This is a genomic window from Paraburkholderia sp. J7 (assembly GCF_905220155.1).
Lineage (GTDB): Bacteria > Pseudomonadota > Gammaproteobacteria > Burkholderiales > Burkholderiaceae > Paraburkholderia.
This window is the reverse complement of sequence record NZ_CAJMYZ010000001.1, coordinates 113,479-226,211: the sequence shown is the minus strand read 5'-3', so window position 1 is coordinate 226,211 and position 112,733 is coordinate 113,479. Positions and strand designations below refer to the sequence as shown.

The 112,733-nt window shown below is 66.2% G+C and carries 106 protein-coding genes (2 of these 106 only partly in view); 61 read left to right on the top strand and 45 right to left on the bottom strand.

The window, feature by feature from the left end; translation table 11 throughout:
- On the bottom strand, positions 1-174 hold the 5' end (the start) of the coding sequence (locus U5A58_RS01025) for a Na+/H+ antiporter (protein WP_321959974.1). The gene continues 1,494 nt to the left of window position 1, outside the view; the window shows 174 of its 1,668 coding nt (coding positions 1-174); the start codon lies at positions 172-174; its stop codon lies beyond the left edge, outside the window.
- Positions 175-716: 542 nt separating this feature from the next.
- Between U5A58_RS01025 and U5A58_RS01020 the strand changes: the two genes are divergently transcribed.
- Both U5A58_RS01020 and U5A58_RS01015 read left to right on the top strand, forming a co-directional pair.
- Positions 717-1,982, top strand: a complete 1,266-nt coding sequence (locus U5A58_RS01020) for an EAL domain-containing protein (RefSeq protein ID WP_321907476.1) — start codon at positions 717-719, stop codon at positions 1,980-1,982.
- Between the two features lie 48 nt (positions 1,983-2,030).
- On the top strand, positions 2,031-2,744 hold the full coding sequence (locus U5A58_RS01015; RefSeq protein ID WP_321959973.1) for a copper homeostasis protein CutC: 714 nt from the start codon (positions 2,031-2,033) through the stop codon (positions 2,742-2,744).
- A gap of 60 nt (positions 2,745-2,804) precedes the next feature.
- On the opposite strand, the gene U5A58_RS01010 is transcribed toward U5A58_RS01015, so the two are convergent.
- The 7 genes from U5A58_RS01010 to U5A58_RS00980 form a co-directional block, all read right to left on the bottom strand.
- Complete coding sequence (locus tag U5A58_RS01010; RefSeq protein WP_321959972.1) at positions 2,805-6,410, bottom strand: indolepyruvate ferredoxin oxidoreductase family protein; 3,606 nt, start codon at positions 6,408-6,410, stop codon at positions 2,805-2,807.
- Positions 6,411-6,623: 213 nt separating this feature from the next.
- Complete coding sequence (locus U5A58_RS01005; RefSeq protein WP_321960229.1) at positions 6,624-7,562, bottom strand: ion channel; 939 nt, start codon at positions 7,560-7,562, stop codon at positions 6,624-6,626.
- Positions 7,563-7,856: 294 nt separating this feature from the next.
- The gene (locus U5A58_RS01000) at positions 7,857-8,102 is read right to left on the bottom strand and encodes a hypothetical protein (RefSeq protein ID WP_042265602.1); all 246 of its coding nucleotides are present in this window, start codon (positions 8,100-8,102) and stop codon (positions 7,857-7,859) included.
- 105 nt (positions 8,103-8,207) lie between these two features.
- Positions 8,208-8,429, bottom strand: a complete 222-nt coding sequence (locus U5A58_RS00995; RefSeq protein ID WP_028201740.1) for a hypothetical protein — start codon at positions 8,427-8,429, stop codon at positions 8,208-8,210.
- A gap of 261 nt (positions 8,430-8,690) precedes the next feature.
- Positions 8,691-9,674 (bottom strand): carbohydrate kinase, encoded by a 984-nt coding sequence (locus U5A58_RS00990; RefSeq protein WP_321934395.1) that lies wholly within the window; start codon positions 9,672-9,674, stop codon positions 8,691-8,693.
- 16 nt (positions 9,675-9,690) lie between these two features.
- Positions 9,691-11,016: an AGE family epimerase/isomerase gene (locus U5A58_RS00985; protein ID WP_321959971.1), complete on the bottom strand. Its 1,326-nt coding sequence runs from the start codon at positions 11,014-11,016 to the stop codon at positions 9,691-9,693.
- 63 nt (positions 11,017-11,079) lie between these two features.
- The gene (locus tag U5A58_RS00980; protein ID WP_321959970.1) at positions 11,080-12,144 is read right to left on the bottom strand and encodes a LacI family DNA-binding transcriptional regulator; all 1,065 of its coding nucleotides are present in this window, start codon (positions 12,142-12,144) and stop codon (positions 11,080-11,082) included.
- A gap of 230 nt (positions 12,145-12,374) precedes the next feature.
- On the opposite strand from U5A58_RS00980, the gene U5A58_RS00975 reads away from it, so the two are divergent.
- The gene (locus U5A58_RS00975; RefSeq protein ID WP_042296285.1) at positions 12,375-12,530 is read left to right on the top strand and encodes a DUF3309 family protein; all 156 of its coding nucleotides are present in this window, start codon (positions 12,375-12,377) and stop codon (positions 12,528-12,530) included.
- Between the two features lie 108 nt (positions 12,531-12,638).
- On the opposite strand, the gene U5A58_RS00970 is transcribed toward U5A58_RS00975, so the two are convergent.
- Entirely contained in the window at positions 12,639-14,495 is a 1,857-nt protein-coding gene (locus U5A58_RS00970) for a phosphodiesterase (RefSeq protein ID WP_321959969.1), read from the bottom strand.
- A gap of 231 nt (positions 14,496-14,726) precedes the next feature.
- Positions 14,727-15,779, bottom strand: coding sequence for a bile acid:sodium symporter family protein (locus tag U5A58_RS00965; protein WP_321959968.1), 1,053 nt, complete (start codon positions 15,777-15,779; stop codon positions 14,727-14,729).
- Between the two features lie 591 nt (positions 15,780-16,370).
- Between U5A58_RS00965 and U5A58_RS00960 the strand changes: the two genes are divergently transcribed.
- From U5A58_RS00960 to U5A58_RS00950, 3 genes are all read left to right on the top strand, one after another.
- On the top strand, positions 16,371-16,925 hold the full coding sequence (locus U5A58_RS00960; protein WP_321907488.1) for a hypothetical protein: 555 nt from the start codon (positions 16,371-16,373) through the stop codon (positions 16,923-16,925).
- A gap of 534 nt (positions 16,926-17,459) precedes the next feature.
- Complete coding sequence (locus U5A58_RS00955; protein WP_321907490.1) at positions 17,460-18,557, top strand: porin; 1,098 nt, start codon at positions 17,460-17,462, stop codon at positions 18,555-18,557.
- A 193-nt stretch (positions 18,558-18,750) separates the two neighbouring features.
- Positions 18,751-19,725 carry a LysR family transcriptional regulator gene (locus U5A58_RS00950; protein WP_321959966.1) on the top strand — a complete coding sequence of 325 codons (975 nt, stop codon included), beginning with the start codon at positions 18,751-18,753 and terminating at the stop codon, positions 19,723-19,725.
- Between the two features lie 12 nt (positions 19,726-19,737).
- Here U5A58_RS00950 and U5A58_RS00945 read toward each other — a convergent pair whose 3' ends face one another.
- Positions 19,738-20,709, bottom strand: coding sequence for a nitronate monooxygenase family protein (locus U5A58_RS00945; protein ID WP_321959965.1), 972 nt, complete (start codon positions 20,707-20,709; stop codon positions 19,738-19,740).
- 293 nt (positions 20,710-21,002) lie between these two features.
- On the opposite strand from U5A58_RS00945, the gene U5A58_RS00940 reads away from it, so the two are divergent.
- Entirely contained in the window at positions 21,003-21,896 is an 894-nt protein-coding gene (locus tag U5A58_RS00940; RefSeq protein WP_321934392.1) for an alpha/beta hydrolase, read from the top strand.
- A gap of 33 nt (positions 21,897-21,929) precedes the next feature.
- Here U5A58_RS00940 and U5A58_RS00935 read toward each other — a convergent pair whose 3' ends face one another.
- Positions 21,930-22,403 (bottom strand): Lrp/AsnC family transcriptional regulator, encoded by a 474-nt coding sequence (locus U5A58_RS00935; RefSeq protein WP_321907495.1) that lies wholly within the window; start codon positions 22,401-22,403, stop codon positions 21,930-21,932.
- A 159-nt stretch (positions 22,404-22,562) separates the two neighbouring features.
- Between U5A58_RS00935 and U5A58_RS00930 the strand changes: the two genes are divergently transcribed.
- Entirely contained in the window at positions 22,563-23,471 is a 909-nt protein-coding gene (locus tag U5A58_RS00930; RefSeq protein ID WP_321959964.1) for a DMT family transporter, read from the top strand.
- A gap of 101 nt (positions 23,472-23,572) precedes the next feature.
- Positions 23,573-24,874, top strand: a complete 1,302-nt coding sequence (locus U5A58_RS00925) for a DUF445 domain-containing protein (protein WP_321959963.1) — start codon at positions 23,573-23,575, stop codon at positions 24,872-24,874.
- Between the two features lie 198 nt (positions 24,875-25,072).
- Here U5A58_RS00925 and U5A58_RS00920 read toward each other — a convergent pair whose 3' ends face one another.
- The 6 genes from U5A58_RS00920 to U5A58_RS00895 are packed head-to-tail and all read right to left on the bottom strand — an operon-like array spanning position 25,073 to position 29,180.
- Positions 25,073-26,005, bottom strand: a complete 933-nt coding sequence (locus tag U5A58_RS00920) for an MBL fold metallo-hydrolase (RefSeq protein WP_321959962.1) — start codon at positions 26,003-26,005, stop codon at positions 25,073-25,075.
- A complete protein-coding gene (locus U5A58_RS00915; protein ID WP_321959961.1) occupies positions 26,002-26,451 on the bottom strand; it encodes a MaoC family dehydratase in 450 nt (149 codons plus the stop codon). The genes U5A58_RS00920 and U5A58_RS00915 overlap by 4 nt, the downstream gene beginning before the upstream one ends.
- Positions 26,448-26,696 (bottom strand): DUF1289 domain-containing protein, encoded by a 249-nt coding sequence (locus U5A58_RS00910; protein WP_321959960.1) that lies wholly within the window; start codon positions 26,694-26,696, stop codon positions 26,448-26,450. Before U5A58_RS00910 ends, U5A58_RS00915 begins: the two co-directional genes overlap by 4 nt.
- Before the next feature lie 2 nt (positions 26,697-26,698).
- Positions 26,699-27,205 (bottom strand): YbaK/EbsC family protein, encoded by a 507-nt coding sequence (locus tag U5A58_RS00905; RefSeq protein ID WP_321959959.1) that lies wholly within the window; start codon positions 27,203-27,205, stop codon positions 26,699-26,701.
- A 47-nt stretch (positions 27,206-27,252) separates the two neighbouring features.
- Positions 27,253-28,176, bottom strand: coding sequence for a hydroxymethylglutaryl-CoA lyase (locus U5A58_RS00900; RefSeq protein WP_321959958.1), 924 nt, complete (start codon positions 28,174-28,176; stop codon positions 27,253-27,255).
- 56 nt (positions 28,177-28,232) lie between these two features.
- The gene (locus U5A58_RS00895; protein WP_321959957.1) at positions 28,233-29,180 is read right to left on the bottom strand and encodes a glyoxylate/hydroxypyruvate reductase A; all 948 of its coding nucleotides are present in this window, start codon (positions 29,178-29,180) and stop codon (positions 28,233-28,235) included.
- Between the two features lie 235 nt (positions 29,181-29,415).
- Here U5A58_RS00895 and U5A58_RS00890 point away from each other — a divergent pair, with 235 nt between their 5' ends.
- Positions 29,416-30,027 (top strand): alpha/beta hydrolase, encoded by a 612-nt coding sequence (locus U5A58_RS00890; protein WP_321907507.1) that lies wholly within the window; start codon positions 29,416-29,418, stop codon positions 30,025-30,027.
- A gap of 39 nt (positions 30,028-30,066) precedes the next feature.
- Here U5A58_RS00890 and U5A58_RS00885 read toward each other — a convergent pair whose 3' ends face one another.
- Together U5A58_RS00885 and U5A58_RS00880 are read right to left on the bottom strand one after the other, a co-directional pair.
- Positions 30,067-31,323 (bottom strand): acetate/propionate family kinase, encoded by a 1,257-nt coding sequence (locus tag U5A58_RS00885; RefSeq protein WP_321907509.1) that lies wholly within the window; start codon positions 31,321-31,323, stop codon positions 30,067-30,069.
- Positions 31,320-32,261: a bifunctional enoyl-CoA hydratase/phosphate acetyltransferase gene (locus tag U5A58_RS00880; RefSeq protein ID WP_321959956.1), complete on the bottom strand. Its 942-nt coding sequence runs from the start codon at positions 32,259-32,261 to the stop codon at positions 31,320-31,322. The genes U5A58_RS00885 and U5A58_RS00880 overlap by 4 nt, the downstream gene beginning before the upstream one ends.
- A 516-nt stretch (positions 32,262-32,777) precedes the next feature.
- On the opposite strand from U5A58_RS00880, the gene U5A58_RS00875 reads away from it, so the two are divergent.
- From U5A58_RS00875 to U5A58_RS00865, 3 genes are all read left to right on the top strand, one after another.
- Positions 32,778-35,525 carry a DUF3141 domain-containing protein gene (locus U5A58_RS00875; RefSeq protein ID WP_321959955.1) on the top strand — a complete coding sequence of 916 codons (2,748 nt, stop codon included), beginning with the start codon at positions 32,778-32,780 and terminating at the stop codon, positions 35,523-35,525.
- A 150-nt stretch (positions 35,526-35,675) separates the two neighbouring features.
- Positions 35,676-36,455 (top strand): enoyl-ACP reductase FabI, encoded by a 780-nt coding sequence (gene fabI, locus U5A58_RS00870; RefSeq protein ID WP_321959954.1) that lies wholly within the window; start codon positions 35,676-35,678, stop codon positions 36,453-36,455.
- A gap of 154 nt (positions 36,456-36,609) precedes the next feature.
- Positions 36,610-37,620, top strand: coding sequence for a sulfate ABC transporter substrate-binding protein (locus U5A58_RS00865; protein ID WP_321959953.1), 1,011 nt, complete (start codon positions 36,610-36,612; stop codon positions 37,618-37,620).
- A gap of 88 nt (positions 37,621-37,708) precedes the next feature.
- On the opposite strand, the gene U5A58_RS00860 is transcribed toward U5A58_RS00865, so the two are convergent.
- The 6 genes from U5A58_RS00860 to argS all read right to left on the bottom strand — a co-directional run bounded on the left by U5A58_RS00860 (position 37,709) and on the right by argS (position 44,493).
- Positions 37,709-38,017: a hypothetical protein gene (locus tag U5A58_RS00860; RefSeq protein ID WP_321959952.1), complete on the bottom strand. Its 309-nt coding sequence runs from the start codon at positions 38,015-38,017 to the stop codon at positions 37,709-37,711.
- A gap of 255 nt (positions 38,018-38,272) precedes the next feature.
- A complete protein-coding gene (locus tag U5A58_RS00855; protein WP_321959951.1) occupies positions 38,273-39,919 on the bottom strand; it encodes an ABC transporter substrate-binding protein in 1,647 nt (548 codons plus the stop codon).
- A gap of 223 nt (positions 39,920-40,142) precedes the next feature.
- Positions 40,143-40,919, bottom strand: a complete 777-nt coding sequence (locus U5A58_RS00850; RefSeq protein ID WP_321959950.1) for an SDR family oxidoreductase — start codon at positions 40,917-40,919, stop codon at positions 40,143-40,145.
- Positions 40,920-40,930: 11 nt separating this feature from the next.
- Positions 40,931-41,584, bottom strand: a complete 654-nt coding sequence (locus tag U5A58_RS00845) for a thiol:disulfide interchange protein DsbA/DsbL (protein WP_321907522.1) — start codon at positions 41,582-41,584, stop codon at positions 40,931-40,933.
- A gap of 190 nt (positions 41,585-41,774) precedes the next feature.
- Positions 41,775-42,629, bottom strand: a complete 855-nt coding sequence (locus U5A58_RS00840) for an SPOR domain-containing protein (RefSeq protein WP_321959949.1) — start codon at positions 42,627-42,629, stop codon at positions 41,775-41,777.
- A 79-nt stretch (positions 42,630-42,708) separates the two neighbouring features.
- On the bottom strand, positions 42,709-44,493 hold the full coding sequence (argS, locus tag U5A58_RS00835; RefSeq protein ID WP_321959948.1) for an arginine--tRNA ligase: 1,785 nt from the start codon (positions 44,491-44,493) through the stop codon (positions 42,709-42,711).
- Between the two features lie 349 nt (positions 44,494-44,842).
- On the opposite strand from argS, the gene U5A58_RS00830 reads away from it, so the two are divergent.
- Positions 44,843-45,169, top strand: coding sequence for a DUF1840 domain-containing protein (locus tag U5A58_RS00830; protein ID WP_321907526.1), 327 nt, complete (start codon positions 44,843-44,845; stop codon positions 45,167-45,169).
- 170 nt (positions 45,170-45,339) lie between these two features.
- Here U5A58_RS00830 and U5A58_RS00825 read toward each other — a convergent pair whose 3' ends face one another.
- From U5A58_RS00825 to U5A58_RS00795, 7 genes are all read right to left on the bottom strand, one after another.
- On the bottom strand, positions 45,340-45,543 hold the full coding sequence (locus U5A58_RS00825) for an acid-shock protein (protein ID WP_321959947.1): 204 nt from the start codon (positions 45,541-45,543) through the stop codon (positions 45,340-45,342).
- 287 nt (positions 45,544-45,830) lie between these two features.
- Entirely contained in the window at positions 45,831-48,548 is a 2,718-nt protein-coding gene (gene metH, locus U5A58_RS00820; RefSeq protein ID WP_321959946.1) for a methionine synthase, read from the bottom strand.
- Between the two features lie 62 nt (positions 48,549-48,610).
- Positions 48,611-49,681 (bottom strand): homocysteine S-methyltransferase family protein, encoded by a 1,071-nt coding sequence (locus tag U5A58_RS00815; RefSeq protein WP_321959945.1) that lies wholly within the window; start codon positions 49,679-49,681, stop codon positions 48,611-48,613.
- Positions 49,682-49,895: 214 nt separating this feature from the next.
- The gene (locus U5A58_RS00810; RefSeq protein ID WP_158756783.1) at positions 49,896-50,153 is read right to left on the bottom strand and encodes a DUF3567 domain-containing protein; all 258 of its coding nucleotides are present in this window, start codon (positions 50,151-50,153) and stop codon (positions 49,896-49,898) included.
- A 189-nt stretch (positions 50,154-50,342) separates the two neighbouring features.
- Entirely contained in the window at positions 50,343-51,131 is a 789-nt protein-coding gene (gene pcaD / locus U5A58_RS00805; RefSeq protein ID WP_321959944.1) for a 3-oxoadipate enol-lactonase, read from the bottom strand.
- A gap of 417 nt (positions 51,132-51,548) precedes the next feature.
- A complete protein-coding gene (locus tag U5A58_RS00800) occupies positions 51,549-52,955 on the bottom strand; it encodes a DUF3108 domain-containing protein (RefSeq protein WP_321959943.1) in 1,407 nt (468 codons plus the stop codon).
- Between the two features lie 120 nt (positions 52,956-53,075).
- Positions 53,076-53,981 (bottom strand): IclR family transcriptional regulator, encoded by a 906-nt coding sequence (locus U5A58_RS00795; RefSeq protein ID WP_321959942.1) that lies wholly within the window; start codon positions 53,979-53,981, stop codon positions 53,076-53,078.
- Between the two features lie 117 nt (positions 53,982-54,098).
- Between U5A58_RS00795 and U5A58_RS00790 the strand changes: the two genes are divergently transcribed.
- The 7 genes from U5A58_RS00790 to rfaE2 all read left to right on the top strand — a co-directional run bounded on the left by U5A58_RS00790 (position 54,099) and on the right by rfaE2 (position 61,513).
- A complete protein-coding gene (locus U5A58_RS00790; RefSeq protein ID WP_321959941.1) occupies positions 54,099-55,091 on the top strand; it encodes a fumarylacetoacetate hydrolase family protein in 993 nt (330 codons plus the stop codon).
- Positions 55,092-55,282: 191 nt separating this feature from the next.
- On the top strand, positions 55,283-56,449 hold the full coding sequence (locus U5A58_RS00785) for an ABC transporter substrate-binding protein (protein WP_321959940.1): 1,167 nt from the start codon (positions 55,283-55,285) through the stop codon (positions 56,447-56,449).
- A 59-nt stretch (positions 56,450-56,508) separates the two neighbouring features.
- On the top strand, positions 56,509-57,333 hold the full coding sequence (locus U5A58_RS00780) for an enoyl-CoA hydratase/isomerase family protein (RefSeq protein WP_321907539.1): 825 nt from the start codon (positions 56,509-56,511) through the stop codon (positions 57,331-57,333).
- Between the two features lie 119 nt (positions 57,334-57,452).
- Positions 57,453-58,208 carry a PhaM family polyhydroxyalkanoate granule multifunctional regulatory protein gene (locus U5A58_RS00775; protein WP_321959939.1) on the top strand — a complete coding sequence of 252 codons (756 nt, stop codon included), beginning with the start codon at positions 57,453-57,455 and terminating at the stop codon, positions 58,206-58,208.
- Between the two features lie 97 nt (positions 58,209-58,305).
- Positions 58,306-59,511 (top strand): patatin-like phospholipase family protein, encoded by a 1,206-nt coding sequence (locus U5A58_RS00770; protein ID WP_321959938.1) that lies wholly within the window; start codon positions 58,306-58,308, stop codon positions 59,509-59,511.
- A 485-nt stretch (positions 59,512-59,996) separates the two neighbouring features.
- Positions 59,997-60,866 (top strand): acyl-ACP desaturase, encoded by an 870-nt coding sequence (locus U5A58_RS00765; RefSeq protein ID WP_028201777.1) that lies wholly within the window; start codon positions 59,997-59,999, stop codon positions 60,864-60,866.
- A 155-nt stretch (positions 60,867-61,021) separates the two neighbouring features.
- Positions 61,022-61,513, top strand: a complete 492-nt coding sequence (gene rfaE2 / locus U5A58_RS00760; protein ID WP_321959937.1) for a D-glycero-beta-D-manno-heptose 1-phosphate adenylyltransferase — start codon at positions 61,022-61,024, stop codon at positions 61,511-61,513.
- Positions 61,514-61,633: 120 nt separating this feature from the next.
- On the opposite strand, the gene U5A58_RS00755 is transcribed toward rfaE2, so the two are convergent.
- From U5A58_RS00755 to U5A58_RS00745, 3 genes are read right to left on the bottom strand one after another with little or no spacing between them, the layout of a single operon-like run.
- Positions 61,634-61,873: a hypothetical protein gene (locus U5A58_RS00755; RefSeq protein ID WP_321934373.1), complete on the bottom strand. Its 240-nt coding sequence runs from the start codon at positions 61,871-61,873 to the stop codon at positions 61,634-61,636.
- Positions 61,874-61,926: 53 nt separating this feature from the next.
- On the bottom strand, positions 61,927-62,718 hold the full coding sequence (locus U5A58_RS00750; protein ID WP_321959936.1) for a type III pantothenate kinase: 792 nt from the start codon (positions 62,716-62,718) through the stop codon (positions 61,927-61,929).
- Positions 62,715-63,626: a biotin--[acetyl-CoA-carboxylase] ligase gene (locus tag U5A58_RS00745; RefSeq protein ID WP_321959935.1), complete on the bottom strand. Its 912-nt coding sequence runs from the start codon at positions 63,624-63,626 to the stop codon at positions 62,715-62,717. Before U5A58_RS00745 ends, U5A58_RS00750 begins: the two co-directional genes overlap by 4 nt.
- 340 nt (positions 63,627-63,966) lie before the next feature.
- Between U5A58_RS00745 and U5A58_RS00740 the strand changes: the two genes are divergently transcribed.
- From U5A58_RS00740 to U5A58_RS00695, 10 genes are all read left to right on the top strand, one after another.
- Positions 63,967-65,100: an ABC transporter permease gene (locus U5A58_RS00740; RefSeq protein WP_321959934.1), complete on the top strand. Its 1,134-nt coding sequence runs from the start codon at positions 63,967-63,969 to the stop codon at positions 65,098-65,100.
- 50 nt (positions 65,101-65,150) lie between these two features.
- Complete coding sequence (locus U5A58_RS00735; RefSeq protein ID WP_321960228.1) at positions 65,151-66,032, top strand: ABC transporter ATP-binding protein; 882 nt, start codon at positions 65,151-65,153, stop codon at positions 66,030-66,032.
- A gap of 76 nt (positions 66,033-66,108) precedes the next feature.
- Positions 66,109-67,074, top strand: a complete 966-nt coding sequence (locus tag U5A58_RS00730; protein ID WP_321959933.1) for an MlaD family protein — start codon at positions 66,109-66,111, stop codon at positions 67,072-67,074.
- Between the two features lie 105 nt (positions 67,075-67,179).
- Positions 67,180-67,818, top strand: a complete 639-nt coding sequence (locus tag U5A58_RS00725) for an ABC-type transport auxiliary lipoprotein family protein (protein WP_321960227.1) — start codon at positions 67,180-67,182, stop codon at positions 67,816-67,818.
- Between the two features lie 93 nt (positions 67,819-67,911).
- Positions 67,912-69,279: a VanZ family protein gene (locus U5A58_RS00720; protein WP_321959932.1), complete on the top strand. Its 1,368-nt coding sequence runs from the start codon at positions 67,912-67,914 to the stop codon at positions 69,277-69,279.
- A gap of 172 nt (positions 69,280-69,451) precedes the next feature.
- A complete protein-coding gene (locus U5A58_RS00715) occupies positions 69,452-69,778 on the top strand; it encodes a (2Fe-2S) ferredoxin domain-containing protein (RefSeq protein WP_321907556.1) in 327 nt (108 codons plus the stop codon).
- A 47-nt stretch (positions 69,779-69,825) separates the two neighbouring features.
- Complete coding sequence (locus U5A58_RS00710; protein ID WP_321959931.1) at positions 69,826-70,458, top strand: alpha/beta hydrolase; 633 nt, start codon at positions 69,826-69,828, stop codon at positions 70,456-70,458.
- A gap of 290 nt (positions 70,459-70,748) precedes the next feature.
- Complete coding sequence (locus U5A58_RS00705) at positions 70,749-72,053, top strand: D-alanyl-D-alanine carboxypeptidase family protein (protein WP_321959930.1); 1,305 nt, start codon at positions 70,749-70,751, stop codon at positions 72,051-72,053.
- Complete coding sequence (locus U5A58_RS00700) at positions 72,053-73,024, top strand: D-amino acid aminotransferase (RefSeq protein ID WP_321959929.1); 972 nt, start codon at positions 72,053-72,055, stop codon at positions 73,022-73,024. The genes U5A58_RS00705 and U5A58_RS00700 overlap by 1 nt, the downstream gene beginning before the upstream one ends.
- Before the next feature lie 11 nt (positions 73,025-73,035).
- The gene (locus tag U5A58_RS00695; RefSeq protein ID WP_321960226.1) at positions 73,036-73,329 is read left to right on the top strand and encodes a DUF493 family protein; all 294 of its coding nucleotides are present in this window, start codon (positions 73,036-73,038) and stop codon (positions 73,327-73,329) included.
- Positions 73,330-73,407: 78 nt separating this feature from the next.
- On the opposite strand, the gene U5A58_RS00690 is transcribed toward U5A58_RS00695, so the two are convergent.
- The gene (locus U5A58_RS00690) at positions 73,408-74,385 is read right to left on the bottom strand and encodes a transcriptional regulator GcvA (protein ID WP_321907563.1); all 978 of its coding nucleotides are present in this window, start codon (positions 74,383-74,385) and stop codon (positions 73,408-73,410) included.
- A gap of 101 nt (positions 74,386-74,486) precedes the next feature.
- Here U5A58_RS00690 and U5A58_RS00685 point away from each other — a divergent pair, with 101 nt between their 5' ends.
- From U5A58_RS00685 to U5A58_RS00645, 9 genes are all read left to right on the top strand, one after another.
- Positions 74,487-74,813 carry a DUF2917 domain-containing protein gene (locus U5A58_RS00685; RefSeq protein ID WP_321907564.1) on the top strand — a complete coding sequence of 109 codons (327 nt, stop codon included), beginning with the start codon at positions 74,487-74,489 and terminating at the stop codon, positions 74,811-74,813.
- A gap of 108 nt (positions 74,814-74,921) precedes the next feature.
- Positions 74,922-75,782, top strand: coding sequence for a lipoyl(octanoyl) transferase LipB (lipB, locus tag U5A58_RS00680; RefSeq protein WP_321959928.1), 861 nt, complete (start codon positions 74,922-74,924; stop codon positions 75,780-75,782).
- A 13-nt stretch (positions 75,783-75,795) separates the two neighbouring features.
- A complete protein-coding gene (lipA, locus tag U5A58_RS00675) occupies positions 75,796-76,785 on the top strand; it encodes a lipoyl synthase (protein ID WP_321959927.1) in 990 nt (329 codons plus the stop codon).
- A gap of 243 nt (positions 76,786-77,028) precedes the next feature.
- Complete coding sequence (gene tauA / locus U5A58_RS00670) at positions 77,029-78,081, top strand: taurine ABC transporter substrate-binding protein (RefSeq protein WP_321959926.1); 1,053 nt, start codon at positions 77,029-77,031, stop codon at positions 78,079-78,081.
- A 16-nt stretch (positions 78,082-78,097) separates the two neighbouring features.
- Positions 78,098-78,907 (top strand): taurine ABC transporter ATP-binding protein, encoded by an 810-nt coding sequence (locus U5A58_RS00665; RefSeq protein WP_321959925.1) that lies wholly within the window; start codon positions 78,098-78,100, stop codon positions 78,905-78,907.
- On the top strand, positions 78,838-79,800 hold the full coding sequence (locus tag U5A58_RS00660; protein ID WP_415774151.1) for an ABC transporter permease subunit: 963 nt from the start codon (positions 78,838-78,840) through the stop codon (positions 79,798-79,800). Before U5A58_RS00665 ends, U5A58_RS00660 begins: the two co-directional genes overlap by 70 nt.
- Before the next feature lie 302 nt (positions 79,801-80,102).
- Entirely contained in the window at positions 80,103-81,386 is a 1,284-nt protein-coding gene (locus tag U5A58_RS00655) for a dicarboxylate/amino acid:cation symporter (protein ID WP_321907572.1), read from the top strand.
- A 151-nt stretch (positions 81,387-81,537) separates the two neighbouring features.
- Positions 81,538-83,535, top strand: coding sequence for a sensor histidine kinase (locus tag U5A58_RS00650; protein WP_321960225.1), 1,998 nt, complete (start codon positions 81,538-81,540; stop codon positions 83,533-83,535).
- A gap of 45 nt (positions 83,536-83,580) precedes the next feature.
- Complete coding sequence (locus tag U5A58_RS00645) at positions 83,581-84,930, top strand: sigma-54 dependent transcriptional regulator (RefSeq protein ID WP_321959923.1); 1,350 nt, start codon at positions 83,581-83,583, stop codon at positions 84,928-84,930.
- Between the two features lie 100 nt (positions 84,931-85,030).
- Here the strand turns inward: U5A58_RS00645 and U5A58_RS00640 are convergent, their stop codons facing one another.
- The gene (locus tag U5A58_RS00640; RefSeq protein ID WP_415765071.1) at positions 85,031-85,516 is read right to left on the bottom strand and encodes a TlpA family protein disulfide reductase; all 486 of its coding nucleotides are present in this window, start codon (positions 85,514-85,516) and stop codon (positions 85,031-85,033) included.
- Between the two features lie 197 nt (positions 85,517-85,713).
- Between U5A58_RS00640 and U5A58_RS00635 the strand changes: the two genes are divergently transcribed.
- Complete coding sequence (locus tag U5A58_RS00635; RefSeq protein ID WP_321959922.1) at positions 85,714-86,310, top strand: hypothetical protein; 597 nt, start codon at positions 85,714-85,716, stop codon at positions 86,308-86,310.
- A 421-nt stretch (positions 86,311-86,731) separates the two neighbouring features.
- Here the strand turns inward: U5A58_RS00635 and U5A58_RS00630 are convergent, their stop codons facing one another.
- Positions 86,732-88,381 (bottom strand): YifB family Mg chelatase-like AAA ATPase, encoded by a 1,650-nt coding sequence (locus U5A58_RS00630; RefSeq protein WP_321959921.1) that lies wholly within the window; start codon positions 88,379-88,381, stop codon positions 86,732-86,734.
- Between the two features lie 192 nt (positions 88,382-88,573).
- A complete protein-coding gene (locus U5A58_RS00625; protein ID WP_028201802.1) occupies positions 88,574-88,831 on the bottom strand; it encodes an accessory factor UbiK family protein in 258 nt (85 codons plus the stop codon).
- 529 nt (positions 88,832-89,360) lie between these two features.
- On the opposite strand from U5A58_RS00625, the gene U5A58_RS00620 reads away from it, so the two are divergent.
- The 7 genes from U5A58_RS00620 (at position 89,361) to ptsP (ending at position 97,319) form a co-directional block, all read left to right on the top strand.
- The gene (locus U5A58_RS00620; protein ID WP_028201804.1) at positions 89,361-89,699 is read left to right on the top strand and encodes a P-II family nitrogen regulator; all 339 of its coding nucleotides are present in this window, start codon (positions 89,361-89,363) and stop codon (positions 89,697-89,699) included.
- 52 nt (positions 89,700-89,751) lie between these two features.
- Positions 89,752-91,248 (top strand): ammonium transporter, encoded by a 1,497-nt coding sequence (locus U5A58_RS00615; RefSeq protein WP_321959920.1) that lies wholly within the window; start codon positions 89,752-89,754, stop codon positions 91,246-91,248.
- A gap of 403 nt (positions 91,249-91,651) precedes the next feature.
- Positions 91,652-92,941 (top strand): glutamate--cysteine ligase, encoded by a 1,290-nt coding sequence (gene gshA, locus U5A58_RS00610; protein ID WP_321959919.1) that lies wholly within the window; start codon positions 91,652-91,654, stop codon positions 92,939-92,941.
- A gap of 101 nt (positions 92,942-93,042) precedes the next feature.
- Positions 93,043-93,996, top strand: a complete 954-nt coding sequence (gene gshB / locus U5A58_RS00605; protein ID WP_321959918.1) for a glutathione synthase — start codon at positions 93,043-93,045, stop codon at positions 93,994-93,996.
- Positions 93,997-94,427: 431 nt separating this feature from the next.
- Positions 94,428-95,012, top strand: coding sequence for a PTS sugar transporter subunit IIA (locus U5A58_RS00600; protein ID WP_321959917.1), 585 nt, complete (start codon positions 94,428-94,430; stop codon positions 95,010-95,012).
- A gap of 85 nt (positions 95,013-95,097) precedes the next feature.
- Entirely contained in the window at positions 95,098-95,367 is a 270-nt protein-coding gene (locus tag U5A58_RS00595; RefSeq protein ID WP_028201809.1) for an HPr family phosphocarrier protein, read from the top strand.
- A 212-nt stretch (positions 95,368-95,579) separates the two neighbouring features.
- Positions 95,580-97,319 carry a phosphoenolpyruvate--protein phosphotransferase gene (gene ptsP / locus U5A58_RS00590; protein WP_321907594.1) on the top strand — a complete coding sequence of 580 codons (1,740 nt, stop codon included), beginning with the start codon at positions 95,580-95,582 and terminating at the stop codon, positions 97,317-97,319.
- An 81-nt stretch (positions 97,320-97,400) separates the two neighbouring features.
- On the opposite strand, the gene U5A58_RS00585 is transcribed toward ptsP, so the two are convergent.
- The 3 genes from U5A58_RS00585 to gpmA form a co-directional block, all read right to left on the bottom strand.
- Positions 97,401-98,162 (bottom strand): molybdopterin-synthase adenylyltransferase MoeB, encoded by a 762-nt coding sequence (locus U5A58_RS00585; RefSeq protein ID WP_321959916.1) that lies wholly within the window; start codon positions 98,160-98,162, stop codon positions 97,401-97,403.
- A gap of 177 nt (positions 98,163-98,339) precedes the next feature.
- A complete protein-coding gene (locus tag U5A58_RS00580; RefSeq protein ID WP_321907598.1) occupies positions 98,340-99,923 on the bottom strand; it encodes a S41 family peptidase in 1,584 nt (527 codons plus the stop codon).
- A gap of 355 nt (positions 99,924-100,278) precedes the next feature.
- Complete coding sequence (gene gpmA / locus U5A58_RS00575; RefSeq protein ID WP_321907599.1) at positions 100,279-101,028, bottom strand: 2,3-diphosphoglycerate-dependent phosphoglycerate mutase; 750 nt, start codon at positions 101,026-101,028, stop codon at positions 100,279-100,281.
- A gap of 211 nt (positions 101,029-101,239) precedes the next feature.
- On the opposite strand from gpmA, the gene U5A58_RS00570 reads away from it, so the two are divergent.
- The 5 genes from U5A58_RS00570 (at position 101,240) to U5A58_RS00550 (ending at position 104,282) form a co-directional block, all read left to right on the top strand.
- Positions 101,240-101,665 carry a rhodanese-like domain-containing protein gene (locus U5A58_RS00570; RefSeq protein ID WP_321959915.1) on the top strand — a complete coding sequence of 142 codons (426 nt, stop codon included), beginning with the start codon at positions 101,240-101,242 and terminating at the stop codon, positions 101,663-101,665.
- Positions 101,662-101,922 (top strand): glutaredoxin 3, encoded by a 261-nt coding sequence (gene grxC / locus U5A58_RS00565; protein ID WP_133185323.1) that lies wholly within the window; start codon positions 101,662-101,664, stop codon positions 101,920-101,922. The genes U5A58_RS00570 and grxC overlap by 4 nt, the downstream gene beginning before the upstream one ends.
- Positions 101,923-102,162: 240 nt before the next feature.
- Positions 102,163-102,627 (top strand): protein-export chaperone SecB, encoded by a 465-nt coding sequence (secB, locus tag U5A58_RS00560; protein ID WP_133185322.1) that lies wholly within the window; start codon positions 102,163-102,165, stop codon positions 102,625-102,627.
- A gap of 46 nt (positions 102,628-102,673) precedes the next feature.
- Positions 102,674-103,672, top strand: coding sequence for an NAD(P)H-dependent glycerol-3-phosphate dehydrogenase (locus U5A58_RS00555; RefSeq protein ID WP_321959914.1), 999 nt, complete (start codon positions 102,674-102,676; stop codon positions 103,670-103,672).
- Between the two features lie 76 nt (positions 103,673-103,748).
- On the top strand, positions 103,749-104,282 hold the full coding sequence (locus tag U5A58_RS00550; protein WP_321959913.1) for an O-acetyl-ADP-ribose deacetylase: 534 nt from the start codon (positions 103,749-103,751) through the stop codon (positions 104,280-104,282).
- A 13-nt stretch (positions 104,283-104,295) separates the two neighbouring features.
- Here U5A58_RS00550 and trmL read toward each other — a convergent pair whose 3' ends face one another.
- Together trmL and U5A58_RS00540 are read right to left on the bottom strand one after the other, a co-directional pair.
- Entirely contained in the window at positions 104,296-104,766 is a 471-nt protein-coding gene (gene trmL, locus U5A58_RS00545; RefSeq protein ID WP_321959912.1) for a tRNA (uridine(34)/cytosine(34)/5-carboxymethylaminomethyluridine(34)-2'-O)-methyltransferase TrmL, read from the bottom strand.
- 43 nt (positions 104,767-104,809) lie between these two features.
- Complete coding sequence (locus U5A58_RS00540) at positions 104,810-105,652, bottom strand: ComF family protein (RefSeq protein ID WP_415774150.1); 843 nt, start codon at positions 105,650-105,652, stop codon at positions 104,810-104,812.
- 87 nt (positions 105,653-105,739) lie between these two features.
- On the opposite strand from U5A58_RS00540, the gene U5A58_RS00535 reads away from it, so the two are divergent.
- The 8 genes from U5A58_RS00535 to U5A58_RS00500 form a co-directional block, all read left to right on the top strand.
- A complete protein-coding gene (locus tag U5A58_RS00535; RefSeq protein WP_321959911.1) occupies positions 105,740-106,735 on the top strand; it encodes a methyltransferase domain-containing protein in 996 nt (331 codons plus the stop codon).
- Positions 106,736-107,002: 267 nt separating this feature from the next.
- Complete coding sequence (locus U5A58_RS00530; protein ID WP_158756827.1) at positions 107,003-107,479, top strand: DUF2244 domain-containing protein; 477 nt, start codon at positions 107,003-107,005, stop codon at positions 107,477-107,479.
- Between the two features lie 89 nt (positions 107,480-107,568).
- The gene (coxB, locus tag U5A58_RS00525) at positions 107,569-109,221 is read left to right on the top strand and encodes a cytochrome c oxidase subunit II (RefSeq protein ID WP_321959910.1); all 1,653 of its coding nucleotides are present in this window, start codon (positions 107,569-107,571) and stop codon (positions 109,219-109,221) included.
- 177 nt (positions 109,222-109,398) lie between these two features.
- Positions 109,399-111,012, top strand: a complete 1,614-nt coding sequence (gene ctaD / locus U5A58_RS00520; protein WP_158756829.1) for a cytochrome c oxidase subunit I — start codon at positions 109,399-109,401, stop codon at positions 111,010-111,012.
- A 148-nt stretch (positions 111,013-111,160) separates the two neighbouring features.
- Entirely contained in the window at positions 111,161-111,301 is a 141-nt protein-coding gene (locus U5A58_RS00515) for a cytochrome oxidase small assembly protein (protein ID WP_208867222.1), read from the top strand.
- A gap of 39 nt (positions 111,302-111,340) precedes the next feature.
- The gene (locus tag U5A58_RS00510; RefSeq protein ID WP_321959909.1) at positions 111,341-111,919 is read left to right on the top strand and encodes a cytochrome c oxidase assembly protein; all 579 of its coding nucleotides are present in this window, start codon (positions 111,341-111,343) and stop codon (positions 111,917-111,919) included.
- Positions 111,920-112,019: 100 nt separating this feature from the next.
- A complete protein-coding gene (locus U5A58_RS00505; protein ID WP_373682561.1) occupies positions 112,020-112,181 on the top strand; it encodes a DUF2970 domain-containing protein in 162 nt (53 codons plus the stop codon).
- 102 nt (positions 112,182-112,283) lie between these two features.
- Positions 112,284-112,733, top strand: partial view of a cytochrome c oxidase subunit 3 gene (locus tag U5A58_RS00500; protein ID WP_321907617.1) — the 5' portion only. Its footprint extends 408 nt past the window's final position; 450 of the gene's 858 nt are visible here — the first part of the coding sequence; its start codon is at positions 112,284-112,286; its stop codon lies beyond the right edge, outside the window.

The following is a 112,733-nucleotide window of genomic DNA, read 5'->3' as shown; positions in this document are numbered from 1 at the left end:
CATGAAGATGTCGGGGTCGAACGTGACGTGCGGGTTCACGAGCGGAAACGTGAGCAGCGCGCCAATGCCGATCTGCACGAGCGGCAATGGCAGCTTGAGGGGCACGGTGCGCGCGATGACGCCGGACAGGGCGACAGCAAGCAGCAGAATGAGAACGGTGAAGAGGATGTCCATCGAAAAACTTAGCGGGGGCGAAACGGGACGAAAAACGGGACAAAAAACGGGACGATGCGGGGGAGCGCCGAAGACGGAAAGCCGTGGTTTTCGCGCGCGGTACGGCACTGCGTTCTGGCGCGCATTAGAGAGGGGCGGGCCGGTCGAGGGAGAGTGTAGCCTGACGCGTCTGTAAGCCGCCGCGAAGCGCGCAGAATGTGTGCGTGGCGAGGCACACATCCAGCACCATTTGCCTGCGGCAAGGCGCCGGGAATGCGGCAATCTGTCCGCTGGAGCGCGTCACTACCGAAGCAAAGGCGCGTGGAAAGGCGCACGATATCGGTGCACCCCGCGATGCCTCGTACGGTGCATGGCGTGCCCAATCGCTGCGCACGCGACCGGCTAAAACGTATTTCGCGATGCGTGCCAGATCGCAGTGCGAGCGAGCACGGACCTTGCTTGATCCCTCCTGTGACGCAATGAAAAGCAGGCTACGGAGGAACGCGCAGACCGTGCAAAGGTTGTGCGGACGGCAGCGTCCTTCCTACGCGCTAGAGGATGGCATGATCACAGAGCAACAGGACAAAACGGCCGTGGCCCCTCACGGTTTCGATCTCAGCGTCACTTCGGGGCTGCAGCGCTACAGCGCACACCACGGCGACCTCACGCTCACGAGCGTGTTCCAGCCGGTGTTCAGCCTTTCGCACATGCGTGCGGTGGGCTACGAAGGGCTGCTGCGCGCGCACGATCCACTCGACCGCCCGGTTTCGCCGCTCGACGTGTTCGGCGACGCCGCGCGCGTGGGCGACGCGCTGCTGGTGGACCGGCTCGCCCAGGGGCTGCATCTGGAGAACTTCGCGCTGCTGGGCGCGGAGCGCGAGTGGCTCTTTCTCAACGTGCATCCGGGCACGCTGATCGAGGCGTATCACTCGGCGGCGCTGCTAGCCAACCTGCGGCGGCTGAACATCGCGCCGCGACGCGTGGTGCTGGAGGTGCTCGAAGATGAAGGGACGGACCTCGAGGCCCTCGCGCAGGCCGTGGCGACGTTTCGCGAGCGCGGCTTTCTGGTGGCGCTCGACGACTTCGGCGCGGGCAACGTCGACATCGGCCGCGTGTGGCAGCTCAACCCCGACATCGTCAAGCTCGACCGCATCATGCTGATGCACGCGCAGCATCGCGCCGACATGGCCGCGACACTGCCCGCACTCGTGGCGCTGCTGCACGACGCGGGCAAGCTCGTACTGATCGAAGGAGTGGAGACGGAGCACGAGGCGCAGCTCGCGCTCGCGTGCAACGCGGACTTCGTGCAGGGCTTTTTCTTCGCGCGGCCGGCGCCGGGGCTCACCGACGCCGCGCAGGTGCAAGGCGTGATCGCCGAAGCGACGGAGCGCTTTCGTCAGCAGACCGAAACGCGCGAGCGCGGCGAGACCAGTCGCCTCGCGCCTTACCTGCGGGCATTCGAGCGTGCGGCAGAACGCCTTTCGGACGGCGAGCCGATGGAAGAGGTGTGCTGGAATTTCCTCGCGCTCGATCACGCGGCGCGCTGCTATCTGCTCGATTCGAACGGCCGGCAGGCGGGCCGCAATGTCGTGCTGCGCGTCGATCGCGCGGAGCGCGACGCGCGCTTCTTGCCGCTGGAAGACGCACAAGGGGCGAGCTGGCTGCGCAGGCCATACTTCCGCAGCGCGCTCATCACGCCAGGGCGCGTGCACGTGACCGGACCGTACCTGTCGATCAACGAGGCGCTGCCGTGCCTGACGCTGTCGATGGCGGTGCAGGTGGGCGATCGCCTGTGCGTGCTGTGCGGCGACATCGACTGGTTCGAGTAGGCGTGCATCTGCGATCATGTCGTGTTCTTCACGACATGGCGCGCAAACATGCCAATCACACAACAGCGTGAACGGGTGGTGCTGGAAGTCATCGCGACCACGGTCGCCGACGCACGAGCGGCCGCGCGCGGCGGCGCGGATCGTCTCGAACTCATTACCGCGATAGGCGAGGGCGGCCTCACGCCGAGCATCGGCATGATCGAAGCCGTGGTCGAGGCCGTGACGATTCCCGTGAACGTGATCGTGCGGCCGCACAGCCGCTCCTTCATTTACGATTCGAACGATTACGCGGTGATGCTGCGCGACGTGCGTGCCGCGAGGCGGGCGGGCGCGCATGCGGTCGTGATCGGCATGCTCACGCCATCGCGTGAAGTGGATCGCGACGGCTTGCAGCGCGCGATCGACGCCGCCGATGGCATGCCGCTCACGTTTCACCGCGCGTTCGACGAAGCGCGCGATCTGCAGGAAGCGTTCGACGTGCTGCTCGGTTTCGAAGCCGTGACGAACGTGCTGACCTCGGGCGGCAAGCCTTCGGTGCTCGACGCGCAGGCGCAGATCGAAACGCTCGTGCAGCGTGCGGCGCACACGCATTGCACGGTGCTCGCGGGCGCAGGACTGACGGTCGATCGCGTGGCGGAGTTCGCGAGCGCGACGCGGGTGCGCGCGGTTCACTTCGGCTCCGGCGTGCGCGTTGACGGTAAGGGGCTCGCTCCTGTCGACGAAAACAAGGTGCGGCGCGTGCGGACGCTGCTCGACGCCTGACCCATAAAAAAACGCGCGCCATTCGATTGAACGGCGCGCGCTTCCTGCCTTCACTTCACCTTACTTCGCCACCACCACCGGGATACCGCGCAACGCGCCCGCGCCCTTGAACGAAGCGAGCGCTTCCTGCACCGCAGCGCTGGTCTTCACCTCGATGGCAAGGCGCGCAGCCAGTTCGCGCTCGCTGCGCTTCACCGCCGCGAGGTTCGCGAGTTTCACGTGCCCATAGCCACGCACACGCTGGTGCAGGTTGGCAAGCTTGGCGATGTCGTCGGCATTTTCAGCGGTGAGGCTGGCGAACGCACCGCGTAGCGTCGCCTCGTAGTCGCCGGCGAGTGCGCGTTCCATGCGGCGCTCCAGCGTCTTGCCGAACGGATCGAGCCACGTGCCGCGCACGCTGCGGCCCTTCTTCAGCAGCCCGAGCGCGCTCCACAGCCACTGGCCGAACTGCATCTTGCGCGGCGGCTGGCCGTTCTTCTCGCGCGCGATGAGCGGCGGCGCGAGGTTGAACTTCACGGTGAAGTCGCTGCCCGCCGTGCCTTCGAACTGCGCTTCGAGTGCGGCGCGGAACGCCGGGTCGGTGTGCAGGCGCGCGACTTCGTATTCGTCCTTCACGGCGAGCAGCCGATAGAACGTGGTCGCGACGGCGCGCGCGAGCGTTTGCTCGGCGGTCTTGTCCGCGCTGCGAGCGGCATCGACCAGTGCGCGATAACGCTTCACATAGCTTGCCCCACCGTAGGCGAGCAGACGCGTTTCGCGATCGGCGATCAGCTCGTCGAGCGTTTGCGTGAGCTTGCGCGCCGTGGCTTTGGCAGCCGCCGCGCGTTGCGAGTCGAGCGCTTCGAGCGCGGCTGGCTCGGCGGCAGCCATGCGGCCGATGGAGAACGCAAACAGGTTCGCCTTCACGGCCACGTTGTTCAGCTCGATGGCGCGCGTGAGCGCCGCAAGCGATACCGGCACGAGGCCCAGTTGCCACGCAAAACCGAGCATCACAATGTTCGCACCGATCGTGTCGCCGAGATAGCGTTGTGCGAGCGCCTGCGCATCGCACGCGGCGAGCGGATCTTGCGCGGGCGTTGCGCCGTTGGTCGCCGCGTGGCGCATCTTCGCGAGCAGCGCATCGGCGTGCAGGTTCGCTTCGGGGTTCTGCACGAACGACGCGTTCGGAATCTCATGCGTGTTCACGACAATGCGCGTGCGATCGTGACGCACGGTTTGCAGCGCGTCGGCGCTCGCGCCCACCACCATGTCGCAGGCGAGCAGCAGGTCGGCCTGCTGCGTGTCGATGCGCACCTGGTTGAGCAGCGCGTCGGTCGCCGCGAAGCGCACGAACGAGAGCACCGAGCCGCCCTTCTGCGCGAAGCCCATGAAGTCGAGCACCGAAGCGCTCTTGCCTTCCAGATGCGCGGCCATGCTGATGAGCGCGCCAACGGTCACGACACCCGTGCCGCCCACGCCCGTTACGAGAATGTCGTAGGGCGCGTTGTCCAGGTGCGTAGCCGGCATCGGCAGCGCATTGACGCGCGCAGCCAGCGCCTGCGGATCGAACGCGGCCCCCGCGGCCTTCTTGAGCTTGCCGCCCTCGATGGTCACGAAGCTCGGGCAGAAGCCGTTCACGCACGAATAGTCCTTGTTGCACGACGACTGGTCGATGCGGCGCTTGCGGCCCAGTTCCGTTTCCACCGGTTCGACCGAAAGACAGTTCGACTGCACGCCGCAGTCGCCGCAGCCTTCACACACTTCCTCGTTGATGAAGAGGCGCTTGTCCGGGTCGGGGAATTCGCCTTTCTTGCGGCGGCGGCGCTTTTCAGCCGCGCACGTTTGATCGTAGATCAGCACCGTTACGCCCGGCGTTTCGCGCAGCTCGCGCTGCACGGCGTCCAGTTCGCTGCGGTGATGGAATGTCGTGCCCTTCGGGAACAGGCCGTGATGGCCGTCGTACTTCTCGGGCTCGTCGCTCACCACCACGAAGCGCGAGACGCCCTCGGCCTCCACCTGGCGCGCGATCTGCGGCACGGAGATGCTGCCGTCCACGGGCTGGCCGCCCGTCATGGCCACAGCGTCGTTGTAGAGGATCTTGTAGGTGATGTTGGTCTTCGCCGCCACGGCCTGACGGATAGCGAGGATGCCTGAATGAAAGTAGGTGCCGTCGCCGAGATTCTGGAACACGTGCGGCATCTTCGTGAACATGGAATGCGCGGCCCAGTCCACACCTTCGCCACCCATCTGGATCAGGCCCGTGGTGTCGCGCTCCATCCACGAAGCCATGAAGTGACAGCCAATGCCGGCCTGCGCGATCGAGCCTTCGGGCACCTTCGTCGACGTGTTGTGCGGGCAGCCCGAGCAGAAGTACGGCGTGCGGCGCACGGCGTCGGCGGCGTTCGAGAGAATTTGCGGCGCGACGAGATCCACCACGCGTTCGCGGCGGTCGAGCGCTGGCCGGTGCTTCGCGAGCCACGCGGCGAACACGGGCAGGATGCGCGAGGGGCGCAGCTCGCCAAGCTCGGAAAGCAGCAGCGTGCCGTCTTCGGCGTGCTTGCCGATGATCGTAGGGCGTGCGCCTTCCTTGCGGTTGTACAGGTAGTCCTTGATCTGCTGCTCGATCACCGGGCCCTTTTCTTCGATCACGAGCACGTCGGTGAGGCCCGCGACGAACGCGTCGATACGCGACATTTCCAGCGGGAACGACAGGCCCACCTTGTAGACGCGCACGCCGGCTTTATCGAGATCCTCGATGGTGAGATCGAGGCGGCGCAGCGTTTCCATCAGGTCGAGGTGCGCCTTGCCGCAGGTGACGATGCCCACGTTCGCGTGCGGGCTCGGCGCGATCCACTTGTCGATGCTGTTCATGCGCGCGAAGTGGCGCACGGCGTCGAGCTTGGCGGCCAGACGCTGCTCGATGGCGAGGCTCGGCAGATCGGGCCAGCGGTTGTGCAGGCCGCCGGGCGGCGGCGTAAAACCTTCAGGTGCTTGCCAGTCGGTCTTGATGGCATCGAGATCGACGGTCGAGCCCGACTCCACCGTTTCCGAAATCGCCTTGTAGCCCACCCACGCGCCCGAGTAGCGCGAGAGCGCCCAGCCGTACAGGCCGAATTCGAGCATGTCGGCGATGTTCGACGGATTCACGACCGGCATGTGCCACGCCATCATCGCGAAGTCGCTCTGGTGCGGCATGGACGACGACACGCAGCCGTGATCGTCGCCGGCCACGACCAGCACGCCGCCGTGCGGCGACGAGCCGTAGGCGTTGCCGTGCTTGAGCGCGTCGCCGGCGCGGTCCACGCCCGGGCCCTTGCCGTACCACATCGCGTACACGCCTTCGACGGTGCGTTCCGGGTCGGCTTCCACGCGCTGCGTGCCGAGCACGGCCGTGCCGCCCAGTTCCTCGTTGATGGCAGGCAGGAAGCGCACGTCGGCCGCTTCGAGCAGTTTCTTCGCCTTCCACGCCTGCTGGTCGACCATGCCGAGCGGCGAGCCGCGATAGCCGCTGATGAAGCCTGCCGTGTTCAGGCCATGCGCGCGGTCGAGCGCGCGCTGCATGAGCGGCAGGCGGATCAACGCCTGCGTGCCGGTCAGGAAGATGCGGCCGCGCGTGGCGGTGAGGTTGTCGGTGAGCTTGTAATCGGCGAGAGGCGGCGTGTCGCCAAACGCGGGGCGCGCGGTCATTGGGGGAGTCTCCGTTTCTAGTGCATTCGCATGGCCCCGATCACAGAGCGGCGAAAGAGACTCTATTTTTTCTCGCCAATGACGGAAATTTTTTGCTAACTCTCCGGTACTGCCGGTTATTCGCGCGAGAGCCTGCCCACGCCGGGCGAATTTGGAGAGAGATTTTCCCTGCCTCGGCGCGGTCCCGTTTGCGTCGGTCTTCGGGGCAGTCTGTCAGATCACGCGGGGCCCGAAGGCTCTCGCCCCGTCGAACGGCACGACATCGTGAAAGTGCGTGTAGTCCATCGTGCTCACGCCGTCCGCGTCGCTCATCAGGTCGACGTAGCGGTAGTGCCAGCGGATTTGCCGGTCCGACCAGCTAAAGCGTGCCTGCATGGTCTGCGCGGTGGACTCGTCGGAGCCCTCGATCACGACATGGAGCGTGGCGTGCTGTTCGGCCAGCATCTCGGGCGTCGCGCCGTAAAGCGGGCTCGACTCGTCGATCACGTGCATGAGATTCCAGCCCAGCGTGAAGAGCGGATGCTGGTCGCGCACGAGCTTGAGGTCGTGAATGCGCCGCGCGCGAAAGCCGTCCGACGAGGTTTCGATGCGGATGAGCCGCAGCTTCGCCCCCGCTTCGGCGATCACGTTCTGGCGCGCGTTGGCGGCGCGCACCATCAGCGTCATGCGGCCTTCGATGGGGTGCACCACCACCTGGCGCGCGAACATGATCTTCGCGCGCGGACGCGAGAAGCGCGCGAACACGAGACCCGTGGCCAATGCGATGCCCGACATGCCGACGAAGATTTCAAGCGTGGCGACGATGTGCGCGTAGATCGTTTGCGGATGCATGTCGCCGTAGCCGACGGTCGCAAGCGTCTCCACGCTGAAGAAGAACGCGCCGAGAAAGCCCTTCGGGTACTGGTTGGCGATGGGCGCGGTGCCGAGCTGGTAGAGGCACGCGAACACGCCGTTCATGAACAGGAAGAGGGCCGCGAGCGAGGCGAAGAAGGTGGGCCAGCGCATGGTGAGCGCCGAGTGATAGAAGTCGCCCCAGGCCTGCGGCATGCCGTAGACGAGCACCTCGCGCGAGCCGACCATCAGCTTGCGCGGCGTGCCGCGCCGCGCTTTCTGCTTCGGTCCCGCAGGTGTTTCGGACGTGCAGGCGGCCATGTCCACACCCGGCGAATCCTGCGGCGCCGCCTCGGCTTGCTGGGCCGCTTCCTGGTTTGCGACGCGCTCCGGCGTTTCGGGCGTCATGGTGTTCCTGCGGTTCTGAATCGGGATAGGGAGCGTAGCCATGCCAAAGCGACGCGGCAACAACGCAACAACGACGCGACAACGACGCGACACGTCAAGCGTACCGCAAGACGGTATGGGGGAAGCGATGCGGGGACGATGCGCTAGCGCCTCACGCCCGCAGCGCGGGCGGGAGTGAGCGGTAGTGGCGCGCGGCGCGCGTTGGGTTTACGGAAATCCGTGCGGCTTGGGAATGCCCGCGCCGTGTTCGATATCGGCGATAGCCTGCCGGCGTGCGGCGTCCACGGCTTGCGTGGGCGCGTCGAAGCCCGCGTTGCCGCCGACCGTGACCCACGGTTGCACGGCCTTGTCGCGATGCGTGATCTGATACTCGGCGTCCCAGCGAGCGCCCTGCAGTTCGAGCGGATGCACGTGGATGGCGTAGACGCCGTATAGAAAGAGCTGTTCGGACATGGCTAACCTCCTCATGACCGCACGTGTGCGGCCCCATGCAGAGCACCCCCGTCTCATCCAGCGCTGCCAGCCGTCCCTGAGCGGGCGCCGGCTTCAACGCGCGACCTACAGTTCGAGTTCGCCGAGAATGCGATGCGCCAGTGCCTTGGCTTCTTCGAGAGCCTCTTCCGGCGTGCCCGATGCGGCTTCGACTTCATACACCGCGTTTTCGAGTTCCTCGCCGTCGTCGCGCGCCAGGGAGACCAGGCCCTGGTACTGGCCGGCGTTCATGGGCCGTACTGAGGCGACGGCCGTGTAGATCCCCTTGGTGTAGCTGACGTCTTCCATAACGTGCTCCTCGTGGAAGGAAACCCCTCGGCGGGCCGCTCGGATCGGGCCGCGCAGGGTGAAGCGCGCAAGTGTCGCGCCTCGCCCGCAACAAGAGGGAAATTCCATGCTAGCACGTTGCCCGCGCGGCTGCGGGACATGCAAATGACGGCGGCGCGGCGCTTTCGTGTCAGCGCCGCGCCGTGTCCTCGGCGTGTGCCTCGCAGTTCGCCGCGCAGTTCACCTTGCAGTTCGCCTCGCAGTTCACCTTGCCGTGCGCCTTCAGTCGGCGAGCAGCGCGACGACTTCGTCGAGCGTCGGCGAATACGCGCCGGGCCGGCGGCACGCGGCCGCGCCCGCGGCGAGCGCGAAGCCGAGATGCTGGCGCCAGTTGCGCTGCGGCGTGCTCATGAGGCTGAACAGCAGGCCGCCGATGGAAGCGTCGCCCGCCCCCACCGTATCGGCCACTTCGACGCGCGGCGGCGCTGCCTCAATTACGTCGTTGCCCGCGTAGAGCGTGGCCGCCTGCGCGCCGCGCGTGACAAGCAGCGTGGCGGCCGGATTGAGCGCGCGCACGGCTTCGATGGCTTGCGCTTCGCTCTTGCCGGCGAACAGCATGCGCAGGTCTTCGTCGGAGACCTTGATGAGATCGGCGAGCGCGGCCATGCGGCGCAGGATCGGCTCGTAGCCGTGCGCCATAAGGTTGCGGTAGTTCGGATCGAAGCTGATCTTCACGCCGGCCGCGCGCAGCTCGGCGGCAAGCGTGGCGAGCGTTTCGCCGAGCGGCTGGCGCACGAGGCTGATGCAGCCGAAGTGCGCCCACTTCGCATGCGCGCGCCAGCCTTCGGGCAGCTTCGCGGGATCGAAGGCAAGGTCGGCGCTGTTGTCGCCGATGAAGTAGTACGCGGGCGGATGCGTCTGATGCACGATCGCGAGCAGCGGCGCGCGCTCCACGCGCTGCATGAAACGCATGTCGAGCCCGGCGGCCACGCTCGCATTCCAGAGCTCGTCAGAGAAGTTGTCCACGCCGAGCGCGCCCACGCTCGCCGTGGGCAGCCCGAGGCGAGCGACCGCGCGCGCAACGTTCCAGCCCGCGCCGCCAGGGTGCGCGCGCCAGTGCGAGTCCATGCCCGGCGCGCCCGGCGGCGAACTGTGCGGCGCGCCTTCGGGCGCAGGCGTGCGCACGAGATCGGTGAGGATGTCGCCGGCCGAGATGAAGGCCGGGAAGCCGGACGAGAAGTCCGGGCCGGTGCTGCAGGTGCTCATCGTCGTCTTCCTCTGTTTAGTTCTGGCCGCTTGTGCCGGTCATGCCGGCATCGGCGGCGGTCGCTTCCTCGCGGCCCACGACCGGCGCCATGCCGCGTCCGGGCAGCGCGTTCAGCGCTTCGTAGCACGCGCCCATGGTGTGATAGTCGGTCTTGCCCGCGGGGCTCTTCTCGTCACTGTACTTGCGGTTGTCGCAGGTGAGGATGCGATACCACGCACCGTAGCGATGATCGACGAAATTCGCCCAGCTGTAGCGCCAGATCTCGTCGTACCAGTCCCAGAAGCGCTCGTTGCCGGTGCGCTTGCCGAGCAGCGCCGCCGTGGCGAAGGTTTCCGCCTGCACCCAGAAGTACTTGTCGTGATCGCACACGGTGCCGTCCGGCCCGAAGCCGTAGTAAAGGCCGCCGTGATCGTTGTCCCAGGCGTGCGCCATGGCGGCGTCGAAGAGCTCGATCGCGCGCGGCAGCAGCCAGGGCAGCGGGCGGTGCCGCTCGAGCAGCAGCAGCAGCTTCGCCCATTCCGTTTGATGCCCAGGCTGGAAGCCCCACGGGCGGAAGATATTCGAACTGTCTTCTTCGTTGTAATGCCAGTCCACCGACCAGTCCGCGTGAAAGTGCTCCCACACGAGCCCTTGCGACAGCTTCGCCTGGCGCAGCGTGATGTTCGACGCGACGCGCTCGGCGCGGTCGAGATACACGAGATGGCCCGTCGCCTCGTAGGCCGCGAGCAGCGCCTCGGTCGTGTGCATGTTGGCGTTCTGGCCGCGATAGCCCGAGACGATCCAGTCGGCGCTCGCCTCGTCGGCATAGAGGCCCGCCGCGCCGTCCCAGAAGCGGTGTTCCATCAGGTCGAAGGTCGCGCCGATCATCGGCCGAGCTTCCTCGATGCCGGCCATTGCCGCATGCGCGTACGCGAGCAGCACGAACGCGAGGCCGTAGCAGTGGCGCGTGGCGTCGAGCATGCGCTTCTTGCCGTCGCGCCAGTCGATCTCCCAGTCGTAGCCTTGCAGTTGCGGGTCCCAGTGGCCTTCGCGCAGGAACTGCAAGCCGTGGCGCGCGTATTCCAGGTGCTGCGGATCGCCGAACTCGCGATACGCCATCGCATAGTTGAAGACGTAGCGGCAGCTGCTCACGAGGTGGCGCGAGTGCGCGTTGTAGATCGAGCCGTCGTCGCGGAAATAGTGGAAGAAGCCGCCCGACGGATCGAGCACGTTCGGCGCGTAGAAGCGCAGCGTGTCCTGCACGTGGCCGAGCAGGAAGCCGCGGTCGCGAAAGCTCGCGACGGCAGGCGCGGCAACGGGATGTGCGGTGGCGGAGGAGGCGGTGTCGGCGGTCGTCGTCATGGCGTTCTCTTCTGGCTTGGACGTGGCTTCAGCGTTGTTTCAACGTGTTTTCAGCGGAGCGCCTCAGGCGCTCTGCGGCGTGCTTGCAGTGTGACGGACAGCGTGCGCGGCGACGAGATTCGATGACGCCGCACCCAGGGTGCTCGCGCGCGCGACGAGCTGCACCGGCAAGCGGATCTCGCTCGTGGCAGGCGCTTCTTCGAGCAGCAGTTCGACGCCGCGCCGCCCGAGCGCTTCCTTGTCGACGGCGATCGTCGAGAGCGGCGGCGTGGCGTGCGTGGCGCCCGCGATATCGTCGAAACCGATGATCGCGATGTCCTCGGGCACGCGCAGGCCGTTGGCGAGGCACACGCGCATGGCGGCGAGCGCGGCGGCGTCGTTGTAGGCGAACAGGGCGTCGGGCGGCGGGCGCGGGGTTGGGTATCCCGAGCGCGCCGCATCGATCAAGCGCTGCATGGCGAGCGACGCGCCCGTGTCGGGGTCGAGGCCGCCGTCGATCGTCGTTTCGAGCGACGGGTCGAACAGCAGGCCCGCCTCGAAGAACGCGCGCCGGTAGCCGAGCGCGCGCTGCGCGATGCTGTAGTGCGCGAGCGACCCGCCGATGAACGCAATGCGCCGCCGCCCGAGTTCGAACAGATGCTGCATGGCGAGCGCGGCGCCCGCCGCGTTGTCGATGTTCACCGAGCGCAGGCCCGGCGCCCACAGGTCGATCAGCACGAGCGGCCGCTGCAGCGCGACGAGCGCGGCGAGCATTTCCGGCTCGACGAAACCCGCCACGGCGATGGCGTCGGGCGCGTGCAGGCGCAACTGCTGGACGGTGTCGTCGGCGGGGCCGGCCGTGAGCAGCGCGGGCACGATGCCGTGTTCGCGGCAGGCGTCTTCCACGCCGTGCAGCACGTGCGAGAAGAACGGGCTTGCCGCGAAGTTGTTGTGCTGGCGATGGAGCAGGAAGGTGAGCCGGCGAATGCGCGGGCGCAGTTGCGCGCAGTCATAGCCGAGCGTGCGCGCGACTTCGACGATGCGTTCGCGCGTGGCTTCGGAAAGGCCTGGCTGGTTTTTCAACGCGCGCGACACGGTGCCGATCGACACGTTGGCGGCCTGCGCGACGTCACGAATGGTTGTCCCCATGGTTCCTGGCTTGCGGTGAGCGCGGTGAGCGTTCCGGGAGTGGTCAGGTGTGCGGCGATTGTATAGTAAAAATCGGTCCAAAAAACCCGGATCTACGCCTCAAATTCCAGGTAAATACCAGTAAACAATGAAATAAACGCAAACTTGTGTGTTTAGTAAAAATAACTAAACGGTTGCGGGTATGGCGATTGCGGAAGCTCGGGCATTCACAATCGACGTACGGAGGCATCATGCTCGGCACCCTGCTTCTGGTCATTCTGATCCTGCTGCTCATTGGCGCGTTTCCAGCGTGGCCGCACAGCCGCTCGTGGGGCTACGCGCCTTCGGGCACGCTCGGCATCGTCGTTATCGTGGTGGTCGTGCTGGTGTTGATGGGGACGATCTAGCGACGGCGTAGCGGCGAGGAAACAAAAGCAGAACGGGCCGGCGCGCGGCATGAGCCGCGCGGCCGGCCCGCGCTTTTTTGGGGCTGCCGCCGGGGAAGATTCCCGCCGTTATGACGCGTTGGCGCCTTCGCCTGCTGTCGGGCCAAGCGTGGGGAGGAGGTCGGCGCTCGTGCTGCCGTCGATCACGACGAGTCCGCTGGCTTCCTGTTTCGCGCGGCGCTTGGCGAGGGCCGCGAGCGAAGCGATGGCGTCGCTGCTGTGCTGTGCGCCTTCGCCCGGCGCGACGCGCACGCAGCCTATCGCCATCGTCACGAAGGTAAAGAAGGTCGCGCTGCCATAGCGATCCTCGCCGTGAATGCCGCCCGCGAGCCGGTCGCCCGGCGCGTAGAAGCGCTGCGCGCCTTCGTTGAACGCTTCGATCGCCTGGCGCGCGCGCTCGCGCCACGTCTCGCTCTGGAACAGGATCAGGAAGTCGTCGCCGCCCACATGGCCGAGGAAGTCGCGTGTGGGGTCGCAGGCGTCGGCGAGCACCGTCGCGGCGAACTTGAGCACCTCGTCGCCTTGCCAGTAGCCGTACTGATCGTTGAAGGGCTTGAACAGGTTCAGGTCGACGTAGCACGCGTGAAAGCCCGCGTCGTGCGAGAGCAGGCGCTCGATATGAGAGCTGATCGGAATGTTGCCCGGCAGGAAGGTGAGCGGATTCGCGTAACGCGCGGCCTGGATGCGCACCTCCGTCACCGCGCGCACGAGGCTTTCGCCCGTGCCGAGTCCGGCATAGCGGCCGTTGTCGGTGATCACGAAGCCATCGGCGAGATAGCGCTGGTCGTCGCTCGCGAGGAGCGTGGCCATCTGCTCGACGCTCATCGACTGCTCGATCAGCACCGGCTGCGCGTTGGCGAATTGCAGGCAGGCCTTCTTGCCGAACAGCTCGCGGTGGTAGGGCAGCGCATAGCGGTCCATGAACGCGCGCCGGTTGATGAGCGCAACGGGCGCTTCGTCTTCCACCACGGCCACCGCGTGCAGATCGGGCTGGCCGTTGAACAGTTCGAGCACGTCGTTGTTGGTTGCGTGGCGCGGCAGCGCGGGCGCGCGCACGAGCATCTTGCTGGCGGGCGCGCCGCCGCCCGCCGGCTGCGTGGCGGCGCTGCGCGTGGCCTCGGGGAACACGGCGATATGGTCCGCCCGAATCGCTTCGCGCGCTTCGCGTGCGAGCACGCGCAGCGGCTCTCCGTTGGGGCGGCCAAAGAAAAAGCCCTGGCCGCAGTCGATACCCATGTCGCGCAGCACGATCAGGTCGGCGGCGTTCTCGATGCCTTCCGCCACGAGGCGCGCGCCGCTCGCCTGCGCGAAATGCTGCATGGCGCGCACGGCTTCGAACTTGAGCGCGTCGTGGGCGATGTCATGGATGAAGAAGCGATCGATCTTCACGACATCGGGCTGCAGCTGCACCCAGAGGTTGAGGCTGGCGTTGGCGGTGCCGTAGTCGTCGAGCGCGAACTGGGCGCCCGCCGCGCGCAACGTTTCGACCACGGGCGAGAAGTTGCGCAGGTCGTGGATGGCGCTCTGCTCGGTGAGTTCGATCACAAAGCGCGTCGGATCGATCGGGCCGTCGAAGAGTGCAAGCGCGGCGTCGCCGGCAGCGGTGAGCTGGCGCAGTGCGTCGGCGCTGAAATTGAGGAACAGCTTGCCGGGGCAGTCGAGCCCGGCGAACGTTTCGATGCAGGTGCGGGCGGCCGCGCGTTCGAGCGCGGCGGTGCAGTGTTCGTCGCCGGCGCGCGCGAAGAGGGCGGCGGGCGTTTCGAGCGGCGAGCCGGCCGGCCCGCGAATGAGGCCCTCATAGCCGAGGATCGCGCCACCGTCGAAATCGACAATGGGCTGGAAGACCGCGCGTAGCTGGCGCTGGGCGATCAGTGCCCCGACGCCGGGCGTGGCGTGATGGAGTGGCGCGCGAGCAGACGCAGACATGGACAGGCCAGAACGGGCGAAGACGTTGAACTTAACGGCATATCATCGGATGAATTAAATGAAATTTTGGTGACAGTGCCGCGAAGCCCACGTTTTGAACGTGCGGCGCATGCGGGCGGAACGCGGGGGAGGGGCTGGAGGCAGAGATGGGTGCGCCGCGAGCTGGCCGCGGCGTTTGCTGCAGCAGGGCGACGATTGCTCGCCGCCCTGAACGAAGAAGCTCGTTGGCGCTTACCGGCGCGCGGCCGTAGCAGTCGTCGTGCGCTCACCCGCGCCGGCGCGCGATTCGTCGCCTGCGCTGGCGGCGCGCTCGGCGCTCATGTCGCGGGCGCCCCAGCGTTGGGCGAGCGCCGCGCACACCATGAGCTGGATCTGGTGGAACAGCATGAGCGGCAGCACGACCGCGCCCACGGCGTTCGAGGCGAAGATGACCTTCGCCATCGGCACGCCGGCCGCGAGGCTCTTTTTCGAGCCGCAGAAAATGATGGTGATCTGGTCGGCGCGCGAGAACCCGAGCTTCTTGCTCGTGTAAATCGTGATGCCAAGCGCCAGCGCGAGCAGCACCGCGTTCACGACGAGCAGCCCGCCGAGCGCGGCGAGCGGAATGTGATGCCAAAGCCCTTCGTTCACGGCCTCGGAAAATGCGCCGAACACCACGAGCAGGATCGAGCCCTGATCGACGAACTTGAGCACACCCTTGTTGCGCTCGATCCAGCGGCCGATCACCGGGCGCAGCAACTGGCCCGCCACGAACGGCACGAGCAGTTGCAGCACGATGTTCCACACGGTGTGCCAGGCCGACCCGCCGCCCGCGTTCTGGTTCGTGACGATCAGGCTCACGAGCGCGGGCGTGACGAAGATCCCGATCAGGCTCGACGCCGAAGCGCTGCAAACGGCTGCAGGCACGTTGCCGCGCGCCATCGAGGTAAAGGCGATGGACGACTGCACCGTGGAGGGCAGCGTGCAGAGGAACAGCACGCCCGCGTAGAGCGCCGGGGTGACGAGCGGCGAAAGCACGGGCTTAAGCGCGAGCCCCAGCGCGGGAAAGAGCACGAAGGTGCTGAGCAGGACGACGATGTGCAGCCGCCAGTGCGTCGCGCCGGCGACGATCGCCTCGCGCGAAAGCTTGGCGCCGTGCAGGAAGAACAGCAGGCCGACCGCGACATTGGTCAGCCAGTTGAAACCGGTGGCGGCCTGGCCGTGCACCGGGAACAGGCTCGCAAGAATCACCGTGCCGACAAGGCAAAGGGTGAAGTTATCGGGCAGGAATTTCGGACGTGCCATCGGACAATCTCTAGTGCGCGCCTGGGCGCTGGCTGCGCGCAATCGGTGTGCGTGCAACGAGTGAATCGGAACGCCTATTGTCGGCGCAAGCCGATTGAAAAAGCAAATTCATTTGAAGCATCGATTGATGACGGATACGCATGGATCGTCAAGATCGATGACTCGTTTATGCCGGATTCCTCATCGACGTGCGAGGGGCATTCGCGCGCCGCAAAAGTCGTCAGGAGTCCGCGCATTCTTCAGATGTTGAGCCCTTGCTCAAGCATCAAGCGGAGCGCTCCCCTGGCTGCCCGAAGAGCCTTGCCGGACGGCCTTCCCGGGCCGCGTCCGGAGCCAGAAAACCCAGCAGTAACATGGTGTTACAACCCTTCGGGCGGCATAACATCTTTTGGCTCGACACCCATTCGGCACGCCCATAAATTACCGTCAAAGGGACGCCCGGAATCGTTGTGGCGGCAATCGTTACGCGCTGCGCGGCGTGCGTCCCGGGACTGGCCCGCCATGGCCCGAGTGGCGGGTTGCCAAGCGCAAACGTCGGGCAGGCGAAACGTCACAATGCACGCAGGGTTGTCAAAACTGGGACAGTGGATCTTGGGGGCCGGATTAGCGGCCCTCGTTGCGCTCGCCCATGCTCAGCCCGGTTTTTCGGGGCACGGCGGGGGCGGCGGCTTTGCGCGCGCGCCTTCCATGCCCGCCATGCATTCGATGCCTGCCATGCATTCGATGCCCGCGCCGCGGGCCGGCATGTCGTGGGGCGGCGGCTACCACGGCGCCCCCGAGCGCGCCCGCGGCCCCGCCGCAGCGCCCATGCGCGTGGCCGATCAGGGCGGCCGCTATGAACGCGGCGGCAACCGTGCGCCGAACCAGTGGCAAGGGCAAGTCCAGCAACAGGCTCCCCGCCGCGACTACAGCTATGGCACGCCGTTCGGCGGCTACGGCGGCTATCCCCGCGGCAACCCCATTACGCCCGTGAGCGCGGAAACGCGCCAGGTGCCGCATCCGCCGGCCGACTCGCCGGTGCGCGCGGGCTCGATCCGCGAAGACGTTGCCCGTTACAACGAAGAGCGCGGCGGTACCTACCGGCCGTTCCCGCGCAACGGCGGCGAGGTCCCGCGCCCGCCCATGCCCTCGCCTTACCGCAATTAAGCGCTGCCCTCGCGGCCGCTTTCGCTTTCTCCCCGCCTCACGCTTTCTGCGCTTTTCTCCCGTTTTCTACCGTTGATTCGCTTCAGGCACTGACCTGCTAGCGCCGCCGAAACACGTCCAAAACAAGCCCGGTTTGTCCACGTTACGAAAACTGACGCGTGGATACCACACTTTTTTGGAAATCTCTCGTCATACAGATCCCTTTCGTCTGAAATCTCGCTTTCGTTTCGGCGGCGCGTCACCGGCAGCCCCCGCGCGTGCGGGAGCGCCCCGCTGGGCGCGGCCCGGCAGGCTGCGCGTCGCGGTGATGCAGCGCAGCGCAAGGCAGAGTCGACAGCGATTAAACAGGTCTTTTGGACGGCAAACTAATCCGCCCGATATACCGGCAATAACACCGTTTATTTTTGACCACATAAATGGTCCGCAAAGATGGATCCGCCCAGAACGGCCACGCCTGCGAACGACGAAAAAACAAAGCTTTGCGCGAGCGCCTCAGCCGCCCGACACCTTTTTTTGACAAAGACTGGAGAACCCATGAATACAACGGTCAGCCGCGTGCTGCGCACCACCCTCAAGGCGAGCGCGCTCGCCGCTGTTCTTGCCGCCGCGTCCTCGTCGGCGTTTGCGCAGTCGAGCGTCCAGCTCTATGGCCAGGTTGACGAATGGGTCGGGGCGACGAAATTTCCGGGCGGCCAGACCGCCTGGAACGTGGGCGGCGGCGGCATGTCCACGTCGTACTGGGGCATGAAGGGCTCTGAGGACCTGGGTGGCGGCTACAAGGCGATCTTCACGCTGGAAAGCTTCTTCCGCGCACAGAACGGCCAGTTCGGCCGCTTCGAAGGCGACACGTTCTTCGCGCGCAACGCGTACGTTGGCCTCGAGTCGCCGTACGGCACGGTCACGGCAGGGCGCCTGACGACGCAACTGTTCGTCTCGACGATTCTCTTCAACCCGTTTGGCGATTCGTACACCTTCTCGCCGATGGTGTACCACGTGTACCTCGGCCTCTCGACGTTCCCGACCTACACGACCGACCAGGGCGTGGTGGGCGACTCGGGCTGGAACAACGCGGTCCAGTACTCCACGCCGAACTTCAACGGCCTCTCGGGCTCGGCGATGTACGCGTTCGGCAACCAGGCCGGCTCGAACGGCTCGAAGAAGTGGAGCGTGCAGGGCCTGTACTTCCATGGCCCGTTCGCGGCCACCGCCGTTTATCAGTACGTGAACTTCAACAACACGCCGGGCGACATCGGCAGCATCGTGAGCGGCGACACGACCATCGTCGGCCTGAAGAGCCAGGGCGTCGCACAGCTCGGTCTCTCGTACGATCTCAAGTTCGTGAAGTTCTTCGGCCAGTACATGTACACGGCGAACTGGCAGCAGGAAGGCAGCTGGCACGTGAACACGGCGCAGGGTGGCGTGACGGCGCCCGTCGGCCCGGGCACGGTCATGGCTTCGTACGCCTACTCGCGCAACGGCGGCGGCCTGAACCAGACGCGCCAGACGGCGGCCATCGGCTACGACTATCCGCTCTCGAAGCGCACCGACGTCTACGCGGCGTACATGTACGACCACTTCGACAACATGTCGAGCGGCCAGACCTACGGCGTGGGTCTGCGCGCGAAGTTCTGACCGGCGCTGCCGCTCAGGTCGACGTTCAAGGTTCGACAGCCAAACCCCGCGCTGCGTGCAGCGCGGGGTTTTTTGCTTTCTGGACGGCCAGATGCCAGGCGTACCTGCGCGTTTCAACACCCGCGTTTGATAAAACGAGGAAAATATCGACGATTGATTCCCGTTTATTTATGTTCGAGTTGAAGGCCGCACCATGGATACCCTCGTCAGCATGAAAGTGTTCCGCCAGGTGGTGGAGGCGGGCAGCTTCGTCGCGGCGGCCGAGCGCATGGACATGTCCGCCGCGATGGCGAGCAAGCATGTGATGCATCTGGAGCAGCAGCTTGGCGCGCGTTTGCTGAACCGCACCACGCGCCGCGTCGCGCCCACCGAGGCGGGGCGCGAGTATTACGAGCGCGTGGCGCTGGCGCTCACCGAGCTCGACGAAGCCGGCCAGGCGGTGGGCGCGGCGAGCGTCGTGCCGCAAGGGCGGCTGCGCGTGTCGTCGCTCACGGCGTTCGGGCTGCGTCATGTGATGGGCGCGGTTGCCGACTACGCAGCCGGATTCCCGCAGGTGACCGTCGACATCACGCTCTCCGACCGCGTGGTCGAGCTGATCGACGAGGGTTTCGACGTGGCGATCCGCGCCGCGCCTTCGGGGCTCAAGTCGTCGTCGCTGATCGCGCGGCCGCTCGCCACCGCGCACATCGTGCTGTGCGCGTCGCCGGAGTACCTGCGCCGCCACGGCGTGCCGAAGACCGTGGCCGATCTCGCCCGGCACAACTTCGTTCAGTACGCGGGGGCGTCGGCCCAGGAACTCGCGCCGTTCGCGGAGGGCGCGGGCGGCGTGAAGCCGAAGCCGGGCGGCAACCTCATCGTCAATCACCTGGAGGCGCTGCGCGTGGTGGTGTTGCAGGGCGGCGGGCTCTCGATGCTCGGCACCGAGGTGGTGGGCGACGATATCGCCGAAGGGCGCCTCGTGCCGCTGCTCGTCGACGCGCTGCCGCCGCGCGAGCTGCCGATCTATGCCGTGTACGCGAGCCGCCGCCATCTTTCGGCGAAGGTGCGCTCGTTCGTCGACTTCCTCGCCGCGCGCTTTTCGGAGCGCGAACTGTGGCCGGGCGTGGAGGCGATCCGCGCGGCGGCGGTCAATGCCGACGCTGCACGAAGCGCTGTCACGGCGCGCTGACGTTGGCCCTCGCTACGCCGAGCGGCTCACACCGAGCCGCGCTTTCGTCTCTTCGTACTCACGCCTCAGGCGCTCGATGAGATCGGCCACGGAGGGGACGTCGTCCATCAGGCCCACGCCCTGGCCTGCGCCCCACACGTCTTTCCAGGCTTTCGCCTTCGAGGTGCCCGCGCCGAAATCCATCTTCGTCTTGTCCGACTCGGGCAGCGCATCCGGATCGAGCCCGGCGTTCACGATGCTCTCGCGGATGTAGTTGCCGTGCACGCCGGTGAAGAGGTTCGTATAGACGATGTCGGCGGCCTTCGCTTCGAGAATGGCGTGCTTGTAGTCCTCCACCGCGTGCGCTTCTTTGGTCGCGATGAAGCGCGTGCCCATGTAGGCGAGATCCGCGCCCATGGCCTGGGCGGCCAGGATCGAGCCGCCGTTGGCGATCGCGCCCGACAGCACGATCGGGCCGTCGAAGATACGCCGCACTTCGCCCACCAGCGCGAACGGCGAGATTGTGCCGGCATGGCCGCCCGCGCCCGCGGCCACGAGGATCAGGCCGTCCACGCCCGCTTCGAGCGCCTTGGCGGCATGGCGCAGGTTGATGACGTCGTGCAGCACGATGCCGCCGTAGCCGTGCACGGCGTCGAGCAGTTCGCGCGGCGGCGCGCGCAGGCTCGTGATGAAGATCGGCACGTGGTGCTCGACGCACACGCGCACGTCGTGCTCGAGCCGCGCATTCGACTGATGCACGATCTGGTTCACGGCGACCGGCCCGATGACGGCTTCGGGGTTCGCGGCCTTGTACGCGGTGAGTTCCTCCCGGATCTGCGTGAGCCAGACACCCAGCTCCTCGGCAGGTCGCGCGTTGAGCGCCGGAAACGACCCGACGATGCCCGCCTTGCACTGCGCGAGCACCAGCTGCGGGTAGCTGACGATAAACATCGGCGAGCCCACGACGGGCAGCGAGAGGTTTTGCAGGACGGCGGGCAGTGCCATGGGGAGGTCTCCTTGCGGCGCTTCGGCAGGTGGCGCGGCGGGCGCACGCGAATGGGGTGCCGGTATCGACTGGGCGCGATTTAACTTGATCAGGCGCAATCGCACAGGAAATCGCGACGTGATTCGATCGCGAAAACGGCCGTTCGATTATAGGCTTGGGGTTGTTCGGGCATCTCTCGCGCGGCATTCGAGGGAGTGTTCGGTTTCTACCGTTGTGGGCCCAAAAGCACGTTTGCGAGTTGTGCTCGCCTCATACAATGACCGCAGACCAACAAACACAAGAGACGAGCCCCATGCCCTTCGACGGATTCCAGCCTTTCACCGTTCGCACTGCGGGCGGCGTAGACATCTGCGGCGTGAAGGGCGGCGACGGACCGCCGCTATTGCTGCTGCACGGCCATCCGCAAACTCACATGATCTGGCACCGGTGCGCCACGGCGCTCGCACAGCATTTCACCGTCATCGCGACGGATCTGCGCGGCTACGGCGCCTCCTCGAAACCGGCCAGCGACGACACCCACGCCGCCTATTCGAAACGCACGATGGCGGCCGACCAGGTCGAGGTGATGCGCCACTTCGGCCACGAGCGCTTTCTGGTCTGCGCACACGACCGCGGCGCGCGCGTCGCGCATCGCATGGCGCTTGACCACCCGAACGCGGTCGAACGGCTCATGCTGCTCGACATCGCGCCCACGCTCGCCATGTACGAGCAAACCGACCGCGAATTCGCCACGCTCTACTTCCACTGGTTCTTCCTGATCCAGCCCGAGCCGTTGCCGGAAACGCTCATCGAAGCGAACCCCGACGTCTATATCGAGCGCGTCATGGGCAGCCGCCACGCGGGACTCGCACCCTTCGCGCCGAAGGCGCTCGGCGCCTACCGCGCGGCGCTGCGCCAGCCGGGCGCGGTGCACGCGATGTGCGAGGACTACCGCGCCTCCGCGACCATCGACCTCGAGCACGACCGCGCCGACCTCGAGCGCGGCAACAAGGTGGCGTGTCCGCTGCGTGTGCTGTGGGGCGCGGAAGGCGTGATCGAGCGCTGCTTCGACCCGCTCGCCGAATGGCGCAAGGTGGCGCGCGACGTGAGTGGGCGCGCGCTGCCGTGCGGCCACTACATTCCCGAGGAGGCGAGCGAGGCGCTGGTCGAGGAGATGCTGGCGTTCTTCGAGACTACGGAGCAATGAGCGGCGGCGGCGCCTGGCCGCCGCACCACTGCATCAGCTCAGCGGCGGCAGTCGGCGCGGCACTGGTGTGGACTTGACGATGGCCGTGCTGGTTTCGGCGCGCTCGGTGACTTTCGCGAGAATCTCGTCGAGCTGTTCGATCGAGTGCAGATAAAGCCGGGCGATGAAGCAGTCGTCGCCCGTGACCTTGTCGCACTCCACGAATTCGGGAATGCGCCGCAGCACCTCTTCCACCAGATGCAATTGCCCGGGCAGCGGCTTCACGCGCACGATGGCCTGCAGCGTGTAGCCGAGCGCGCGCGGATCGATCTGCACCGTATAGCCGCCGATCACACCTTGCGCTTCGAGCCGGCGCAGCCGCTCGGACGTGCTCGGCGCCGAAAGCCCCACGTGCTTGGCCAGTTCGGCGACGCTCGCCCGGGCGTCCTCGGCGAGCGCCGCGAGCAGCATGCGGTCGATGTCGTCGAGCGGCGCGGCGGCGGGCGTTGGGTTGGGACGTCGGTTCATGATCGCGCGGGTGCTCCGCCAGGTTAGCCTTTCAATCGAAGGCAAGTGTTGCCTTTCGCCTAAGTTTAGCCATGTATTCCCCGCCTTGCAGCCGATAAACTGGCTGGCAGATGCGAAGGGCTGCGCGCCCTTTGTCCGCCATTTAGAGGATGCAAGCTGATGTCTTCCACCACTCCCGAAATTCGCCGCGGCGCGGCGGAGATGATCGTCGCGATGCTGATGTCCGGCACCATCGGCTGGCTCGTGGTCGCCTCGCGGCAGGCACCGATCAATATCGCCTTCTTGCGCTGCGTACTCGGCGGCGCGACGCTCACGCTCGTATGCGCCGCGCTCGGCCTGCTGCGCCGCAAGCATCTGCCGCTGCGCACGCTTGCGCTCGCCGTGCTGGGGGGCGCAGCCATCGTCGCGAACTGGGTGCTGCTGTTCGCCGCCTATTCGCGTGCTTCGATCTCCATGGCTACGGCCGTCTACAACACGCAGCCCTTCATGCTCGTCGGTCTCGGCGTGGTCATTTTGCGCGAGCGCGTGAGCGCCTCGACGCTCGCGTGGCTCGCGGTGGCCTTCCTTGGCCTCGTGTGCGTGGTCGAGGTGCAGCCCGCCGTGCTCGCGGTGCCCGGCGAGTATCTGCAAGGCGTGGCCTACGCGGCGGGCGCGGCGTTTCTCTACGCAATCTCGTCGATCATCACGCGGCATCTGAAGGGCACGCCACCGCATCTCCTCGCGCTCGTGCAACTCGCCTTCGGCGCGCTCGTGCTCGCGCCGTTCATCCACTACGGTACGCTGCCGGCCACGCCGCTGCACTGGGCGCAGCTCGTCACGCTCGGCGTCGTGCACACGGGCATCATGTACGTGCTGCTTTACGGCGCGATCCAGAAGCTGCCCACGGCGATGACAGGCGCGCTCTCGTTCATCTACCCGGTGGTCGCGATCCTCGTGGACTGGTTCGCGTTCGGTCAGCGCCTCGCGTGGATCCAGGTGGTGGGCGCCGCGCTGATCCTGGTCGCGGCGGCGGGCGTGAATCTCGGCTGGCGGATCGTGCCGCAACGGCGCGACGCGCGTTCGGCGTAACTGACGCCTGAGGTGCGCCTGACGCACCTGTGCTTCGCCATGTGAGGGTGGCCGCCCTGGCCGCATAATGGCGCGGTTCGAACCCGCGACCTTTTCCCCGCATGACGCAATTTCCCGCCAACCAGGACGAAGCCGAACTCGCGCGCGCCAAGCGCCGCGCGCTGCTGCTGCTGCTCGGTGCGGCGGCCGTGTTCGTCGGCACGGCGCTGTCGCCGCCCGGCATCGTGATCGATGGCGTGAAGGCCGTGAGCGAAGCCGCCATGGTTGGCGCGCTCGCCGACTGGTTCGCCGTAGTCGCGCTGTTTCGCCGCGTGCCGATTCCGTTCGTTTCGGCGCGCACGGGCGTGATTCCGCGCAACAAGGACCGCATTGCCGACGAGCTTGCCAACTTCGTGCGCGACAAATTTCTCGACGTGGGCTCGCTCGTCGGTCTGATCCGCCGTCACGACCCGGTCGAGCGGCTTGGCACGTGGCTGAGCGCGCCGCTCAACGCGCAGCGCCTGGGCAATTACGCGGTGCGCATGATGTCGGGCGTGCTCGGCCTCACCGACGACGCGCGCATCCAGAACTTCATTCGCGAGGGCCTGCATGCCGCACTCGAGCGCGTCGATCTCTCGAAGTCGGCGGGCGCGATTCTCGACACGCTCACCAAAGACGGCCGCCACCAGGAACTGCTTGACCAGGTGCTCGACCAGCTCGGCACGCTGCTGCGCGACGAGGGTACGCGCGCGTTCGTCGCAACGGCCATCGTCGATTGGCTCAAGAGCGACTATCCGACGACCGAGAAGTTTCTGCCAACGGAGTGGATTGGCGAGAGCGGCGCGCGCGTGGTGGAGAGCGCGGTGAACCGGCTGCTGCTGCAGGTGAGCGGGGATCGCGAGCATCATCTGCGCCGGAAGTTCGACGAAGTGGTGGGAAAGCTGATCGTGCAGCTCAAGAGCGATCCGGCCTTCCTGCGCAAAGGCGAGGAGCTGAAGGCGAGCCTGCGCGAGGGCAGCGCGCTCAACGAGTACACGCGCGCGCTGTGGGACAGTCTGCGCGCGTGGCTGCGCGATGATCTCGCGCGAGAGGACTCCGAACTGCACGCGAAGGTGGCCGCAACGGGCCGGTGGCTAGGCGAGACGCTTGCCGCCGACGCCGAGCTGCGCGCCTCGCTCAACGGTCACCTCGAGGACGCCGCGCGCGCCATGGCGCCCGACTTCGCGCGCTATCTCACGCATCACATCCGCGACACCGTGCAGAACTGGGACACGCGCGAAACGGCGCGGCTCATCGAGCTCAAAATCGGCAAGGATCTGCAAGAAATTCGCGTGAACGGCACGGTGATCGGCGGCGCGATCGGCTTGGGCCTCTATCTGTGCTCGCATCTGTTCGAGCTTGCGCGGCTGAAGATGGGTTACTGATTTGATTCGTATTCCAGATCAATCACCCGGGCAGAGGCGCGTGAAACCGCAGCCGTAGGTCATCTGTAGGGAAATCACCGATGCTTCGGGATTTTTGGCGCGAGTATCATGGTTTGACAGTTTGATCACGTCAGAGCTAATTCAAACGCTCGTTCGGAAACGGACGAGCGTTTTTTTTCGCCTTTTTATGCGGCCCGGCTAGACCGCTGCCGCCGGGGCTTCGAGTCGCTCGCCATTCGCGATCAGCGCGCCGCTCTTCGCCAGCTCCCCGGCCAGCTCGCGCAGCAGCGCCGGCCACGCGCCTCGCGGGGCGAGCTGCTGCGCCGCGGCGCGCAGGCAGGCGGCGCTTTCGAGCATCGTCATGAGCGAGTCGAAAGTCATCGCACGTACCTCCAGCAGCTTGAAGACGATCAGCACCTTGAGCGCGTTCTTCGCGTTGCGTGCCGGGTCGGCGCGCAGCCAGGCAAGGCGTGAAAACGCGCGCTCGAGTGCCGCTTCGACGTTAGCGAACGGCTTGCCGTGGCCGGGAATGACCGTGCGCACGTCGAGCTTCGCAATGGCTTCCAGCACCGCTTGCTGCTCGGCGAAACCGCTTGCGCCGTCGAGCTCGGGAAAAATCACGCCGAAGCCGTGTTCCCAAAGCGCATCCGCGCTGATGAGCAGGCGCGGCCCGGCAGCATAGAGCATCACCGAGTCGGGGTCGTGCCCCGGTGCGCCGATCACCTCCCATTCGAAGCCGCCCAGCGTGAGCTGTTCGCCCGCCGCGAGCGTGCCTGTGAACGCGAATCGCTCGCAGGTCTGCCCGGTGGCGAGAAAGCTCAAACGCGCTTCGTCCCAGTCGCGCACGATCGCCGCGCTTGCAGCCGGAATGAGCGTCGCGCAGGGCCAGTGCGCCTGCAGCTGCGCGTTGCCGCCGCAATGGTCCGAATGCAGGTGCGTGTTGACGATCAGGTCGAGCGCTCGCGGGCCCAGCGCGTGGCGCACGAGCGCGAGGGTTTGTTCGGCGTGCGTGGCGTAGCCGGTATCGACGAGTGCGGCGCGCGCCTCGTCGACGAGCAGCACGTTGTTCGACGAGAGCCAGCCGCGCTCGAAAACGCGGATCGATTCAGGGAGTGCGGGCGTTGCACTCATGCTTGCGCGTGCTCCGGTTTCGGCATGACGAGGATCGTCGCGCGGCCCACCACGAGCACTTCGCCTTTCTGGTTCACGGCCTCGCCCGCTAGCTTCACGAGGTCACCGTTCAGGCTAGGCTTCCACCACGCTTCTTCCACGCGCCATTCGAACGTGATCGTGTCGTGCGCGTGTGCGGCGCGCTTGAGCTTCATGTCGAATTCGAGCCCGAGCGGCTGCGCGTACTGCGAGTAGTGCGTGGCGAGCAGCGCCATGAAATGCGCGGTGGGCTGCGTGCCCGAAGCAATGAGGCCACCAAAGCGGCTTTGCGCGGCGTACGCTTCGTCGTGGTGCAACGGGTTCAGGTCGTTCACGAGCAGTCCGAACGATTTCACCGATTCGGGCGTGAGCTGAAGCGTCGAACGGAACGTTTCCCCGAGCGTGACGACGCGGGCGGGCGCGTTCATTGTTTTTCTCCTTGCGCTCGCCCTTGCGATTTGAAGCGCTGCGCAACCCATTCGGCGTGCCGCGCGTCGATCGCATCCCAGACGGCGCGCTTTGCCGCTTCGTCGAGCGTGGACCAGCTGGCAATTTCGTCGATCGTGCGCAGACACCCCTCGCACAAGCCGCTGCGCTCATCCATGCGGCAGATGTTGATGCAAGGCGAGGGCGGCGGCACGACGCTGTCTGCGCTGTCGTGAATCGCGGTCATGCTCACGCGTCGCGCAGCGCGACGTCCACCACGGGCGCGCCGGTCAGCGCTTCGAGCTCCTGTGGCGAGAGGTTGAACACCGCATGCGGATGGCCTGCAGCGGCCCACAGGCTTTCGAGTTCGAACAGATCGGCGTCGATCAGCGTGACGGGCGTCGTGGCGTGACCGATCGGGCACACGCCGCCAATGGCATAGCCGGTCTTCTCGCGCACGAACTTCGCGTCGGCGCGGCCGATTTCGCCCACGTGCGCAGCCACTTTCTTTTCGTCCACGCGGTTTGCGCCGCTCGCGATCACGAGCACGGGCGCATCGTCTTCGCGGCGGCGGAACAGGATCGACTTGGCGATCTGCGCGACTTCGCAGCCAAGGCCCGCAGCAGCTTCGGCGGACGTCTTGCCGGTTTCCGGCAGCATCACGACCGGCTTGGCGTGCCCGCGCTCGCGCAGCATCAGGGCCACACGGCGCGCGGAGTCGGGCAGGGCGTCGAGGTTGTCGAGGGTTTCCGTCATGAGTTGATTTCCTTCGTACTGCGATTCGATATTCGATGCATCGCGCGTCACGAGCAGGCGGCTTCGCTGCGCGCCTTCGCGAGCAGCGCCTTGCCCGCGCGCGAGACGTTCGCCCGGCCGATGGCGGTCGAGATGAAGTCGCCCGCCGCCACCACCTGGTTCAGGTCGATGCCGGTTTGAATGCCGAGGCCGTTCATGAGGTACAGCACGTCTTCGGTCGCGACGTTGCCCGTGGCGCCCTTCGCGTACGGGCAGCCGCCAAGACCCGCGACCGACGCGTGAAAAATGGCGATGCCTTCTTCGAGCGCCGCGTAGATGTTGGCGAGCGCCTGGCCGTAGGTGTCGTGGAAGTGGCCCGAGAGCCGCTCGCGCGGAAACACCTTCGTCACCGCTTCGAACACTTCGTGCACGCGCCTGGCCGTGCCCACGCCGATGGTGTCGGCAATGTCGATCTCATCGCAGCCGAGCGCGGCGAAGCGCTCCACCACGTCGACGACCGAAGCGACCGGCACTTCGCCCTGATACGGGCAACCGAGCGAGCACGACACGCTGCCGCGAATGCGCACGCCGTGCTCCTTCGCGGCTTGCGCCACGGGCGCAAAGCGCTCGATGCTTTCCGCGATCGAGCAGTTGATGTTCTTCTGCGAGAACGCCTCGCTCGCTGCGCCGAAGATCACGATTTCGTCCGCACGCGCGGCGAGCGCGCCTTCGAAGCCGCGCAAATTCGGCGTGAGGACCGAGTAGATCGCACCCGCGCGGCGCTCGATGCCGGCCATGACGTCGGCGCCGTCTGCCATCTGCGGGACCCACTTGGGCGAGACGAACGAGGCGGCTTCGATGTTCGGAAAGCCTGCGGCCGATAGCCGGTTGATGAGCTCGATCTTCGTTGCGGTGGCAACGAATTCTTTCTCGTTTTGCAGGCCGTCGCGCGGCCCGACTTCGACGATCTTCACTGCGGTGGGTAATGCCATTGCCGTGTCTCCAACGAATATTTGAAATGCCTTGCGATGCTTCGATGCTCCGGCGTTCAGTAACCGCGCCCGACGTGCACCACGCCGCTCACGGTTTCGCCGCGAGCGAGCGCGCCGATCTTGTCGGCGACCTGCGAGATCGCTTCGTCGCGCAACGTGAGCGCCGAACTGTGCGGCGTGATCGTGATGCGCGGCTCGCGCCAGAAGGGATGATCGGGCGGTAGCGGCTCTTCGCGGAACACGTCGAGCGTGGCCGCCGCGAGCGTGCCGTTGGCGAGCGCGTCGAGCAGGTCCTGTTCGTCCAGATGCGTGCCGCGCGCCACGTTCACGAGATACGCGCCGCGCGGGAGCTTGACGAAGGTGCGCGCGTTGAGCACGCTTTCGGTGTCGGGTGTGGCGGGCAGCAGGTTCACGAGCACCTTGACGCCGTCGAGGAAGGCGTCGAACTGCTCGCCATGCAGCTCGCCCGAAAACGTTTCGATGCCCTCGATCGTCTTCGCGCTGCGCGAAAAGCCGCGCACCGGCACGCCGAGCGAGGCGACCGCGTGCGCGACCTGCGCGCCCAGCACGCCAAGGCCGAGCACGCCCACCGTGAAGGTTTCGTGCGGATGCGGCGCCAGCACGTGCCATTCGCGGCGCGCCTGCGCGAGCGCGTATTCGTCGAAGCGGCGCAGGTAGCGCAGCACGGCGTGCTGCACGTACTCGCTCATTTGCCGGCCCATGCCCGAGTCTTCGAGCCGCACGAGCATGGCGGTGCCCGGCAGCGTGCCCGGCCGCTCGCGTTCGTGGGCGAGGATCGCGTCGACGCCCGCGCCCAGATTGAAGATGGCGCGCAGGCCCGGCACGCCGAAAAGCTCGCGCGGCGGGTGCCAGACGACTGCGTAATCGGCGGGATCGGTGTCGCCGGGCTGCCACTCGCGCAACTCGGCGTCGGGCAGGGCGCGCGCGAGGCCGTGCAGCCATGTGGAGGCGTCGGTCTGCGGGAACCAGAAAATGATCTTCATGATGGGTGAACCTGTCCCTGGTATGCGGGTGTGGCTGCCAGCGGCACGGTAGCGCCGCGTGCACTGGCACCATTCTACTTTTTCGGGCCTGCGGCCGCCGGGCAAATCGCGGCGCGGCGTGCCTCCCGCCGGGCCGCTGCTAGGGCGCGGAAAAGCTAAGCAAAAAAAATTGGTTCGGCGCGCGCGGCTTGCAAGCCACAATCCCTTCACGCCGTGTTCCAGCGAGGAAAAAATCATGCTTTCGTGCGCGCAAATGCGTTGGCCGCCCCGCCTCGTCACCGTGCCGGGCCTGCACGGCAGCGACGGCGCCCACTGGCAGAGCTGGCTCGAACGGCAGTTCGCGCGCTCGCTGCGCGCGGAGCAGGACGACTGGGACGCGCCGGATCTCGCGGTTTGGGGCGCGGCGCTCGCGCGGCGGCTCGCCGGGGAGCGCGGCCCGTTCCTGCTGGCCGCGCACAGCTTCGGCTGCCTTGTGACGGCGCATGCGCTACATACGGGCGTGCTGGGGGAAAACGGCGCCGACATTGCGGGCGTGCTGTTCGTTGCGCCCGCGAGTCCCGAGAAGTTCCGCTTCGCCGGCGCATTCGAGGCGCGGCAGCTTCCCGTGCCGTCCATTCTCATCGGCAGCGAAACCGATCCGTGGATGCCGCTCGAAGGCGCCCGCGCGCTTGCGCAGCAGTTGGGCAGCACGTTCGTGAACCTTGGCGATGCAGGACACATCAACACGGCGGCAGGCTTCGGCCCGTGGCCGCGCGCGAAGTATTTCGTCGATACGCTGATCCACGGCGCAGCACCAGGGCGGCTGCGCGACGAGGCGTTCGACCAGAGCGGTCCGGCGTACGCCTGAGCCGAGCCACAGCAAACTGCGGTTCAGCGTTCCTCGCGCTCAGTGCTTGAGCGCCGAGCGCAACAACCGCGCCGTGTGGAGTGCGATCATCCCTTCTTCGTCGGTGCGGATCGCGAATACCGGCACGCGGCTTTCGCGCGCGCTCACCCGTTCATTGCCCTGACTGCTGCCCACCTCGTTGGCTTGCGCGTCGAGCACGGTGCCGAAAATCGGCGCGAGGCGCTCGCATACCTGCGCGCGTATGGGCGCGGCGTGCTCGCCGATGCCCGCCGTGAACACGAGGCCATCGAGGCCGCCCAGCACCACCGCGAGCTTGCCCACCTCCTGCGCAATGCGATACGTATAGAAGTCGATCGCGAGTTTCGCCCGGTCGCTGCCGCTCGCGAGCAGCTCACGCATGTCGCTGCTTAGTCCCGACAAGCCCTTGAGGCCCGACTCCTGATACAGCACCTTCTCGATGGCGTGGTAATCCATGCCCTTCGCGATCATCCAGAGCACGGCGCCCGCGTCGAGCGCGCCGCAGCGCGTGCCCATGGGCAGGCCGTCGAGCGCGGTGAGACCCATGGTCGTCTCCACGCTCTTGCCGTCCTTCATCGCGCACAGGCTCGCGCCGTTGCCCAGGTGCGCGACGATCACGCGCCCGCGCGCAATGTCGGGCGCGACCTGATGCATGTGCTTGGCGATGTACTCGTACGAGAGGCCGTGAAAGCCATAGCGCCGCACGCCCTCGCCGTAGTAGCTGTAGGGCAGTGCGAAAAGCTGCGCCATGATGTCGTTGCCCGCATGGAACGCGGTGTCGAAGCACGCGACCTGCGGCAGTTCGGGCGCGGCCTGGCGCACCGCGCGAATCGCGGCGAGATTGTGCGGCTGATGCAGGGGGGCGAGCGGCGTGAGCGCGTCGAGTTCCTGGATCACTTCGTCGTTGATGAGCACGGCGTCGGCGTAGCGCGCACCGCCGTGCACCACGCGGTGACCGATCGCGGCGGGCGGCGTGTCGCGCAGGCCCACGGCGAGCACGAGGCGCAGAAGCCGAAACGCGGCGTCGTGATCGGCGACCTGGGCGACCGGAAACTTCTCGTCGACGATCAGGCGACCGTCGGCCATATGCGCGACCACGCGCGGCGCGACGCCGATGCCCTCGATCTGCCCGCCCGCGCCATGCAGCGCGCGCGCACCGCCTTCCACGTGGTCGTCTTCGATCACGCGATACACCGAACACTTGATGCTCGACGAACCCGCATTCACGACGAGCACGACGTGGCCTTGATCGGCCGGCTGGGCTTGGACGCTGCTCACAGGATCTCCGTTGCTTTGCGCGAGCGCCGCGCGTGTGCGAGCAGTACGGCGATCGCGCAGCTGCCGATGCGCGAGCGCACGCTGTCGGCGCGGCTCGTGAGGATGACTGGCACGCGCGCGCCGAGGACGATGCCGGCCGCTTCCGCACCGGCAAGGAAGGTGAGTTGCTTGGCGAGCATGTTGCCCGCTTCGAGGTCGGGCACGAGCAGGATGTCGGGGTCGCCGGCCACGGGCGACGTGATGCCCTTGATGCGCGCGGCCTCGGCGCTGATCGCGTTGTCGAAGGCAAGCGGCCCGTCGAGCAGGCCGCCCGTGATCTGGCCGCGGTCGGCCATCTTGCAGAGCGCGGCGGCGTCGATGGTGGAGGGCATCTTTTCGGACACGGTTTCGACCGCGCCGAGAATGGCGACCTTGGGCGTGCCGACGCCCAGCGCCTGCACGAGATCGATCGCGTTGCGCACGATGTCGGCCTTGTCGGCGAGCTTCGGGAAGATGTTGACGGCCGCGTCCGTAATGAAGATCGGCTTGTGGTACGACGGCACGTCCATCGCGAACACGTGCGAGAGGCGGCGCTCGGTGCGCAGGCCGTTCGCGCCGAGCGCGACTTCGTGCAGCAGCTCGTCGCTGTGCAGGCTGCCCTTCATGAGCAGTTCGGCGTCGCCTTCGCGCACGGCGCGCACCGCGAGTTCGGCGGCGGCGTGGCTGTGCGGCGCGTCGATGATGGTGATGCCGTCGAGGCGCAGGTCGGCTTCCTCGGCCACCGCGCGGATCTTCGCTTCGGGGCCCACCAGGATCGGCACGATCAAGCCGAGGTTGGCAGCGTCGAGCGCGCCGGTGAGCGAGGACACGTCGCAGGGATGCGCCACGGCGGTGGGCACGGGCGCGAGGCCGCCGCAACGGGCGAGCAGAACCGAATACTTGTCGGGCGATGACGTCATGGCGGTCTCCACGAGGACCTGCGTTTGAACCACTGCGTTCGAACCATGCTGCGGCGCGCAAAGCCGTAACAGTGTAGACCAGCGTGAGTGACGCAGTCGGCCAGATGCGCGCCAGCGTGCCGCGACATCGTGACACGCCACACGAAGCGTTGGCCGGCACGCCTGTCACGCTTCGTTCACAGCGCGAGGTGATCATGGAGCAGGCACTTGGGGCCGCGGTGTGCCTTGACTTTCGGCATGTCGCCGCCTAACTTTTTAGATGCCGCAGTGCAACATGATCTGGCTCTTTTCATGTCGCGGCCGCGAGGCGCAAGGAACGCGCGCGCGGCCGTGCATGTCCGCCGTGAATATCTTTGCCGGCCCCGTCGTCCGCAATGCCGCCCGCGCGAGGGCGGCGCGGGCAACGGTCAGGCCTCGCGCGCCATCCGTCGTGAAGGCGCGCGTCCACAACCCGCGCCGGCCTGGCGCTTGCTTGCCGCGAGGCGAGCAGGCGCTCCCTTAAAGGAGATTCGTCTCGTGGCAGTTTCCCCCTCCTCGCCGCAGCTTTCGTCGCCGTTTTCCTTTTTGCCCACGTTCGCATCGGGCGCGTCTTTCTGGCCCTTCGCGTCTTTCTGGCCCCTCGCGGGCGCGTCCGACGAGGCGTCATCGCCCCGCACGCCGCTGACCGAAGCGGCTTCGGCTGTCTCTTCAGTTGTCACCCAGGCCATCGAGTCGGCGCAGGCCACGCCTATGCCCGCGCAACCGCTCTACGACTACCTCTACGACGCCTGGCAGCGCAGCGTCCTGTTCCTCGACGTGCTGCGCGAGCGCGGCAACCAGACGTATGTGCACGAGCAGGCGGGCATGCCGCCCGTGCTCGCGTTCGACTACGAAGTGGTTGTCGACGGCCGCGAACTCGACGATCCCTGCAACTACGCTCTCCTGCGCATCAAGCCCGAAGAGGGCGTGCCGACCGACCCGCGCATGCGCCCGTTCGTCGTGATCGATCCGCGTGCGGGCCACGGCCCCGGCATTGCCGGGTTCAAGATGGACAGCGAAGTCGGCATCGCGCTGCGCAAGGGGCACCCGTGCTACTTCGTGACCTTCTTCCCGGTGCCCTGCGAAACGCAGACGATCCAGTCGGTCGCGCAGGCCGAGGGCGTGTTCGTGCAACGCGTGCGCGACCTGCATCCCGACGCGGACGGTCTGCCGTTCATCATTGGCAACTGCCAGGGCGGCTGGGCCGCGGCGCTGCTCGCGGCTTCCGCGCCCGCGCTGGTCGGCCCGCTCATGCTCGCCGGTTCGCCGCTGTCGTACTGGGCCGGCGTGCGCGGCAAGAACCCCATGCGCTATTCGGGCGGCATGCTGGGCGGCTCGTGGATGTCGTCGCTCGCGGCGGATCTCGGCGACGGCCGCTTCGACGGCGCGTATCTCGTGCAGAACTTCGAGTACCTGAATCCGGCCAACACGTACTGGGGCAAGCTCTACAACCTCTATTCGAGGGTCGATTCCGAGCGCGAGCGCTTCCTCGAATTCGAGCGCTGGTGGGGCGGCCATTTCCAGTTGAACCGTGCCGAGATCGACTGGATCGTGCAAAACCTGTTCGTGGGCAATCACCTCACGCGCAACGAAGTGTTCGCGAAGAACGCGCGTTCGCCGGTGGACCTGCGCAACATCCGCACGCCGATCATCGTGCTCGCCTCCTGGGGCGACAACATCACGCCGCCGCAGCAGGCGCTGAACTGGATTCCCGACCTGTATGCGAGCGTCGACGAGATCGTCGCCAACGAGCAGGTGATCGTGTACTGCCTGCACGACAAGGTGGGGCACCTCGGCATCTTCGTTTCGGCGAGCGTGGCCAATAAGGAGCACACCGAACTATTCTCGGCGCTCGACCTGATCGACGTGCTGCCACCGGGCCTTTACGAAGCGAAGATCACCGACTCGACGCCGGAAGCCGGGCGGCTCGAAGCGCTCGAAGGGCGCTACGAGATCCGCTTCGAGCGCCGCACGATCGAAGACATTCTCGCGCTCGACGACGGCCGCGACGACGAGCAGCCCTTCGAAGTGGTGCGCCGTTTTGCGGAGAACAACCAGCGTCTCTATGACCTGGTCGTTTCGCCGTTCGTGCGCGCGTCGAGCAATGCGTACAGCGCGCATGCGCTGCGCGAGTCGCACCCCTCGCGCGTGGAGCGCAGCGTGATCAGCGACGCGAACCCCGCGCTGGGCGTGCTGCCCGCCGTGGCGCAAGCGGTGCGGGAACATCGCAAGCCGGTCGCCCCCGACAATCCGTTCACGCTGCTCGAAAAGCAGGCTTCGGCCACCATCGAGGCGTCGTTGGATGCGTACCGCGACGCGCGCGACGCCTGGATCGAAAGCACCTTCTACAACGTCTACACCGCGCCGTGGGTGCAGGCCTGGGTGGGCGTGACGCCGAACCAGCCGCTCGAGCCGATTGCGCCGCCGCTCATGGCGCTGCGCAAGGAACTTGCGCAGTATCGTTTGCGCGCGGCGCGCGCGCATCTCACGAAGGGCACGCTCGTCGACGCGTTCATGCGCATTGCCGCGTACATCGTCGACGAAATGCATACCGTGCAGTACCGGCCGTTCCAGCGCATGCGTGAACTCGCGCGCGAGTATCTCGGGGATCGTCAGCCGAGCATTGCCGAGCTCAAGGAAGCGGCGCGCCGCCAGGGCGCGATCGTGCAGCTCGACCCGCAGGCGGCGATCGAGGCCTTGCCCGAGATCGTGCCCGACATGAAGTTGCGCCGCGCGCTGCTCGCGGCCGTGTACCGCATCGCGACCGTGTCCGGGCCGCTCGAAGGCGAGCGGCGCGAGCGCTATCGCGACGTGCAGCGTGCGCTGGGCGTCGAGCCGGGCAGCGAGAAGACGGGCTTGCCGCCGCTCGATGGCGGCGGGTCGTCGTCGGATGGCGGCGGCGTTTCTGGCGCTGGCGGCGGTGCGGCGGGCGACACTAGCCTGGAGCCGGGCGTCAAGGCATCCGCCGCCGCACAAGCTGAGGAACCTGAAGCCCCGGTGGCTCCCGCGAGGGCCTCCCGCACGAAGGCCGCCGCAGCGAGCGAAAGCGCCGCCCCGGCAAAACACATTCGTGCGGCGCGCGCCGGCGTGAAGGTGAAGGCGGCGGAACCGGTCGAAGCGAAGAAGGCGCCGGTTGCCGCCAAATCGGCGGCGCGCCGCTCGCGCGCGGCGTCCACGCCCACTGCTACGCGCGCCGCGGGCGCGACGGCCACGCGCCGCCGCGCGACGCGCAGCGCGGGCGAGTAAGGAAGAGCAAAGAGCAGTCCATTCCAGTGTCACCTCGACGCGCCGCATCCCTGCCGATGCGGCGCGTCGTTTTGATGCCGGCACATCGGCCGCCAGATCGGCAACTGCATCCGCGGCCGTCACTGGCCGTCATCCACTGCGAGGTCAGCCATGCATACCCCTCCCGAAAGGCCGCTTGCCGGCATGCGCGCGCTCGTCACCGGCATCGCGAACGCGGATTCAATCGCTTACGGATGCGCCCGCGCATTTGCCGATCTTGGCGCGCAACTCGCCGTCACCTATCTGAACGACAAGGCCAGGCCCTACGTCGAACCGCTCGCCAACGAACTGGGCGCGCAGTTGCTGCTGCCGCTGAACGTCGAGGAGGACGGGCAACTGGATGCCGTGTTCGATGCCGTGCGCGACACGTGGGGCGCGCTCGACATCGTCCTGCACTCCATCGCCTATGCGCCGAAGGAAGATCTGCAGGGCGGTTTGCTCGATTCGTCGGCGCAGGGCTTCGCCTATGCGATGGACGTGTCGTGCCACTCGTTCATCCGTATGGCCAGGCGCGCCGCACCGCTCATGCCGCACGGCGGCACACTGTTCGCCATGAGCTACGACGGCGCGAACCGCGTCGTGCCCAACTACAACCTCATGGGCCCGGTGAAGGCGGCGCTCGAAGCGTCGTGCCGCTATCTCGCGTTTGAACTCGGGCCGCTCGGCATTCGCGTGCACGCCATCTCGCCGGGGCCGCTCAAGACGCGCGCGGCCTCGGGCCTGCCCGACTTCGACCGCATGCTCGCGGAGGCCGTGGACCGCGCACCGCTTGGCGAACTCGTCGACATCATGGACGTGGGTTATGCCACCGCGTATCTGGCCACGCGCTACGCGCGCCGCATGAGCGGCAACACCGTGTACATCGACGGCGGCGCACACATCATGGCGTAAGAGCACGCTTAGCACGCTTAGCACGAAAGCCGAATAGCAAAGCTCGCATCGGTATAAGCGGTGCGCCCCGGCTCGCTAGAATCGAGCGTTCGGCCTGCTTACGAAAATCATGCAAGCAGGCCGAAACGCCTTTCAACGACAGACGGGGATCACCATGGCAGGTTTGGGACGCACGGCGCGCTGGGTCGGCGCGGGCATCATCGCATTGAGCGCAGCGGCGGCGCATGCCGAAACGTCGCTCTTGAACGTCTCGTACGACGTGACGCGCGAGCTGTACAAGGACATCAACGCGAGCTTCATCGCCGACTATCAGAAGAAGACCGGCGAGACCCTGTCGATCAAGCAGTCGCACGGCGCTTCGAGCGCGCAGGCGCTCTCGGTGCTGCAAGGCCTGCAAGCCGACGTCGTGACGATGAACCAGCCCAACGACATCGACCTGCTCGCGCAGCAGGGCCATCTCGTGCCCGCGAACTGGCGCACGCGTCTGCCCGACGCGAGCGCGCCCTATACGACGACGATGGTGTTCCTCGTGCGCAAGGGCAATCCCAAACACATCAAGGATTGGGACGATCTCGCAAAGCCCGGCGTGCAGGTCGTGATCGCCAACCCGAAGACCTCGGGCAATGGCCGCTACGCTTATCTGGCCGCATGGGGCTACCGCAAGCAACAAGGCGCAAGCGACGCGCAGGCGCTCGACTTCGAGCGCGCCCTGCTGAAGAACGTGCCGGTGCTCGACGCGGGCGGCCGGGGCGCGACGACGACGTTCACGCAGCGCGGCATCGGCGACGTGCTCGTGACCTTCGAAAACGAAGTGGCGCTCATCGATACGGGCGTGGGTGCGAAGGACTTCGAAGCGGTCTATCCCTCGGTGAGCTTGCTGGCGGAGCCGCCGGTGACGATCGTCGACAAGGTCGTGGACAAGCGCGGCACGCGCAAGACCGCGCAGGCGTATCTCGACTATCTGTATTCGCCCGCCGCGCAGGAGATCATCGCGCAGCACCATCTGCGTCCGCGCGATGCCGCCGTGCTAGCGAAGCACGCAAACGAGTTCAAGTCGATCAAGACATTCACGGTCGAGCAGGTGTTCGGCAGCTGGCAGAACGCGCAGGCCACGCATTTCGCCGATGGCGGCACGTTCGATCAAATCGTGGCGGACCGCAAGTAACACGCGTCCAGCCGCGCATGAAAAAACGCCTCGCAAATCATCTGCGAGGCGTTTTCGTTTGTGGCGCCGGTCGCGGCGCTAAACCGGCTTAGTACCAGCCGCGATGGCCATTCCATTCGCGGCGGCCGTACCAGCGATGGCCGTCCCAGTAGCGGTCGCCGTGCCAGCCGACCACGATAGCCGGCGGCGCGTAGCCCACGCGCACGGGCGGCGCGACGTAGACCGGACGCGGCGCGACATAAACCGGCGCGGGTGCAACATAAACCGGAGCGGGTGCAACATAAACCGGAGCGGGCACGCCGACATTCAGGCCGACTACCACACCGGCCATCGCGGTTTGCGAGGCGGCCAGGACAAGCGCTCCAGCACCCAGTGCGGCAAAGAGTTTGGTTTTCATTTTGAGCCCCTTCGGTTGAAGATTCGATGGGTTCAATGTAGCCAGGCGCTCGCCCGCTTGAGTTACCAAACTGCAACAAACTGCGCGCGAATTTTACGGGCGGTAATGGGAGGAAAGGTCGCTTGCCCGCTTGTGGCGGGGCTTGCGCGGGTTTGGCGCAGGCGGCGATGTTTCAATTCGTGATCGTCGGGGCAGGTCTGTAATTGGCGAGCCGGGCGCGAAACGCCCGGCTCGCACTCGCAGTGAATGCTGCCGTTACTGCACCGCGACGCTCGCGAAGTTCTGGCGGCCGAACGGGCTCACCTGATAGCCGCTCACGTTCGTACGCGTGATCGCGGCGGCGGTCGGGTAGCCAAGCGGAATCCACAGCGCCTGGTCGTGGATGATCTGCTGGGCGGTTTCGTAGAGCTTCACGCGCTTGGCCTGATCGGCGGTGGCCTTGCCGTCGGCGATCAGCTTGTCGAGCTGCGGATCGCAAAAGCGCGCGAAGTTGATGCCCGACTGCACCGCATTGCAGCTAAAGAGCGGCGAGAGATAGTTGTCGGGGTCGCCGTTGTCGCCGGCCCAGCCCATGAAGAGCGTGTCGTGCTGGCCCTGCTTCGCCTGCTTGATCAGCTCGCCCCACTCGATCACCTTGATCTCGGCCTTCACGCCGATCTTCGCGAAATCGGCCTGCAGCAGCTCGGCGCCCGCGCGCGGGTTCGGGTTCAGCACGCTGCCGTTCGGGCGCACCCAGAGCGTCGTCGAGAAGCCGCCCGCCAGGCCCGCGTCGGCGAGCAGCTGCTTCGCCTTCGCCGGGTCATACGGGTACGGCTGGATCGACTTGTCGTAACCCCAGGTGATGGGCGGCCACGGGTTCGTCGCGGGCGTGGCCGTGTTGTCGAACACCGTCTTCAGGTAGGTGGTGCGGTCGAACGCCATGTTCAGCGCCTGGCGCACCTTCTGGTTGTCGAGCGGCTTCTTCTGCGTGTTGAGCGCAACGAACGCAGTCATGAACGCGGGCGTTTCCACCACCTTCAGCGAGCTGTCCTGCTTCGCTGCGCTCACGTCCTGGGGCTTGGGCGAGAGCGCGATCTGGCATTCGCCGGCCTTCACCTTCTGCGCGCGCACGGCGGCGTCGGGCGTGATCGCGTAGATCAGGCGGTCCACCTTCGGCTTCGGCCCCCAGTAGGCCGGGTTCACGTCGTAGCGGATCAGCGCGTCTTTCGTGTAGCTCTTGAGCACGAACGGGCCCGTGCCCACCGGCTTCGCGTTGAGGTCGACCTGCTTGCCGGCCTTGAGCAACTGGTCGGCGTACTCGGACGAATAGATCGACGCGAAGCCCATCGTGAGGATCGAGAGGAACGTGGCGTTCGGCTCGTTGAGCTCGAACTTGACCGTGTTCGCATCGACCTTCGTGACCGACTTCACGAGCTTCACGAGGCCCATCGACTGCGCGTGCGGGAAGCCGCTCGCGCCAGCCACCTTGTGCCACGGATTGTTCGCGTCGAGCATGCGCTCGAACGTGAAGACCACGTCGTCGGCGTCGAGCGTGCGCGTGGGCTTGAACCATTCGGTCGTCTGGAACGCCACGTTGGGCCGCAGATGGAACGTGTAGGTCAGGCCGTCGGCGCTCACATCCCACTTGTCCGCGAGCGAGGGCACGACCTTCTTTTGCGCTTCGTCGTAGGCCACGAGCGAATTGAAGATGACGTCCGCGGAAGCGTTGGTCGTGACGAGCGAGTTGAACTGCACGACGTCGAAGCCATCAGGGCTCGACTCGGTGCAGACCGTCAGCGGCTTGGCGAGCGCGGGCGTGGCCGCGAACGCGCAGGCGGCGCCAAGCGCGGCTGCGAGCACGAGTCCAGATACTCCAGGTACGCCTGGTACAAGCGTGCGCGCGGTGGGCGAGGTGAAGCGCATGGGATCTCCGTGGTTCTTCGGTGGCGGGCGGCGCCCCGTTTTGTTTGCGGCTTGGTTTGATTCGGGAGAGGCGGGAAGGCCAGGAAGGGCGCCCGGACGAGGCAAGCTTATCGAAGGGAAAATGCCGAGACAACAATTTAATCCACATACCCATATGGCATGGGCTCGCCGGGCGAGTGTCCGGCGCGCGGGCCAAGGGGCGGCCCGCGCCATGAGACGAGCCTCAGTGGCTCGCGGTGCGCGGCTTGCGCGGCGCTTTTTCGAACACGCGGTCGTAGACCCAGCGCGGCAGCGCGCGCAGCATCGTGGCGGCCACGCGCATCGGCCAGGGGAACACCGCGAACGCGCTGCCGCGTGCGATGGCTTGCGCGGCCTTTGCCGCGAACTGGTCCGCATCCATCAGGAAGGGCATGCGGTAGGGGTTCTTCGCCGTCATGGGCGTGCGGATATAGCCGGGCGCGATTGTGACCACCGGCACGCCGAACGGACGCATTTCCACACGCAGCGCTTCGAGATAGGCGAGCGCCGCGGCCTTCGAGGCGCTGTACGCGCCCGAGCCCGGCAGCCCGCGCACGCCCGCCACGCTCGCAATGCCCACCAGCGTGCCGCGTTTCGCTTTCGCCATGGCGGAGGCGAACGGCTCGAAGGTGGCGACCATGCCGAAGTAGTTGGTGTCCATCACATCGCGGAACGTGGCGAGGTCGCCTTCGCCCGTCAGCACGCCGCGGCTCACGCCTGCGTTGGCGATGACGATGTCGGGCATGCCGTGCTGTGCGATGAAGTCGCGCGCGGCGGCGGCGAGCGCATCGGCGTCGCGCACGTCGGCGGGATAGATGGAGATGAGGCGATCGGGGTGGGACTGCCGGAAGCCGGCAAGGGCCTCGCCGCGGCGCGCGACGAGCCCGAGTACGGCGCCCTGCCGCGCGTATTCGGCGGCGAGCGCGGCGCCAATGCCGCTCGACGCGCCGGTGATGAAGACCTTCAGTGGCGCGTCTTGCATGGCGCTGTGCATTACATCTTCTTCGAACGGACCTGCGAGACGATGAAGTCCATCACCTGCAGCGTGCCCGGCAGCGCCTTGTCTTCCGGACCCTGGACCATGGCCGGACCGGTTTCGTACTTGCCCTGGATGGCGATGGTCGGCACACCGTCGATCTTGTACGAATCGAGCAGGGCCTTGTCACGCTGCAGCGCGCTCTGCGTCGAGAACGAGTTGTACGCTTCCATGTACTTCTTCGAATCGACGCCCTGCGTGGCGAGGAACTTCGCCTGCTCTTCCGGCGTGAGCAGGTAGTTCTTGTTCACGTGGATTTCGTGGAACACGACCGGCGTGAGCTTCTGGGCGAGGCCGAGCGCGTCGAGCGCGTAGTACATCTTCGAATGCGGGATGAAATCGTCACGGAATGCCACCGGCACGCGCTTGAACACGACGTCCGGTCCTTGCTTCTTGATCCACGATTCGAGGAACGGGTCGAACGCATTGCAGTGCGGGCAACCGTACCAGAAGAACTCGATCACCTCGATCTTGCCCGCGGGCACGTCGAGCGCCTGAGGCGTTTTCAGGACCGTGTAGTCCTTGCCGGCCACGGGGGCGTCAGCGGAGGCGTGTGCCACACCGGCGATCAGCGAAAGCGAGAGAAAAAGCGTACCGAGAAGTCGTTTCATGGCGTAGAAATCCACTGTTCTTGGACCGGCCGCGGCCGGTTGTTTGCCGCAGGACGCCGTTCGCGCGAACGAGGCGCGGGCGGGTGCTGCGCGAGTTTTGCCTGGGTGTTGCCAGGTTGTTGCCGGGGTGCTGCCGGGGTGCTGCTCGTAGAGGACGCCGCGCCGCGGGGTGCGCGGCGCGGAACGGCGATTACTGCTTCGTGAAGCGGATGACGGCGGTATCGATACCGGCATCGGACAGGCGCTGACGCGTCGAGTTCATGTCGTCGAACTTCGTGAACGGACCGATGCGCACGCGATAGTACGTCACACCGCCGGCGTCGCGCTGCGTCACCTTCGACTCGAACCCCTGGAACGCGAGGCGCGCGCGCTGCTGCTCGGCGTCGCCGGAAGTCTTGTACGCGCCCACTTGCAGGAAGTAGCCGGTGTTGGCGTCGCCCGGTGCGGGCGTGGCGCTGCCGGGCTTGGCGGCCGGGGGCGTCGGCACCGCGTTGGCGGGCTTCTGCGGCTGGTTGCCCGCGAGAATCTGCGCCGGGTTGGTCGCGTTGTTCGCGCTGTTCGAGTTGCTGGCCGACTGCGGCTTCTTCGCGATGGCCGTGCCGCCCGTGACGGTTTCACCCGTCGACGGCTGCGGCGCGACGGCCACGCCATTGGCGCTGTTGTTGTTCGCAGCCGAGGGCGGCACTTCGACGATTTGCGGCTCTTCGAGCATGCCCGAGGACTGCGACTGGTTCGTGGTCTGGCCCGGCGCCGTGTTGGGCGGCGTGCTTTGCGCCGCCTGCGGCACCGGCTGGCCAGGCGACTTGCCCTGCAGCGCGCGGTTCGGGTCGACCTGCTCGTTGTTCTGGCTGACGTCGGAGGCGGCCGGCGGCGCGACCTTCGAGACGAACGGCGTGGGCGCGCGCGTGATGTAGAGCGCCACCACCACCGCGATCGCAAGGCCGACGATCAGGCCCAGCACGATGCCGAGAAAGGTTCCCCCGGACTGCTTCGACTGCTGTTTTGTAGTGCGGCGCGGTTTTGCCATCGTCTGAATCACCTGCAAACAAGAGAATCCTGGAATGGCCGTCCGCGCGAGGCGGCGGCCCCAAACATGTTTCTGTGCGCGGGTCTCGCGCGTCTCGTTACATGCGCTCCGGCGCGGATACGCCGATCACGGCCAGGCCGTTCGCGAGCACCCGGCGCGTGGCCGCGAGGAGGGCGACGCGGGCGTCGCGCTCGGCGGCGTCGTCGACGAGAACGCGTTCGGCATTGTAGAACGAGTGAAACTCAGCGGCGAGTTCGCGCAGGTAGAACGCCACCGCGTGCGGCGCGAGTTCGCTGGCGGCATGCGTGAGCATGTCGGGGAATTCGCCGAGTTTCGCGATGAGCGCGAGCGCGCGCTCGCTCGACAGCGGCGCGAGATCGACCTTGGGCAGCGCGGCCAGATTGCCGCCGAACTTGCCCTGCCAGTCGCCGAGAATCGACGAGATGCGCGCATGCGCGTACTGCACGTAATACACCGGGTTTTCGTCGTTTTCCTTCAGCGCGAGGTCGATGTCGAACACGAATTCGGTGTCGGCCTTGCGCGAGATCAGGAAAAAGCGCACCGCGTCGCGGCCGCGGCGGATGGTGGCCTCGTCGAGCAGGTCCGGCGAAACTTCGCTGCCGGGGTTCGCGCCGCCCGACCATTCGATCAGGTCGCGCACCGTCACGTAGCTGCCCGCGCGCTTGGAGATCTTCACCTCCTGGCCGTCGCGCATCACCGTCACCATCTTGTGCAGCACGTAGTCGGGGTATCCCTTCGGAATGCCGATGCCGAGCGCCTGCAGGCCCGCGCGCACGCGTGCAATCGTGCCGTGGTGATCGGAGCCCTGGATATTGATGACCTTCGTGAAGCCGCGCTCCCACTTCGTGACGTGGTAGGCCACATCCGGCAGGAAGTAGGTGTAGGTGCCGTCGGACTTGCGCATCACGCGGTCCTTGTCGTCGCCGTAGTCCGTGGTCTTGAGCCACAGCGCGCCTTCCTGCTCGTAGGTTTCGCCCGACGCGACCAGCGCCTCGACGGTCTTCTCGACGCGGCCTTCCGTGTACAGCGACGACTCGAGGTAGTAGCGATCGAACTTCACGCCGAACGCCTGCAAATCGAGATCCTGCTCGTGGCGCAGATAAGCCACGGCGAAGCGGCGGATCGCTTCGAGGTTCTCCGGATCCTTCTCGCCCGTGACGGGCTCGCCGTCCTTGGCCGCGACGGTTTCGCCCGCGAGATAGTCGCGCGCGATGTCGGCGATGTATTCGCCGTTGTAGGCGGCTTCGGGCCACTCGGCGTCGCCGGGCTTGAAGCCGCGTGCGCGCGCCTGGGTGGAGACGGCGAGGTTGCCGATCTGCACGCCCGCGTCGTTGTAGTAGAACTCGCGATGCACGTCATAGCCCTGCGAGGCGAGCACGTTCGAGATGGCGTCGCCGAGCGCGGCCTGACGGCCGTGGCCTACGTGCAGCGGGCCCGTGGGATTGGCCGAGACGAACTCGACGAGCACGTGCCGGCCGGCTTCGCGCTGCGAACGGCCGAATGCCTCGTCCTGCTCGAACACGGCGCCGATCACGGCGCGCTTCGCGTTCGCGGTGAGACGCAGGTTGATGAAGCCGGGGCCGGCCACTTCGGCCGCCTCGACGAGGCCTGCGGCCTCGGGCTGGGCGAGCACGGCGTCGACGATCTGCTGGGCGAGCTGGCGCGGGTTCGCGCGCATGGGCTTGGCGAGCTGCATCGCGACGTTGCAGGCGACGTCGCCGTGCGCGGCGACTTTCGGGCGCTCGAGCGTGATCGCGGGCACGACGAATGCGGCTTCGCTCGCGCCTTCGGTGGCCTTCGCCACCTGGGCTACGGCTTGCGCGAGCAGGGTCTCCAGGGTGTGTTTCTGTGCGGGCAGCATGCTGGTTGCAAGTCCTGTGCGGGTAATGGGATGCGGGGCCGGCGCTTCAGGCATGTGGCCTCTGGCTGCCGGCGTGGACCGCCGAATACGGGTGAGGGCGCGTCAGCCTTGCGGCAGGCCGCCTACCGTGCGCCAATGCGCGGGCGGCCTCGTTGCGGCAGGCGGCGTGGCGGCGTCTTCGACGCCAGAACGTCCGGGTGCCGCGCCCTGCGGGTAATTCCGTCCTGACGGATTTTAGCAGGTGCTAATATGTGAAATGAGGTAGCGCGACACGGGCCGCCTTGGCCCATCAGGCTTCGCAGGGCTGAACGTCACGCGCAGATCCGAAAAAATCATAAAGGGAACAGACATGCTGGTTACTTTCAAATGTCACGCGGCGCCTGACGTCACGATGCTGGAGAACCTCGCACAGTACCTTCTCGGCATCATTGGCAAGCGGCTCGGTCCGCGCGGGGTGATTACCCACGACGAACTCGACACCGCCATCAGCAAGCTCGAAGCGGCTATCGCCACGGACAAGAAAGAGCGCCACGAGCAGGAAGGCCACTTTCACGAAGGCGAGGATGACCACGCCCATCACGAACTGCCGGTCGGCCTCGCGCAACGCGCCTTTCCTTTCCTCGATATGCTGCGCGCCGCGAAGAAGGAAGACAACGACGTTCTGTGGGGCATTTGAGCTTACTGTTCGCGGTCTGAGCGTCGAAGCGAGTGGTCGTGGTGCGTTCAATGCACGCACCGGCCAGATCGTGACGGGCGCCTGAACGCGACCGCCTGATCCGGTGTTTCAAAAGCAAAAGAGCCCGCAATGTGCGGGCTCTTTTGCTTTTCGTTCGCCTTCGCCGCAGGTTACTCGCTGGCGGCCGCCGGCTCGGCAGCGGAGGCCTCCGACTTCTTCACCTTCTTTTTCTTCGGCTTCTTCACGTGCTTTTCGGTGGGCGCCGAATACGACGTCACCGGGCTCGCCTGCTCCGGCGCGGCCGGCTGGGCGAACGACGGCGGCGCAAGCGCCGCCACGCCGAAGGCGGTCAACATCAACATCAGCTTCTTCATACGATTTCTCCGTCGAGGTTGCTTCGATTTTGCGTTTTAAGGATTTGCTGATGATCGAGCCGGCGCGGCGTTGCCGTGTGTGGCCGGGCGTCATGCAGGTGCTGCCGGGTCATACGAGGGTCTTGCCGGGCCATCTTACAAAGCCGAAAAATTGCGCGCGCGTAATTTTCACCTTGCCGGATGGCGTATGTCGGGCGGTGACAACGGGGGTAGTGAAGCGGAGGGAGCGCAGCAGGGAGAAGCGCGCCGCACAAGGGCGGCGCGCGGTACCGTCTGTGAATTGAAGCTTAAAGCTGCGGCGCGAGCGCGCGGCGGGCGTCCTCGTCGGAGAGCGACGTGCGGCGCGCGTAGTCGGCGAGCTGGTCCTGGCCGATCTTGCCCACCGAGAAGTACGTGCTGTCCGGGTGCGCGAGGTAGAAGCCCGAAACGCTCGCGGCCGGCAGCATGGCGAGCGATTCCGTCACGCTCATGCCGACTTCGCCCGCCTGCAGGAAGTCGAACATGTCGCGCTTCACGAGGTGGTCCGGGCAGGCCGGGTAGCCGGGAGCCGGGCGAATGCCCGCGTACTTCTCGGCGATCAGCGCGTCGTTGTCGAGCGTTTCGCTGGCCGCGTAGCCCCACAGGTCGCGGCGCACGCGCGCGTGCATCGCTTCGGCGAACGCTTCCGCGAAGCGGTCGGCGAGCGCCTTGAGCATGATCGCGCTGTAGTCGTCGTGGTCCTTCTCGAACTGCGCTTCCTTCACGTCCACGCCAATGCCCGCCGTGACCGCGAACATGCCGATGTAGTCGGCCACGCCCGAGTCCTTCGGCGCGATGAAGTCGGCGAGCGACCGGTTCGGGCGCATCACGCCGTCCACCACGGGGCGCACCGACTGCTGGCGCAGATTGCGCCACGTGAGCGCGACTTCGCTGCGCGATTCGTCGGTATAGATTTCGATGTCGTCGTCGTTGACCGTGTTGGCGGGCAGCAGCGCGATCACACCGTTGGCCTGCAGCCAGCGGCCCTGGATCAGGCGCGCAAGCATCGACTTCGCGTCGGAAAACACGCGGCGCGCCGACTCGCCCACGATCTCGTCGTTGAGGATCTGCGGATAGGGACCGGCGAGATCCCACGTCTGGAAGAAGGGACCCCAGTCGATATAGTTCGCCAGTTCGTTCAGGTCGAAGTTCTTGAACACGCGGCGGCCAATGAACTTCGGCTTCACGGGCTGGAAGTTCGCCCAGTCGATTTTCGTCTTGTTCGCGCGCGCCTCTTCGAGCGTCACGAGCGGCTGCGCCTTCTTGTTGGCGTGCTGCTCGCGAATGCGCTCGTAGTCGGTCTTCAGTTCGTCGATGTACTTCGTCGCGCCTTCGTCCGAAAGCAGGCTCGACGCCACGGAAACCGAGCGCGACGCGTCCGGCACGTACACGACCGGGCCTTCGTAGTGCGGCGCGATCTTCACCGCGGTATGCACGCGCGAGGTGGTCGCGCCGCCGATCAGCAGCGGAATCTTCTTCACGCGGAAATAGTCGTCGCGCTGCATTTCGCTCGCGACGTAGGCCATTTCTTCGAGCGAGGGCGTAATGAGCCCCGAGAGGCCGACGATATCCGCGCCTTCGACCTTCGCCTTTGCGAGGATCTCGTTGCACGGGACCATCACGCCCATGTTGACCACTTCGAAATTGTTGCACTGGAGCACGACCGACACGATGTTCTTGCCGATGTCGTGCACGTCGCCCTTCACGGTCGCGATGACGATCTTGCCTTTCGCGCGCACGTCGGCGCCCGATTCGGCGAGCAGGCGTTTTTCTTCTTCGATGAACGGAATGAGGTGCGCCACGGCCTGCTTCATCACGCGCGCCGATTTCACCACCTGCGGCAGGAACATCTTGCCCTGACCGAACAGGTCGCCGACGATGTTCATGCCGTCCATGAGCGGGCCTTCGATCACGTTGATCGGCCGGCCGCCGGCGCCCATGATCTTCACGCGCGTTTCTTCGGTGTCCTCGACGATGAAGTTCGTGATGCCGTGCACGAGCGCATGCGCGAGGCGCTTCTCGACGGGCTGGTTGCGCCACTCGAGGTTCTCTTCCTTCTTCGCGGCACCCGTCTTGAACTTGTCGGCGATTTCGAGCAGACGGTCGGTCGCGTCGTCGCGGCGGTTGAGCACCACGTCTTCCACACGTTCGCGCAACTCGGCGTCGAGGTCGGCGTACACACCGAGCTGGCCGGCGTTGACGATGCCCATGTCCATGCCCGCCTGAATGGCGTGGTAGAGGAACACGGTGTGGATCGCCTCGCGCACCGGGTCGTTGCCGCGGAACGAGAACGACACGTTGGACACGCCGCCGCTGATCTTCGCGTAGGGCAGGTTCTGCTTGATCCAGCGCGTGGCTTCGATGAAGTCCACCGCGTAGTTGTTGTGCTCTTCGATGCCCGTGGCCACCGCGAAGATGTTCGGGTCGAAGATGATGTCCTCGGGTGCAAAGCCCGCTTCGTTCACGAGGATGTCGTAGGAGCGCTTGCAGATTTCGGTCTTGCGCGCGAACGTGTCGGCCTGGCCCTGCTCGTCGAACGCCATCACCACGCTCGCCGCGCCGTAGCGGCGAATCAGCTTCGCGTGATGCACGAACTGCTCCTTGCCTTCCTTGAGCGAGATCGAGTTGACGATGGCCTTGCCCTGCACGCACTGCAGGCCCGCCTCGATCACGTCCCACTTCGACGAGTCGATCATGATCGGCACGCGCGCGATGTCGGGCTCGGAGGCGATGAGGTTCATGAAGCGCACCATCGCCGCCTTCGAGTCGAGCATGGCTTCGTCCATGTTGACGTCGATGACCTGCGCGCCGTTTTCGACCTGCTGGCGCGCCACCGCGAGCGCCTCGTCGAACTGGCCGTTGAGGATCATCCGCGCGAAGGCCTTCGAGCCGGTCACGTTGGTGCGCTCGCCCACGTTGATGAACAGCGTGCCTTCGGTCACGTTGAAGGGTTCGAGGCCGGAAAGGCGCAGGGTATGGTCAGTCATGGCGTGGGACCGGATCGTATGTTGTTTGGAGCGGGACTCGGGAGCAGCGGTCGAACGGGTTCTCAGGCAGCGTCGCGGTACTGGCCGGGCCAGCGGCGCGGCTTGATTTCGGCAAGCGCCTTCGCGATAGCCGCGATGTGCTCGGGCGTCGTGCCGCAGCAGCCGCCCGCCACGTTCACGAGACCGGCGCTCGCGAACTCCTTGAGCAGCGTCGAGGTGTCGGCGGGCGTTTCGTCGAAGCCGGTGTCGCTCATCGGGTTGGGCAGGCCCGCGTTCGGATAGCACGAGACGTAGGTGTCGCACAGCTTCGCCAGCTCGGCGATGTACGGGCGCATGAGCGCCGCGCCCAGCGCGCAGTTCAGGCCGAACGTGAGCGGCTTCGCATGGCGCAGCGAGTTCCAGAACGCCTCGACGGTCTGGCCCGAGAGAATGCGGCCCGAGGCGTCGGTAACGGTGCCCGAGATCATGATCGGCAGATTCTCGCCCGTGTCTTCGAAGAGCTGGTCGAGCGCGAAGAGCGCGGCCTTGGCGTTGAGCGTGTCGAAGATCGTCTCGACGAGAAAGAGGTCGCAGCCGCCATCCATGAGCGCCTTCGCCTGCTCGTAGTACGCACGGCGAAGCTCTTCGAACGTGACGTTGCGCGCGCCCGGATCGTTCACGTCGGGCGAGATGCTCGCCGTTTTCGGCGTCGGCCCGATTGCGCCCGCTGCGAAGCGCGGCTTGTCCGGCGTCGAATACTTCTCGCACGCGGCGCGCGCGAGTTTCGCCGACTCGATGTTCATCTCGACGGCCAGCTCGCCCATGCCGTAGTCGTCCTGGGCCACCGTGGTCGCGCCGAACGTGTTGGTCTCGATGATGTCCGCGCCCGCCGCGAGATACTGCTCGTGAATCTCGCTGATGATCTGCGGTTGCGTAAGCGAGAGCAGTTCGTTGTTGCCCTTGATGTCGCGCGGGTAGTCCTTGAAGCGCTCGCCGCGATACGCGGCTTCGTCGAGCTTGTAGCGCTGGATCATCGTGCCCATTGCGCCGTCGAGGATCACGATACGCGAGGCGAGCAGCGCGGGAAGCGCTGCGCCGCGCGTGTATTTGGCGTCCCCGGCGGGGCGCGAGGCAAGGGCTGCGGGCTGGTTCATGGATCGCGGGCGGGCGTGGTGCCGGTTGAACTGGGAAACCTCATATTGTAGCCGCTGCGGCAATGGGCCGCTGCCCGCGGCGTCGCGCGCGAGCAACCGTGGCGGCGTGCGTGCAAGGGCAAACGAAGCGGCCAAAAGAAAACCCCGCCAGGCAAGCCGGGCGGGGTTTCGTGTGAAGGACGCTGCGCGTTGAGTGCCGCGGGGTGCGCTAGCGTCAGTGAAGCACAACGGGTTGCTGCATGAGGCTGTCGAACTGTCCGAGGAATTCGTCGACTTCGTCGAGCGACTGGTCTGCGTCCATCAGTTTTTGCACGTCTTCGCGAAAACGTGCCGCCATCACGCCGTCGATGAAGATCTCGCGGCGTGCGTTTTTGTCGACGATCTCGTAGCCGCCTGCGCGCATGGCGCTGTGGCCGTCCTGCGGTGGGAACTCGACGACGCAATAGTTGGGACTGTTGTAGATCATTTGCATGGCGACACTCCTTTTTCCTGTGCTCCCTGACCTTCTCGGTCAATACTTGGAGCGTTCGTTCTGGAATTCAAGGGGTGGGTCCCGCATCACCTCTTATGTGGACTGCTCTCCCTTTTTATACTTCACTTCTCAACTGCGTCTGCTGCCACTGCCATGATGCATTTGCTTCGAACTATTACTTCGAACTGCTTAGACCAACTGCTTGAGAAACGTTTCTAGCAACGCGGTGAAACGGTGAGACTCCTCTACCGGGGCCAGATGCGCGGCATCGAGCACCACGAAATGCGACCCTTCTATCGCTCTTGCCAGCGCCTGCGTCACGGCCATCGGCGTGCCGCTGTCATGGCGGCCTGCCACGGCGAGCGTTGGCACGCGCAGTTGCGCGAGCCTCTTTTCCACGTCGAAATCGCGTAGCGCCTCGCAGGCCATCGCATAGCCTTCTGCAGGGGTCCGTAATAAAACGTCACAAATTCGCTCGACAGTCGGCGCATGCGTGTGCCGGAAGTCGGCGGTGAACCAGCGCGCCATCGTCGCGTCGACGAGCGCGCCAAGACCGTCGCTGCGCACGGTGGCGGCGCGCTCGTTCCATGTTTCGCGCGCTTGTGGCGGCGTATGGCTCGACGTGTCGCAAAGCGTGAGCGTCGTTACGCGTTCGGGGTAATCGAGCGCGAACTGCTGCGCGATCATGCCGCCCATCGACATGCCAACGAGATGGGCATGCTCGACGCCCGTTGCGTCGAAAAGCGCATCGAGGTCGGCGGCGAGATCCACGAAGCCGAAGGGCTCGCTTGCGACCGCACTTGCGCCATGCCCGCGCACGTCATAGCGCAGCACGCTGTGCCGATGGCGGAAATGTCCGGCGAGCGTGTCCCACACGCCAAGGTCGCCGCCCAGTTGATGAATGAACGCCAGCGCGGGCCCACCGCTCCTGTCGTCGAAGACATAGTGCGTATCGATGCCGTTGACAGTCACTTGCATGGGTTCCTCCTTCGCCTTCCAGGCTGGGAGTCAAGCCGTTTGCGAGGTACTGCATGCACGCGATGCTGGTGGAGCAATCCGCGCGCCTGGGGCGCGCAGACGATGCGCGATGCGATGTTCGTTAGCTTGTGTGTCGCGTCCCTGTTTGCTGCGCTGTTTATTGTGCTGTGCCGATTTTGTCCGTCGTTTGCAGCGTTGTATCGGTTTGCTGGTGCTGGTCCGTTCGTTGATTCGCTAGTTGCGCGCGGTGTCGTGTTGCCGTGTTTCGTCTGCTTGTTTTTGGCCCTTCATGCTGCGCGCAACGCCTTGCGATCCTTGACGCATGGCTCGATTCCAGTATGCGCCATTTCACGCGTTTGTGTCGTGAAGCGGGCCGGCTGGATCGAGCGATGCGTGCGTTTGCGTGCGGTGGCGCGCTCAGGGATGCTCGGGTGTTGCGCCCGGCGAGGCGGGGGACGGTTCGTCATCCGTGGACGGTTGCGACGGTGATTCTGTCTGCGCATTGGCGGGTGGCGCCGGTTGCTCTGGCGATTGCGGCTGCGGCGCAGATTCTGGCGCAGTCTGCGGTGTTGCGGATTGTGGCGATGTTGTGTCGGGTGTGGCGTTGGGCGTCGCGGCGGTCGTGGGCGCGGCCGTTGAGGGCTCGGGCGTCGGCGCGTTCGCAGCGCTCGGCACCGTCAGCGCGCCACGCCACACCAGTTCGAACTGGTTGCCACTCGGCTCGGTCTGCACGAGGCGCACAGGCAGCCAGCCGAGCGCTGGCGCGAGCCACACGTCGATGCGCCGCTTGTCGCCCTCGCGGCGCGGCAGGCGCATGAAGTGGCGAGCCGTGACGTAGCCGTGATCCGTGCTCACGGTTTCGTCGCCGATCGTGGTGATGGGCCAGGTTTCGCCGCTGTCGTTGTCCGCGACATAGAACTCGCGCGTGACGCCCGGTTTGTACGCGTCGGGGTCGCCGCGCACGAGGCTCGCGAGCTGCATCACCATGCTGAAGCGGTCCTGCGCGCCGTCGGTCAGCGCGAGCGAGTTGGGCGTGCGCGTGAACACGATCTGCTTGTCGGTGCGATTGAAAATCGTCACATCCGAAGGGCGATGGCCGCGTTTTTCGATGTACTGATCGGGCGCGAGGCCGAAGGCGTCCACGCGGCCCTTGCTCGTCCAGCTGAACTCGCCGACGAAGGGCAGGGGCACGCGCACGACCATCTCGTAGGCTTGCCCGTCGCTTGACCAGTGGATCGTGCCGGGCTGATTGCGCACGCCGTTATAGAACGTGTCGTACTGCAGTTCGCCCGATGGGGGCACCGAAAACTTCAGCCCATGCGAGGCCTGCGTGGCTTGCGCCGAAGGCTGCTTGCCGTTGCCGTTGCCGGGCGCGGCGCTTGCCGTGCCGTTTTTGTCACTCGAGCCGTCGGCGCTCGCGGCGGCTTCTGAAGCGGCCGCGGGCGCAGGCGCCGCTTGCGTATCCGGCGGCGAGGCAGGCGCTTTGGGGTGCGGTTTCGGCGGCGCGACAGCATGCAGCGTATGCGGCTCCGCAGGCTTCGGCGCGGGTTTGGGCGCGGCATGCGCGGGCGCCGCCGCCGGGCCCGCGGGCCGTGCCTCGCGCTCGATGCGCTCGGGCTTGAGAAGCGCCACCTGCACTGGCACACGCACGTGCGCGACCGGCGGCGGCGCGCCGTGATGCCGCTCGAACCATTCGGCCGCGAGCCAATGGAGCGCCGTGACCGCGACGAACACGCCGACCCAGCGCCACGCGCGCGAGCGCTGCGAGCTGCGTGAGTCGGTGTCGAGGCGGCGTGCCTCGCGCGGGGCGGCGGGGGTGGACATCGGCGGTTCGTGAGTCGGTATCTGTCGGACGTTACTGTGACACAACGTGCCGGGGACGCGCAGAAACCCAGACGCCGCGCGAGGCGGGGTCACATGCAACCCGCCCGGGCTGTCCAGCGTTCAGCGCGGCGTCGGACTGTACCCCAATTCGTACGACAGTTTCTCGGCGCAACCGCGCAACGCGGTGTCCACGGCGCCGTTCCAGGCGATATCGAACGCGCCTTCGTGACCGAGCGCGATGAGCCCGAGCGCGAGTTCGCCGCTCGCGTCGAACACGGGTGTGCAGAACGCGTGGATGGTCGGCAGCAGCATGCCTTCCACGCGGGCGGCGCCATGCTCGCGCACTTGCGCGAGTGCGCGTTCGAGCGCTTCTGCCGTGCGCGGCGTGGAACCGTACGAGTAGTGCTGCGCGCCCGCGAGTTCGCGCTCGATCATCGGGGCGGTCTTGCTGCGCGGCAGGTAGGCGGCGAACAGCAGGCCCGTGGCGGAACTGAGCATCGGCATGACGTCGCCGAGCTTGAGCGACGCTTTCGCCGGGTGGCTCGACTCCAGCCAGTGCACGACGGTCGGCCCCTGGTTGCCCCACACGGCGATGCCCACGGTAATGTCGAGCGCGTCGCGCAATTCGGTGAGCGCGATGCGCGCGAGTTTGACGCCGTCCACGCGCGCCAGACGGGCAAGGCCAAGCTGCAAGGCGAAGCCGCCCAGTTCGTAGCGGCCCGAGAGCGGGTCCTGCGCAACGACGCCGAGGCGCATGAAGCTCACGAGATAGCGATGCGCCTTCGCCGGGCTCATGCCCGCACGCTGCGCGAGGTCGCGCAGCATCATCGCGCGCGGCTCGCCGGTTAGCACTTCGAGCAGGCGAAAGCCCACTTCGATCGACTGGATGCCCGAGCGCAGCTTTTCTTCGCCGGCTTCGGGGCCTTCGGAGGCTTCGGCGGTGTCGAGGGCGTCGGCGAGATCTTCGGCGTTCGTGGCGTCTGTGGCGCTCGCGCGTGGCGAGGCGGATCGGACGGTAGGCGGCATGGAGGCGTTGTGGTGTTCGATGTACGGCAACTGAGGGCGTGCGGCGCGCCCCGCTTGGGCCCCGCCGATTCACCATCGTAGAATACATTTCCCTTATCGTCACTCACGTCTGATTCCATGAAACTTGCCACGCTGAAGGACGGCACCCGCGACGGGCAACTGATCGTCGTTTCCCGCGACCTGCGCAGCGCCGCCATCGCCGACGCGATCGCGCCCACGCTGCAGCGCGTGCTCGACGACTGGCGCTTCTACGCGCCGCAGCTCGCCGAGCTGTATGACGCGTTGAACTACGGGCGCGCGCGCAACGCGTTCAGCTTCGACGCGCGCGACTGCATGGCGCCGCTGCCGCGTGCGTACCAATGGGCGGATGGCTCGTCGTACGTGAATCACGTCGAACTCGTGCGCCGCGCGCGCGGCGCCGAAATGCCCGCCGAGTTCTGGACCGACCCGCTCATGTACCAGGGCGGCAGCGACGACTTCATCGGACCGTGCGACGACATCGTGTGCGCGTCCGAGGCGTTCGGCATCGACTTCGAGGCCGAAGTCGCCGTCGTGACGGGCGACGTGCCGATGGGCGCGAGCCCCGACGAAGCGCTCAGGGCCGTGCGGCTCGTCACGCTCGTCAACGACGTTTCGCTGCGCAACCTCATTCCCGCGGAACTCGCGAAAGGCTTCGGCTTTTTCCAGAGCAAGCCGGCCAGCGCGTTCGCCCCGGTGATGGTCACGCCCGACGAGCTCGGCGAACACTGGCGTGAAGGGCGCGTGCATTTGCCGCTCATCGTGCACTGGAACGGCAAGAAGGTCGGCCAGCCCGATGCGGGCACGGACATGGTGTTCCACTTCGGCCAGTTGATTGCTCACGCCGCGAAAACGCGCAATTTGCGGGCGGGCGCCATCGTGGGTTCGGGCACGGTCTCGAACAAGGACGCCAAGCGCGGCTACTGCTGCATCGCCGAGAAGCGTTGCCTCGAAATGATCGAAAGCGGCCAGGCGAGCACCGAATTCATGAAGTTCGGCGACAGCGTGAAGATCGAAATGCTCGACGAAGCGGGCAAGTCGATTTTCGGTGCAATCGATCAGGCCGTGGTGTCGCTCCACGGCGAGCAGTGACGCAGCAGTGACACGCGAGCGCTGAAGGGTTTCGCCGGATGCCGCGCGCCACGCGTGCGGCTACACTGGCGAACGCCCTTTTTTCTTCGAGAGAAGTTGGGGAGACCAGTCAAAGTACGAGCCGTAGAAGCACGCAGCATCCGCATGCAGAAAAAAAACGCAAAACGAATGCATAACGACAAGGAGACATCGTGAACGCTTCTCGCCCCAGCCGTCTTGCTGCACGCATCGCCCTGCTTTTGAGTATCTGTGTGCCCACGCTTGCGCTCGCGCAGGTCAAGATCGGCCTCGTGCTGTCGCTCACGGGCCCGGCCGCCTCGCTCGGCATTCCCGCGCGCGACACCGCCACGATGTTCCCCACCGAGATCGCGGGCCAGAAAGTTCAGTACATCGTGCTCGACGACGCCTCCGACACGACCCAGGCCGTGCAGGACACGAAGAAGCTCATCGACGAACAGCATGTCGATGCGATCATCGGCTCGTCGATCACGCCCAATTCGCTCGCGATGCTCGACGTGATCGCGCAGGGCGAGACGCCCACCATTTCGCTCGCTTCGTCTGCGAAGATCATCGAGCCTGTGGACGACAAGCGTCACTGGATGTTCAAGACGCCGCAAACCGACGCGATGATGGCCGGCGCGATCATGGAGCACGCCGCCGCGCACAACGTGAAAACGCTCGCCTATATCGGCCAGGCCGACGCGCTCGGCGAGACGTTCTATGCGGAGATCGCGAAGGCCGCGCAGCAGCGCAACATCAAGCTCGTCGCTAACGAGCGCTTCAATCGCACCGACCCGAGCGTGACGGGGCAGGTGCTCAAGATCGTCGCGGCCCACCCCGACGCCGTCGTGGTGGGCGCGGCCGGCACGCCCGCCGCGCTGCCGCCGAAGGCGCTCAAGGAGCGCGGCTACAAGGGCGTCATCTATCACAACCACGGCGTGGGCAACCGCGACTTCCTGCGCGTGTGCGGCGCCGACTGCAACGGCACGTTCCTGCCCGCGAGCCAGGTGCTCGTGGCCGCGCAACTGCCCGAAGACGCGCCTGGCCGGCGCCTCGCGCTCGACTATATTTCGCGCTACGAAGCACGCAACGGCGCGGGCACGGTGTCGGCGTTCGGCGCTTACACGTGGGACGCGGGTCTCCTGCTGCAGAACGCGATACCCATTGCGCTCAAGGCGGCGGCGCCCGGTACGCCCGCGTTTCGCCACGCGCTGCGCGACGCGCTCGAAGCGACGCACGGTCTGCACGACACCAATGGCGTCGTCAACATGAGCGCCACCGATCACCTCGGCCTCGATGCGCGAGCGCGCGTGATGGTCGAGATCCGCGATGGCAAGTGGGTGTATCAGCCGCATTGATGAGCCGCACGGTCATCGCATTCATGTAATCAGCAATCCGAAGCAAAGGAGGTCCGCCGATGAACGATCCTTTTTACGCCCACTATCATGCGCTGCGCGTGCGGCGGCATGAACACGGCATCGTCGAGATCGTGATGAGCGGCGAGGGCGCGAACAAGAGCGGCCTCGCGACCGCCGACGCGAATATGCACCGCGAACTCGCCGAAATCTGGCGCGACGTGGACCGCGATCCCGACGCGCGCGTCGCCGTGATTCGCGGCGAGGGCAAGGGCTTTTCGGCGGGCGGCGACCTGCAGCTCGTCGAGGACATGGCCACGCATTTCGACGTGCGCGCGCGCGTGTGGCGCGAGGCGCGCGACCTCGTCTACAACGTGATCAACTGCGGCAAGCCGATCGTTTCGGCCATGCACGGCCCGGCGGTGGGCGCGGGGCTCGTCGCGGGGCTGCTGGCCGACATTTCCATTGCGACGAAAACGGCCCGCATCATCGACGGCCATACGCGCCTCGGCGTCGCGGCGGGCGATCATGCCGCGATCGTGTGGCCGCTGCTGTGCGGCATGGCGAAGGCGAAGTACTACCTGCTGCTGTGCGAGCCGGTGAGCGGCGAGGAAGCGGAGCGCATCGGCCTCGTCTCGCTAGCCGTGGACGAGAACGACTTGCTGCCGAAGGCGTTCGAAGTGGCGAAGCGTCTTGCGGGTGGTTCGCAAACCGCGGTGCGCTGGACCAAGTACGCGCTCAACAACTGGCTGCGCATGGCGGGGCCGACCTTCGACACGTCGCTCGCGCTCGAATTCATGGGTTTCGCGGGACCCGACGTACGCGAAGGCGTGCAGTCGCTGCGCGAGCGCCGCGCGCCCGATTTTCCGGGCGGCGATCCGTTCTGACGCGCGTTGGTTGGTGCTTTATACCGATTTCTACTTTTGCGCGCGCTATCATCGAAGAGATCGCTTTGCGCCGCCGCCGCGTGCGCATTTGACCACCTATCTATGCGAGGGAGATCCGCATGACCGACCCAGCAGGCAACATGCCGCCGTTCCCGGGCTTTCCCGGCTTTCCGCCCGCCGAAATGCTCGACCGCATGTGGGGGATGATGCGCCTCACGCCGTTCGGCGGCGCATTTCCGGGTACTGAACCGGGCGTGGCGCAAGCCTTCGGCCCGTCGCTTTCGATGATGTCCGACATGATGACGCCGCTCACCAACATCGAGGAACTCGACAAGCGCATCACCGATCTGCGCGCCGTCGAGCAGTGGCTCAAGCTCAATCTCGGCATGCTGCAGTCCGCCATCCAGGCGCTCGAAGTGCAACGCGCGACGCTTTCCACGCTGCGCGCGTTCGGCGCATTCGCGCAGGCGCAGATGACGCCAACGCACGCCGAGTCCGAAGCGCCGAGAGCGGGCGCCTCGCGCGAGCGGGCCGCCGAGCCGGAAGGCGCGAGCGCCGGCGATGCGGCCGAGGGCGCCGCATCGGCGCCGCCGGGCTTCGACGCGGGTTCGTGGTGGAATCTCGTGCAGGCGCAGTTCAACCAGCTCGCGCAGTTCGCGATGGCGCAGCCGGCCGCCGCCGCGGAGGCGGCACAAGCCGCAGCCGAAGCGGTGAGCGAAGCGCAAGCGAAGACCGCGGCCGCGGCGGCCAAGCGTAGCACCGGCAGCAGCACCGCCAAACGCGCCGGCAGCGCCAACGGCGGCAACGGCAACAGCAGCGGGGCGGCCCGCAGCGCGCCGCGCGGCGCGAAGAAGGCACCGGCGCAGCCGGAATAAGGCGCGCGGCGTCACGTTACGAAGAACGGTCCCGGGGGACGCAGCAGAAAGGCGACGCCGGGACAAAAGCTGCACAACAGCGGGGAGCGTCGGCATCATGCGGCTTGCGCTCGTGATGATGGGCGGCGGCGCGCGTGCGGCCTACCAGGCCGGCGCGTTGCGCGCGCTCGCCGAACTGGCCAGCCACGCCGAGCCGGCGCGCCGCGCCATGCCCTTCACCGTAATTTGCGGCACCTCGGCGGGCGCGATCAACGCCACCTCGATCGCGAGTCACGCCGACCAGTTCACGCAGGGCGCAGCGCACCTCGTCGAGATCTGGTCGGACATGCGCGCAAGCCAGATCTATCGCACCGACTGGCCCGGCGTCGCGGCCGCGGGCGCGCGCTGGCTGGCCGCGCTCGCGTTTGGCTGGGCCGCCTCCAGCGTGGGCGCGCGCACTGCGCCTCGCACCTTGTTCGACAGCACGCCGCTTGCGCGGATGCTCCCGCACTCGCTCAACTTCCACCGCATCGAGCAGATGCTCGACGAGCGGCGGCTCCATGCGCTCGCCGTCACGGCGCTCAGCTATTCGTCGGGGCGGCACGTCACGTTCTACCAGGCGAGTGAGCCGATCACCGCCTGGCGGCGCGCGCAGCGCACTGCGCGCATGGTCGCGCTCACGCCTGCTCATCTGCTTGCGTCGGCGGCGATTCCGTTCCTCTTTCCGGCTGTGCGCCTCGAACTCGACGGCCGCCACGAATATTTCGGCGACGGCTCGATTCGTCAGATCGCGCCGCTCTCTCCCGCCATCCATTTCGGCGCGCAGCGCATCGTCGTGCTCGGCGCGGCCACGCCTACGCCGGAAGTGCCCGCGGCGCGAGGCGATAAAGACACGTATCCGACGCTCGCGCAGATCGGCCAGCAGGTGCTCGCAAGTGTGTTCCTCGACGCGCTCGGCGCCGATATCGAGCGCATCGAGCACGTGAACCGCATGGTGCTGCAGCTGCCGCATGCGGTGGAGCCGGAAAGCGGCTGGCGGCATGTCGAGGTGCTCGCGATCGCGCCGAGCGAGCGCATCGAGCTGGTCGCCGCGCGCCATTTGCAGCAGTTGCCGCGCTCGGTGCGCATGCTGCTGGGTGCGATGGGCGGCAACCGCGCATCCGGCGCGGCATTCGCGAGCTATTTGCTGTTCGAGCGCGAATTCACGCGCGAATTGATTGAACTGGGTTATCGCGACACGCTAGCGCAAAGCGATGTTCTTTTGACTTGGCTCAAAGCTCCGGCGGACGGCGCGATCGCGGATTTGGGGGCGCGGCGGAACTGAAAGACCGGCATGCTATTATTGTGTAAGGTTTTTCTGGTCATTTGTGGGAGTTGTGTGCGGCGATGCGCTGCTTCGCCGCACAGGGTCCACGGCCTTGACGGGCGGGATGTTCGCCCGTTGAAAAATCAGCCGGCAAGGTGCGGCAAAGGGACGTCGAGCGCGGGGCACCAGAGTGCGACATTGTGTCGCATCGACCCGTGGCGATGGTTCGCACGCCTCGCGGGCATCGGAAGTGATCAGCGGTATCAGGCGGCCGGGTTCGAGGCACGGAGCAGCTACCCAGAATCCACGACGGCGCCTTCATTCCGGTTGGCTGGATTGTCGTGGGGCAACGCGTATTGCGTTCGCCGGTCTGCGATTGCGTCCAGAGGGCCGGATACCGCGTAAAATTAAATGCTTTTTGCCTGCGCGACCGCGTTTATGCGGGCACGCGGCACGCTACGAATTCGTCATGCGCGCGTTTTGCGCAGATCAGGGGCGGGACTATGAACACGATGCTTTATCCGGAACTTTACAAATCGCTCGAATCGGTCCGATGGGACATGGAAAAGGACATTCCATGGGACAAGTTCGATGCGTCGCTCCTCACCGACGAGCAGGCCGCGACCATCAAGATGAACGCGATCACCGAATGGTCGGCGCTGCCGGCCACGGAAATGTTCCTGCGCGACAACCACCACGACAGCGACTTTTCGGCGTTCATGAGCGTGTGGTTCTTCGAGGAGCAAAAGCATTCGCTCGTGCTCATGGAATACCTGCGCCGCTTCAAGCCGGAAATGGTGCCGACCGAAGAAGAGCTGCACGCCGTGCGCTTCGAGTTCGATCCGGCGCCGCCGCTCGAAACGCTCATGCTGCACTTCTGCGGTGAGATCCGCCTGAACCACTGGTATCGCCGCGCTGCCGAATGGCACACGGAGCCGGTCATCAAGGCCATCTACGAAACGATTTCGCGCGACGAAGCGCGCCATGGCGGCGCGTATCTGCGCTACATGAAGAAGGCGCTGAACAATTTCGGCGACGTCGCGCGCGCGGCGTTCGCGAAGATCGGCGTGCTGATGGCGTCGGCGCGCCGCACCGAAAAGCCGCTGCACCCCACGAACCTGCACGTGAACCAGGCGCTGTTCCCGCGCGACACCGTGCAGTCGCGCCTGCCCGACCCGGAATGGCTCGAGCGCTGGCTCGACGAGCAGATCCGTTTCGACGACGGCTGGGAAAAGAAGGTCATCGAGCGGATTCTGCACAACCTCTCGATCCTGTTCGAGCGCACGTTCACCACGGCGCAGGAACTGAACCGCTATCGCAAGGAAGTGGTGCAGCGCCTGCAGGCCGAGCAAGGCACGCAACAGCCGGCCTGATGCGCCGGGACATCTCGCGTGCGCGCCTTTCGTGGCGCGCCGCGATCGGGACGGCCCGAAGCGCTATTCGCGTGACGGGCCGTTTTCATTGGGGCGTTCGGTAACAGCTTTGCCTGAATCGACTCACGCCCATTTTCTTAGCCGAGCCTTATTCCATGCCCGCTTCCTTCGAACGCAAGATCACGACCCGCGACGCGCTCGCGCAACTGCGCGCCTCGCTGCCGGGCCCCGTGGTGTTCACCAACGGCGTCTTCGACATCCTGCATCGCGGACACGTGACCTATCTCGCCGATGCCAAGGCGCTGGGCGCCACGCTGATCGTCGGCGTGAATAGCGATGCTTCGGTGAAGAGGCTCGGCAAGGGCGACGATCGCCCGATCAACAACGAGAACGACCGCATGGCGCTGCTCGCGGCGCTGGAGAGCGTGGATTGGGTGGTGCAGTTCGGTGAGCAGACGCCCGTCGAGCTGATCCAGGCCGTACGTCCGGACATTCTCGTGAAAGGCGGCGACTACGACATGGACGCGCTGCCCGAGTCGGCACTGGTGCGCGGGTGGGGCGGGCGGGCGCTCGCGATCGCCTTCGAGCACGATCGCTCCACGACGAAGCTGTTGCAGAAAGTGCGCGCGCAGGAAGGATCGAAGTAAGTTGCGGCGACCGGGCGCACGTTCACAGCGTGCGCTCGCCAGATGCAAAACCGGCCGGAGGCCGGGCCGCCCGAGGCTTGGGCGCGCCCGGCCTCCGGCCGGTTGCGTTTGAAGCGCCGCTTACTGCGTCAGGGTCGATGCCTGCACCGCCGGGTCCGCCACCGGGCCGCCGACGGTCGGCACGTCGGCCGATTCGGAGGGCCGGATCGCCTTCACCACGAGCCGCTCGGGGTGGATCTGCCGGTTCAGGTGCTGGGTTTCGCGCGTGCCCGACGCGGGCGTCGGGCCGAACACGCCGCCAATGGCCGCAAAAGCCAGTCCGTTGGCGAGAATCAGAATGGCGATCAGCCAGCGCAGCATCGTGTGAAGCTCCTTCGAAATCGTTCGTTCAGTTTCATGGCCGGGGTCGCAGCTCAGCACTGCGCCGCGATGAGCGCCAGGCCCGACAGCACCAGTGCGTCGTGGCGAGTATGCGGCACCTTGAGCGCCGCTGTCACTTCGGCTGCGGCGCCGCCGCTCACCACGAGCCGCACCGGGATCCTCCACGCGTCCTGTAAATCGGCCAAGGCGCGCTCGACGAGCGCCGCCTGCGCGAGCGCGCATCCCGCCGAGATCGAGGTTCGCGTGTCGGTGGCGAAGGCAATGCCCGGGTGGGCAGCATCCGCCATGCCGCCGGCGACCACGGGCAGTTGCGCGGTGTGCTCGCCGAGCGAGCGCATCATGAGCGTGAAGCCCGGCGCGATCATGCCGCCCACGAACGTGCCGTCGGCGCGCAGGGCTTCGAGTGTGGTGGCCGTGCCGAATGTCGCGATCAGGAGCGGTTCGCCCGGATAGGCCGCGTGTGCGCCGATCATGCCGGCCCAGCGGTCGCTGCCGAGCGCGTCGGGCGTGGCATAGCTGTTCGTCACGCCGCATTGCTGCGCGCTCGCCCGCACGACGGTGCGCGCGAGGCCCGGCCAGTGCGCCTCGACTAGCGCGTCGAGCCGCTGCGCGACCGCTGCGCCCGCGACGTTCGAGATCCAAGCACCAGCGGGCCGGGGCAGCGCCGCCCATTCCTCGCAACGGGTGTCAGACGTGGCTTGCGTAGAGTCGGCGGGAACGTGATCGATGGTGCCCGCATGCAGGCGCGACCCGTCCGGCGCGACGAGCGCCCATTTGATCCGGCTGTTGCCTGCGTCGATCAGGAGGAAGGGACCCCGGCTCATGCTCCGCCGTCCGCGAGCCGCAGCGACACGTCGCCGGTCGTGACGGTTTCGCGCCCGTTCGGCGTATCGACGAGTAGCTGGCCGCTCTCGTCCACACCGGCCGCCGTGCCGCGCAGCAGCTCCTTGCCTTGCTCGTAGATGGCGACTTCGCGGCCCGCGTAAGCGTGGCACGCGTTCCAGCGCGCCTGGAAGGGCGCAAAGCCCGCAGCGCCGAAGCGTTGCAGCGCGGCTTCGAGCGCGTTGAGTTCGGCGGCGAGCGTGTCGGTGAGGTTGGCGTTCGGCCACGCGCGCGAGAGCGCCGTGGGCGTCGTGCCGGGCACGACCGCTGCGCTGCCGCCGGCGGCGTTGAGCGCCTCGACCTTGGCGGCGAGCGCATCTTCGCCGCGCACGTTCGTGCCGATGCCGATCACGACCGCCGTGGCGTCGGCGGTCGTCCAGGCCGTCTCCACGAGAATTCCCACCAGCTTGTCGCCCTCGAGCAGCACGTCATTGGGCCACTTGAGCGCAATCTGCCCTGGCGCGGTCACGGGCAGCGTGCGCAGGCCGTCCACCAGCGCCGAGCCGATGGCGAGGCTCAAGCCCGCGAGCCCATCGATCGGACGCGGCAGCACGCAGCCGATCGAGAACAGCAGCGCGTCGCCGGGCTGTGCGACCCAGGTGCGGCCGCGCCGGCCGCGGCCGGCCGTTTGCAGATAGGCCACGCGCACGATGGGGCGCTTGAGTGCGTCGCGTTTTTGCGGCAGCGCCTTCAGGCGCGCCATGAGGTCGGCGTTGGTCGAGCCGGTTTCCTCGACGATCTCGATGGGCCAGTCGTGCGCGGCCGGGCCGAACAGCGTGATCGCGCGGTTGCGGTCGATGCGCCAGTCGCCGGCGCTCGGAGTATCGGGGGTGGGGGGCGTCGCATTCATGTCTCATATTGTAGTGGCTGGGGCGTGAACAGCAGGACGCAACGCCCGTTTCGGCCCGAAATGCGGGTATCCACATGCCGCCCACAGCTAGCCCACAGGTTATCCACGGAATCATCCACAGGCACTGTGGTGCCGGGCGATGACCGCCGCACCGTCGAATTCCGCGCAATTTGCTTAATCTTTAAGCAATTCACAGGCCGCCCACAGGCAGTCCACAAGTTATCCAGAGTGTTACCCACAGTTCGCCTCGCATTTGCATGTCGGCGGTGCGCTTTCGGACCGACGAAACGGGGCGCGTTCGCTACAATGTTTGCTCACCCTGCCTGTCGAGTGCTTACCCTTGAATCAAGCCACGCCGCCCGGCATTGAAGTCTCGGCCGGCACCCACGGAAAGACCGTGCGCCTGTCTGGCCAGTGGACGGCGCTCGCGCTCGCGCGCGACCGCGAAGAGGGCGGCGCCGCCCGGCGTCTGCGCGCGCTCGCGCAAGAGCGCATTGGGGAATGGGACCTCTCGCGCGTGGAGCGCATGGATCACGTGGGTGGACAGGCGCTCTGGAGCGTCTGGGGCCACAAGCTGCCCACCGATCTCGTCGATCTTACGCAAACGCAGCGCGACATCTTCGAGCGCATCGCGCTGCTCGATTCCGTGCGCGAGCCGGCGGAGCGCATCGTGCGCGTCGACCCGGTCACGCAGCTCGGCCTCGCGATCTTCTCGTTCTTCGACCACCTGTACGGCGGCATCGCCATGTTCGGGCGCGTGATCCTCGACTTGCTGCTCGTGCTGCGCAAGCCCAAGGTCACGCCGTGGATCGAGATTTCGGCGAATATCTACAACGCCGGCGCGCGCGCGCTGCCTATCACGGCGCTCGTCGCGTTTCTGATCGGCATCGTGCTGTCGTACCTCTCGGCGCAGCAATTGCGCCTCTTCGGCGCGAACCAGTTCATCGTCAACATTCTCGGTCTCGCGGTGATCCGCGAACTCGGGCCCGTGCTCTCGGCGATTCTCGTGGCGGGGCGCTCGGGCTCGGCCATCACCGCGCAGATCGGCGTCATGCGCGTGACCGAGGAACTCGACGCCATGCGCGTGATGGGCATCTCGCACGGGCTGCGGCTCATTCTGCCGCGCGTCATCGCGCTCGGCGTTGCCATGCCGCTGCTCGTGATCTGGACCGACATCATTGCGTTGCTAGGCGGCGCGATCGCGGCGAAGATCGTGCTGGGCATCGACATTTCGTGGTTCATGCGCTCGTTGCCCAGCGTCGTGCCGATCGCCAACGTGTGGATCGGCCTCGGCAAAGGGGTGGCGTTCGGCATGCTGGTGGCGATCGTGGGCTGTCACTTCGGCTTTCGCATCAAGGCGAACTCGCAGAGCCTGGGCGAGGGCACGACCACGTCGGTCGTCACGTCGATCACGATCGTGATCCTCGCCGACGCCGTGTTCGCGATCCTGTTCCAGAACGTGGGGTTGTCATGAGCACGACGGGCACGACGGTAACGACGATCGAGACGAAAACGACCGGCACGATCACCACGCCGCTCAAGGAGGTCGTGCAGGACTTGCCGTTGCCGACCATCGGCGAGCCGGTGATCGAAGTCCACAACCTCTCGAAGCGCTACGGGCGCAACATCGTCCACCAGCATCTGAACCTCGAAATCCGCCGCGGCGAGATCGTCACGCTCGTGGGCGGCTCGGGCTCGGGCAAGACCACGCTCGTGCGCCAGATTCTCGGGCTCGAAAAGCCGACCTCGGGCAGCATCAAGATGTTCGGCGAAAACATCTCGACCATCGACCCCGAGCGCGCCCGCCTCATGCGCACGCGCACCGGCATGCTGTTCCAGCAAGGCGCGCTGTTCTCGTCGCTCACGGTGTTCGACAACATCGCGCAGCCGGTGCGCGAGCTTGGCAAGGTGCCGGCCGCGCTGCTGCGCGACATCGTCATGCTCAAGCTCGAAATGGTCGGGCTGCCGTGCAAGCACGCCTCCAAAATGCCGGCGGCGCTCTCGGGCGGCATGATCAAGCGCGTAGGCCTCGCGCGCGCGATCGTGCTGGAGCCGGAACTGCTCTTTCTCGACGAGCCCACGGCCGGGCTCGACCCGCGCTCCTCCGACGAAGTGGTGGAACTGATCAGCACGCTGCATCGGGCCCTCGGGCTCACCGTCGTGCTCGTCACGCACGACCTCGACGCCATGGTCGCGCTCTCCACGCGCGTAGCCGTGCTCGCCGAGCGCCGCGTGCTCGTGGCGGCGCCCGTGGAGGAGGCGGCGAGCGTCGATCATCCGTTTATCCGCGAGTATTTTCTGGGCATGCGCGGTCGCCGCGCGCTCCAGGCGCTGCCGCCCGAGCGGCGCGCGAAGCTGCCGCCGGCGGCGCTCGCTCCCGCAGCCGTGGGGTACAAGCCGTGGTAGGGCCCGCGCACGCCTGTATCCGGCTTGACCGGCTCAAGAACCGGCGCGCCGCAGCCGCCAAAGAAGGAATCTGACGATGGAAAACAAACCGCATGCGTTCTGGGCGGGCATGTTCACGATAGGCCTGCTCATCGTGATCGCGCTTGTCGTCATCTTCTTCAGCGCTGACCACACCGTGCGCGTGCCGTACGACCTCATCTCGCGCTCCAGTGTGACGGGCCTTTATCCGGATGCGTCGGTGCGTTTTCGCGGTATCGACGTGGGCAAGGTGCAGTCGATCAAGTTCGATACCCAGCATCCGGGCCAGATCCGCATTCGCATTCTCGTCGACCAGAAGGCGCCGATGACGCGCTCCACCTTCGGCTCGCTCGCGCTGCAGGGCGTGACAGGCATCGCCTTCGTGCAGCTCGACGACAACGGCGTGGACCTCTCGCCGCTGCATTCGTCCGCGGCGCATGTGGCCGAGCTGCCGCTGCGTCCGGGCTTGCTCGACCAGCTCCAGCGTCGCGGCGACGCGCTGCTGCGCAAGCTCGACAACATCGCCGGGGACATCGACGAAATGCTCTCCGAAGACAACCGCAAGCAGGTGATGGCGGCCGTCACCAGCCTGCAGCAGGCCGCGAGCAGCGTGAACGTGCTCGCCCAGCAGCTCCAGCCCACCGCGAAGCAGCTTCCCGGCGCGGTGACCGACCTGCAGCACGCGCTGCAGTCGACCAACACGCTCATTACGAGCATGAACCGTCCCGATGGCCCGTTCCAGACCAACCTGAACAAGGCCGGCACGGCGGCGGCCCAGGCGGGCGCGGCGCTCACCTCGATCGACGCCTCGATCCAGGACCTTTCGGCGCGCGTGGGTTACGACACGCTGCCACGCGTCGATTCGCTCACCGACGACGTGCGCTCGGCCATGCGCGCCGTGGACCGCGCGGCGGGCACCTTCAGCACGAGCCCGCGCAGCGTGCTGTTCGGCGGCGCGCCGCAGCCCGCGCCCGGGCCCGGCGAGCCGGGCTTTGCGTGGCCGTCTGCTGGGGGCACGAAGTAGGCCGCGCCACGAGTCATACGGCCTTTCGCGACACCATTCGATGCACACCGCGCGGCGTATGCGCCGCGCGCCAAAGAAGGAAACGCAATGTCACGCACATCACGCCTGCCACGATCGATGCAACGCGCCGCGGCGGCCAGCTCGGGCTGGCTGGCGGCGCTCGCGCTCGGCGCGCTCCTGGCCGCCTGCGCGGGCAATCCCGGTTCGATCAACGACGTTCGCTACGACCTCGGGCTGCAGTCGTCGCAGAGCCCCCAGGGCGCTCCCGCCGCGCAAGGCAAGCCGCTGCTGAAGGTGCTGGCGGTCAACGCGCCGCCGCCGCTCGACAACGACGGCATCCTCTACCGGATGAGTTCCGATTCCCAGCGCACGGCGCGCTACGCGAACAGCCGCTGGACGATGTCGCCCGCGCGCCTGCTCACGGAGCGCCTGCGCACGTCGCTTGGCGCGTACGCAACGGTGCTCGCGGGCGGGGACGCCGTGCAGGCGCCGATGCTCAAGGTCGAACTGTACGAGTTCGAGCAGGTGTTCGAGAGCCCGACGCAAAGCGCGGGCGTACTGGCCGCGCGCGCCACGCTCATGCAGGGCGGCAGGGTGCTGGCGCAGCGCTCGTTCGCCACGCGTGCGCCGGCGGCCACGCCCGACGCCGCGGGCGGCGTGCACGCGCTGCAGGCGGCCAGCGACGAGTTCGCGAGCCAGCTCGGCGCGTGGCTGAGCACGCAGTCCCTCGCGGGCACGCGTTGAGGGGCACATTCAAGGGCGCATTCAAGAGCGCAGACCGGCGTTGCGCGATGGCGGCGCGCGGCGCGGCATCGGGGGCAAGGGCAGGATAGCGGCATGATCGAAGCGGGACGGCTCCGGCTGCGCGCCCCGCATGGCGGGCGGCGCGCGATGGACGGCGACGAGGGTGGCCAAAGCGGTGGCCAGAGCGCAAGCGGCGAGCGCGGTACGCTCGCCAGCGGCGACACGCCCGCGCCGCACGCTGACACGTCCGCGGCGCCATCGCCGTCGCCACCACCGCCCGCCGCCCGCGAGCCTTTGCTGCGCCAGTCGTCGACGCTCTCGCGCCAGTCGCTCGCGCTTTACACGGCGCTGATCGTCTACGGCTCGTGGTATCCGTTCTCCGGCTGGCGCTCGCTCGGCCTCAGTCCCTTTGCCTATCTCGGCGATCCATGGCCGCGCTACTGGACGGTTTTCGACATCGTCACCAACGTGCTCGGCTACATGCCGTTCGGCGCGCTCGTCGTACTCGCCGCGTGGCCACGTTGGCGAGGCGTGCGCGCCGTGCTGCTCGCCGCGATTGCGGGCACGCTGCTCTCGGGCGTGATGGAGGCCGTGCAGACCTGGCTGCCCACGCGCGTGGCGTCCAATCTCGATCTCGCCTCGAACGCACTCGGCGCACTGCTCGGCGCGCTCGTGGCGGCGCCCGCCACCGGCGCGCTGCTCGAGCGCGGTTTCCTGCGCCGCTTGCGCTTTCGCTGGTTCGAGCGCGACGCGGCCGTGTTGATGGTGCTTGCAGGGCTCTGGCCGTTCGCGACGATGTACCCCACGCCGCGCCTGTTCGGTCTGGGCGAATGGGCGCGCGCGCTGTGGCAACGCCTCGACGGCTCGATGCAGGACGCCGTGCTCGCCTGGACGCCTGCCGCCTGGCATCTGCGCGCGCTGCCCGACATGCTCGCCGCGCGCCTGCCCGATAGCGGCTGGGAGGCAATCGTCACGACGCTCAACCTGTTCGGCGCGGCGGCGTTCGCGACGCTCCCCATGCGAGCGCGCGCGCCGCGTGCGCGGCTCGTCGTCGCGCTCATTGCGGCGACACTCGTCGTCAAGGTGGGCGCGACCTTTCTGCAGTCGCAAAGCGGGCTCATCTTCGACTGGGCGACACCGGGGGCCCTCGCGGGCCTCGTGTGGGGCACCTTGCTCGCGTTCCTCGCCTTGCGTCTGCCGCGCGCCGTGCGCGCGGCCGCGGCGACGCTTGCGCTTGCTGTGGCCCTCGTGTTCGTGAACGTGCTGCCCGTGAACCCGTACTTCGACGTCGTGCTCGCGGACTGGCGGCAGGGCCGCTACCTGCACTTCAACGGCCTCGCGCGCTGGCTCGCATGGACGTGGCCCTGGGCCGCGCTCGCGTGGACGGCGTTCTCGCTCGAACGCGCGTGGCTCGTGCGGCGCGCGCGCCGGGCCGCGAAGCGCGCCCGCCGCGGCGCGTGAAGGCGCGCGGCGCTCACCGGAGCGTTCGCGCCGCGCTCGTTATAATCGACCGGATCGCCGCGCAGCCACGCCCGCGCGCAACGCAACGCAAGGCTTAATTGATAGCTCACGCGGGCCACACGCTTTCAGCCAGCCTGCGCTCACTGCACGACACTCACCGGTGCCCCACGCCATGACCGATTCGTTCTACAAGTACCACGTCTTTTTCTGCCTGAACCAGCGCGAGCCTGGCGCAGACCGCCCGAGCTGCGCGAATTGCAATGCGCAAGCCATGCAGGAGTACGCGAAAAAGCGCGTGAAGCAGCTTGGTCTCGCGGGACCGGGCCAGGTGCGCATCAACAAGGCGGGGTGCCTCGACCGCTGCGAGGAAGGCCCGGCCGTCGTCGTGTATCCGGAAGGCACGTGGTACACGTATATCGATGAGAGCGACATCGACGAAATCGTTGTTTCGCATCTGCAGAACGGCCAGGTGGTCGAGCGCCTGAAGATCGATCGCTGATCGACCCCCATGCAAGGCCAATCTGTACCCGTAAGGACTGCCGCACGATGAACGCCCAGACACAAAAATTCCAGATCGACGGTCCCGTCGGCAAGATCGAATGCGCGCTCGACCTGCCCGACGCCGGCACGACGCCGCGCGGCATCGCGCTCGTCGCGCATCCGCATCCGCTCTTTGGCGGCACGATGGACAACAAGGTCGCGCAAACGCTCGCTCGCACGCTGGTGCAACTCGGCTACACGACCTATCGCTCGAACTTTCGCGGCGTGGGCGAAACGGCGGGCACGCACGACAACGGCATCGGCGAGCAGGACGACCTGCTCGAACTGATTGCACACATGCGCGCGCAACCGGGCCAGGCCGACGTGCCGCTCGTGCTCGCGGGCTTTTCGTTCGGCACCTTCGTGCTGTCGCATGTCGCGAAGCGCTATCTCGATGCCGGCGGCGCGATCGAGCGCATGGTGTTCGTCGGCACCGCCGCAAGCCGCTGGGAAGTCGCGCCGGTGCGCGACGACACGCTCGTGATCCACGGTGAACTCGACGACACTGTGCCGATTCTCTCGGTGTACGAATGGGCGCGCCCGCAGGAATTGCCGATTGTCGTGATTCCGGGGGCAGAACATTTCCTGCATCGCAAGCTGCATATCCTCAAGCGCATCATCGTCGAAGCCTGGCGCTGACAGTTCACGGGCATCGGGCGCCGATGTTTCGGGGCCCGATGCAAGCTGCTCGTCACCTGGCCGTCACCTCGCGTCTGGCGAGTGAAATGCGTGAAAAATGCACGACAGGTATGCGCAAACGTGTGACATCGCGAAAATTCGCCGCGACGTGACGCGTATAATGTTCGCCAATTTTGTGCTTGCTGCGCTGCAATCGGCGCGTGCACGGCACCCGCATTCCGGCTTTCTCCGACCGTGCGCCGCATGGCGCGCTACGTTCATCCCGTCCCAATTCAGCCCGACCTGAACCTATGCGTTTTCTCTCCTCCGGCCAACCGTCTTCTTTCGTTCCTTCTTCCCTCGTTCGCAATGTCACGCTCGCAGCGCTTGTGCCCGCCACGCTTCTGGCAAGCGCGGGCACGTTCGCTCGCACGCCTGCACACACTGCGGGCGTGAAAGCGCAGGCGCAGCCGCAAGCAGAAGTGGCTGTCGGCACCCCCGCGGACAACGTACTCGGCGGGCTGCCGCCTCCGGGCGTGAATGCGCGCTCGTGGGTGCTCGTCGACGCCACCGCGAATCAGGTGCTCGCTTCCGGCAATGCCAATGAGCGCGTCGAGCCTGCGTCGCTCACGAAGCTCATGACCGCGTATCTCGTGTTCGAGGCGCTGCAGAGCAAGAAGATCACGATGGACCAGATCGTCACGCCGAGCGAAGCCGTGCGCCGCGTGAAAAACGACGAGTCGCGCATGTTCATCGAAGCGAACAAGCCGGTCTCGGTGCATGACCTCGTGTACGGCATGATCATCCAGTCGGGCAACGACGCGGCCATCGCGCTCGCCGAACTGGTGGGCGGCAGCGAAGCGAACTTCGTCACCATGATGAACGCCGAAGCGCAGAAGCTCGGCATGACGCACACGCATTTCGCCGACGTGAACGGCATGCCCGACCCGAATCACTACACGTCGGCTGGCGACCTCGCCACGCTCTCCACGCGTCTGATCCGCGACTATCCCGAGTACTACGAGATCTTCTCGGTCAAGGAATTCAAGTACAACAACATCAAGCAGCCGAACCGCAACCGCCTGCTGTGGATCGACCCGACGGTCGACGGCCTGAAGACCGGCCACACGCAAGCCGCGGGCTACTGCCTGATCGCATCGGCCCGCCGTCCGCTCGCGAGCGGCGGCAACCGCCGTCTCGTCTCGGTGATGATGGGCGAGGAGAAGGAACACGACCGCGTGCAGGACAGCCTGAAGATGCTGAACTACGGCTATAGCGCGTACGACACCACGCGCATCTATCAGGCGAACCAGGCCGTGGCGACGCCGCGCGTCTACAAGGGCACGCTCGACGCCGTGAAGGTCGGCGTACAGAAGGACCAGTACGTGACGCTGCCCAAGGGCGCCGCCGACAAGGCCAAGCCGCAGGTCGAACTGAGCAGCCCGCTGATCGCGCCGTTCACGGTTGGCCAGCAGGTTGGTACCGCGAAGTTCGTGGGCGCCGACGGCAAGGTGCTCGCACAGGTTCCGCTCGTGGCGCTCGAAGCCGTGCCGCAAGCCGGTATCGTCGGCCGCGTGTGGGATTCGCTCATGCTCATGGTCAACAAGAAGAAGTGATGACAGGCGCTCCAGCGACGCAAGCCGCCGAGCCGCTCGTCTGGCTCAACGGTGAACTCACGCCGCTTTCCGAAGCGCGCATTCCCGTGCTCGATCGCGGCTTCATCTTCGGCGACGGCATCTACGAGGTCGTGCCCGTTTATGCGCTCGACGCGGCCGATGGTGAAGGCAAGGTGCGCGTGCCGTTTCGCATTGCGCAGCACCTCGCGCGGCTCAAGCGCTCGCTGGAGAAGGTCGGCATTGCAAATCCGTTCGACGAAGCGGGCTGGCGCGCGCTCGTCGCGCGCCTGATCGAGGCGAACGAAGCAGCGGGCGCGCTCGCGCGGGATGCGCACGCCAACTTCTACGTGCAGGTCACGCGCGGCGTCGCACCGCGCGGCCACGCGTTTCCCGCGGCGGCCACGCCCACTGTGTTCGCGATGGTCAATCCGCTCAAGCTGCCCGGCCAGGCGCAGCGCGAGCATGGCGTGCGCTGCGTCACCGCTGAAGACAAGCGCTGGCTGAATTGCGACATCAAGTCGACTTCGCTGCTCGGCAACGTGCTGATGGCGCAGCACGCAGCGGAAAACGACGCGTTCGAGACGATCCAGCTGCGCGACGGCTGGCTGACCGAGGCGTCGTCGGCGAACGTGTGGGTCGTGAAGGGCGGTGCGCTCTTTGCGCCGCCGCGCAGCAACCGCATTCTCGAAGGCATCCGCTACGGCCTGATCGAGGAACTGGCCGAGGCGTGCGGCGTGCGTTTCGAAGCGCGCGAAGTGGCCGAGGCCGAACTGCGCGAGGCAGACGAGATTCTCGTGACGTCGGCGACGAAGGAAGTGCTGGCGGTCGTCACGCTCGACGGCAAGCCGGTCGGCGCCGGCTTGCCGGGCCCGGTGTACGCCGCGCTCCATGCGGCGTACCAGCGCGCGAAGCAACGCGAGGCGGAGGCTGTGCAAGCATCGGCCGCCGAGCTACAGGTAGTGGAGAAATGAACATGACACAGATGAACGTGACCCAGCAGGCAAGCAACCCCGAAGCGAAAGAATCGCTGATCGAATTCCCCTGCGACTTCCCGATCAAGGTGATGGGCAAGACGCATCCGGAATTCCAGGACACCATCGTGACGGTGCTGCGCGAATTCGACGGCGGCTTCGACGCCACGACCATCGAGACGCGTCCGTCGAGCGGCGGCAACTACACGGGCCTCACCGTCACGGTGCGCGCCACGAGCCAGGCGCATCTCGACGACATCTATCGCGCCCTCACCGGGCATCCGATGGTGAAGATCGTGCTGTAAGCGCTGGCGCTTCGCTGGCAGTGATTCGAACGACAAGGGCCGCCATGCGCGGCCCTTGTTGCATCTGAGGCATTCGTTTCAGGGCACGTCGCCCACACGGGCGCGTTGTGCCGCCGCGGCCGCCGTCATCAGCGGACCGGCTTCGCAGGCGTCCTCGTAGAGCCGCCGAAAGCGCGCGACCTCGTCGAACACCCAGTCGCGGAAGGCCTGTACGCGCTCGGTCTGCATGCGTTGCGGCTGGCAGATGAAGTAGTAGCGCCAGGGGCTCGGGCCATCGACGTCCTTGAAGAGGCGCACGAGACGCCCGAGCGTGATCTCGTGCATGGCGAGCGAGCGGCGCACGAGCGCGATGCCCTGGCCGTCCATGGCCGCCTGCAGCAGGTTCGACGAGTCCTGGTAGAGCACGCCGCGCTTCGGTTCGGGCAGGTCCTGGAGGCCCGCGGCGTCGAACCACGGACGCCAGAGTTCGTCGTCCGAGCGCAGCAGCGGCAGCTTCGCGAGGTCGCGCGGGTCGGTGGGCAGCTTGCCGCCGTTGAAATCGGGCGAGCAGGCCGGAAAGAAGATCTCGTCGAGCAGCAGCTCGGCGTGCAGGCCCGGATAGTGTCCGTAGCCGAAGCGGATGGCGACATCGACATCGTCGCGCGCGAAGTCGGTGAGCGAATTCGTGGATTGCAGCTCGACGTCCCACTGCGGATGCGCCTCGATGAAGCGGCCGATGCGCGGCGTGACCCAGCGCGCCGCGAACGACGACAGCATCGACACCACGAGCCGCCGGTCGCGGTCGCCCGCGCGGATTTCCTGGGTGGCGTGCGCGAGCTGGTTGAGCGCGTCGCGCACCTGGCCGGCGTAGCGGCGGCCGGTGTCGGTCACGCGCACGCGCTTGCCGTCGCGCGCGAAGAGCGCCACGCCCAGCTCCGCTTCGAGCGCGCGGATCTGGTGGCTCACGGCGCCGTGCGTGACGAAGAGTTCGTCGGCGGCGCGCGAGAAGCTTTCGTGGCGGGCGGCGGCTTCGAAGGCCTTGAGCGCATTCAGCGCGGGTAGCTGGCGCAGATCCATATCGTATTTTTTCTCACATAGCCGTGAAAATTGATCGTTTTTCCCGATCCCTTATGGCGTCTACGATTGTAGCCATCGGAGCAGGTCATTCGGAGTCGAAAATGAGAGAAATTTCTTCGGATATCACGTTTGAAGTGGCGGCCGATCAAACGGCCTCGGTGCGCGTCACGCGCAGCACGCGGCTGACCGTGAAGTGCGGCACGGTCTGGGTCACGCGCAGCGACGACACCGCCGACTACTGGCTGGAACCCGGCCACACGCTGCGGCTGCGGCGCGGCGAACGCTTGTGGATCGGTGCGGAAGGCGGTGCGGCCGCGTGGGTTGGGTTCGCCGCGCCGGCGCGCCTGAGCGAGCGCGTGGTCGATATCGCCGCACGCGCTGCGCAGCGCGCAGGCGTTCACATTGGCGACGGCTGGCGCACGGTTTGAGCCCACGGTTTGACCCAAAAACGGCGGCGATGGGAGGGCAACCCATCGCCGCCGTTATCCGCAGCATGCCCGGCGCGCTTGTCCCGAATTCGGTAAACTCCCGAAATCATGTGCGCTACCCCGGTTTCACCCTCGCAAATCTCTTCGGACCCCGGCACATCCGCGGCCGATTCCCAAACGGCAGGTTCGTCCATCGTCGTGCGCTGGCGCGGCAACGAGGCTTATCAAACAAGCTTCGACGCCATGCGCGAGTTCACGGCCGCCCGTGACACGCATACGTCCGACGAAATCTGGCTCGTCGAGCATCCGCCGGTGTTCACGCTCGGCCAGGCCGGCAAGCCCGAGCACCTGCTGGTCGCCAACAGCGGCATCCCGCTCGTGCAGATCGATCGCGGCGGCCAGATCACGTTTCACGGGCCGGGCCAGGTGGTGGCCTATCTGCTGCTCGACTTGCGCCGCCGGAAGCTGATGGTGCGCGAGCTCGTCACGCTCATCGAGGACGCCGTGATCGAAACACTGGCGGCGTATAATCTCGCGAGCGAGCGCAAGGCAGGCGCCCCCGGCATTTACGTGCCGCAAGACGCCAGCGGCGCGAGCGCCGCGCACAAGGGCGCGAAAGTCGCCGCCCTCGGGCTGAAGATCCGCAACGGCTGCAGCTACCACGGCGTGAGCCTGAACGTGTCGATGGATCTGAACCCATTTCTCGCGATCAATCCGTGTGGTTACGCCGGTCTCGAAACCGTCGACATGGCCACGCTGGGTGTAGAGGCGAGTTGGCGCGATGTGGCCGCCACGCTGGCGGCGCGGCTCGAGGCGAATCTCGCGGCGCACGCAGCAACACTTCTCACGGTAGCCGAAGCGGCTGCCACAGACCCTTCAGCCGAAGCGGCTGGAGTGGAACCGGCCGTATCGGCCGTCTCCGGCGGGGAACCGCCGCAACCGCAGGCTGGCGTTGCACCGGCGGCCTGACTGGATCGAAAGCATGACTGACATCACTGCGAACCCCGCTGGCGCCAACGCCGACGCCGTTCCCTACGACGCCACCGCAAAACAGAAGGCACAGGCCAAGACCTCGCGCATTCCGATCAAGGTCATTCCCATCGAGAAGCTCAAGAAGCCCGAATGGATTCGCGTGAAGGCGGCCACGGGCAACTCGCGTTTCTACGAAATCAAGAACATCCTGCGCGAGCACAACCTGCACACGGTGTGCGAGGAAGCGAGCTGCCCGAACATCGGCGAATGCTTCGGCAAGGGCACTGCCACGTTCATGATCATGGGCGACAAGTGCACGCGCCGCTGCCCGTTCTGCGACGTGGGCCATGGCCGCCCCGATCCGCTCGATCCGGACGAACCGGCGAACCTCGCACGCACCATCGGCGCGCTCAAGCTCAAGTACGTCGTGATCACGAGCGTGGACCGCGACGACCTGCGTGACGGCGGCGCCGGCCACTTCGTCGAATGTATCCGCCAGGTGCGTGAGCAGTCGCCCGAGACGCGTATCGAGATTCTCACGCCGGACTTCCGCGGCCGTCTCGATCGCGCGCTGCAGATCCTCAACGACGCGCCGCCCGATGTGATGAACCACAACCTCGAAACGGTGCCGCGCCTCTATAAGGAAGCGCGTCCGGGTTCGGACTACGCGCACTCGCTCAAGCTGCTCAAGGACTTCAAGGCGCTGCATCCCGAAGTCGCGACGAAGTCGGGCCTGATGGTGGGCCTGGGCGAAACCGAAGAGGAAATTCTTCAGGTGATGCGCGACCTGCGCGCGCACGACGTCGACATGCTGACGATCGGCCAGTACCTCCAGCCTTCCGAGCATCACCTGCCGGTGCGCTCGTACGTGCATCCGGACACGTTCAAGATGTACGAGGAAGAGGCGTACAAGATGGGCTTCACGCACGCGGCCGTTGGCGCGATGGTGCGTTCGAGCTATCACGCCGATCTGCAGGCGCATGGGGCAGGGGTGGTTTAAACAAGCCACCGCTTCCTGCAAGCAAGCAACGCGAAAAGCCCGCTGAAAAGCGGGCTTTTTCGTTATGCGCTGCGCTCGAACAGCGCGTGTCGTGCGTCGATTTCCACGCCATCCATTGCGGCGCGAAAAGCAATGCTTCAGCAGCGTCATTAGCTAACGCGGATAAGTTAGAACCACCCGCCGCCAGACTCCCTATAGTCGGAACCTTCATTCACTCGAACGTCGTTCCGCCGGAGTCTCCCGATGAACCCACGCGCTCTCCCTGCATTCGCACGCCGCCCGCACATCGCCGCCGTTGCATTCGCCGCCGCCTGCCTCGCAGCCACGTTCGGCGCGCCGCGCGCGCATGCCGAAACGCGTGAGGTCGTGATCGCGTATCAGGACATGGTGGTGCCGTGGCGCTATGCGCAGGCCACGGGCGAAGTCGAGAAGGAAACGGGCTACAAGGTCACCTACCGCAAGCTCGCGAGCGGCGCCGACGTGATCCGCGCGCTCGCCTCCGGCTCGGTGCAGCTCGGCGAGGCCGGTTCGAGCCCGATCGCAGCGGGCCTCTCGCAGGGTGTGGATCTCTCGCTCTTCTGGATTCTCGACAACATCAACGACGCCGAGGCGCTCGTCGCGCGCGACGGTTCGGGCGTGACGAGCATCGCGGGCCTCAAAGGCAAGACGATCGGCGTGCCGTATGTCTCGACCTCGCACTTTCACGCGCTCGTCGCGCTGCAGAACGCGGGCGTGAATCCCGCCGACGTGAAGATCGTGAACCTGCGTCCGCCCGAAGTCGCGGCCGCCTGGCAGCGCGGCAACATCGACGCGACCTACATCTGGGACCCCGTGCTCGCGCAGGTGAAGAAAAACGGCAAGGTGCTGATCACGTCGGGCCAGGTGGCGAAGGCCACGGGCAAGGCGACCTTCGACGGCTTCGTCGCGGACAAGCGCTTCGCAAAGGACAACGCCGATTTCGTCGCGAAATTCGTCAAGGTGCTGGCCGCCGCGGACGCCGATTACAGCGCGCATCGCGGCGCCTGGAACGCGGCTTCGCCGCAGGTGCAGGCCGTCGCGAAAGAGTCGGGGGCGAATGCCGCCGAAGTGCCGGCGAGCCTCGCGCTCTACGCCTTCCCCACGCCCGCCGAGCAAGCCTCGAAGCAATGGCTGGGCGGCGGGGCGCAGTCGGGCGCGGCGCAGTCGCTGCTCGCCACGGCGACCTTCCTCAAGGAGCAGGGCACGATCCAGAACGTGCTGCCCGACTACTCGGTGGGCGTCGATCCGCAGTACGTGCAGCGCGCCGCCGCGCACTGAACGCAAGGAGCTTTGCATGAGCGCGCTCGCGATCCGCGATCTCACCGTCATCTATGAGGGCGCGCAACGCGGTGCGCCGCCGAACGTCGCGCTAGCGAACGTGAACCTCGAAGTGGCGAGCGGCGAATTCGTCGTGGCGCTCGGCGCTTCGGGCTGCGGCAAGACCACGTTGCTCAACTGCATCGCGGGCTTCATCGAACCCGCGCAGGGCGAGGTGCGCGTGAACGGCGCGCGCGTGGAGGGCCCGGGCGCGGAGCGCGGCGTGGTGTTCCAGAAGCATGCGCTGCTGCCGTGGCTCGACGTGCTCGACAACGTCGCGCTCGGCTTGCGCTTTCGGCGCGTGCCGAAGGCGCAGCGCGAGCGCATCGCGCGCGAGCAGCTTGCGCTCGTGGGGCTCGAAGCGCAGGCGCGAGAACGCGTGTATGCGCTCTCCGGCGGCATGCAGCAGCGCGTGGGCATTGCGCGCGCGCTCGCGAGTGACCCGCAGATTCTGCTGATGGACGAACCGATGGGCGCGCTCGACGCCCTGACGCGCGAGCAGGTGCAAACGCTCGTGCTCGACGTCTGGGCGCGCACGCGCAAGACGGTGTTCTTCATCACGCACAGCGTGGAGGAGGCGCTTTTTCTCGCGACGCGCATTGTGGTCATGACGCCGGGGCCTGGCCGGATCGAGCGCGAGTACGAAGTGCCGTTCGCGCGCCAGTACCTCGCCACGCGCGATGCGCGCGCGGTGAAGTCGTCGCCGGAATTCATTGCGTGGCGCGAGCGGCTAGTCGATTTGCTGCATGCGGACGCGGGCGCACACGCACACGAGGAGCCGGTATGAGCGTGCCGCAGGAATCGTTGAGAGAAGTCGCGCTGAAGGCGCGTCGCGCGGCGCCCCACGGCGGCGAGGCGCATGGGGCGCGCGAGGCGCAAGCCGCCCGCTCGAAAGTCTGGCGCATGCCCGGCGAGGGCCCGACCGTTGCGCTGAGCGCGGCGTCGGTGGTGGCGCTCGCGCTGCTCTGGTGGCTCGCCACGCACCTGCACTGGCTGCCGCCGCTTTTCCTGCCAACGCCCGAAGCCGTCTGGCAAGCGTTCACCGACGCCTTGCATGGCCGCATCCAGGGCGGCCTGCCGCTTTCCGAGCATTTGTTCTGGAGCGCGCTGCGCGTGTTCGGCGCGTTCCTGCTTGCGGTGGTGACGGCCGTGCCCGTTGGCATCCTGATGGGCGTGTCGCGTATCGCACGCGGCTTGCTCGATCCGCCGCTCGAGTTCTACCGGCCGCTGCCGCCGCTCGCCTACCTGCCGCTCGTGGTGATCTGGTTCGGCATCGACGAGACGGCCAAGATCGTCGTGATCTGGCTCGCCTGCTTCGCGCCCATCGCAATGGCCGCGCGCGCCGGTGCGAAGAGCGCGAGCGTCGAGCAGATCCGCGCGGCGGCGTCGCTCGGCGGCGGTTTCGCGCAGATCGTGCGCTTCGTCGTGCTGCCCGCCGCGCTGCCCGAAATCCTCACGGGCCTGCGCATCGCGATCGGCTTTGGCTGGACCACGCTCGTGGCCGCCGAGATGGTCGCCGCGACGGCGGGTCTCGGCCAGATGGTGCTCAACGCGTCGAGCTTCCTGCGCACGGATGTCGTGGTGATGGGCATCGTGCTGATCGGGCTCATCGCCTGGGGCTTCGATCTGGGCATGCGCGCGCTCGAAAAGCGCCTCGTGCCGTGGAAGGGGCGAGGCTGACGCAGCACCCCCGCCGTTTCTGGAAATCCAAACGGCAGTAGGGCGCGATTCTGGAAAACCAGATTCGCGCCTTTCTTCGTTGGATTAAAATCCTTATAAATCAACGTCATGGGCGTTGATGCTTGCTGGCATTCTCCTTGCAACTAAGAACGCGCGGCCACCCAGGCCGCGACAAAAAAACAGTCAGGAGACAGCCGATGTCCGATCCCATCTTCCGGTTTCGCTGATTCCCCAGTTTCGTCCTGTCGCGGCCCGAACCTCCTTCGTTCGGCCATTGGCTTAACTCATTTGCAGGAACCATCGTGAAGAAACCTCTCCACAAAGTCCTCTACGTCCAGGTGATCGTGGCGATCGTCATCGGCGTGATCCTGGGCCACTACTGGCCCGCCCTCGGCATCGACATGAAGCCGCTCGGCGACGCCTTCATCAAGCTCATCAAGATGGTGATCGGGCCGATCATCTTCTGTACCGTCGTGACCGGCATTGCGGGCATGGAGGACATGAAGAAGGTGGGCCGCGTGGGCGGCAAGGCGCTGCTCTACTTCGAGATCGTCTCGACCTTCGCGCTCGTGCTCGGCCTCATCGCCACGCACGTGCTCAAGCCGGGCGCGGGCTTCAACGTCGACGTGAACACGCTCGACGCCAAGGCCGTGGCGAGCTACGCCGAAAAGGCGCACGGCCAGAGCAGCGTCGACTTCCTGATGCACATCATTCCCGACACGATCTCGTCGGCGTTCGCGCAGGGCGAGATCCTGCAGATCCTGCTGATCGCGCTGCTGTTCGGCGCGGTGCTCACGCAGATCGGCGAGCGTGGCCGCCCGGTGACCGCGTTCATCGAAAGCGTGTCGGGCGTGCTGTTCGGCATCGTGAAGATCGTGACGAAGCTGGCACCGATCGGCGCGTTCGGCGCGATGGCGTTCACCATCGGCAAGTACGGCGTGGGCTCGCTCATTCCGATGCTCAAGCTGATCGGCACGTTCTACCTCACGTCGATCGTGTTCGTGCTCGTCGTGCTCGGCGCGATCGCGCGCTTCACGGGCTTCTCGATCATTCGCTTCGTTTCCTACATCAAGGAAGAGCTGCTGATCGTGCTCGGCACGAGCTCGTCGGAATCGGCGCTGCCGCAACTGATGCAGAAGCTCGAGCGCCTTGGCTGCTCGCGCTCGGTGGTGGGCCTCGTGGTGCCGACCGGCTACTCGTTCAACCTCGACGGCACCAACATCTACATGACGATGGCAGTGCTTTTCATCGCGCAGGCGACCAACACGGACCTCACGTGGACCCAGCAGCTCACACTGCTCGCGGTGACGATGCTCACCTCGAAGGGCGCGAGCGGCGTGACCGGCGCGGGCTTCATCACGCTGGCGGCAACGCTCGCCGTGGTGCCGACCATTCCGCTCTCGGGCATGGTGCTGATTCTCGGCATCGACCGCTTCATGAGCGAGTGCCGCGCGCTCACGAACATCGTCGGCAACGGCGTGGCGACGGTCGTGGTCTCGGCATGGGAAAAGGAGCTCGACCGCAACAAGCTGCGCGCCGTGCTCTCGGGCCAGACCGAAGATCTGAAGGAAAGCGCGGGCGCGTAAGCGGCGCCGGGCGGCGGCGCGCAAGCCGCGAGGCGCGCGCCGCCCGCCGATGTTCCTTCTCTCGATGTTTCGCGGCCATGGCCGTTGGGCGGCGCGCCCGTTTCCCCTGCGTGAGCGCACCGCCCGTTTTTGCTTGTATCGTCTGACGCGGCTGCACGTTGGCCTGAGCGCGCGCCCGAAGGCCGCTGTCCGCCCCGGACGAGCCGGACGCCCCAGCGCGGCCGTGTGCCACAATCTCCCTCATCCCCTTGACCGCCTGGAAGCCGCTCACGTGACGCGCCGCCTCATCATCCTCTTCGCGCTCGCAGCCGGTCTCGTCGCGGTCTGCGCGCTGACGTGGGCGCTCACGTGGCAGGCCGGCATCGACGCGCTGCGCCGCAACGCGGCCGTGCGCGGCGACCGCACCGCGGCTTCGCTCAAGAGCACGCTCGAGCGCTACGACTCGCTGCCCTATATCGTCGGCGAGCATCCGCTCGTGCAGAACGTGCTCGTCGATCCGCGACCCGAGTGGGTCGCCGCCGCGAACCGCTATCTCGAAGACGTGAACCGCCACGCGCGCGCCACGACGACCTACATCATCCGCGCCGACGGCATGAGCATCGCGGCCAGCAACTGGCGCGACCCCGATAGCTTCGTGGGCGTGGATTACCGCTTCCGGCCGTATTTCATCGGCGCGATGCAGGGCGGCGTGGGCCGCTTCTTCGGCATCGGCACGGTCTCGCACGATCCGGGCTACTACGTGTCGCAGCCGGTGCGGCGCGACGGCAAAATCGTCGGCGTGGCCGTGGTGAAGCTCAATCTCGAATGGTTTCCGGGCACCGATGCCTCGGAGCCGCTTCTCGTGACCGACGATCACGGCGTGATCTTTCTCTCCTCGGTGCCCGCGTGGAAGTACCGCACGGTGCGCCCGCTGCCGCCGGCTGTCGTGGCCTCGATCGACGCCACGCGCCAGTACGCGAGCGAGCCGATCGCGCCGCTGCCGGCAAGCGTCGAGCGCGTGTTGCCGGGCGACGCCGACATCGTGCGCATGGGTGCGGGCATCCGCGCCCCGCGCTACCTGGAGACGCGCCGCTCGCTCGGCGAGCCCGACTGGCATCTCGTCACCATGTCGTCGATCGACCCGGTGCTCGAAGCCTCGCGCAATGCGACCATCATGACGGGCTTCGGCTATGTCTCGCTGTGCCTCTTTGGCTTTTACTGGCGCATGCGGCGCGCGCGCGTGAAGGAAGTAATGCGCAGCCGCGCGATGCTGCAAAAGGCCTACGCGATGCTCAACGAGCGCGTGGCCGAGCGCACCGCCGATCTCTCGCAGGCGAACGAGCGTCTGCAGCGCGAGGTGGCGGAGCGCACGCGCGCTGAAGGCGTACTGCGCGCGACCCAGGACGAGCTGATCCAGGCGAGCAAGCTCGCGGCGCTCGGCCAGATGGCGGCGGGCATCACGCACGAGTTGAACCAGCCGCTTGCAGCGCTGCGCAGCTTCTCGGACAACACGCGTGTATTTCTCGAGCGCGGCCAGTACGCGGCGGCCACCGAAAACCTGGAGGCGATCGCCGCACTCACCGAGCGCATGGGCAAGATCGTGAACCAGCTCAAGCTGTTCGTCGGACGCGCGCGGCCCAGGAGCGCGCGCGCGCCGGTTGCCCGCGCGCTGCGCAACTCGCTCGCGTTGCTCGGCAAGCGGCTCGACGGCGTGCGCGTGGATCTCACGTTGATGGAAGACGGCGCGCCGCCCGTGCCGCTCGATGTGGACGCCGAGTACCCGGACCTGAGCGCGCAGAGCGACGACCTGCGGCTCGAACAAGTGCTGATCAACGTGCTCGGCAATGCGCTAGACGCCGTGGCGGGCCTGCCCGCGCCGCGCATTGCGATCGATGTTCAGGCGAGCGCGGCGACGCTTGCCATCGCGGTGAGCGACAATGGGCCGGGCATTCCCGAGGATGTGTTGCCGCGCCTCTTCGAGCCGTTTTTCACGACGAAGGAAATGGGGCAGGGGCTTGGCCTCGGACTCGCGATTTCCTCGTCGATCGCGCGTGATTGCGGCGGCTCGCTCACGGCGAGCAACGCACCGGAAGGCGGCGCACGCTTCGTGCTGACGCTGCGCCGCGCGCGTGCGGACGCCGCGAGCGCGGCGCGTGCGGCAGGATTGTGATCAAGCGCTCTGAAGCGCGCTTATGAATCAGGATGACGAACGAACATGGTGAACACGACGCCCGGCCGGGTGCTCTACGTTGAGGATGACGAACTCGTGCGCCGCGCGGGCGTGCAAAGCCTGCAACTCGCGGGCTTCGACGCCGCCGGTTTCGCCAACGCGGAAGGCGCGCTGCCGCTGATCGACGCCGAGTTCGCGGGCGTCGTGGTAAGCGATATCCGCCTGCCGGGCATGAGCGGGCTCGATCTGCTCGCGCAATGCCATGAGCGTGCGCCCGAAGTGCCCATCATCCTCGTGACGGGCCATGGCGATATCTCGATGGCCGTGCAGGCCATGCGCGACGGCGCGTACGACTTCATCGAGAAGCCGTTCGCCTCCGAGCGCCTGATCGAAACGGTGCGGCGCGCGCTGGAGCGGCGCCTGCTCGTGCTCGAAAACCTCGCGCTGCGCCGCGAGCTGGCGGGGCAGAACGCGCTCGCGCCGCGCATCATCGGCAAGAGTCCGGCTATCGAACAGGTGCGCAAGCTCATTGCGAACGTCGCGCCCACGGACGCCTCGGTGCTCATCAACGGCGACACCGGCGCGGGCAAGGAGCTGATCGCGCGCAGTCTTCACGAGCTTTCGCCGCGGCATGACAAACCGTTCGTCGCCGTGAACTGCGGCGCGTTGCCCGAGCCGATGTTCGAGTCGGAGATGTTCGGATACGAGGCGGGCGCATTCACCGGGGCGGCCAAGCGCCGGATCGGCAAGCTCGAGCACGCGAGCGGCGGGACGCTCTTTCTCGACGAGATCGAGAGCATGCCGCTTTCGCTGCAGGTGAAGCTGCTGCGCGTGCTGCAGGATGGCGTGCTCGAGCGCCTCGGCTCGAACCAGCCGGTGCGCGCCGACTTGCGCGTGGTCGCGGCGGCCAAGGGCGATATGAGCGAGCACGTCGCGGCGGGCACCTTCCGGCGCGACTTGCTGTACCGGCTCAACGTCGTGACGATCGCGCTGCCGCCGCTCGCCGAACGCCGCGAGGACATCGTGCCGTTGTTCGAGCATTTTCTGCTCGACGCGGCGGTGCGCTACCAGCGCAGCGCGCCGCTCCTCACCGAGCGCGACCGCATGCGCCTTGCACAGCGCGACTGGCCCGGCAACGTGCGCGAACTGCGCAACGCAGCGGACCGGCGGGTGCTCGGGATTCCAGACGATCTTTCGGCAGGCGCGGTGGCCAGCGACGACGACGCGCTGCCGCTCAAGGAACGCGTGGAGCAATACGAACGTGCGCTGATCGCCGACGCGCTTGCGCAGAGCAACGGGGCGGTCGCCCAGGCCGCCGAGCGGCTGCAGATGGCGAAGGCCACGCTGTACGAGAAGATTCGCCGCTATGGGCTCGTGGCGCGCGGCGAGGGTTAGCTCCGGTTCGCGACACGTTGTGCAGCGTGCAGGCGTAAAAAAAGCAGCGGGGCTTCCGCTGCTTTTTTGTTGGCTATTGGCCTACCGGCCTGGCCGCCTGTCAGGTCGCCAGCGCCTTCTGAAGCAGCTGGTCGAGTTCCGCGAACTGCGGTTCGCCCACGTAGCGCTTGAGAATCTTGCCGTCGCGGCCGATCACGAAGGTGGTGGGCGTGAGCTGGACGTTGCCGAACTGCTTCGCGGCCGAGCCGTCGTCCATTGCCACCTTGAACGGCAGCTGGCGCGTTTGCGCGTAGTTGGCCACGTACATCGGCGCGTCGTAGTTCATTGCGACCGCCACGAACTCGAGCCCTTCGCCCTTGAAGCGGTTATAGGTCTGGACCATCTTCGGCATTTCCGCCATGCAGGTGGTGCAGCTCGTCGCCCAGAAGTTGACGAGATAGACCTTGCCCTTGAGGTCGTTCGTGGAGACCTTCTGGCCCGACAGAAGCGTGAAGGTGGCGTCGGGCACGCGCTGCTGGCTGCCGAAGAACGCGAAGTAGCCGGCGATGGCAATCGCGACGACGACCACCGCCGCGCCAACGCGCATGAGCACGCCGGAGCGCGATTTCGAAGAATTCGGGGATGCAGCGGTCATGAGCCTTGCCTCGTGCGCCGAAAGACGCGGGTGTTGAGCCAAAACATTGTAGCGCCGAATTTCCCGGCATAGCGGTTACGAGACAACATCCGGGTATGCGCCGGCGGATAATGTCGCGCACCTTTCACTCCCGTGACAAACCGCGCCCCATGGTCCTGGACATCCTTCGCCGTGCCCGCCTCCCGTCGAACCCGTCGCTGCGCGCTATCGTCGCTGCCCGCGTGGCGGTGCTGGGCCTGCTCGCCGCGGCGTTTGCGCTGGCTGCCTGCTCGCCCACCTACGACTGGCGCACGATTTCGAACGACGCGAGCGGCTACTCGATCGACCTGCCGGCCAAGCCGGACAAGGACGAGCGCCGCATCGACGTGAATGGCACGCCGATGCGCATGCGCGTTCAGACGGCCGAAGTCGCCGGCGACGTGTTCGTCATCGGCACGCTCGATCTGCCCGACGCGCAGCCCGCGACGCAGCAAAAGGCGCTCGACTTCCTGCGCGCAGGCCTCGCGCGCAACGTGGGCGCACCGCCCGACGCACGCGCGGTGGCGGTGCCGCTCGCAACGGGCGGCTCGATCGAAGGCGTGGAAATGCGCATGGCCGGCAAGGCGGGCGCCAACGGCGAGTCGCGCACGATACACGCGCGGCTCGTCGCGAAGGGCGCACGGGCCTATCAGGTGGCGATTGTCGGTCGCGCCGAGCCGCCGGTCGAGCAGGTCGACCAATTCTTCGGATCTTTCAAGCTGTACTGAGATTCGGGACTCCGCAGCACAGTTTGTGAGGCCATGTTTGGCTCACGCTGCGGTGGGCGTTTGGCGGTCGAAGTGAATGTTGCGCAGCAGGTAAACACGCTAATTATCGGATTTGATTGAGGGTTTACCGGTTACCCACAGGAGCTGTGGGTAACTTTGTGGAAAACAACGCCGCGTTGGCCGGAAAGGGCCGTCCTGTGGGCTTTCTGTTAGTTTTGGCCGCTTTTCTGTAAATCCAGAAAATCAGAAGAATCAAGGAGTTATCAAACCAGCCGGCGCGTAATGCGAACCATGAACAAATCCGGGGCAAATACGACGAAGTGTGCATAAGTCAAGTCTTGACTTCGATTTATTGGTGCTATTCACATTCCCGGGCGGCACAAGCTCAGTGGCTTACGCCACCGAAATTGACTGTGCCAGGCTAACGCTCCGCAAACACGCGCCGGTACTGCACGGCCTCCGCCACATGCGCGGCCTCGGGCATGGACGCACCGGCGAGGTCGGCAATCGTGCGCGCGACCTTGAGCACCCGATAGTGCGCGCGCGCCGACCAGCCGAAGCGCTCGCCCGCTTCGCGCAGCAGCGTTTCACCAGCAGCGTCCGGCTGGCAGACCGCGTCGGTCTCGCGGCCGGTCAATTCGCGATTGGTTTTGCCCTGACGCGCCAACTGCCGCTCGCGCGCCGCCTGCACGCGAGCGGCGATCGCGGCGCTCGGTTCGGCGCGCGTGCTGGCGCGAGCGGCCAGTTCGGCGGGCGGCAGCGCGGGAATCTCGATCTGGATGTCGATGCGGTCCAGCAGCGGTCCCGAGAGCTTGCGCAAATAGCGCGCGGCGCTTTCGGGCGTGCAGCGGCAGCGCCCCGCGGGGTCGCCGCGCCAGCCGCACGGACAGGGGTTCATCGCGGCAACGAGCTGACACGCGGCCGGGAAGTCGGTTTGCCACGCAGCGCGCGAAATGGTGATCGAGCCCACTTCGAGCGGCTCGCGCAGCGTTTCGAGCACGTGGCGGTCGAATTCGGGCAACTCATCGAGGAACAGGACACCTAAATGCGCGAGCGTGATCTCGCCCGGTTGCGGCGGATTGCGCCCGCCGATCAGCGCGGTCGCGCTCGACGAGTGGTGCGGCGCGCGAAACGGCCGCTGTCGCCACTGCTGCGGTGTGAAGCCGATCGCGCTGGCCGAGAGCAGGGCGGCGGAAGCTAGCGCTTCGTCTTCGGTCATGAGGGGCAGGAGTCCGGGCAGGCGCGCGGCGAGCATCGACTTGCCAGCGCCGGGCGGCCCGACCATCAACAGATGATGTCCGCCGGCCGCGGCGACTTCGAGCGCCCGGCGCGCGCCGCGCTGGCCCACCACGTCGGCCATATCGGGGGGCGTGGCGCCGGGGGCGGCGTCGAGGGCGTTCGCACGCACGGGAGCGAGGCGCGCTTCGGGATCGGCGCCTGCAAGGTGCGCGCAGAGCGAGCGCAGGTCGGCCGCGCCGTACACCGCGACACCCGGCACGAGCGCCGCTTCGACGGCGTTTTGTGCAGGCAGATAAAGCTCGGGCACGCCTGAGCGCTCGCGTGGCGTATGCGCGAGAGCGAGCATTGCTTCGTCGGTCTCAGTATCAGGAATGCGAAGGATCTCGCCCTGGCTGGGCGATGCCGCGTCGTCCACACGCGCTGCGCGCTCCCTGTGCGCGCGGGCGGTGCCGCATGCCATGGCGAACGCACCGCGCATCGGCCGCACGGCGCCCGTGAGCGAAAGCTCGCCCGCGAACTCGCGGTGCGCGAGCGCCGCAGCCGGAAGCTGCCCGCTTGCCGCGAGAATGCCGAGCGCGATTGGCAAATCGAAGCGGCCTGATTCCTTGGGCAAATCAGCGGGCGCGAGGTTGACGGTAATGCGCCTCACCGGGAAGTCGAAGCCGCAGTTCGAGAGCGCGGCGCGCACGCGCTCGCGGCTTTCGCGCACTTCGAGATCGGGCAGCCCAACGATGGAAAACGACGGCAGCCCGTTGGCGAGATGGACTTCTACGGTGACTTCGGGCGCGCGGCCAGCAGCCGGCGCGCGGCTGCGCACCACGGCAAGCGACATGGGATTCTCCGGAAGGCTCGCATGCTGGCGTGGCGCGCGCGTTGTACTGACAAACTTCGCGCGCCATGCATGCGCCAGGCTGGTGAGGCGTATGCCCCTTTACGGTTCCATTGCGTTTCGCGTACGAATCGCTTGCGGCGGTGCGGCAGGGGTGCTGCACTCAATTGCGCACAGGAATGCGCAACAAAATGATCAGGAGGACTGGCTAGTCACCGGCAGCTTTTGCTCGAGTTCGGCCACGCGGCGCTCGAGTTCTTCGAGGCGCTGGCGCGTGCGCACGAGCACCTGCGTTTGCGCGTCGAATTCCTCGCGCGTGACGAGGTCCAGCTTCGAAAAGCCTTGCGACAACATTGCGCGCACATTGCGCTCGACATCGCGAGCCGGCGAGTTCTTCAGCAGATCGCTCACGCGTGACTGCAGATCATTGAATACGTCGTTTGGTTGCTTCATTCGATTCCCCTTCGCTGCACAAAAAATGTGCAAGTTTTGTTTCGCCTGTGCCCCGCGACGAACCGTGATCGATCTTGGTGCGAACTCGCAGGGCCACGGCCACGTGTGCGCGCAACTGGTGCGCACCGCAGGCCAGTGTGCTTCGCGCGGCGGCGCAGCGGGCCAATTCCAGCCGCTATGCGGCTCCCAGCGCGGCAGCGATGCCTGAGAACACTGTAGCAACGTTCCCCCCGCCACGCCACCGCGCGCGCCTCACGCTGGCCGTTCGGCCAGGGCCTTGCGCGCCGCGCCCCTCAAGGCGCGGACCGGCATTGTCCACGGCTTTGGGCGCGCTTGCATCGAAGTCCATCAGATCGGTGTTGCAGACCGGGTGCAGCAAATTGGCACGGGTGTTGCTACTACTGCCCCGCGCACCGAACGACGGTTGGCTCACGGTGCGCCAGCGGGGCGGTTACGCATCATGCGCCGCTCGCAAGGCGCCCGTTGCAGAAGCAAACAAAGGTATGAAGCAAACCACAGCGAGGACTACATGAAACTGATTACAGCAATCATCAAGCCCTTCAAGCTCGATGAGGCGCGCGAAGCCCTCTCGGCAATCGGCGTGTCGGGGATCACGGTGACGGAGGTGAAAGGCTTCGGTCGCCAGAAGGGGCACACCGAGCTGTACCGCGGCGCGGAGTATGTCGTGGACTTTCTGCCGAAGGTGAAGATTGAAGCCGCCGTGGCCGACGACATCGTCGAGCAGGCCATCGAGGCGGTCGAACGCGCGGCCCGCACGGGCAAGATCGGCGACGGCAAGATTTTCGTCACGCCGATCGAACAAGTGATCCGCATCCGCACCGGCGAGACCGGCGCCGACGCACTGTAAAGCCCGCAGTAAGGCCTAAAGAGACCGAGACAAGAGGAAAGAGGAAACCGAGATGCGCAAACTTTTGATGTCCCTGATGATGGCTGGCTCGCTGCTGGCCGGCGGCGTCGGCGCCGCGCTTGCGGACGACGCATCCGCGCCCGCCGCGGCTTCCGCACCGGCGGCCGCCGCTTCGGCGCCCGACGCAACGGCCGCCGCACCGGCTTCGGCGCCTGCTGCCGACGCCGCTTCGGCACCGGCAGCCGCCGCAAGCGCCCCGGCAGACGCATCGGCCGCAGCCGCAGCCGCCGCGCCCGCCGCACCGACCGCGCCGTTCTCGGTCGATTCGTCGAAGATCAATTCGGGCGACACCGCGTGGATGCTGACTTCCACCGCGCTCGTGCTGTTCATGACGATCCCGGGCCTCGCGCTGTTCTACGGCGGCATGGTCCGCAAGAAGAACGTGCTTGCCACGCTCATGCAAAGCTTCGCGATCACCTGTGTGGTCACGGTGATCTGGACGGTGGTGGGCTACTCCATCGCGTTCACGCCGGGCGGCTCGTTCATCGGCGGCTTCTCGCGCATCTTCCTTGAGGGTATGAACTACATCAAGGGCGACAAGGCGACGACGCTCACCGTGAGCCACCTCGCGCCGACCATCCCCGAGACCGTGTACTTCGTCTATCAGATGACGTTCGCGATCATCACGCCGGCGCTGATCACCGGTGCGTTTGCCGACCGCATGAAGTTCTCGGCGATGCTCGTGTTCATGTCGCTGTGGTCGATCATCGTCTACTCGCCGATCGCGCACATGGTCTGGGAACCGACCGGCTGGCTCGCCAGCGCCGGCATCCTCGACTTCGCAGGCGGCACGGTCGTGCACATCAACGCCGGTATCGCGGGTCTGGTGTGCTGCCTCGTGCTCGGCAAGCGGGTTGGCTACGGCCGCGAAGTGATGGCTCCGCACAACCTCACGCTCACGCTGATGGGTGCGGCCATGCTGTGGGTGGGCTGGTTCGGCTTCAACGCGGGTTCGGCAGTCGCGGCTGACGGCCGTGCCGGCTTCGCGATGCTCACGACGCAAATCGCTACCGCCTGCGCAGCACTCGGCTGGATGTTCGCGGAGTGGATCGCCAAGGGCAAGCCTTCGGTGCTCGGCATCGCTTCGGGTGCAGTGGCAGGTCTCGTGGCAGTTACGCCGGCATCGGGCTTCGTCGGTGTGCTCGGCGCGATCGTGATCGGTGTGGTGGCGGGCGTGGTCTGCTTCTGGTCGGCTACGTGGCTCAAGCACAAGTTCAACTATGACGATTCGCTCGACGCGTTCGGCGTGCATGGCATCGGCGGCATCATCGGCGCGATTCTGACCGGCGTGTTCGCGGTGAAGGACATTGGCGGCGCGGATGGCAGCGTCATCCTGCAAGCCAAGGGCGTGCTCACGACCCTCATCTACAGCGGCGTGGTGAGCTTCATCCTGCTGAAGGTGATCGACATGGTCATGGGCCTGCGCGTTTCGGAAGAAGACGAGCGCGAAGGTCTGGATGTGGTTCTGCATGGCGAGCGCGTGGAATAAACGCGCCGTTCTCGACGGTTTGATCTAGCAGGGCAGCAAGCAGCGACCTGGGCCCGCCTTTTCGGCGGGCCCTTTTCTTTTTAGGGCCCGCGATGGGCTCTTGCGGGGTTCGGGCTGGCCCTGCGCGCCGCGCAACGCGCAAGGGAATAAGCGTCCCGCCCGAGCGTTCGCATAGTGCCCCTTCAATCCGTGTGCCCAATTGCGCCGGGCGGCGCGGGCGGTCCAGAATGGATATCCGGCGTGAATATCCGCACAGGCGGAACCGGCAATTGACCCTACTGCACTGAAGGGATTTCATGACGGAGTTCATGAGGGCAAATCCGTCTTGCAACTGGCGCAATCGTCCCCAGATAACCGACCGGTTTCCCTACAATCAAAGCATTTTGTCTGCGAGTCACCCCTTATGGTCCCGCATCTGGTTACGGCGTTGAATGGCCCGCTCCTCGAGCTGGAGCAGCGCATCCTCGACGCGACGCCGGCCATCGAGCGCTGGTTCCGCCTCGAATGGCAGGAGCACACGCCGCCGTTCTACGCTTCGGTCGACCTGCGCAACGCCGGCTTCAAGCTCGCGCCCGTCGACACCAACCTCTTTCCCGGCGCCTTCCACTGCCTGCCGCAGGAAGTGCTGCCGCTCGCCGTGCAGGCGGCCATGGCCGCCATCGAAAAGATCTGCCCGGACGCCAAGAACCTGCTCGTGATTCCGGAGATGCACACGCGCAACGCGTTCTATCTGGAGAACGTCGCGCGCCTCGCCACGATCATGCGCCAGGCGGGCCTGAACGTGCGTTTCGGCACGCTCGACGAAACCATCGCCGGGCCGGTGACGATTTCGCTCGCGGACGGCCAGAAGATCGTGCTCGAACCGCTCGAGCGTTCGCAGCGGCGCCTCGGTCTGAAGAACTTCGACCCGTGCTCGATCCTGCTGAACAACGATCTTTCCGGCGGCATTCCGCCCGTGCTCGAAAACCTGCACGAGCAGTACGTGTTGCCGCCGCTGCACGCGGGCTGGGCGGTGCGCCGCAAGTCCACGCACTTCTCCTGCTACGACGACGTGGCGAAGAAGTTCGCGAAGATGGTGGGCGTGGACCCGTGGATGATCAATCCGTACTTCGCGCACGTGGAAGGCGTGGACTTCGAGGCGCGCACCGGTGAGGAGCAGCTCGCCACCGCCATCGACGCCGTGCTCAAGAAGATCGCGAAGAAGTATCGCGAGTACGGCATCACCGAAAAGCCCTATGTCGTCATCAAGTCCGATGCCGGCACGGATGGCCGCGGCGTGATGACGGTGCACGACGCCTCGGAGGTCGCCGCACTCACGAAGCGCGAACGTGCGAAGATGTCGGCCACGAAGGACGGGCTCGAAGTGCGCGACGTGATCGTGCAGGAAGGCGTCTACACGTTCGAGCATATCGGCGACGAAGTGGCCGAGCCGGTCGTGTACATGATCGACCGCTACGTGGTGGGCGGCTTCTACCGCGCGCACGGCAGCCGCGAGCGCGACCAGAACCTGAACGCGCCGGGCATGCACTTCGTGCCGCTCGGCTTCGAGCACACGGCGCTGCCCGACACGCGCGCGAAAGCGGGTGCGGCGCCGCCGAACCGCTTCTACATGTACGGCGTGGTGGCGCGGCTCGGTTTGCTGGCGGCGTCGGTCGAGCTGGAGAAGACCGACCCCGAGGCGATCCAGGTCTGACCGGCACCTACACCTCGTCCGTCATTATTCGGACAATTCAACGCAGCGCCCGCCCCGTGCGGGCGTTGCCGTCATGACACCAGGGACAACGCAGGGACGATATGGACATTCTCTTCATCGCCGATCCGCTCGAACGGTTCAAGATCTACAAGGACTCGACCTACGCGATGATGGCCGAGGCCGCGAAGCGCGGCCACACGCTTTTCGCGTGCGAGCCGCAGCACCTCGCATGGGTGAACGGCCAGGTCGAAGCCGACGTGCGGCGCTTCGAGATCGTCGGCGATACGGCGGACCTGCATCGTGAAACGTGGTTCAAGGACTCGCCCGATGCGCGCGCGCTCACGGGCTTCGACGCCGTGATCATGCGCAAGGACCCGCCGTTCGACATGGAGTACGTGACGTCCACATGGCTGCTGGAGATCGCCGAGCGCGCGGGCGCGAAGATCTTCAACAAGCCGCAGTCGATTCGCGATCACTCGGAAAAGCTCGCCATCGGCGAGTTTCCGCAGTTCGTCGCGCCTACGCTCGTCACGCGCAGCGCGGCGCGCCTGCGCAAGTTCCACGAAGAGCATCAGGACGTGATCTTGAAGCCGCTCGACGGCATGGGCGGCATGGGCGTGTTCCGCGTGAAGGCGGACGGCATGAACCTCGGCTCGATCATCGAGATGCTGAGCCATGACGGCGCGCGCAGCGTGATGGCGCAGAAGTTCATCCCCGAGATCAAGGCCGGCGACAAGCGCATTCTGCTGATCGGCGGCGAGCCGGTGCCGTACTCGCTCGCGCGCATTCCTCAGGGCAATGAGGTGCGCGGCAATCTGGCGGCGGGCGGACTGGGCGTCGCGCAGCCGCTGACGGCGCGCGATCTGGAGATCGCAAAGGCGCTCGGCCCGAGGCTCGCGGCTCGCGGCCTGCTGCTCGTGGGGCTCGATGCCATCGGCGACTGGCTTACCGAGGTCAACGTCACGAGCCCGACGTGTTTCCGCGAAATCATGGAGCAGACGGGCTTCGACGTGGCCGCCATGTTTATCGACGCGCTGGAGCGTGCGGCGGCCTGAGCTGGGTTTGGCCCCGAAACGTCGGCCGGGGCGCATTTGAAGGCCGCACCTGGAATGCGGACTTGAAAGCCGCATGTATGGCGGCATCTGCCGGCTGTGGGCGTCTTGCAGGGCGGGCGCTCCATCAAGACCTTGGCTGGCGGGGAGTTTCGGACCACGAAAGGTCGCGCACGCGTCCGGAGCTTGTGAATTGCGCGCGACACCTGTCGCCGCTGTGAGCAAAACCGCCTCGCGTGCGCGAAAATGACCCTGCTACAATGCCGCGAGCCCGCGTTCCGGGCTGGCACGCCTGCGTCGTAAAGCGATCTGGCTGCCGCGCGGCGCGTGTTCCGACCCTGCGAGCCCACGGCTGGCCGCAGGCTCGGCGCTGCAGGACGCGATTGACGAAACGTCCCGGCATCAACTGAGCCGTTTTTTGCAGTCAAGCTGACATGGCAGGGATTCTGATCATTGCGCACGCACCGCTCGCCACCGCGCTACGCGAGTGCATCGCGCATATCTATGGCGGTTGTCCGGCGCGTATCGGCGCGCTCGACGTGCTCCCCGACAGCGACCCGGCTGAAGTGGTCGCCAAAGCCAATTCGGAGATCGAGCGCTTGCGCGAGGATAACGGCGCGCTCGTGTTGACCGACATGTTCGGCGCTACGCCCTCGAACATCGCGGCGCGTCTTGCCACGGTGCCCGAGGTGCGCGTGCTGGCCGGCGTGAATCTGCCGATGCTGGTGCGCGCCGTGTGCTACCGCGCGACGCCGCTCGACACGCTCGTCGAAAAGGCGCTCGCCGGCGCGAGCAAGGGCGTCCAGACGATCGGGCCGACCATGCCGCCCGTTGCGGCCGCGGCGAGCGAATGCGGCTGCCCGCCCGCGCCCTGCGCCGAAGGCGCTGCCGACACAACAAAGCTCGCCGCAACTCAGCCAGCAGGCCAGGGCGCGAGCCAACCGGCCGCCGCAACGCTGGGCGCGGCTTGCACAGGCGGCGTCGAGGCGGGCGTATTGAGGCCGGCAGGCGCCGCCTGAAGCGGCGTCGCGGCACCAGAAGCCAACAACAAGGCACACCGAAAGACCCCAGTCACACTTCCACACACTGCGTCCGGATCGACCTATGCTGCAACAAGAAACGACCATCGTGAATAAACTCGGCCTGCACGCGCGGGCGTCGGCGAAGCTGACGCAGCTCGCCGGCAACTATCAGGCGGAAATCTGGATGAGCCGCAACGGCCGCCGCATCAACGCCAAGAGCATCATGGGGGTCATGATGCTGGCGGCAGGTATCGGCAGCACGGTGATGATCGAAACCGAAGGCCCCGACGAGGCCGACGCCATGAGCGCGCTGCTCAAGCTGATCGCCGACAAGTTTGGTGAAGGTCAGTAAGACGCGCACGGTCGTTGCGCCTTGCTTGAAACGCCGCGGTTTGCCGCGGCGTTTTCATTGGTGCGCCGGGCACTGCAGCACAACGCCGCAGTAAGGCGCGAACAGGTACGCATGGCCACATTTGGCCGCGCCGGAATTTATAATCATCGCCGGGGTCTGAGAGAGCGCATTGCAGCGGTTTGCCGCAGCATCAAATAACAGAGGAGGTGCGCGTGCCGTTCACGCTGCATGGAATTCCCGTATCACGCGGTATTGCCATCGGGCGAGCGTATCTGATCGCCCCGGCTGCGCTCGACGTCGACCACTACCTCATCGAGCCCGCGCAGATCGAAGACGAAATCGTGCGCTTTCGCGCCGCGCTTCAGGCCGTGGAGCTGGAGCTCGACACGCTGCGCGCCGACCTCGCCGCCGACGCCCCTTCCGAAATGGGCGCGTTCATCGGCGTGCACCTCATGATCCTGAACGACGTGATGCTCGTGCAGGAGACCATCGACCTCATCCGAACGCGGCGCTTCAATGTGGAGTGGGCGCTTACCGAACAGCTCGAACGCCTCTCGCGCCACTTCGACGACGTGGAGGACGAGTACCTGCGCGAGCGCAAGGCCGATATCGAACAGGTCGTGGAGCGCGTGCTGAAGTCGCTCGCGGGCGCCATGCCCCCGTCGCTGCACGGCGGCTGCGACGAGATGATCGTCGTCGCGCACGACATCGCGCCTGCCGACATGCTGCAGTTCAAGGGGCAAACCTTCCAGGGCTTCGTGACCGATCTTGGCGGGCGCACCTCGCATACGGCCATTGTCGCGCGCAGTCTGGGCATTCCGGCGGCCGTCGGTATGCAGCAGGCGAGCGCGCTGATCCGTCAGGACGATCTCATCATCGTCGATGGCGATCATGGCGTCGTGATCGTCGATCCCGCGCCCATCGTGCTGGAGGAGTACACCTACCGGCAAAGCGAGATGGCGCTCGAGCGGCGCAAGCTCCAGCGCCTGAAGTTCTCGCCCACGCAAACGCTGTGCGGCGCGAAGATCCAGCTCTACGCGAACATCGAGCTGCCCGACGACGCGCAGGCCGCGCTCGACTCCGGCGCGACGGGCGTGGGTCTCTTTCGCACCGAGTTCCTGTTCATGAATCACAAGGACCACTTGCCGGAGGAGGACGAGCAGTTCGCGGCCTACCGCCGCGCGGTGGAACTCATGAACGGGCTGCCCGTGACGATCCGCACGATCGATGTGGGCGCGGACAAGCCGCTCGACGCCATGAGCGGCAGTGACGGCTTTGAGACGGCCGCGAACCCCGCGCTCGGCCTGCGTGCGATTCGCTGGAGCCTTTCCGAGCCGCAGATGTTCCTCACGCAGTTGCGTGCGATCCTGCGCGCCTCGGCGTTCGGTTCGGTCAAGATCCTGATTCCGATGCTCGCGCACGCGCAGCAGATCGATCAGACGCTCGACCTGATCCGCGAGGCGAAGCGCCAGCTCGACGACGCCGGTTTCGCCTACGACCCGAACATCCAGATCGGCGCGATGATCGAGATCCCGGCGGCGGCGCTTGCGCTGCCGATGTTCCTGCGCCGTCTCGACTTCCTCTCGATCGGCACCAACGACCTGATCCAGTACGCGCTCGCCATCGACCGGGCCGACAACGCGGTGGCCGAGCTGTACGATCCGCTGCATCCGGCCGTGCTGCAGCTGATCGCCCATACGCTGCGCGAGGCGAAGCGCGCGGGCGTACCGGTTTCGGTGTGCGGGGAAATGGCGGGTGACCCGGCGTTTACGCGCTTGCTGCTCGGCATGGGGCTCACCGAGTTTTCGATGCATCCGAGCCAGTTGCTCGTGGTGAAGCAGGAGATCCTGCGCTCGCAGCTCAAGGCGCTGGAAAAGCCGGTGTCGGAAGTCTTGGCCGCTTACGAGCCCGAGGAGTTGCAGGCGGCGCTGCAGCGTGTGGCGCAAGCCTGAACCGCCCCACGTGCACACACGCGCAAATGCAAAAAGCCCCGGCAGGTCCGGGGCTTTTTTGCGTCCAGGTTCTTGAGCGCTTCAAGCGTGCCGGTGCCGCTCGCCGCACACCGGGCAATCCGGCTGGCGCGCCACGCGCATCGTGTTCCACTCCATACGCAGCGAGTCGAGCATCATGAGCCGCCCGACGAGCGGCGCGCCGATGCCGCCAATCACGCGCAGCGCCTCAGCCGCCTGCATCGCGCCGATGATGCCTACCGTGGGCGCGAACACACCCATCGTCGAGCACGCCACTTCCTCGAAGGGTTGATCTTCGGGGAACACGCAGGCGTAGCACGGCGAGGCCTCGTCGCGGAAGTCGAACGTGCTGATCTGTCCGTCGAAACGCAGTGCCGCGCCCGAGACGAGCGGCACGCCGTGCTTCACACACGCGCGGTTGATCGCATGGCGCGTGGCGAAGTTGTCGGTGCAGTCGAGTACGACAGTCGCGCCGGGCACGTGTGCATCGAGCCACGCGTCGTCGATGCGCGTTTGCAGCGCGTTCACCTTCACCTCGGGATTCAGACGCGCGATGGCGTCGCGGCCCGACTCGACCTTCGCGCGGCCCACCGACGCCGTTTCGTGCATGATCTGCCGCTGCAGGTTGGTGAGGTCGACGGTGTCGTTGTCGACAAGGGTGAGCGTGCCCACGCCCGAGGCCGCGAGATACATCGCCGCCGGCGAGCCGAGGCCGCCCGCGCCTACGACAATGGTATGTGCGTTCAGAAAGCGCTGCTGCGCCTCGATGCCGATCTCGTCGACGAGGATATGGCGGGAGTAGCGAAGGAGTTGGTCGTCGTTCATCGCGATGCGCTTGCTCGATGGCGCTGCGATGGACCTCGAGAGCCCGAATGGCTCTGAATGGGGAAGCGCGCGCCGGGGAAATTCCGTGCCGTTATTGTAACGACGCCAGCGGCTGGAGGAGGGGCGGCCTCGCGACCGGCGCACAAGACGCGCGGGTCGCGAGGCGGGTACGGCGTGTTACTTGGCCGGCGCCGGAGCGGAGGCCGGCGCGGCAGCGGAGCCCGGAGCCGGCGCCATGATGAGGGCGCCCGGCTTCACCGCGATCGGCGCGGAAGCCGAGGTCGGCGGCTTCTGCTGCGCGAGGCGGCGCTCCATCGGCGACTTCGACTCGGCCACAGGCTTGCCCTGGAGCTTGTTCAGCGCCTGCTGGAGCATGAAGTCGTCGGTGGAACCGAACTCGACTGGCTTGCGCTCGCGATCCTTCTGGCGCTGCTCCGGCGTCTTCTTGTCGTTCTGCTCTTCGAGCTGGCGCAGCATGTCCATGCGCTCCTGCTCGCGCACTTCCTGCTCCTTCTTCTCGTCCGGGTCCTGCGTGTTGGCGAGGTGGTTCTGGTAGTCCACTTCGCGCGTGACGAGTGCGTCGTCCGGATCGCCGTCGGAATACTGGTCGACCGCGATGTCAGGACGGATGCCTTTGTTCTGGATCGAGCGGCCGCTCGGCGTGTAGTAGTACGCCGTGGTCAGGCGCAGCGCCGTGTCGGCCGTCATCGGGCGCACGGTCTGCACCGAACCCTTGCCGAACGTCGTCTTGCCGACGATGAGGGCACGCTTGGAGTCCTGCAGCGCGCCCGCCACGATTTCGGAAGCCGACGCCGAGTAGGCGTTGGTCAGCACGATCATCGGCACGGTCTTGAACTCGGCCGCCTCGCCCTTGAGCGGATCGCCGTCGAACGACGGCAGACGGTAGTTCTCGTAGGTGTCGCGGTAGACCTGCTTCGAGTCGGGGATCTGGCCGTTCGTCGAGACGACGACCGAATCCGGCGGCAGGAACGCGCCCGCGACGCCCACGGCGCTCTGCAGCAGGCCGCCGCCGTTGTTGCGCAGGTCGAGAATGATGCCCTTGAGGTTCGGTTCCTGGCGCGCGATGTCCTGCAGCTTCTGGGCGAGGTCGGGGACCGTGCGCTCCTGGAAGCTCGTGATGCGGATATACGCGTAGCCCGGCGCCACGATCTTCGACTTCACGCTCTGCACCTTGATGATGGCGCGCGTGATGGTGAGCGGGAAGGTGCGGTCGTCAGTCTTGCGGAAAATCGTGAGCGTGACCTTGGTGCCAGGGTCGCCGCGCATTTGCTTGACCGCCTGATCGAGCGTCATGCCGCGCACCGGCTTGTCGTTGATACGCGTGATGAGGTCGCCCGGACGAATGCCGGCGCGGTACGCGGGCGTGTCTTCGATGGGGGAGATGACCTTGATCAGCCCGTCTTCCGACGAGATTTCGATGCCGAGGCCCGCGAAGCGACCCTTGGTCTGCTCCTGGAGCTCCTGGTAATCGGTCTTGTCGAGATACGACGAGTGCGGGTCGAGGCTCGACACCATGCCCTTGATGGCGGCGGTGAGAAGCTTCTTGTCGTCGACCGGGGTGACGTACTCATGCTTGATTTGACCGAACACTTCGGCGAAGAGCCGCAGCTGGTCGAGCGGCAGCGGTTCGACGACCGTCTGCTGGGTTTGCTGCGCCTCGGCGGAAATCTGCAGGGTGGCAAATACGCCGGTCGCGAGGCCAGCGGCAATCAGGCCGATATTTTTCAGGTTCTTTCGCATAGAGTATGTTGCGTGCGGTCGAAAAGGCGCGTGGCAGCGTCTATTGGAAAAGCGACGGACAAGTATAACTGCACACCCGCCGTGGCTGTGTATAAGGCGCGTACGATGGGACTAAGACAGTGCGGCCGGCACCTGGTTCGCAAACCGTGTGCCGTCAATCCAGTGCTGGCGCGGTGCTGGCAGGGCGCTGGCAATCTTGCCAGCCAGGACCAGAAAAGTGGAAAAGGGGAATGTGCAACGAACTGCGGCGGGCCGCCGATCCGTTGGACCGGCGGCTGCCCGAATAGATCAGGCGCATGAATCAGGCACGGCCAGGCACCGCCAGGATGAGGCCGATAAAGGAAAACGCGGCCCCTTAGCCTGCCTTCTTGCCCTGGTTCGCGACAGCGGCCTGCGCCTTCGCGATGGCTTCGGCGTCGCCCAGATAGTAGTGCGTGATGGGCTTGAGGTTCTCGTCCAGCTCATAGACGAGCGGCACGCCGTTCGGGATGTTCAGGCCGACGATGTCGTCATCCGAGATGTTGTCGAGGTACTTCACGAGCGCGCGGATCGAGTTGCCGTGCGCGGCGATCACCACCTTCTTGCCCGCCTTGATGGCCGGTGCGATCGACTCGTTCCAGATCGGCAGCACGCGCGCGACCGTGTCTTTCAGGCACTCGGTGAGCGGCAGTTCCTCGCGCGGCACCCTGGCGTAGCGCGGGTCGTTGTACGCTGTGCGCGAGTCGGTCGGCTCGAGCGCGGGCGGCGGCGTGTCGTAGCTGCGGCGCCAGACCAGCACCTGCTCGTCGCCGAATTTTTCGGCCGTTTCGGCCTTGTTCAGGCCCGAAAGCGCGCCGTAGTGACGCTCGTTCAGGCGCCACGAGTGGACCACGGGCAGGTACATCTGGTCCATCTGGTCCTGCACGTGCCAGAGCGTGCGGATCGCGCGCTTGAGCACCGAGGTGTAGGCGATGTCGAACGTGTAGCCGGACTCCTTGAGCAGCTGGCCTGCCTGCTGCGCTTCGCGGTTGCCCTGCTCGGTGAGGTCGACGTCCACCCAGCCGGTGAAGCGGTTTTCCTTGTTCCACGTCGATTCGCCGTGGCGGATGAGTACGAGTTTGTACATGAGGATGCCGGTCGGTAGTGAAGGAAGCGGTAATCGGGGACGGGAGGCGCAACGCCGCGGCTACACCATGGCGGCCGTCCAGTCCGGCGGGCTGCACGCCCGGGCTGGGGGGCGGTAACCCTGCGACAAACGGTTATTTTATAATGAGCGGATTGCCCGAACCCGATTTCGCACGATTTCTCTGACTTTCCCTTTTTCCGGCGGACCCTCCGTGACGTTCTTCACCAATTACATCAACCTTGTACTCATCGCGATCGTCCTCATCTCAGGAGGGTTGCTCCTGTGGCCGACGCTCAAGCGCGGCGGCCGCGGCGGCGTTTCGACCGCCGAGGCGACGCAGCTCATCAACCGCCGCAATGCAGTGGTGGTCGACCTGCGTCCCGCGGGTGAATTCGCGAAGGGCCATCTGCCCTCGGCGCGCCAGGTTGAATTTGGCGAACTCGAGACGAAGATCGGCCAGATCGTGAAGAACAAGAGCAACCCGGTGTTGCTGGTCTGCCAGACGGGCCAGCAGTCGCACAAGGCGCTGCGCCTCGTGAAGGACGCCGGTTTTGCCGAGGTCCACGTGCTGGACGGCGGCGTGAACGCCTGGCAGCAGGCCGGAATGCCGGTCGTGAAACAAGGAGGTTCGAAGTGAGCAAAGTGGTCATGTACAGCACCCAGGTGTGTCCGTATTGCCAGATGGCCGAGCGTCTTTTAAAGTCGCGCGGCGTCGAACACATCGAGAAAGTGCTGATCGACCGGGACCCGGCGCGGCGCGAAGAGATGATGACGCGCACCGGCCGACGTACCGTGCCGCAGGTTTTCATCGGCGAGACGCACGTGGGCGGTTACGATGACCTCTCCGCGCTCGACCGTGCGGGCGGCTTGACGCCGCTGCTCGAAGCCGCCTGAGGTACAGGCGCTGAGCCCAGGCTGATTCATAGCCTGATTAGCAGCCACGATCGCCGTGGGACTTCGGTCCGCGGGCGGGCTGCGCAGCGTGGCGTAGCGACGCAGGGTTTCGGCCCGCGCGAGCCAGCGAGGCTTGCGCGGGCCTGTTGCCGTTCATTGCCGTAGTGCGGCGCATTTTCGGGACTTCAAGATGTCGCGATAATGCCGCCGTGATCCATTCAATCAGGGAAGCCATACACCATGTCTGACGAGAACAACCAGCCGTTCTTCAATATCCAGCGCATCTACCTCAAGGACATGTCGCTCGAGCAGCCGAATTCGCCGGCCATCTTCCTTGAGCAGGACATGCCTTCGGTCGAAGTGGAAGTCGACGTCAAGGCCGAGCGCCTCGCCGATACGGTGTTCGAGATCATCGTTACGGGCACCGTCACGGCCAAGGTCAAGGACAAGGTTGCGTTCCTGATCGAAGCCAAGCAAGCCGGCATTTTCGACATCCGCAACATCCCGGCCGAACAGGTCGATCCGCTCGTCGGCATCGCCTGCCCGACCATCCTGTTCCCGTACCTGCGCTCGAACATCGCCGACGCGATCACGCGTGCAGGCTTCCCGCCGATCCACCTGGCCGAGATCAACTTCCAGGCGCTCTACGAGCAACGCCTGCAGCAACTCGCCCAGCAAGACGGCGCAAGCAGCGCGACGCACTAAAGCGCGCGTTGATCGTTTCCACGAACTACCGGTGCGGAGTATCGGAATGAACATCGCCGTTCTCGGCGCCGGAGCGTGGGGCACCGCGCTGGCAGGGCACCTCGCCCAGGCGCATCACACGCTGTTGTGGGCGCGCGATGGCGCGCTCGTCGACACCTTGCGCAAGACGCATGAAAACGCCCGCTATCTGGCGGGCGTTGCGCTGCCCAAGTCTCTCCACTACGAAACGGATCTCGCCGCCGCGCTCGACCATGCTTCGGGCGAGGCGGATCTCGTCGTGCTCGCCACGCCCGTGGCGGGCTTGCGCGGCATGCTCTGCACGCTGCGCGACATGGGCCGCGTGCCCGCGCACTTCGTCTGGCTCTGCAAGGGCTTCGAGGCCGAATCGCAATTGATGCCGCATCAGGTCGTGGCCGCTGAATTGCCCGGCCACGCGAGCAACGGCGTGCTTTCGGGGCCGAGCTTCGCGCGCGAAGTGGGCGAGGGCCTGCCCGTCGCGTTGACGGTGGCGAGCACCTCGGCCGACTGCCGCGAGCGCACGCTCGCCGCGTTCCACCACCGCGCCATGCGCATCTATACCGGCGACGACGTGGTCGGCGTCGAGGTGGGCGGCGCGGTCAAGAACGTACTCGCGATCGCGACCGGCATTGCCGATGGCCTGGGCCTCGGCCTGAACGCACGCGCCGCGCTCATCACGCGCGGCCTCGCGGAGATGACGCGCCTTGGCGTCACGCTCGGCGGGCGTGCGGAAACCTTCACGGGGCTCACTGGCCTCGGCGACCTCATTCTCACGGCCACGGGCGACCTTTCGCGCAACCGCACCGTGGGCAAGCAACTCGCGAGCGGCCGCACGCTCGACGACATCCTCGGTGCACTCGGACATGTGGCCGAAGGCGTGCGCTGTGCTCAGGCCGTGCTGGCACTCGCGCGCGCGCATGGCATCGAGATGCCGATTACCCAGGCGGTATGCGCCGTGCTGTTCGACGGTGTCGCGCCGCGCGACGCCGTGAGCGCGCTGCTGCGGCGCGACGCGAAGGCGGAGTAGGGCGCTTCGGTCCTGCTGCGCCTTGCATGAAGCACGCCCACACGTTGTGTGGAACCGGATTGCAACGGAGGACCGTATGCTGACCATCGGAAACTGCCGCATCGAGGCGCAGGCCGTCGACATCACCACGTTGAAGGTCGACGCGATCGTCAACGCCGCGAACGGATCACTGCTCGGTGGCGGCGGCGTGGATGGCGCGATTCACCGCGCCGCCGGGCCTGACCTGCTGCGCGAGTGCGAGACGCTGAACGGCTGCCCGACCGGCGACGCCAAAATCACAGGCGGCTATCGCCTTCCCGCGAAACACGTGATCCACACTGTGGGCCCCGTCTGGTATGGCGGCGGCCGTGATGAAGCGCATCTGCTGGCTTCGTGTTACCGGCGCTCGCTCGACTGCGCACGCGAGGCGGGCGTGACGAGCATCGCGTTTCCGGCAATCAGTTGCGGCATCTACCGTTTTCCCGCCGACGAGGCGGTGAAGATTGCAGTCGCGACTGTGATCGACGCATTACCCAAATCGCCCGCGCTCGAGCATGTGATCTTCGCGTGCTTCGATGACGCGATGCTCGCGCGCTACGAGGATGAACTCGCGGCGCGGGGCACGGCGTAGCGCCACATTCACCTTATTCGCCGCCTTCGAAACCGGCCTGACGCCACGCTTCGAAAACCACGACCGCGACCGTGTTCGAGAGATTCAGGCTGCGGTTGCCCGGCCGCATCGGCAGCCGTACGCGTTGCGCCGTTTCGAAGCGCTCGAGCACTGCATCGGGCAGGCCGCGCGTTTCCGCGCCGAACACGAACCAGTCGCCGGGCTCGAATGCGTGCGAGTGAAAGCGGCCCGAGCCGCGTGTCGTGAACGCGAACATGCGCGCCGGATCCGGTGCTTCTTTGGCAATGAAGGCGTCCCAGTTGGCGTGCACGTGCATCTGCGCGTACTCGTGGTAATCGAGGCCCGCGCGGCGCATCTTCGTGTCGTCGAGGGGGAAGCCGAGCGGCTCGATCAGATGCAGTCGCGCCCCGGTGTTCGCGCACAGGCGGATCACGTTGCCGGTGTTCGGCGGAATTTCGGGTTCGACGAGAACGACGTTGAACATGACGAAGAAAACTCCCTCGATATCTTGAATAGTGTGAGGCCGATCAGTCTTTCGGCGTGCGCAGCGCGACGAAATTCGTCACGCGCCGCGCGCCGGCGGCCTTGAGCGTGCGCGCGAGCGCGTCGAGCGTCGCGCCCGAAGTCATCACGTCGTCGACCACGCCCACATGCTGGCCGCCAAGTGGCCGCGTGAGCGCGAACGCCCGGCCGACATTGCGGCGGCGCGTTTCACGATCGAGCTTCGATTGCGGCGCCGTATGCAGAATGCGTCGTACGAGCGTGGCGTCCGCGTGCGTGCCGAGGCGCCGTGCGAGCGGCCGCGCGATCTGCCAGGCCTGGTTGTAGCCGCGCTCGATCAGGCGTTCGCGCGAGAGCGGCACCGGCACGACGATCTCGGGCATGCCGTGTTCGTCGGACATATCTTGTGCGGCCAGCGCGAGGCGTCGCGCGAATTCCTCGCCGAGCGCGAGGCGCGCACGAAACTTCAGGCCCCGCGCGAGCAGGTCGAGCGGCGCGCGATAGTCGGCGAGCGCGAGCGTCGCGTCGAATGCGGGCGGCGCGTCGACGCAGGCCTCGCAGCGGTAGCGTGCGCGAGCCGCCGCGCCGCGCCTGTGCGCGAGCGGCAAGGCGCAAACCGTACAGCGCAGCCGTGGCTCATTCCAGTACGCCGCATCGCAGCACACACAGAGCGTGGCTCGCGTCAAATTGCCGCATAATGGGCACAGATTGGGCAGCACGAAGTGGGCAAGCCGTGACGGCAGCGCCCGCGCCTGTCGACAGACGCGCGCAACAACCGCATGACGAATGCGGCGCGGCGCGTGGTCCGAAGCGGTCGGCGTGACACGCGGTGGATTGCGTGGCTCACGTGAAATAGGGCGCGGCGGCATCGAAGGACGGCCCGGGCAGCGGGCTCGCGTGACTGAAAGGAAAGGAGTGAGCGAGTATACTTCGCAGACTTCGCCAATACGACCGACATGTCCCCGTCTCCCGCAAGAACTGGCCGTCCGGACTATGACACCCGGCACCTGCGGCGCATCTTCGATCGCCGCGCGGCGACTTTCGACGACGTTGCCTTCCTGCCGCGTGAAATCGCGCAACGCATGCGCGAGCGCCTCGAATACATCAAAGTGAATCCCGCGGCCGTGCTCGACATCGCGTGCGGCCAGGGCGACGATCTGCCCGGCTTGCGCGAGCGATTTCCCGAAGCGCCCGTGTTCGGCACCGATCTCTCCCTCGCCATGCTGCGCCGCGCCCGCGAGCACGACGCCCCCGACACGAGCTGGCGGCGCTTTCTGCCCGCATCGGTTGGCCGCGCGCTCGGCTCGCGCGGTCCGCGTGTTGCGCAGGCCGACTTCGCGGCACTGCCGTTCGCGCATGACGCGTTCGAACTGCTGTGGTCGAATCTCGCACTGCATTGGCATCCGCGCCCCGACCTCGTGTTCGGGGAGTGGCAGCGCGTGCTCAAGGTCAACGGGCTGCTGATGTTCAGCACGCTCGGGCCCGACACGCTCAAGGAGTTGCGCGGCGCGTACGCCGAGGTGGAAGCCGCGCACGGCGTGCCGACGCGCGCGCACGTGATCGATTTCGTCGACATGCACGATCTTGGCGACATGCTCGTCGAGAACGGCTTCGAGATTCCGGTGATGGACCAGGAAACGCTCACCATCACCTACAAGACGCCGGAAAAGCTGCTCGCCGATGTGCGCCGCTGGGGCGCGTATCCGTTCGAGCGCCACGGCGATGGCGAGGGTGAAAACGGCGGCACGCACGGCGCGCGGCGCCTGCACCGTGCGCTCGTGGCCGCGCTAGAGGCGCGCCGCCGCACGGATGGGCCGCACGCTGGCACGATCCCGCTGACCTTCGAGATCATCTACGGCCACGCGTGGAAGGCCGTGCCGCGCATGACCGCCGAAGGCCATGGCATCGTGCGCATCGAAGACATCGGCCGGGGTCCGGCAAGGAATCGGTAACGTGGTAAGGGGGCTTTCGTTATGCCTGAAATTAGCGCCTGAAAAGCCCTCGAAAAATGCTTTAAAAATCGCTGCAAGGCCCGTCTGATATGGGTTTGCGGGCGATTGATGCTTGCTTGTGAGGGCTGGGGATCGCGCCTATAATGCGTCAGTTTGCTGCACGGAAGGGTCCCCAAAATCCATTGTGGCAAGTCCAGATGTTCCCGTAGTTGTGCGAGGCGCAGCGCGGCGATAGTCTGGCGAAGTTGCAAGTGGGGGAGGCGAGCGATGCAGGCGCCTGATCTGCTGGCGAGTCCGGAGCCGGTCCTGAAAGACTGGACCATGAAGCGCAACTGTTCGGTTTCGCCCAGGCAATTCGTGTTCTTCTATGTTTCGCTGGCGCTGGTTTCCATCGCGATCGCCGTTCTGTTGTTGATCCACGGCGCCTGGCTGGTTTTGCCGTTTACCGGTATCGATCTGTTGGTAGTAGGCGGCGCTTTTGTCATTTATGCGCGCCATGCTGTCGATTACGAACGTATCAGGCTTTATCCGAACCGGCTGGTGATCGAACAGATGAGCGCCGACGCGCTCACGCAGTTCGAATTCAATCCCCGCTGGGTCCGGGTCGAGCCGGGCGCGACCCCACGCGACCCGGTGCGTCTCGTGTCCCGCGGTCAGGCGGTCGCTGTCGGGTTGCATCTGCCGCAATATCGGCGTGCGCAGTTCGCGCGGGAACTGCGTGCATGGCTTGCGCGCGCGGGTTAATGCGCGGCGCGTGAGTTGGCCGGTGGGCGGTATGAGCGTCCCAGGGGGCGCCCTGGTTGCAAAACCTTCCTGCGGGGTCGAGGGTTTGAATGGAAATTATGGGTAAGGAAGCTATGAAAACAATCAAGCGAGCCCTCCAGGGCGTGCTGGCGTGCAGCGGATTCCTCGTCGCCGGCGCGGCGCTCGCAGTCGGAGACAGCCCAGGCGGCCCTGCGGTGAACGAGATCAATTTTCAGCCGCCCGTCACGCGCATCGCCGAAGAGCTCTACAGCCTCCACATGATGATGCTGCTCTTGTGCGCCGTGATTTTCGTCGGCGTGTTCGGCGTCATGTTCTATTCGATCTACGCGCACCGTAAATCGAAGGGCCACAAGGCCGCTCACTTCCATGAGAGCACCACGGTCGAAATCATCTGGACGGTGGTGCCGTTCATCATCGTCGTTTTGATGGCGCTGCCCGCCACCAAGGCCGTCGTGGCGATGAAGGACACGTCCAACGCCGACCTCACCGTGAAGGTCACGGGCTACCAGTGGAAATGGGGCTACGACTACGTGAAGGGGCCGGGCGAGGGCATCAATTTCCTCTCCACGCTCAGCACGCCGCGCTCCGAGGTGAACAACCGGGTGCCGATCACCGATACGTACCTGCAGGAAGTCGACAATCCGCTCGTCGTGCCGGTGAACAAGAAGATCCGCATCATCACGACGGCCAACGACGTCGTGCACTCGTGGTACGTGCCCGCATTCGGCGTGAAGCAGGACGCGATTCCGGGCTTCGTGCGCGACACGTGGTTCAAGGCCGACAAGGTCGGCACCTATCGCGGCTTCTGTACCGAGCTGTGCGGCAAGGAACACGCGTTCATGCCGGTCGTGGTCGAGGTGCTCTCCGACGACGACTATGCAAAGTGGGTCGATACGCAAAAGGCAAAGATGGCCGCTGCCAACGACGACCCGAACAAGACCTACACGATGGCCGAGCTCAAGGAGCGCGGCGAGAAGGTCTATGCGTCGAACTGCGCGGTGTGCCACCAGCCCACCGGCAAGGGCGCGGGCGCGTTCCCGGCGCTCGACGGCAGCAAGGTGGCCAATGGCCCGGTTGCCGAGCACGTGAGCATCGTCCTGAAGGGCAAGAACGCCATGCCTTCGTGGGCGCCCACGCTCAACGACGTGGAGATCGCCTCGGTCATCACGTACGAGCGCAACGCGTGGGGCAACCACACCGGCGACATTCTGCAGCCGCGCCAGGTGGCCGACGCGCGTAACGGCAAGATGCCCGAGGGCGGCGACCATACCGCCGCGGCGGGTGCGGGCGGCGCGAGCGACGCGGCTGCGGCGAGCGGCGCGCAAGAGGCTAGCGGCGCTGCCGAAGCGAGTGGGGCCAGCGGTGCGGCAGCGGCAAGCGGCGCCGAACAGGCGCCGAGCGCGGCGGCACTGCCGGCAAGCGTGTACTTCGAAGTGGGCAAGAGCACGCTGCCCGCCGACGCGAAGGACGCCATCCAGGCTGCAGCCGACTACGCGAAGGCGCATCCCGACGCGAAATTCACGCTCTCGGGCTACACCGATGCGAGCGGCAACGCCAGCACGAACGCGGACCTCGCCAAGCGCCGCGCGCAAGCCGTGCGCGACGCGCTGAAGGCGGCAGGCATTGCTGAAGACCACATCATTCTGAAGAAGCCGGAAACGATCACGGGCGGCGCGAACGCGAAAGAGGCGCGCCGGGTGGAGATCAGCGCGGCGGCCTGAGCGGTCACCACGCCAGTACGGCAAGCAGCACAGACGCAGGACAAGCGCTGCGCGAGCACATAACAAAGCAGGCAAACGCTGCAGCAAGAGACGCAAGGCCATTCGCTTTCGCAATCATTTTGCAAGGGATCGCAGTCAGCGCATCAGCGTGAGGCGGCGATCGACAGGAGATAAGACATGTCTAGCATCGGACACGATGTAGCTGGAGGGCACGGCCACGTGCACGGCGACCACGCGCACGCCACGCCCCACGGCTGGCGCCGCTGGCTGCTCGCGACGAACCATAAGGACATCGGAACGCTGTATCTGCTCTTCTCGTTCGTGATGTTTCTTTCGGGCGGCGTCATGGCGCTCGCGATTCGTGCGGAACTGTTCGAGCCGGGCATGCAGATCATGCGCCCCGAGTTCTTCAACCAGCTCACCACGATGCACGGCCTCATCATGGTGTTCGGTGCGATCATGCCGGCCTTCGTGGGCTTCGCGAACTGGATGATTCCGCTGCAGATCGGCGCCTCGGACATGGCGTTCGCGCGCATGAACAACTTCAGCTTCTGGCTGCTGCCCGCCGCCGCGTGCCTGCTGGTCGGCTCGTTCTTCTCGCCGGGCGGCGCGACCGCAGCGGGCTGGACGCTCTACGCGCCGCTCTCCACGCAGATGGGCCCGGGCATGGACTTCGCGATCTTCGCGGTGCACATCATGGGCGCCTCGTCGATCATGGGCGGCATCAATATCGTCGTGACCATCCTGAACCTGCGCGCGCCGGGCATGACGCTCATGAAGATGCCGATGTTCGTGTGGACGTGGCTCATCACCGCCTACCTGCTGATCGCCGTGATGCCGGTGCTTGCAGGCGCGATCACGATGCTGCTGTTCGACCGCCACTTCGGCACGAGCTTCTTCAATGCGGCAGGCGGCGGCGACCCGGTCATGTACCAGCACATCTTCTGGTTCTTCGGGCACCCCGAGGTCTACATCATGATCTTGCCGGCGTTCGGGATCGTCTCGCAGGTCATTCCGGCATTCTCGCGCAAGCCGCTCTTTGGCTATAGCTCGATGGTGTACGCCACGGCGTCGATCGCGATTCTCTCGTTTATGGTCTGGGCGCACCACATGTTCGCGACCGGCATGCCGGTCACGGGCCAGCTCTTCTTCATGTACGCGACGATGTTGATCGCCGTGCCCACGGGCGTGAAGGTGTTCAACTGGGTCGCCACGATGTGGCGCGGCTCGCTCAGCTTCGAAACGCCGATGCTGTGGGCAGTGGGCTTCCTGATCGTGTTCACGTTCGGCGGTCTCTCGGGCCTGATGCTCGCCATGGCGCCGCTCGACATCCAGTATCACGGCACTTACTTCGTGGTGGCGCACTTCCATTACGTGCTAGTGGCGGGATCATTATTCGCGTTGTTCTCAGGGTGGTACTACTGGGCGCCAAAATGGACCGGCTGGATGTACAACGAGATGCGCGGCAAGATTCACTTCTGGTGCTCGCTGATCTTCTTCAACCTCGCGTTCCTGCCGATGCACTTCGTCGGCCTCGCCGGGATGCCGCGCCGCTATGCCGACTATCCGGCCCAGTTCACGGACTGGAATCAGGTGATCACGATCGGTGCGTTCGGCTTCGGCCTTTCTCAGGTGTACTTCCTGTTCGCGGTGGCGCTGCCTGCATACCGCGGCGGCGGCGAACTGGAGAAAGCCAGCGACAAGCCGTGGGACGGCGCAACGGGCCTCGAATGGACCGTGCCGAGCCCGGCGCCGTTCCACACGTTCGAGAATCCGCCGACGGTCGAATGAGCGGTTGAGTTTGTGGCGTCCGGCTGCGCACCGCCGGACGCGAACGAAGCCCGCGGTCTTTACGCAGTCTTCAAGCAGTGTTCACCGAAGCACGCATGAGAGGCGATTCACGATGCAAGGAGAAGCCGCGGCCAGCCGCGTTGCACGTATGACCCGGGATCCACAAAAAAGACGTACGCCCGAGCAGATCCGCGCGGGCAATCTGCGGCTCGGCCTCATTCTGCTGGCCGTCGTAGTCGGCTTCTTTGTGGCTGCCGTCGTCAAGCAGGTGTATTTCCCCGGCCACTAACGCGCAGGCGTTCGCCGGAAGATCGTTCGAGGAAGTCCGATGTCCACGCAAGCTGGAAATGATCGCGCATTCAACCGGTCCATGCTCATCAAGCTCGTCGTCGTGGCGCTGCTGATGTTCGGTTTCGGTTTTGCACTGGTGCCGATGTATCGGGCGATTTGCCAGGTCACGGGCATCAACAACCTCGTGCAGCGCGATACCACGGAGCGTGAGGCGCGCAACACGCAGGTGGACATGACGCGCACGATCTCGGTCGAGTTCGACGCGAACGCACGCGGTCTGCTCGGCTTCAAGCCTGAGCAAACGAGCCTCGACGTGCATCCGGGTGAAGTCATGACGGTGATGTACGACATTTCGAACAACGAAGGACGCACGATCGACGCGCAGGCCATTCCGAGCTACGCGCCGAAGCAGGCGACGGAGTACTTCCGCAAGATCGAGTGTTTCTGCTTCACGCAGCAAACCTTGAAGGCGAACGAGACGAAGCGCATGCCGGTGGTGTTCGTGATCGACCCGAAGCTGCCGAAGGACGTGAAGACGATCACGCTGTCGTACACGTTTTTCGAGTTGAACAAGCCGGCCGTGCCGCCGCCGCCGAAACAGTCGGCGGGAGCATGAGGCTCTGGCAACGAAGCCAGGAGGCGAAAGGCGCATGAGCGACGAACGCGGCGGCGCAGGTACAGGGCCGGCGAAGAAGAAGGGCGGCATCCTGCAGGTGATGAAGGCGGTGGCATGGTCCTTTCTCGGCGTGCGCAAACGCGCCGACCTCGAGGACGACGCCGCGAACCTGCATCCCGTGCAACTGATCATCGCGGGCATCATCGGCGCCGTGCTGTTCATCGTCGTGCTGCTCTTGATCGTGCACGCGGTGGTGGGATGAGCTTTGCGCGCGCAACGTCGCGCGATGCAGTGAATAACGAGGACACACTCGGGTAAAAGCAGCCGGCGATGTCCGGTGCAACTGGAAATTGGAGAAACAGGCATGAGCGGCCAAAACGATAGCCCGTACTACTTCGTACCGCACCCGTCGCGGCATCCGATCAGCGCGTCCATTGGGCTTCTGGTCATGCTCTCTTCGCTCGCATCGTGGATCAACGGCGAGTCGTGGGGGCCGATCGGCGTGCTCGCCGGCCTGCTGTGGCTGCTCTTCACGCTGTGGCACTGGTTCGGCGACGCCATCGCCGAGTCCGAGGGCGGTATGTACGGCAAGCGCGTCGACGTGTCGTACCGCTGGAGCATGAGCTGGTTCATCTTCTCGGAAGTGATGTTCTTCGGCGCGTTCTTCGGTGCGCTCTTCTACGCGCGTGCGATCGCCCTGCATCAGCTCGGCAGCCTCGACTACAAGCTGATCTGGCCGGACTTCTCGGCTGTCTGGCCGAACACCGGTCCCGCGGCACTGGTCTCGCACTTCCGCTCGATGACGCCGTGGCCC

What these genes read in the sequence shown, in the direction of transcription:
- U5A58_RS00775 (WP_321959939.1), top strand. Translation starts at nt 57,453, where the DNA reads ATGACCGACCCAGCAGGCAACATGCCGCCGTTCCCGGGCTTTCCCGGC.
- U5A58_RS00510 (WP_321959909.1), top strand. Translation starts at nt 111,341, where the DNA reads ATGTCCACGCAAGCTGGAAATGATCGCGCATTCAACCGGTCCATGCTC.
- fabI (WP_321959954.1), top strand. Translation starts at nt 35,676, where the DNA reads ATGCATACCCCTCCCGAAAGGCCGCTTGCCGGCATGCGCGCGCTCGTC.
- U5A58_RS00970 (WP_321959969.1), bottom strand. Translation starts at nt 14,495, where the DNA reads ATGTCTGCGTCTGCTCGCGCGCCACTCCATCACGCCACGCCCGGCGTC.
- U5A58_RS00940 (WP_321934392.1), top strand. Translation starts at nt 21,003, where the DNA reads ATGCCCTTCGACGGATTCCAGCCTTTCACCGTTCGCACTGCGGGCGGC.
- U5A58_RS00540 (WP_415774150.1), bottom strand. Translation starts at nt 105,652, where the DNA reads ATGCCGCCGCGCCCTATTTCACGTGAGCCACGCAATCCACCGCGTGTC.
- tauA (WP_321959926.1), top strand. Translation starts at nt 77,029, where the DNA reads ATGAACCCACGCGCTCTCCCTGCATTCGCACGCCGCCCGCACATCGCC.
- U5A58_RS00990 (WP_321934395.1), bottom strand. Translation starts at nt 9,674, where the DNA reads ATGAGCACCTGCAGCACCGGCCCGGACTTCTCGTCCGGCTTCCCGGCC.
- pcaD (WP_321959944.1), bottom strand. Translation starts at nt 51,131, where the DNA reads ATGCAAGTGACTGTCAACGGCATCGATACGCACTATGTCTTCGACGAC.
- U5A58_RS00975 (WP_042296285.1), top strand. Translation starts at nt 12,375, where the DNA reads ATGCTCGGCACCCTGCTTCTGGTCATTCTGATCCTGCTGCTCATTGGC.
- U5A58_RS01020 (WP_321907476.1), top strand. Translation starts at nt 717, where the DNA reads ATGATCACAGAGCAACAGGACAAAACGGCCGTGGCCCCTCACGGTTTC.
- U5A58_RS00600 (WP_321959917.1), top strand. Translation starts at nt 94,428, where the DNA reads ATGGCAGGGATTCTGATCATTGCGCACGCACCGCTCGCCACCGCGCTA.
- U5A58_RS00695 (WP_321960226.1), top strand. Translation starts at nt 73,036, where the DNA reads ATGAACGTGACCCAGCAGGCAAGCAACCCCGAAGCGAAAGAATCGCTG.
- U5A58_RS00620 (WP_028201804.1), top strand. Translation starts at nt 89,361, where the DNA reads ATGAAACTGATTACAGCAATCATCAAGCCCTTCAAGCTCGATGAGGCG.
- U5A58_RS00830 (WP_321907526.1), top strand. Translation starts at nt 44,843, where the DNA reads ATGCTGGTTACTTTCAAATGTCACGCGGCGCCTGACGTCACGATGCTG.
- U5A58_RS00705 (WP_321959930.1), top strand. Translation starts at nt 70,749, where the DNA reads ATGCGTTTTCTCTCCTCCGGCCAACCGTCTTCTTTCGTTCCTTCTTCC.
- U5A58_RS00700 (WP_321959929.1), top strand. Translation starts at nt 72,053, where the DNA reads ATGACAGGCGCTCCAGCGACGCAAGCCGCCGAGCCGCTCGTCTGGCTC.
- U5A58_RS01010 (WP_321959972.1), bottom strand. Translation starts at nt 6,410, where the DNA reads ATGACCGCGCGCCCCGCGTTTGGCGACACGCCGCCTCTCGCCGATTAC.
- U5A58_RS00535 (WP_321959911.1), top strand. Translation starts at nt 105,740, where the DNA reads ATGTCCCCGTCTCCCGCAAGAACTGGCCGTCCGGACTATGACACCCGG.
- U5A58_RS00965 (WP_321959968.1), bottom strand. Translation starts at nt 15,779, where the DNA reads ATGGCACGTCCGAAATTCCTGCCCGATAACTTCACCCTTTGCCTTGTC.
- U5A58_RS00755 (WP_321934373.1), bottom strand. Translation starts at nt 61,873, where the DNA reads ATGCTGCGCTGGCTGATCGCCATTCTGATTCTCGCCAACGGACTGGCT.
- U5A58_RS00850 (WP_321959950.1), bottom strand. Translation starts at nt 40,919, where the DNA reads ATGCAAGACGCGCCACTGAAGGTCTTCATCACCGGCGCGTCGAGCGGC.
- U5A58_RS00825 (WP_321959947.1), bottom strand. Translation starts at nt 45,543, where the DNA reads ATGAAGAAGCTGATGTTGATGTTGACCGCCTTCGGCGTGGCGGCGCTT.
- U5A58_RS00585 (WP_321959916.1), bottom strand. Translation starts at nt 98,162, where the DNA reads ATGAACGACGACCAACTCCTTCGCTACTCCCGCCATATCCTCGTCGAC.
- U5A58_RS00845 (WP_321907522.1), bottom strand. Translation starts at nt 41,584, where the DNA reads ATGAAACGACTTCTCGGTACGCTTTTTCTCTCGCTTTCGCTGATCGCC.
- U5A58_RS00530 (WP_158756827.1), top strand. Translation starts at nt 107,003, where the DNA reads ATGCAGGCGCCTGATCTGCTGGCGAGTCCGGAGCCGGTCCTGAAAGAC.
- U5A58_RS01000 (WP_042265602.1), bottom strand. Translation starts at nt 8,102, where the DNA reads ATGTCCGAACAGCTCTTTCTATACGGCGTCTACGCCATCCACGTGCAT.
- U5A58_RS00780 (WP_321907539.1), top strand. Translation starts at nt 56,509, where the DNA reads ATGAACGATCCTTTTTACGCCCACTATCATGCGCTGCGCGTGCGGCGG.
- U5A58_RS00945 (WP_321959965.1), bottom strand. Translation starts at nt 20,709, where the DNA reads ATGGCACTGCCCGCCGTCCTGCAAAACCTCTCGCTGCCCGTCGTGGGC.
- U5A58_RS00880 (WP_321959956.1), bottom strand. Translation starts at nt 32,261, where the DNA reads ATGACGTCATCGCCCGACAAGTATTCGGTTCTGCTCGCCCGTTGCGGC.
- U5A58_RS00640 (WP_415765071.1), bottom strand. Translation starts at nt 85,516, where the DNA reads ATGCGCGTTGGCGCGGCGGTGGTCGTCGTCGCGATTGCCATCGCCGGC.
- gpmA (WP_321907599.1), bottom strand. Translation starts at nt 101,028, where the DNA reads ATGTACAAACTCGTACTCATCCGCCACGGCGAATCGACGTGGAACAAG.
- lipB (WP_321959928.1), top strand. Translation starts at nt 74,922, where the DNA reads ATGTGCGCTACCCCGGTTTCACCCTCGCAAATCTCTTCGGACCCCGGC.
- U5A58_RS00950 (WP_321959966.1), top strand. Translation starts at nt 18,751, where the DNA reads ATGGATACCCTCGTCAGCATGAAAGTGTTCCGCCAGGTGGTGGAGGCG.
- U5A58_RS00515 (WP_208867222.1), top strand. Translation starts at nt 111,161, where the DNA reads ATGACCCGGGATCCACAAAAAAGACGTACGCCCGAGCAGATCCGCGCG.
- U5A58_RS00800 (WP_321959943.1), bottom strand. Translation starts at nt 52,955, where the DNA reads ATGTCCACCCCCGCCGCCCCGCGCGAGGCACGCCGCCTCGACACCGAC.
- argS (WP_321959948.1), bottom strand. Translation starts at nt 44,493, where the DNA reads ATGCTGCCCGCACAGAAACACACCCTGGAGACCCTGCTCGCGCAAGCC.
- U5A58_RS00555 (WP_321959914.1), top strand. Translation starts at nt 102,674, where the DNA reads ATGAACATCGCCGTTCTCGGCGCCGGAGCGTGGGGCACCGCGCTGGCA.
- U5A58_RS00920 (WP_321959962.1), bottom strand. Translation starts at nt 26,005, where the DNA reads ATGAGTGCAACGCCCGCACTCCCTGAATCGATCCGCGTTTTCGAGCGC.
- U5A58_RS00615 (WP_321959920.1), top strand. Translation starts at nt 89,752, where the DNA reads ATGCGCAAACTTTTGATGTCCCTGATGATGGCTGGCTCGCTGCTGGCC.
- U5A58_RS00715 (WP_321907556.1), top strand. Translation starts at nt 69,452, where the DNA reads ATGACCGATTCGTTCTACAAGTACCACGTCTTTTTCTGCCTGAACCAG.
- U5A58_RS00930 (WP_321959964.1), top strand. Translation starts at nt 22,563, where the DNA reads ATGTCTTCCACCACTCCCGAAATTCGCCGCGGCGCGGCGGAGATGATC.
- U5A58_RS00815 (WP_321959945.1), bottom strand. Translation starts at nt 49,681, where the DNA reads ATGAACCAGCCCGCAGCCCTTGCCTCGCGCCCCGCCGGGGACGCCAAA.
- U5A58_RS00980 (WP_321959970.1), bottom strand. Translation starts at nt 12,144, where the DNA reads ATGGGGACAACCATTCGTGACGTCGCGCAGGCCGCCAACGTGTCGATC.
- U5A58_RS00935 (WP_321907495.1), bottom strand. Translation starts at nt 22,403, where the DNA reads ATGAACCGACGTCCCAACCCAACGCCCGCCGCCGCGCCGCTCGACGAC.
- gshB (WP_321959918.1), top strand. Translation starts at nt 93,043, where the DNA reads ATGGACATTCTCTTCATCGCCGATCCGCTCGAACGGTTCAAGATCTAC.
- U5A58_RS00810 (WP_158756783.1), bottom strand. Translation starts at nt 50,153, where the DNA reads ATGCAAATGATCTACAACAGTCCCAACTATTGCGTCGTCGAGTTCCCA.
- U5A58_RS00630 (WP_321959921.1), bottom strand. Translation starts at nt 88,381, where the DNA reads ATGTCGCTTGCCGTGGTGCGCAGCCGCGCGCCGGCTGCTGGCCGCGCG.
- U5A58_RS00665 (WP_321959925.1), top strand. Translation starts at nt 78,098, where the DNA reads ATGAGCGCGCTCGCGATCCGCGATCTCACCGTCATCTATGAGGGCGCG.
- U5A58_RS00765 (WP_028201777.1), top strand. Translation starts at nt 59,997, where the DNA reads ATGAACACGATGCTTTATCCGGAACTTTACAAATCGCTCGAATCGGTC.
- U5A58_RS00505 (WP_373682561.1), top strand. Translation starts at nt 112,020, where the DNA reads ATGAAGGCGGTGGCATGGTCCTTTCTCGGCGTGCGCAAACGCGCCGAC.
- U5A58_RS00645 (WP_321959923.1), top strand. Translation starts at nt 83,581, where the DNA reads ATGGTGAACACGACGCCCGGCCGGGTGCTCTACGTTGAGGATGACGAA.
- U5A58_RS00855 (WP_321959951.1), bottom strand. Translation starts at nt 39,919, where the DNA reads ATGCGCTTCACCTCGCCCACCGCGCGCACGCTTGTACCAGGCGTACCT.
- U5A58_RS00900 (WP_321959958.1), bottom strand. Translation starts at nt 28,176, where the DNA reads ATGGCATTACCCACCGCAGTGAAGATCGTCGAAGTCGGGCCGCGCGAC.
- lipA (WP_321959927.1), top strand. Translation starts at nt 75,796, where the DNA reads ATGACTGACATCACTGCGAACCCCGCTGGCGCCAACGCCGACGCCGTT.
- U5A58_RS00905 (WP_321959959.1), bottom strand. Translation starts at nt 27,205, where the DNA reads ATGACGGAAACCCTCGACAACCTCGACGCCCTGCCCGACTCCGCGCGC.
- U5A58_RS00770 (WP_321959938.1), top strand. Translation starts at nt 58,306, where the DNA reads ATGCGGCTTGCGCTCGTGATGATGGGCGGCGGCGCGCGTGCGGCCTAC.
- U5A58_RS00955 (WP_321907490.1), top strand. Translation starts at nt 17,460, where the DNA reads ATGAATACAACGGTCAGCCGCGTGCTGCGCACCACCCTCAAGGCGAGC.
- U5A58_RS01015 (WP_321959973.1), top strand. Translation starts at nt 2,031, where the DNA reads ATGCCAATCACACAACAGCGTGAACGGGTGGTGCTGGAAGTCATCGCG.
- rfaE2 (WP_321959937.1), top strand. Translation starts at nt 61,022, where the DNA reads ATGCCCGCTTCCTTCGAACGCAAGATCACGACCCGCGACGCGCTCGCG.
- metH (WP_321959946.1), bottom strand. Translation starts at nt 48,548, where the DNA reads ATGACTGACCATACCCTGCGCCTTTCCGGCCTCGAACCCTTCAACGTG.
- trmL (WP_321959912.1), bottom strand. Translation starts at nt 104,766, where the DNA reads ATGTTCAACGTCGTTCTCGTCGAACCCGAAATTCCGCCGAACACCGGC.
- U5A58_RS00995 (WP_028201740.1), bottom strand. Translation starts at nt 8,429, where the DNA reads ATGGAAGACGTCAGCTACACCAAGGGGATCTACACGGCCGTCGCCTCA.
- U5A58_RS00685 (WP_321907564.1), top strand. Translation starts at nt 74,487, where the DNA reads ATGAGAGAAATTTCTTCGGATATCACGTTTGAAGTGGCGGCCGATCAA.
- U5A58_RS00730 (WP_321959933.1), top strand. Translation starts at nt 66,109, where the DNA reads ATGGAAAACAAACCGCATGCGTTCTGGGCGGGCATGTTCACGATAGGC.
- U5A58_RS00890 (WP_321907507.1), top strand. Translation starts at nt 29,416, where the DNA reads ATGCTTTCGTGCGCGCAAATGCGTTGGCCGCCCCGCCTCGTCACCGTG.
- U5A58_RS00925 (WP_321959963.1), top strand. Translation starts at nt 23,573, where the DNA reads ATGACGCAATTTCCCGCCAACCAGGACGAAGCCGAACTCGCGCGCGCC.
- U5A58_RS00985 (WP_321959971.1), bottom strand. Translation starts at nt 11,016, where the DNA reads ATGACGACGACCGCCGACACCGCCTCCTCCGCCACCGCACATCCCGTT.
- coxB (WP_321959910.1), top strand. Translation starts at nt 107,569, where the DNA reads ATGGAAATTATGGGTAAGGAAGCTATGAAAACAATCAAGCGAGCCCTC.
- U5A58_RS00720 (WP_321959932.1), top strand. Translation starts at nt 67,912, where the DNA reads ATGATCGAAGCGGGACGGCTCCGGCTGCGCGCCCCGCATGGCGGGCGG.
- U5A58_RS00595 (WP_028201809.1), top strand. Translation starts at nt 95,098, where the DNA reads ATGCTGCAACAAGAAACGACCATCGTGAATAAACTCGGCCTGCACGCG.
- U5A58_RS00625 (WP_028201802.1), bottom strand. Translation starts at nt 88,831, where the DNA reads ATGAAGCAACCAAACGACGTATTCAATGATCTGCAGTCACGCGTGAGC.
- U5A58_RS00580 (WP_321907598.1), bottom strand. Translation starts at nt 99,923, where the DNA reads ATGCGAAAGAACCTGAAAAATATCGGCCTGATTGCCGCTGGCCTCGCG.
- gshA (WP_321959919.1), top strand. Translation starts at nt 91,652, where the DNA reads ATGGTCCCGCATCTGGTTACGGCGTTGAATGGCCCGCTCCTCGAGCTG.
- U5A58_RS00635 (WP_321959922.1), top strand. Translation starts at nt 85,714, where the DNA reads ATGGTCCTGGACATCCTTCGCCGTGCCCGCCTCCCGTCGAACCCGTCG.
- U5A58_RS00910 (WP_321959960.1), bottom strand. Translation starts at nt 26,696, where the DNA reads ATGACCGCGATTCACGACAGCGCAGACAGCGTCGTGCCGCCGCCCTCG.
- U5A58_RS00795 (WP_321959942.1), bottom strand. Translation starts at nt 53,981, where the DNA reads ATGCCGCCTACCGTCCGATCCGCCTCGCCACGCGCGAGCGCCACAGAC.
- U5A58_RS00710 (WP_321959931.1), top strand. Translation starts at nt 69,826, where the DNA reads ATGAACGCCCAGACACAAAAATTCCAGATCGACGGTCCCGTCGGCAAG.
- U5A58_RS00860 (WP_321959952.1), bottom strand. Translation starts at nt 38,017, where the DNA reads ATGAAAACCAAACTCTTTGCCGCACTGGGTGCTGGAGCGCTTGTCCTG.
- U5A58_RS00790 (WP_321959941.1), top strand. Translation starts at nt 54,099, where the DNA reads ATGAAACTTGCCACGCTGAAGGACGGCACCCGCGACGGGCAACTGATC.
- secB (WP_133185322.1), top strand. Translation starts at nt 102,163, where the DNA reads ATGTCTGACGAGAACAACCAGCCGTTCTTCAATATCCAGCGCATCTAC.
- U5A58_RS01005 (WP_321960229.1), bottom strand. Translation starts at nt 7,562, where the DNA reads ATGGCCGCCTGCACGTCCGAAACACCTGCGGGACCGAAGCAGAAAGCG.
- U5A58_RS00745 (WP_321959935.1), bottom strand. Translation starts at nt 63,626, where the DNA reads ATGAATGCGACGCCCCCCACCCCCGATACTCCGAGCGCCGGCGACTGG.
- U5A58_RS00690 (WP_321907563.1), bottom strand. Translation starts at nt 74,385, where the DNA reads ATGGATCTGCGCCAGCTACCCGCGCTGAATGCGCTCAAGGCCTTCGAA.
- U5A58_RS00915 (WP_321959961.1), bottom strand. Translation starts at nt 26,451, where the DNA reads ATGAACGCGCCCGCCCGCGTCGTCACGCTCGGGGAAACGTTCCGTTCG.
- U5A58_RS00550 (WP_321959913.1), top strand. Translation starts at nt 103,749, where the DNA reads ATGCTGACCATCGGAAACTGCCGCATCGAGGCGCAGGCCGTCGACATC.
- U5A58_RS00895 (WP_321959957.1), bottom strand. Translation starts at nt 29,180, where the DNA reads ATGAAGATCATTTTCTGGTTCCCGCAGACCGACGCCTCCACATGGCTG.
- ctaD (WP_158756829.1), top strand. Translation starts at nt 109,399, where the DNA reads ATGTCTAGCATCGGACACGATGTAGCTGGAGGGCACGGCCACGTGCAC.
- U5A58_RS00750 (WP_321959936.1), bottom strand. Translation starts at nt 62,718, where the DNA reads ATGAGCCGGGGTCCCTTCCTCCTGATCGACGCAGGCAACAGCCGGATC.
- U5A58_RS00865 (WP_321959953.1), top strand. Translation starts at nt 36,610, where the DNA reads ATGGCAGGTTTGGGACGCACGGCGCGCTGGGTCGGCGCGGGCATCATC.